The 112,570-nt window shown below is 73.4% G+C and carries 109 protein-coding genes, 1 tRNA gene, 1 pseudogene and 1 riboswitch (2 of these 112 cut by a window edge); of the genes and pseudogenes, 70 read left to right on the forward strand and 41 right to left on the reverse strand.

The genetic code is table 11. The features are described from left to right. On the reverse strand, positions 1-53 hold the beginning of the coding sequence (locus tag Sdagh_RS23595) for an FAD-dependent oxidoreductase (protein ID WP_190077083.1). The gene continues 952 nt to the left of window position 1, outside the view; only the first 53 of its 1,005 coding nucleotides appear in the window; its start codon is at positions 51-53; its stop codon lies beyond the left edge, outside the window. A 754-nt stretch (positions 54-807) separates the two neighbouring features. Here Sdagh_RS23595 and Sdagh_RS23600 point away from each other — a divergent pair. After that, a complete protein-coding gene (locus Sdagh_RS23600; RefSeq protein ID WP_190077082.1) occupies positions 808-2,448 on the forward strand; it encodes an ABC-F family ATP-binding cassette domain-containing protein in 1,641 nt (546 codons plus the stop codon). Positions 2,449-2,484: 36 nt separating this feature from the next. On the opposite strand, the gene Sdagh_RS23605 is transcribed toward Sdagh_RS23600, so the two are convergent. From Sdagh_RS23605 to Sdagh_RS23610, 3 genes are all read right to left on the reverse strand, one after another. Next, the gene (locus Sdagh_RS23605; protein WP_189415696.1) at positions 2,485-4,845 is read right to left on the reverse strand and encodes a Tex family protein; all 2,361 of its coding nucleotides are present in this window, start codon (positions 4,843-4,845) and stop codon (positions 2,485-2,487) included. Positions 4,846-4,946: 101 nt separating this feature from the next. Continuing rightward, positions 4,947-5,078 carry an LPFR motif small protein gene (locus tag Sdagh_RS36525; RefSeq protein WP_264201199.1) on the reverse strand — a complete coding sequence of 44 codons (132 nt, stop codon included), beginning with the start codon at positions 5,076-5,078 and terminating at the stop codon, positions 4,947-4,949. Between the two features lie 85 nt (positions 5,079-5,163). Beyond that, entirely contained in the window at positions 5,164-6,033 is an 870-nt protein-coding gene (locus Sdagh_RS23610) for an SCO6745 family protein (protein WP_190077081.1), read from the reverse strand. 114 nt (positions 6,034-6,147) lie between these two features. Between Sdagh_RS23610 and Sdagh_RS23615 the strand changes: the two genes are divergently transcribed. Further along, complete coding sequence (locus Sdagh_RS23615; protein WP_189415700.1) at positions 6,148-7,107, forward strand: GlxA family transcriptional regulator; 960 nt, start codon at positions 6,148-6,150, stop codon at positions 7,105-7,107. Positions 7,108-7,127: 20 nt separating this feature from the next. After that, the gene (locus Sdagh_RS23620) at positions 7,128-7,778 is read left to right on the forward strand and encodes a DJ-1/PfpI family protein (RefSeq protein WP_189415702.1); all 651 of its coding nucleotides are present in this window, start codon (positions 7,128-7,130) and stop codon (positions 7,776-7,778) included. Here the strand turns inward: Sdagh_RS23620 and Sdagh_RS23625 are convergent. Then, positions 7,750-8,505, reverse strand: coding sequence for an enoyl-CoA hydratase/isomerase family protein (locus Sdagh_RS23625; protein ID WP_190077080.1), 756 nt, complete (start codon positions 8,503-8,505; stop codon positions 7,750-7,752). The genes Sdagh_RS23620 and Sdagh_RS23625 overlap by 29 nt on opposite strands. A gap of 287 nt (positions 8,506-8,792) precedes the next feature. Here Sdagh_RS23625 and Sdagh_RS23630 point away from each other — a divergent pair, with 287 nt between their 5' ends. After that, a complete protein-coding gene (locus Sdagh_RS23630; RefSeq protein WP_189416234.1) occupies positions 8,793-9,341 on the forward strand; it encodes an ATP-binding protein in 549 nt (182 codons plus the stop codon). Between the two features lie 14 nt (positions 9,342-9,355). On the opposite strand, the gene idi is transcribed toward Sdagh_RS23630, so the two are convergent. Both idi and Sdagh_RS23640 read right to left on the reverse strand, forming a co-directional pair. Then, complete coding sequence (idi, locus tag Sdagh_RS23635; RefSeq protein WP_189415706.1) at positions 9,356-9,949, reverse strand: isopentenyl-diphosphate Delta-isomerase; 594 nt, start codon at positions 9,947-9,949, stop codon at positions 9,356-9,358. A gap of 268 nt (positions 9,950-10,217) precedes the next feature. Further along, positions 10,218-11,156 carry a cation diffusion facilitator family transporter gene (locus Sdagh_RS23640; RefSeq protein WP_189415708.1) on the reverse strand — a complete coding sequence of 313 codons (939 nt, stop codon included), beginning with the start codon at positions 11,154-11,156 and terminating at the stop codon, positions 10,218-10,220. A gap of 403 nt (positions 11,157-11,559) precedes the next feature. On the opposite strand from Sdagh_RS23640, the gene Sdagh_RS23645 reads away from it, so the two are divergent. From Sdagh_RS23645 to Sdagh_RS23735, 20 genes are all read left to right on the forward strand, one after another. Beyond that, complete coding sequence (locus Sdagh_RS23645) at positions 11,560-13,374, forward strand: DUF5941 domain-containing protein (protein WP_190077079.1); 1,815 nt, start codon at positions 11,560-11,562, stop codon at positions 13,372-13,374. Beyond that, complete coding sequence (locus Sdagh_RS23650) at positions 13,371-14,126, forward strand: phosphocholine cytidylyltransferase family protein (RefSeq protein WP_190077078.1); 756 nt, start codon at positions 13,371-13,373, stop codon at positions 14,124-14,126. Before Sdagh_RS23645 ends, Sdagh_RS23650 begins: the two co-directional genes overlap by 4 nt. Then, positions 14,114-15,175, forward strand: coding sequence for an iron-containing alcohol dehydrogenase family protein (locus Sdagh_RS23655; protein ID WP_189415714.1), 1,062 nt, complete (start codon positions 14,114-14,116; stop codon positions 15,173-15,175). The genes Sdagh_RS23650 and Sdagh_RS23655 overlap by 13 nt, the downstream gene beginning before the upstream one ends. Further along, complete coding sequence (locus Sdagh_RS23660) at positions 15,153-15,932, forward strand: CDP-alcohol phosphatidyltransferase family protein (protein ID WP_189415716.1); 780 nt, start codon at positions 15,153-15,155, stop codon at positions 15,930-15,932. Before Sdagh_RS23655 ends, Sdagh_RS23660 begins: the two co-directional genes overlap by 23 nt. A gap of 8 nt (positions 15,933-15,940) precedes the next feature. Further along, entirely contained in the window at positions 15,941-16,813 is an 873-nt protein-coding gene (locus Sdagh_RS23665; RefSeq protein ID WP_189416237.1) for a glycosyltransferase family 2 protein, read from the forward strand. A 101-nt stretch (positions 16,814-16,914) separates the two neighbouring features. Continuing rightward, positions 16,915-17,850 carry an ABC transporter permease gene (locus Sdagh_RS23670; protein ID WP_189415718.1) on the forward strand — a complete coding sequence of 312 codons (936 nt, stop codon included), beginning with the start codon at positions 16,915-16,917 and terminating at the stop codon, positions 17,848-17,850. Next, positions 17,843-18,622 (forward strand): ABC transporter ATP-binding protein, encoded by a 780-nt coding sequence (locus tag Sdagh_RS23675; protein WP_189415721.1) that lies wholly within the window; start codon positions 17,843-17,845, stop codon positions 18,620-18,622. The genes Sdagh_RS23670 and Sdagh_RS23675 overlap by 8 nt, the downstream gene beginning before the upstream one ends. A 362-nt stretch (positions 18,623-18,984) precedes the next feature. Next, positions 18,985-19,887 (forward strand): squalene synthase HpnC, encoded by a 903-nt coding sequence (gene hpnC, locus Sdagh_RS23680; protein ID WP_189415723.1) that lies wholly within the window; start codon positions 18,985-18,987, stop codon positions 19,885-19,887. Next, positions 19,884-20,831, forward strand: a complete 948-nt coding sequence (hpnD, locus tag Sdagh_RS23685) for a presqualene diphosphate synthase HpnD (protein WP_189415725.1) — start codon at positions 19,884-19,886, stop codon at positions 20,829-20,831. The genes hpnC and hpnD overlap by 4 nt, the downstream gene beginning before the upstream one ends. After that, positions 20,831-20,971, forward strand: coding sequence for a DUF6380 family protein (locus tag Sdagh_RS37020; protein ID WP_360018903.1), 141 nt, complete (start codon positions 20,831-20,833; stop codon positions 20,969-20,971). The genes hpnD and Sdagh_RS37020 overlap by 1 nt, the downstream gene beginning before the upstream one ends. Then, positions 20,968-22,374 (forward strand): hydroxysqualene dehydroxylase HpnE, encoded by a 1,407-nt coding sequence (hpnE, locus tag Sdagh_RS23690; RefSeq protein WP_189415727.1) that lies wholly within the window; start codon positions 20,968-20,970, stop codon positions 22,372-22,374. The genes Sdagh_RS37020 and hpnE overlap by 4 nt, the downstream gene beginning before the upstream one ends. A 56-nt stretch (positions 22,375-22,430) precedes the next feature. Continuing rightward, positions 22,431-23,504, forward strand: a complete 1,074-nt coding sequence (locus tag Sdagh_RS23695; RefSeq protein WP_189415729.1) for a polyprenyl synthetase family protein — start codon at positions 22,431-22,433, stop codon at positions 23,502-23,504. 107 nt (positions 23,505-23,611) lie between these two features. Continuing rightward, positions 23,612-25,642, forward strand: a complete 2,031-nt coding sequence (gene shc / locus Sdagh_RS23700; RefSeq protein WP_189415731.1) for a squalene--hopene cyclase — start codon at positions 23,612-23,614, stop codon at positions 25,640-25,642. After that, positions 25,642-26,286 carry a phosphorylase family protein gene (locus Sdagh_RS23705; protein ID WP_189415733.1) on the forward strand — a complete coding sequence of 215 codons (645 nt, stop codon included), beginning with the start codon at positions 25,642-25,644 and terminating at the stop codon, positions 26,284-26,286. The genes shc and Sdagh_RS23705 overlap by 1 nt, the downstream gene beginning before the upstream one ends. A 5-nt stretch (positions 26,287-26,291) precedes the next feature. Beyond that, the gene (gene hpnH / locus Sdagh_RS23710) at positions 26,292-27,314 is read left to right on the forward strand and encodes an adenosyl-hopene transferase HpnH (RefSeq protein WP_189415735.1); all 1,023 of its coding nucleotides are present in this window, start codon (positions 26,292-26,294) and stop codon (positions 27,312-27,314) included. 7 nt (positions 27,315-27,321) lie between these two features. Continuing rightward, on the forward strand, positions 27,322-28,476 hold the full coding sequence (gene ispG, locus Sdagh_RS23715) for a flavodoxin-dependent (E)-4-hydroxy-3-methylbut-2-enyl-diphosphate synthase (protein WP_189415737.1): 1,155 nt from the start codon (positions 27,322-27,324) through the stop codon (positions 28,474-28,476). 27 nt (positions 28,477-28,503) lie between these two features. Beyond that, positions 28,504-30,390, forward strand: a complete 1,887-nt coding sequence (gene dxs / locus Sdagh_RS23720) for a 1-deoxy-D-xylulose-5-phosphate synthase (protein WP_189415739.1) — start codon at positions 28,504-28,506, stop codon at positions 30,388-30,390. Continuing rightward, complete coding sequence (locus tag Sdagh_RS23725) at positions 30,391-31,776, forward strand: aspartate aminotransferase family protein (RefSeq protein ID WP_189415741.1); 1,386 nt, start codon at positions 30,391-30,393, stop codon at positions 31,774-31,776. Positions 31,777-31,841: 65 nt separating this feature from the next. Next, positions 31,842-32,459, forward strand: a complete 618-nt coding sequence (locus Sdagh_RS23730; protein WP_189415743.1) for a helix-turn-helix domain-containing protein — start codon at positions 31,842-31,844, stop codon at positions 32,457-32,459. Further along, positions 32,456-32,575: a DUF6126 family protein gene (locus Sdagh_RS23735; RefSeq protein ID WP_189415745.1), complete on the forward strand. Its 120-nt coding sequence runs from the start codon at positions 32,456-32,458 to the stop codon at positions 32,573-32,575. The genes Sdagh_RS23730 and Sdagh_RS23735 overlap by 4 nt, the downstream gene beginning before the upstream one ends. Before the next feature lie 6 nt (positions 32,576-32,581). Here Sdagh_RS23735 and Sdagh_RS23740 read toward each other — a convergent pair whose 3' ends face one another. Continuing rightward, a complete protein-coding gene (locus Sdagh_RS23740; RefSeq protein WP_189415747.1) occupies positions 32,582-33,379 on the reverse strand; it encodes a tyrosine-protein phosphatase in 798 nt (265 codons plus the stop codon). A gap of 421 nt (positions 33,380-33,800) precedes the next feature. Beyond that, a riboswitch (cyclic di-AMP (ydaO/yuaA leader) is annotated at positions 33,801-33,960 on the forward strand. A gap of 4 nt (positions 33,961-33,964) precedes the next feature. Here Sdagh_RS23740 and Sdagh_RS23745 point away from each other — a divergent pair. The 4 genes from Sdagh_RS23745 to Sdagh_RS36720 all read left to right on the forward strand — a co-directional run bounded on the left by Sdagh_RS23745 (position 33,965) and on the right by Sdagh_RS36720 (position 38,384). Further along, a complete protein-coding gene (locus Sdagh_RS23745) occupies positions 33,965-34,846 on the forward strand; it encodes a LysM peptidoglycan-binding domain-containing M23 family metallopeptidase (protein WP_190077077.1) in 882 nt (293 codons plus the stop codon). Between the two features lie 231 nt (positions 34,847-35,077). Further along, positions 35,078-35,863 (forward strand): SGNH/GDSL hydrolase family protein, encoded by a 786-nt coding sequence (locus tag Sdagh_RS23750; RefSeq protein WP_190077110.1) that lies wholly within the window; start codon positions 35,078-35,080, stop codon positions 35,861-35,863. Positions 35,864-36,049: 186 nt separating this feature from the next. Next, a complete protein-coding gene (locus tag Sdagh_RS23755; protein ID WP_189415752.1) occupies positions 36,050-37,243 on the forward strand; it encodes an MBL fold metallo-hydrolase in 1,194 nt (397 codons plus the stop codon). 664 nt (positions 37,244-37,907) lie between these two features. After that, positions 37,908-38,384: an NUDIX hydrolase gene (locus Sdagh_RS36720; RefSeq protein ID WP_308288762.1), complete on the forward strand. Its 477-nt coding sequence runs from the start codon at positions 37,908-37,910 to the stop codon at positions 38,382-38,384. Here Sdagh_RS36720 and Sdagh_RS23765 read toward each other — a convergent pair. Continuing rightward, positions 38,305-39,219: a helix-turn-helix domain-containing protein gene (locus Sdagh_RS23765; protein WP_190077076.1), complete on the reverse strand. Its 915-nt coding sequence runs from the start codon at positions 39,217-39,219 to the stop codon at positions 38,305-38,307. The two genes, Sdagh_RS36720 and Sdagh_RS23765, sit on opposite strands and share 80 nt — an antisense overlap. Positions 39,220-39,351: 132 nt before the next feature. On the opposite strand from Sdagh_RS23765, the gene Sdagh_RS23770 reads away from it, so the two are divergent. The 3 genes from Sdagh_RS23770 to Sdagh_RS23780 all read left to right on the forward strand — a co-directional run bounded on the left by Sdagh_RS23770 (position 39,352) and on the right by Sdagh_RS23780 (position 42,449). Further along, positions 39,352-40,266, forward strand: coding sequence for an MBL fold metallo-hydrolase (locus Sdagh_RS23770; RefSeq protein WP_189415757.1), 915 nt, complete (start codon positions 39,352-39,354; stop codon positions 40,264-40,266). Positions 40,267-40,287: 21 nt separating this feature from the next. Then, the gene (locus tag Sdagh_RS23775; protein ID WP_190077075.1) at positions 40,288-41,784 is read left to right on the forward strand and encodes a carboxylesterase/lipase family protein; all 1,497 of its coding nucleotides are present in this window, start codon (positions 40,288-40,290) and stop codon (positions 41,782-41,784) included. A gap of 146 nt (positions 41,785-41,930) precedes the next feature. Next, entirely contained in the window at positions 41,931-42,449 is a 519-nt protein-coding gene (locus Sdagh_RS23780; protein WP_190077074.1) for a GNAT family N-acetyltransferase, read from the forward strand. A 120-nt stretch (positions 42,450-42,569) separates the two neighbouring features. Here the strand turns inward: Sdagh_RS23780 and Sdagh_RS23785 are convergent, their stop codons facing one another. Continuing rightward, positions 42,570-42,806, reverse strand: coding sequence for a DUF6355 family natural product biosynthesis protein (locus Sdagh_RS23785; RefSeq protein WP_189416243.1), 237 nt, complete (start codon positions 42,804-42,806; stop codon positions 42,570-42,572). A gap of 359 nt (positions 42,807-43,165) precedes the next feature. On the opposite strand from Sdagh_RS23785, the gene Sdagh_RS36725 reads away from it, so the two are divergent. The 7 genes from Sdagh_RS36725 to ykgO all read left to right on the forward strand — a co-directional run bounded on the left by Sdagh_RS36725 (position 43,166) and on the right by ykgO (position 46,748). Continuing rightward, positions 43,166-43,642: a gas vesicle protein gene (locus Sdagh_RS36725; protein WP_308288760.1), complete on the forward strand. Its 477-nt coding sequence runs from the start codon at positions 43,166-43,168 to the stop codon at positions 43,640-43,642. A 34-nt stretch (positions 43,643-43,676) separates the two neighbouring features. After that, positions 43,677-44,552, forward strand: a complete 876-nt coding sequence (locus Sdagh_RS23795; protein WP_226535613.1) for a gas vesicle protein — start codon at positions 43,677-43,679, stop codon at positions 44,550-44,552. Positions 44,553-44,727: 175 nt separating this feature from the next. After that, complete coding sequence (locus Sdagh_RS23800) at positions 44,728-45,042, forward strand: gas vesicle protein K (protein ID WP_189415760.1); 315 nt, start codon at positions 44,728-44,730, stop codon at positions 45,040-45,042. Beyond that, on the forward strand, positions 45,039-45,839 hold the full coding sequence (locus Sdagh_RS23805; RefSeq protein WP_190009496.1) for a GvpL/GvpF family gas vesicle protein: 801 nt from the start codon (positions 45,039-45,041) through the stop codon (positions 45,837-45,839). The genes Sdagh_RS23800 and Sdagh_RS23805 overlap by 4 nt, the downstream gene beginning before the upstream one ends. Positions 45,840-46,067: 228 nt before the next feature. Beyond that, the gene (rpmG, locus tag Sdagh_RS23810; protein WP_189415762.1) at positions 46,068-46,232 is read left to right on the forward strand and encodes a 50S ribosomal protein L33; all 165 of its coding nucleotides are present in this window, start codon (positions 46,068-46,070) and stop codon (positions 46,230-46,232) included. Between the two features lie 92 nt (positions 46,233-46,324). Then, on the forward strand, positions 46,325-46,585 hold the full coding sequence (locus Sdagh_RS23815) for a type B 50S ribosomal protein L31 (RefSeq protein WP_189415764.1): 261 nt from the start codon (positions 46,325-46,327) through the stop codon (positions 46,583-46,585). Positions 46,586-46,625: 40 nt separating this feature from the next. Continuing rightward, positions 46,626-46,748: a type B 50S ribosomal protein L36 gene (gene ykgO, locus Sdagh_RS23820; RefSeq protein ID WP_189415765.1), complete on the forward strand. Its 123-nt coding sequence runs from the start codon at positions 46,626-46,628 to the stop codon at positions 46,746-46,748. A gap of 938 nt (positions 46,749-47,686) precedes the next feature. Here ykgO and Sdagh_RS23825 read toward each other — a convergent pair. Continuing rightward, on the reverse strand, positions 47,687-47,875 hold the full coding sequence (locus tag Sdagh_RS23825) for a hypothetical protein (protein ID WP_190077073.1): 189 nt from the start codon (positions 47,873-47,875) through the stop codon (positions 47,687-47,689). Positions 47,876-48,274: 399 nt separating this feature from the next. On the opposite strand from Sdagh_RS23825, the gene Sdagh_RS37025 reads away from it, so the two are divergent. From Sdagh_RS37025 to Sdagh_RS23880, 12 genes are all read left to right on the forward strand, one after another. Then, positions 48,275-48,352 carry a 50S ribosomal protein bL37 gene (locus Sdagh_RS37025; protein WP_370594982.1) on the forward strand — a complete coding sequence of 26 codons (78 nt, stop codon included), beginning with the start codon at positions 48,275-48,277 and terminating at the stop codon, positions 48,350-48,352. Positions 48,353-48,712: 360 nt separating this feature from the next. Then, positions 48,713-50,545 (forward strand): sensor histidine kinase, encoded by a 1,833-nt coding sequence (locus Sdagh_RS23830; protein WP_226535615.1) that lies wholly within the window; start codon positions 48,713-48,715, stop codon positions 50,543-50,545. 74 nt (positions 50,546-50,619) lie between these two features. Next, positions 50,620-51,063, forward strand: coding sequence for a roadblock/LC7 domain-containing protein (locus Sdagh_RS23835; protein WP_189415767.1), 444 nt, complete (start codon positions 50,620-50,622; stop codon positions 51,061-51,063). A gap of 2 nt (positions 51,064-51,065) precedes the next feature. After that, entirely contained in the window at positions 51,066-51,440 is a 375-nt protein-coding gene (locus Sdagh_RS23840) for a DUF742 domain-containing protein (protein ID WP_189416253.1), read from the forward strand. Continuing rightward, positions 51,418-52,044, forward strand: a complete 627-nt coding sequence (locus tag Sdagh_RS23845; protein ID WP_189415768.1) for a GTP-binding protein — start codon at positions 51,418-51,420, stop codon at positions 52,042-52,044. Before Sdagh_RS23840 ends, Sdagh_RS23845 begins: the two co-directional genes overlap by 23 nt. Further along, on the forward strand, positions 52,041-52,610 hold the full coding sequence (locus Sdagh_RS23850; protein WP_189415769.1) for a GAF domain-containing protein: 570 nt from the start codon (positions 52,041-52,043) through the stop codon (positions 52,608-52,610). The genes Sdagh_RS23845 and Sdagh_RS23850 overlap by 4 nt, the downstream gene beginning before the upstream one ends. A 170-nt stretch (positions 52,611-52,780) precedes the next feature. After that, on the forward strand, positions 52,781-53,809 hold the full coding sequence (tdh, locus tag Sdagh_RS23855) for an L-threonine 3-dehydrogenase (protein ID WP_189416256.1): 1,029 nt from the start codon (positions 52,781-52,783) through the stop codon (positions 53,807-53,809). Between the two features lie 13 nt (positions 53,810-53,822). Continuing rightward, positions 53,823-55,016, forward strand: a complete 1,194-nt coding sequence (locus tag Sdagh_RS23860; RefSeq protein WP_189415770.1) for a glycine C-acetyltransferase — start codon at positions 53,823-53,825, stop codon at positions 55,014-55,016. A gap of 22 nt (positions 55,017-55,038) precedes the next feature. Continuing rightward, positions 55,039-55,941, forward strand: a complete 903-nt coding sequence (locus tag Sdagh_RS23865) for a LysR family transcriptional regulator (protein ID WP_189415771.1) — start codon at positions 55,039-55,041, stop codon at positions 55,939-55,941. 46 nt (positions 55,942-55,987) lie between these two features. Continuing rightward, positions 55,988-56,572 carry a helix-turn-helix domain-containing protein gene (locus Sdagh_RS23870; protein WP_190077072.1) on the forward strand — a complete coding sequence of 195 codons (585 nt, stop codon included), beginning with the start codon at positions 55,988-55,990 and terminating at the stop codon, positions 56,570-56,572. 14 nt (positions 56,573-56,586) lie between these two features. Beyond that, a complete protein-coding gene (locus Sdagh_RS23875) occupies positions 56,587-57,099 on the forward strand; it encodes a GNAT family N-acetyltransferase (protein WP_370594983.1) in 513 nt (170 codons plus the stop codon). Between the two features lie 55 nt (positions 57,100-57,154). Continuing rightward, positions 57,155-57,514 (forward strand): MmcQ/YjbR family DNA-binding protein, encoded by a 360-nt coding sequence (locus Sdagh_RS23880; RefSeq protein ID WP_189415775.1) that lies wholly within the window; start codon positions 57,155-57,157, stop codon positions 57,512-57,514. Positions 57,515-57,524: 10 nt separating this feature from the next. Here Sdagh_RS23880 and Sdagh_RS23885 read toward each other — a convergent pair whose 3' ends face one another. Continuing rightward, positions 57,525-58,436, reverse strand: a complete 912-nt coding sequence (locus Sdagh_RS23885) for a transketolase family protein (protein ID WP_190009483.1) — start codon at positions 58,434-58,436, stop codon at positions 57,525-57,527. A 39-nt stretch (positions 58,437-58,475) separates the two neighbouring features. After that, positions 58,476-59,189: a thiamine pyrophosphate-binding protein gene (locus Sdagh_RS23890; RefSeq protein WP_189415779.1), complete on the reverse strand. Its 714-nt coding sequence runs from the start codon at positions 59,187-59,189 to the stop codon at positions 58,476-58,478. Positions 59,190-59,326: 137 nt separating this feature from the next. Here Sdagh_RS23890 and Sdagh_RS23895 point away from each other — a divergent pair. Next, positions 59,327-59,400, forward strand: a tRNA-Pro gene (locus Sdagh_RS23895). Positions 59,401-59,516: 116 nt separating this feature from the next. Here the strand turns inward: Sdagh_RS23895 and Sdagh_RS23900 are convergent. Beyond that, a complete protein-coding gene (locus tag Sdagh_RS23900; RefSeq protein WP_190077114.1) occupies positions 59,517-59,675 on the reverse strand; it encodes a hypothetical protein in 159 nt (52 codons plus the stop codon). Positions 59,676-59,679: 4 nt separating this feature from the next. On the opposite strand from Sdagh_RS23900, the gene Sdagh_RS23905 reads away from it, so the two are divergent. After that, on the forward strand, positions 59,680-60,063 hold the full coding sequence (locus Sdagh_RS23905) for an alpha/beta hydrolase (RefSeq protein ID WP_226535617.1): 384 nt from the start codon (positions 59,680-59,682) through the stop codon (positions 60,061-60,063). A gap of 201 nt (positions 60,064-60,264) precedes the next feature. Here Sdagh_RS23905 and Sdagh_RS23910 read toward each other — a convergent pair. Next, positions 60,265-60,846: pseudogene (locus tag Sdagh_RS23910) on the reverse strand (TetR/AcrR family transcriptional regulator); the annotation flags it as partial. Between the two features lie 124 nt (positions 60,847-60,970). On the opposite strand from Sdagh_RS23910, the gene Sdagh_RS23915 reads away from it, so the two are divergent. Then, positions 60,971-61,903 carry an alpha/beta fold hydrolase gene (locus Sdagh_RS23915; protein WP_190077070.1) on the forward strand — a complete coding sequence of 311 codons (933 nt, stop codon included), beginning with the start codon at positions 60,971-60,973 and terminating at the stop codon, positions 61,901-61,903. Positions 61,904-61,972: 69 nt separating this feature from the next. Here Sdagh_RS23915 and Sdagh_RS23920 read toward each other — a convergent pair whose 3' ends face one another. The 3 genes from Sdagh_RS23920 to Sdagh_RS23930 form a co-directional block, all read right to left on the reverse strand. Next, on the reverse strand, positions 61,973-63,193 hold the full coding sequence (locus tag Sdagh_RS23920) for a GNAT family N-acetyltransferase (RefSeq protein WP_190077108.1): 1,221 nt from the start codon (positions 63,191-63,193) through the stop codon (positions 61,973-61,975). Between the two features lie 120 nt (positions 63,194-63,313). After that, positions 63,314-64,351, reverse strand: coding sequence for an LLM class flavin-dependent oxidoreductase (locus Sdagh_RS23925; protein ID WP_190077069.1), 1,038 nt, complete (start codon positions 64,349-64,351; stop codon positions 63,314-63,316). Between the two features lie 84 nt (positions 64,352-64,435). After that, positions 64,436-64,627 carry a hypothetical protein gene (locus tag Sdagh_RS23930; protein ID WP_190077068.1) on the reverse strand — a complete coding sequence of 64 codons (192 nt, stop codon included), beginning with the start codon at positions 64,625-64,627 and terminating at the stop codon, positions 64,436-64,438. A gap of 850 nt (positions 64,628-65,477) precedes the next feature. On the opposite strand from Sdagh_RS23930, the gene Sdagh_RS23935 reads away from it, so the two are divergent. Further along, entirely contained in the window at positions 65,478-66,533 is a 1,056-nt protein-coding gene (locus Sdagh_RS23935) for a BTAD domain-containing putative transcriptional regulator (RefSeq protein ID WP_190077067.1), read from the forward strand. A 2-nt stretch (positions 66,534-66,535) separates the two neighbouring features. Here Sdagh_RS23935 and Sdagh_RS23940 read toward each other — a convergent pair whose 3' ends face one another. Continuing rightward, positions 66,536-67,210 (reverse strand): cutinase family protein, encoded by a 675-nt coding sequence (locus tag Sdagh_RS23940; protein ID WP_190009474.1) that lies wholly within the window; start codon positions 67,208-67,210, stop codon positions 66,536-66,538. A gap of 156 nt (positions 67,211-67,366) precedes the next feature. Here Sdagh_RS23940 and Sdagh_RS23945 point away from each other — a divergent pair, with 156 nt between their 5' ends. Then, positions 67,367-69,031 (forward strand): PLL family lectin, encoded by a 1,665-nt coding sequence (locus tag Sdagh_RS23945; protein ID WP_190077066.1) that lies wholly within the window; start codon positions 67,367-67,369, stop codon positions 69,029-69,031. A 61-nt stretch (positions 69,032-69,092) separates the two neighbouring features. Here the strand turns inward: Sdagh_RS23945 and Sdagh_RS23950 are convergent, their stop codons facing one another. Next, positions 69,093-70,139: an alpha/beta hydrolase gene (locus tag Sdagh_RS23950; protein ID WP_190077107.1), complete on the reverse strand. Its 1,047-nt coding sequence runs from the start codon at positions 70,137-70,139 to the stop codon at positions 69,093-69,095. An 86-nt stretch (positions 70,140-70,225) separates the two neighbouring features. Further along, a complete protein-coding gene (locus Sdagh_RS23955) occupies positions 70,226-72,682 on the reverse strand; it encodes a penicillin acylase family protein (RefSeq protein WP_190077065.1) in 2,457 nt (818 codons plus the stop codon). A 266-nt stretch (positions 72,683-72,948) separates the two neighbouring features. Here Sdagh_RS23955 and Sdagh_RS23960 point away from each other — a divergent pair, with 266 nt between their 5' ends. From Sdagh_RS23960 to Sdagh_RS23975, 4 genes are all read left to right on the forward strand, one after another. Further along, complete coding sequence (locus Sdagh_RS23960) at positions 72,949-74,475, forward strand: DUF8189 domain-containing protein (protein WP_189415796.1); 1,527 nt, start codon at positions 72,949-72,951, stop codon at positions 74,473-74,475. A gap of 367 nt (positions 74,476-74,842) precedes the next feature. Further along, the gene (locus Sdagh_RS23965; protein ID WP_189415798.1) at positions 74,843-75,652 is read left to right on the forward strand and encodes an FHA domain-containing protein; all 810 of its coding nucleotides are present in this window, start codon (positions 74,843-74,845) and stop codon (positions 75,650-75,652) included. After that, on the forward strand, positions 75,649-77,019 hold the full coding sequence (locus tag Sdagh_RS23970) for a serine/threonine-protein kinase (RefSeq protein ID WP_190077064.1): 1,371 nt from the start codon (positions 75,649-75,651) through the stop codon (positions 77,017-77,019). The genes Sdagh_RS23965 and Sdagh_RS23970 overlap by 4 nt, the downstream gene beginning before the upstream one ends. 173 nt (positions 77,020-77,192) lie before the next feature. Further along, the gene (locus Sdagh_RS23975) at positions 77,193-77,840 is read left to right on the forward strand and encodes an HD domain-containing protein (RefSeq protein ID WP_189415802.1); all 648 of its coding nucleotides are present in this window, start codon (positions 77,193-77,195) and stop codon (positions 77,838-77,840) included. A gap of 642 nt (positions 77,841-78,482) precedes the next feature. On the opposite strand, the gene Sdagh_RS23980 is transcribed toward Sdagh_RS23975, so the two are convergent. Further along, positions 78,483-79,388 carry an NADP-dependent oxidoreductase gene (locus Sdagh_RS23980; protein WP_189415804.1) on the reverse strand — a complete coding sequence of 302 codons (906 nt, stop codon included), beginning with the start codon at positions 79,386-79,388 and terminating at the stop codon, positions 78,483-78,485. Positions 79,389-79,676: 288 nt separating this feature from the next. Here Sdagh_RS23980 and Sdagh_RS23985 point away from each other — a divergent pair, with 288 nt between their 5' ends. After that, entirely contained in the window at positions 79,677-81,443 is a 1,767-nt protein-coding gene (locus tag Sdagh_RS23985; protein WP_226535619.1) for a subtype B tannase, read from the forward strand. 173 nt (positions 81,444-81,616) lie between these two features. Here the strand turns inward: Sdagh_RS23985 and fdxA are convergent, their stop codons facing one another. The 17 genes from fdxA to Sdagh_RS24070 form a co-directional block, all read right to left on the reverse strand. Next, positions 81,617-81,937, reverse strand: a complete 321-nt coding sequence (gene fdxA, locus Sdagh_RS23990) for a ferredoxin (RefSeq protein WP_189415806.1) — start codon at positions 81,935-81,937, stop codon at positions 81,617-81,619. Positions 81,938-82,000: 63 nt separating this feature from the next. Continuing rightward, complete coding sequence (locus tag Sdagh_RS23995; protein WP_189415808.1) at positions 82,001-82,240, reverse strand: hypothetical protein; 240 nt, start codon at positions 82,238-82,240, stop codon at positions 82,001-82,003. Further along, complete coding sequence (gene ispH / locus Sdagh_RS24000; RefSeq protein ID WP_189415810.1) at positions 82,240-83,235, reverse strand: 4-hydroxy-3-methylbut-2-enyl diphosphate reductase; 996 nt, start codon at positions 83,233-83,235, stop codon at positions 82,240-82,242. Before ispH ends, Sdagh_RS23995 begins: the two co-directional genes overlap by 1 nt. Beyond that, a complete protein-coding gene (gene ptlI / locus Sdagh_RS24005) occupies positions 83,232-84,626 on the reverse strand; it encodes a pentalenene oxygenase (protein ID WP_189415812.1) in 1,395 nt (464 codons plus the stop codon). The genes ispH and ptlI overlap by 4 nt, the downstream gene beginning before the upstream one ends. Before the next feature lie 63 nt (positions 84,627-84,689). Next, complete coding sequence (ptlA, locus tag Sdagh_RS24010) at positions 84,690-85,703, reverse strand: pentalenene synthase (protein WP_189415813.1); 1,014 nt, start codon at positions 85,701-85,703, stop codon at positions 84,690-84,692. A gap of 86 nt (positions 85,704-85,789) precedes the next feature. Beyond that, complete coding sequence (locus tag Sdagh_RS24015; RefSeq protein WP_189415814.1) at positions 85,790-86,803, reverse strand: polyprenyl synthetase family protein; 1,014 nt, start codon at positions 86,801-86,803, stop codon at positions 85,790-85,792. After that, positions 86,800-87,699, reverse strand: a complete 900-nt coding sequence (ptlD, locus tag Sdagh_RS24020; protein ID WP_190077063.1) for a neopentalenolactone/pentalenolactone F synthase — start codon at positions 87,697-87,699, stop codon at positions 86,800-86,802. The genes Sdagh_RS24015 and ptlD overlap by 4 nt, the downstream gene beginning before the upstream one ends. A 36-nt stretch (positions 87,700-87,735) precedes the next feature. Next, positions 87,736-89,490: a neopentalenolactone/pentalenolactone D synthase gene (ptlE, locus tag Sdagh_RS24025; protein ID WP_189416269.1), complete on the reverse strand. Its 1,755-nt coding sequence runs from the start codon at positions 89,488-89,490 to the stop codon at positions 87,736-87,738. Positions 89,491-89,507: 17 nt separating this feature from the next. Further along, the gene (gene ptlF, locus Sdagh_RS24030; RefSeq protein ID WP_306888197.1) at positions 89,508-90,308 is read right to left on the reverse strand and encodes a 1-deoxy-11-beta-hydroxypentalenate dehydrogenase; all 801 of its coding nucleotides are present in this window, start codon (positions 90,306-90,308) and stop codon (positions 89,508-89,510) included. A 124-nt stretch (positions 90,309-90,432) separates the two neighbouring features. Beyond that, a complete protein-coding gene (locus Sdagh_RS24035; RefSeq protein WP_189415817.1) occupies positions 90,433-91,887 on the reverse strand; it encodes an MFS transporter in 1,455 nt (484 codons plus the stop codon). A gap of 64 nt (positions 91,888-91,951) precedes the next feature. Then, positions 91,952-92,803 carry a 1-deoxypentalenic acid 11-beta-hydroxylase gene (gene ptlH / locus Sdagh_RS24040; protein WP_189415818.1) on the reverse strand — a complete coding sequence of 284 codons (852 nt, stop codon included), beginning with the start codon at positions 92,801-92,803 and terminating at the stop codon, positions 91,952-91,954. A 128-nt stretch (positions 92,804-92,931) separates the two neighbouring features. Beyond that, positions 92,932-94,137, reverse strand: a complete 1,206-nt coding sequence (gene penM / locus Sdagh_RS24045; protein WP_370594937.1) for a pentalenolactone synthase — start codon at positions 94,135-94,137, stop codon at positions 92,932-92,934. A 373-nt stretch (positions 94,138-94,510) separates the two neighbouring features. Beyond that, a complete protein-coding gene (gap, locus tag Sdagh_RS24050) occupies positions 94,511-95,521 on the reverse strand; it encodes a type I glyceraldehyde-3-phosphate dehydrogenase (RefSeq protein ID WP_189415821.1) in 1,011 nt (336 codons plus the stop codon). Between the two features lie 234 nt (positions 95,522-95,755). Further along, on the reverse strand, positions 95,756-97,036 hold the full coding sequence (locus tag Sdagh_RS24055) for a GDSL-type esterase/lipase family protein (RefSeq protein ID WP_226535622.1): 1,281 nt from the start codon (positions 97,034-97,036) through the stop codon (positions 95,756-95,758). 134 nt (positions 97,037-97,170) lie between these two features. Beyond that, the gene (gene iolD, locus Sdagh_RS24060; protein ID WP_190077062.1) at positions 97,171-99,051 is read right to left on the reverse strand and encodes a 3D-(3,5/4)-trihydroxycyclohexane-1,2-dione acylhydrolase (decyclizing); all 1,881 of its coding nucleotides are present in this window, start codon (positions 99,049-99,051) and stop codon (positions 97,171-97,173) included. After that, a complete protein-coding gene (iolB, locus tag Sdagh_RS24065) occupies positions 99,048-99,929 on the reverse strand; it encodes a 5-deoxy-glucuronate isomerase (protein WP_189415825.1) in 882 nt (293 codons plus the stop codon). Before iolB ends, iolD begins: the two co-directional genes overlap by 4 nt. After that, positions 99,926-100,822, reverse strand: coding sequence for a Cgl0159 family (beta/alpha)8-fold protein (locus tag Sdagh_RS24070; protein ID WP_189415827.1), 897 nt, complete (start codon positions 100,820-100,822; stop codon positions 99,926-99,928). The genes iolB and Sdagh_RS24070 overlap by 4 nt, the downstream gene beginning before the upstream one ends. Before the next feature lie 230 nt (positions 100,823-101,052). Between Sdagh_RS24070 and Sdagh_RS24075 the strand changes: the two genes are divergently transcribed. The 5 genes from Sdagh_RS24075 to Sdagh_RS24095 all read left to right on the forward strand — a co-directional run bounded on the left by Sdagh_RS24075 (position 101,053) and on the right by Sdagh_RS24095 (position 105,398). Next, complete coding sequence (locus Sdagh_RS24075; RefSeq protein WP_189415828.1) at positions 101,053-102,102, forward strand: substrate-binding domain-containing protein; 1,050 nt, start codon at positions 101,053-101,055, stop codon at positions 102,100-102,102. Then, positions 102,099-103,154, forward strand: a complete 1,056-nt coding sequence (locus Sdagh_RS24080) for an ABC transporter permease (protein WP_189415829.1) — start codon at positions 102,099-102,101, stop codon at positions 103,152-103,154. Before Sdagh_RS24075 ends, Sdagh_RS24080 begins: the two co-directional genes overlap by 4 nt. A 4-nt stretch (positions 103,155-103,158) precedes the next feature. After that, entirely contained in the window at positions 103,159-103,992 is an 834-nt protein-coding gene (locus Sdagh_RS24085) for an ATP-binding cassette domain-containing protein (RefSeq protein WP_189415830.1), read from the forward strand. Between the two features lies 1 nt (position 103,993). Continuing rightward, positions 103,994-104,896 carry a sugar phosphate isomerase/epimerase family protein gene (locus Sdagh_RS24090; RefSeq protein ID WP_190009445.1) on the forward strand — a complete coding sequence of 301 codons (903 nt, stop codon included), beginning with the start codon at positions 103,994-103,996 and terminating at the stop codon, positions 104,894-104,896. Positions 104,897-104,984: 88 nt separating this feature from the next. Further along, on the forward strand, positions 104,985-105,398 hold the full coding sequence (locus Sdagh_RS24095) for a VOC family protein (protein WP_190009443.1): 414 nt from the start codon (positions 104,985-104,987) through the stop codon (positions 105,396-105,398). Positions 105,399-105,407: 9 nt separating this feature from the next. Here the strand turns inward: Sdagh_RS24095 and Sdagh_RS24100 are convergent, their stop codons facing one another. Further along, positions 105,408-106,412 carry a Gfo/Idh/MocA family protein gene (locus Sdagh_RS24100; protein ID WP_190077061.1) on the reverse strand — a complete coding sequence of 335 codons (1,005 nt, stop codon included), beginning with the start codon at positions 106,410-106,412 and terminating at the stop codon, positions 105,408-105,410. A 31-nt stretch (positions 106,413-106,443) separates the two neighbouring features. After that, complete coding sequence (locus Sdagh_RS24105) at positions 106,444-107,619, reverse strand: Gfo/Idh/MocA family protein (protein WP_190077060.1); 1,176 nt, start codon at positions 107,617-107,619, stop codon at positions 106,444-106,446. 194 nt (positions 107,620-107,813) lie between these two features. Here Sdagh_RS24105 and Sdagh_RS24110 point away from each other — a divergent pair, with 194 nt between their 5' ends. The 5 genes from Sdagh_RS24110 to Sdagh_RS24130 all read left to right on the forward strand — a co-directional run. Beyond that, positions 107,814-108,464: a GntR family transcriptional regulator gene (locus tag Sdagh_RS24110; RefSeq protein ID WP_189415837.1), complete on the forward strand. Its 651-nt coding sequence runs from the start codon at positions 107,814-107,816 to the stop codon at positions 108,462-108,464. Between the two features lie 133 nt (positions 108,465-108,597). Next, the gene (locus Sdagh_RS24115; protein WP_190009440.1) at positions 108,598-109,308 is read left to right on the forward strand and encodes a 4-carboxy-4-hydroxy-2-oxoadipate aldolase/oxaloacetate decarboxylase; all 711 of its coding nucleotides are present in this window, start codon (positions 108,598-108,600) and stop codon (positions 109,306-109,308) included. Positions 109,309-109,331: 23 nt separating this feature from the next. After that, positions 109,332-110,432 (forward strand): 4-oxalomesaconate tautomerase, encoded by a 1,101-nt coding sequence (locus tag Sdagh_RS24120; protein WP_190009612.1) that lies wholly within the window; start codon positions 109,332-109,334, stop codon positions 110,430-110,432. Continuing rightward, a complete protein-coding gene (locus Sdagh_RS24125; RefSeq protein WP_189415841.1) occupies positions 110,413-111,363 on the forward strand; it encodes a catechol 2,3-dioxygenase in 951 nt (316 codons plus the stop codon). Before Sdagh_RS24120 ends, Sdagh_RS24125 begins: the two co-directional genes overlap by 20 nt. A gap of 149 nt (positions 111,364-111,512) precedes the next feature. Continuing rightward, on the forward strand, positions 111,513-112,570 hold the 5' portion of the coding sequence (locus Sdagh_RS24130; RefSeq protein ID WP_190077059.1) for an MFS transporter. The gene runs 271 nt beyond the window's last position; only the first 1,058 of its 1,329 coding nucleotides appear in the window; the start codon lies at positions 111,513-111,515; the stop codon falls past the right edge of the window.

Consider the following 112,570-nt stretch of genomic DNA (forward strand, 5'->3'; position numbering starts at 1 on the left):
CCTGTCACCCCGGCGCCGACCACCACGACGTCGCCATCCAGTTCGGAGTCCATCCGCGGACCGTAGCGGAAGCCGGCCCCGCCGCGGGGGCCTCGTGCCCGCACCGGGAACGCGCACCGCATGTCCGCCGTGTACGCGGCCTTCGGCCGGGCACCGGCCACACCCGCACCGGGGGAGTACCCGCCGGGGCGAATACCGGGCCCGTCCAGGCTGTCCCGAGCGCGTGGACCTGGCCTGCGGTGCCGTGACGGCAGTGATCCGGCGCGACGGCGACGGTCACGTCCGGCAGGACCTCGCCCGGCATACCGACGCGCGCGCCGCCCCGCGCCACAACGGCCGTCACGGCACCGGCCCGTTCCGCTGCCCAGCCCCGGTCTACCGCTCTACCGCGCCGCCCCCCCCCGGACGGCGGCACCGCCACCCCGCGCCGCCGCGTCCCGCTGATCGGCGCCCGGACCACCGTCCTGGCCCGGCTCGCCGCCGCCCCGCGCACCCTCCACACCGGCGCCGGCACCGCCCCCGACCTCACCGACGCCACCGCCGGCGAACCGCGCCAGTACGGCGCCGACACCCGCGGGGACACGGTCCCCGGTGTCGCACGCGCCGCCGTCCCCGCCGCGCTCACCACCGCCGGCGCCGACGCGACCCGCGCCGGCGTCCCCGCCGCCGTGCGGGGCCGCTCCCCCCTGGTGGCCCCCGCCCCGGAGAGTGTCCTGGTCACGGCGGTGCCCCGGCGGCCCCGCACGGCGGCGACCGGAAAACCCCGGCGGAGTCCCCCGCCCCCCCGACGCTAAGATCGACGCCCTGATGACTGCCACCCTCGTCGCCAAGAACCTCACCGCCGGCCACGGTGACCGCTCCCTGTTCACCGCGCTCGACCTCGTCGTCGCCCCCGGTGACGTGATCGGGCTGGTCGGCCCCAACGGCGCCGGCAAGTCCACCCTGCTGCGGATGCTGGCCGGCCTCACCCCGCCCGAAGAGGGCGAGCTGCGGCTCTCCCCGCCCACCGCCACCGTCGGCCACCTCCCGCAGGAGCCGGAGCGCAGGCCCGGGGAGTCGGTCCGGGGGTTCCTGTCCCGGCGCACCGGCGTCACCGACGCGCAGCGGGCCATGGACGAGGCCACCCAGGCCCTGGTCGACGGCGCGCCCGGCGCCGACGACGCCTACGCGACGAGCCTGGAACGCTGGCTGGCCCTCGGCGGCGCCGACCTCGACGACCGCGCCGAGGAGGTCGCCGGGACCCTCGGCCTCGCCGTGGACCTGGACCAGCCGATGACGTCCCTCTCCGGCGGCCAGGCCGCCCGCGCCGGCCTCGCCTCCCTCCTGCTGTCCCGCTACGACCTCTTCCTCCTCGACGAGCCGACCAACGACCTCGACCTGGACGGCCTGGAACGCCTCGAACGCTTCGTCACCGGCCTGCGCGCCGGCACCGTCGTCGTCAGCCACGACCGCGAGTTCCTCGCCCGCACCGTCACCAAGGTCCTCGAACTCGACCTGGCCCAGCAGCGGATCAACCTCTACGGCGGCGGCTACGACGCCTACCTGGAGGAACGAGAGGTGGCCCGCCGGCACGCCCGCGACGAGTACGAGGAGTACGCCGACAAGCGGGCCGCCCTCCAGGACCGGGCGCAGACTCAGCGCTCCTGGATGGACAAGGGCGTCAAGAACGCCCGGCGCAAGGCGGCGAACGACAACGACAAGATCGGCCGCAAGTTCCGCAGCGAGGCCAGCGAGAAGCAGGCCGCGAAGGCCCGCCAGACCCAGCGCATGATCGAGCGGCTGGAGGCCGTGGAGGAGCCCCGCAAGGAGTGGGAGCTGCGGATGGAGATCGCGTCGGCCCCGCGCTCCGGCGCGGTCGTCGCCGCTCTGCGCGACGCCGAGGTCCGGCGCGGCCCCTTCGCGCTGGGCCCGGTCACCCTCCAGATCGACTGGGCCGACCGGGTCGCGGTGACCGGCGCCAACGGCGCGGGCAAGTCCACCCTGCTCGCCGCCCTGCTGGGCCGCGTCCCGCTGGACGCCGGGCACGCGAGCCTCGGCTCGGGCGTCCAGCTCGGCGAGGTCGACCAGGCCAGGAAGCTGTTCCACGGCCCCGAGCCGCTGCTCGACGCCTTCCACGCGGCCGTCCCGGAGACCGAACCGGCCGAGCTGCGCACCCTGCTGGCCAAGTTCGGCCTGAAGGCGGACCACGTGCTGCGCCCGGCGGCCACCCTCTCCCCGGGCGAGCGCACCCGGGCCGCCCTCGCCCTGCTCCAGGGCAAGGGCGTCAACCTGCTGGTCCTGGACGAGCCCACCAACCACCTCGACCTGCCGGCCATCGAGCAACTGGAGTCGGCCCTGGACTCCTACGAGGGCACCCTGCTCCTGGTCACCCACGACCGCCGCATGCTTCACGCGCTGCGGGTCACCCGCCGCCTGGAGGTGGCCGACGGCAAGGTGACGGAACGCTAGCCGCGCCCCGTCACGTCACCGCCGCCGTCCGTCCGCCTACGCCAGTCCCGCCCGCTTCAGCGCGTCGGCCATCGCGCTGTTGGCGGGCGGCGGCGTCGGCCGTCCCTTGCCCTTGCCGCCACCGCCGGACTGCTGCCGGCGCTGCTGCGGAGGCCGGCCGCCGCCCCGCTGCTGACGCGGCTGCTGCTCACCCGCGGGCTTGGGCGCGGCCTCGTCGTCCAGCCGCAGCGTCAGCGAGATCCGCTTGCGCGGGATGTCGACGTCGAGCACCTTCACCTTGACGATGTCCCCGGGCTTGACCACGTCACGGGGGTCCTTGACGAACGTCCTCGACAACGCGGAGACGTGCGCGAGCCCGTCCTGGTGCACCCCGACGTCGATGAACGCCCCGAAGGCCGCCACGTTCGTCACGACCCCCTCCAGGACCATCCCGGGGGACAGGTCGGAGATCTTCTCCACGCCCTCCTTGAAGGTGGCCGTCCGGAAGGCCGGACGCGGGTCGCGGCCCGGCTTCTCCAGCTCCTTCAGGATGTCCGACACGGTCGGCAGGCCGAAGGTCTCGTCCACGAAGTCCGTCGCCCGCAGCGACCGCAGCACCGAGGTGTTGCCGATCAGCGACGCCACCTCCTGCCCGGTGGTCTTCACCATCCGGCGCACCACCGGGTACGCCTCCGGGTGCACGCTGGACGCGTCCAGCGGGTCGGTGCCGCCCCGGATGCGCAGGAAGCCCGCGCACTGCTCGTACGCCTTGGGCCCGAGCCGCGCGACCTTCTTCAGCTCGCCGCGCGCCTTGAACGGGCCGTTGGCGTCGCGGTGCGCGACGATGTTCTCCGCGAGGCCCGAGGTGATGCCGGAGACCCGGGCCAGCAGCGGCGCGGAGGCGGTGTTGACGTCCACCCCGACGCCGTTCACACAGTCCTCGACCACCGCGTCCAGGGAGCGGGAGAGCTTCACCTCGGACAGGTCGTGCTGGTACTGGCCGACACCGATCGACTTCGGGTCGATCTTCACCAGCTCGGCCAGCGGGTCCTGGAGCCGGCGGGCGATGGAGACCGCGCCGCGCAGCGACACGTCCATGTCGGGCAGCTCCTGCGAGGCGAAGGCGGAGGCGGAGTAGACCGACGCGCCGGCCTCGGACACCATCACCTTCGTCAGCTTCAGCTCGGGGTGCTTGGCGATCAGCTCCCCGGCGAGCTTGTCGGTCTCGCGGGACGCCGTGCCGTTGCCGATGGCGATCAGCTCGACCGCGTGCTCCTTCGCCAGCCGCGCCAGCCTGGCGATCGCCTCATCCCACTTGTTGGCGGGCACGTGCGGGTGGACGACGTCGGTCGCGACGACCTTTCCCGTCGCGTCGACCACGGCGACCTTCACACCGGTGCGGAAGCCGGGGTCGAGGCCGAGCGTCGCGCGGGTGCCCGCGGGGGCGGCGAGCAGCAGGTCGCGCAGGTTCGCCGCGAACACGTTCACCGCCTCGTCCTCGGCGGCCGTGCGCAGCCGCAGCCGCAGGTCGATGCCGAGGTGGACGAGGATGCGGGTGCGCCAGGCCCAGCGGACCGTGTCCTTGAGCCACTTGTCACCCGGCCGGCCCCGGTCGGCGATCCCGAACCGGGACGCGACGACGCCCTCGTACGACGACGGCCCGTCCGTCGGCTCCTCGGGCTCCAGCACCAGGTCGAGGACGCCCTCCTTCTCGCCGCGCAGCATCGCCAGCACACGGTGCGAGGGCAGTTCGGTGAACGGCTCTGCGAAGTCGAAGTAGTCGGCGAACTTGGCGCCCGCCTCCTCCTTGCCCTCCTTCACCTTGGCGACCAGCCGCCCGCGCGTCCACATCCGCTCGCGCAGCTCGCCGATGAGGTCGGCGTCCTCGGAGAACTTCTCGGTGAGGACCGCCCGCGCCCCGTCCAGGGCGGCCTGCGGATCGGCCACCCCCTTCCCGGCGTCCACGAACGCGGCGGCCGCGGCGAGCGGGTCCACGGAAGGATCGGCGAGCAGCCCCTCGGCCAGCGGCTCCAGGCCTGCCTCACGGGCGATCTGCGCCTTGGTGCGCCGCTTGGGCTTGTACGGCAGGTAGATGTCCTCCAGGCGCGCCTTGGTCTCGGCGCCCCGGATGCGCGCTTCCAGCTCCTCGGTGAGCTTGCCCTGCTCCCGTACGGAGTCGAGGATCGCCGCCCGCCGCTCCTCCAGCTCGCGCAGGTACCGCAGCCGCTCCTCGACCGCGCGCAGCTGCGCGTCGTCGAGCATCTCGGTCGCTTCCTTGCGGTAGCGGGCGATGAAGGGCACGGTCGAACCGCCGTCGAGCAGTTCCACCGCGGCCTTCACCTGCCGCTCCCGCACGCCGAGTTCCTCGGCGATCCTGCCTTCGATGGACCCAACGTCGATCGACTCGGGTGTCGTCACGATCCCGTACCGCCTTCTCACTGAGGTTGCGCGGCAATTGTGGCAGGTCGCACCGGCACCCGGGGATCAGGGCGGCACCCGGGCAGGTCGGGTGGGGCTCCTCAGGCCCGGTGGCCGCGGGCCGAGCCGGACGCTCCGCCGAACAGGCGGGCGACGGCCCGGAAGGGCAGCGTCACGACGGTGGCGAGGGCGCCGCCGATCTGGCGCAGCACGTCTGCGATGGCACGGAACACAAGAGCCTCCCTCTGTCCACCCGGCCGGTCCGGCCGGGTGATGTACGGGTACCTCGCCGGCGGCCCGGTATGCCCGCGGCGTCGCTCAGCGCTTGCCGAGGAGGTCCGCCGGGAAGGCGCCGGCGCCCAGCGCGGCCCGCGCGAACGCCGTTCCCAGCTCGGTGAGGCGCGCGACGCCCGCCGCGCCGAGGTACTCGTACGGCCCGGCGTCCAGCCGGTCGGTCTCCCGCTCGATCTCCTCGCGCAGCGCCACGCCCTCCCCGGTCAGCTCACCGGCGCCGTCGAGCAGACCGCGCTCGCGCAGCCGCGCCGCCGCCGCGTCCCACTCCTCCTGCGACCAGCCGCGCGTGCCGAACACCCACTTCGGCGCGAGCCCCTTGCCGGTCGCCGTGTGCGTCACCAGAGCCTCCAGGCCGTCGAGACCGGCCGCCGCGAGCACCGCCAGATGCCCGTCGCCGCGGTGCTCGCGCAGCAGCGTCGCGGCGTGCCAGTACGCCAGGTGCGGCTCCTCCGGCACGGGCAGGTCGGCGTGGGCGGAGTACAGCGGCCGGGCCCCGCGCGTACAGCCCTCGGCGGCGCGCAGCGCCAGCCCGGCCGCCTCCGTCATCTCCGCCGACGCCACGGCCGCCTCGCCCAGCAGCCGGCGCAGAGTGGCGTCCACGGCACGCGCGCGTGCCGCGAGGGCCTGCTCCGGAGTGACCGTCGCCCAGACCTCGGGGACGTACCGGGCGACGAGTTCGTGCTTGTAGTTGTAGAACGCGGCGGTGACCGCGCCGGCCCCGACCGGCCCCAGCGCGGCGGCCCGGACCGCGAAGTTGACGGCCCGGGGGTCGGTCACCCCGAGAGCGCCCAGCTCGCGGCCGAGGTCGGGCGAGAAGTAGTGCGTCGAATGCAGGGAGTTGAGCACGTTGTGACAGCGGCGGCCCGGACGGCGGTCGATGGCTGGAGTCGTCATGCGAGGCACGTTACCAACCGGTAGGTATGTGCGGAACGCCTGTGCGCCCGATGGCCGGAAAGGTGGGAAGCACGTCATTGCGGACGTCCGCCGGGCGCCCGGAGAATCGGCGCCATGACGCAGCGAACCGTCCTCGTCGTCCTCTTCGACGGCGTGCAGAGTCTCGACGTCACCGGCCCCCTGGAGGTGTTCGCCGGTGCGGAGAAGACCGTCCCGGGCTCGTACCGCGTCCTGACGGCGGCCCTCGGCGGCGGTCCCGTGCGCAGCTCCAGCGGCCTGACCCTCGTCCCCGACCTGCCCCTCGCAGAGGCGCCCGCCCCGGACGTCCTCCTGGTGCCCGGCGGAGCCGGCACCCGCCGCCCCGACCCCCCGCTGACCGACTGGCTGCGGGTCCACGGCCCGCGCGCCGGGCGGCTGGTCTCCGTCTGCACCGGGGCCGTCCGGCTCGCCGAGGCCGGCCTCCTGGACGGCCGCCGCGCCACCACCCACTGGGCGTTCTGCGACCGCCTCGCCCGCGACCACCCGGCCGTCCGGGTCGACCCCGACCCGATCTACGTCCGCGACGGCCACGTCGCCACCTCCGCCGGCGTCACCGCCGGCATCGACCTGGCCCTCGCCCTGGTCGAGGAGGACCTCGGCCGGGACACCGCCCTCACCGTCGCCCGGCACCTGGTGGTGTTCCTGCGCCGCCCCGGCAACCAGGCCCAGTTCAGCGCCCAGCTCGCCGCCCAGACCGCGCGCCGCGAACCCCTGCGGGACGTCCAGCAGTGGATCACCGAGCATCCCGACGCCGACCTCGGCGTGGAGTCCCTCGCCGCCCGCGTCAGCCTCTCGCCCCGCCACTTCGCCCGCGCCTTCCGCGCCGAGACCGGCACGACCCCCGGCCGCTACGTCGACCGGGTCCGCCTCGAACACGCCCGCCGCCTGCTGGAGGACACCGGCGACGGCGTCGAGCAGGTCTCCCGCGCCAGCGGCTACGGCACCCCCGAGGCGATGCGCCGCGCCTTCGTCAAGGCGCTGGGCACCTCCCCGGCCGAGTACCGCCGCCGCTTCCGCCCCACCACCGCCCGCTGACCCCCACCGGAGGGAACCCCGTGCAGATCGCGATCGTCCTCTACGACCGCTTCACCGCCCTCGACGCCGTCGGCCCCTACGAGACCCTCGGCCGGCTCCCGGACGCAGAGACCGTCTTCGTCGCCGAGGAGACCGGCCCCGTCCGCGCCGACACCGGCGACCTGGCCCTCGTCGCCGACCGGACCCTGGCCGAGGTGCCGGCCCCCGGCATCGTCGTCGTCCCCGGCGGCCCCGGCCAGACCCCGCAGATGGCGAACACCGCGCTCCTCGACTGGCTGCGCGCCGCCGACGCCACCAGCACGTGGACGACGTCGGTGTGCACCGGCTCCCTGCTGCTCGCCGCCGCCGGACTCCTGACGGGCCGGCGCGCGACCTCGCACTGGCTGGCCCTGGACCACCTGGCGCACTACGGAGCCCGTCCGACGGGGGAACGGGTCGTCACCGACGGCAAGTACGTCACCGCCGCCGGCGTCTCCGCCGGCATCGACATGGGCCTGACCCTGCTCGGCCGGATCGCCGGCGACGACCACGCGCGCGCGGTGCAGCTCCTGACCGAGTACGACCCGCAACCGCCCTACGACGCCGGTTCCCCCGACAAGGCGCCCGCCCACCTGGTGGCCGAGTTCCGGGGGCAGGGCCGCTTCACCCTGACGCAGGCGCGCTCCAGGTGAAGCGCGGGGGCCGGCGCTCCAGGAACGCCGCGACGCCCTCCGCCGTCTCACCGCTGCCGCCCGCCTGCGCGGCCCAGTACGCCTCCCGGCCCTCCCGACCGTCCACGAACTCCTTCGCCGCCGTCTGCGTCAGCCCCGAGCGGGACACCAGCACGCGGGTGAACTCCGCGACCCGCGCGTCCAGGCCCCCCGTCGGCAGCACCTCGTCGACCAGGCCGGTGCGCAGCGCTCGCCCGGCGTCGATCAACTCGCCCGAGAACAGGAGGTACTTCGCGGTGGCCGGGCCGACCAGCGAGGTCAGCCGCCGGGTGGCGGAGGCCGGGTAGACCACCCCCAGCCGGGCGGGGGTCACCCCGAACAGCGCCCCCTCCTCGGCGAACCGCAGATCACAGGCGGCGGCCAGCTGCACCCCGCCGCCCACGCAGTGCCCCCGCACCGCCGCGAGCGCCGGCTTCGGGAAGGCGGCCAGCGCCTCCTCCGCCGCCACGGCCAGCCCCTGCGCCTTCCCGGGACCGCCGGCCAGCGTGGCGATGTCCGCCCCGGCGCAGAAGGTACCGCCCTCGCCGGTGAGGACCAGCGCCCGGACCGCCGGATCGGCGGCGAGGGCGTCCAGCAGCGGGGGCAGCGCCCGCCACATCGCCGCCGTCATGGCGTTGCGCTTGTCCGGACGGTGGATGACGACGGTGGCCACCGCGTCCGTGACGCGATGCAGCAGCTGGGGCTCCATGCGCCGGATGTTACCGGCCGGTTCCGGACCGGCCGCCGCCGGTGCCGCGGCGGCGGAAGGCGTCCGAAATCGTCCGCATTCTGGGACGCCAAACCCGTACAAACGGAATAGTTCGCCAAGACGGGCGCAACCGGGACGGGATCAGTCCCACAACTGACCGTGTCATACGCCAACGGTCAGAACCGTTCGATAGCTGCTGACTTCCGTTCAGAACCTCAGAGCGGAGCGACGCGTTACCAACACTCGGTGGTGTGGTGACAATCGAGCGCAAGGGTGGCGACCCGACGATGGACGACCACGGGCGGCAGGACGGCACCGTCCCCCGCCCCGAGGGACCCGGGACCCGTCCGGACGAGGACAGAGACGAAGGGAAGGGAGAGGGCACCGACGAGGGCAAACCCCTGGACCCGTTGCCGTACGAAGGTGTCTGGCGGTTCACCGCCCCGTCCGTCGAGGCGTCCGTCCCGCAGGCCCGGCACGCCGTGCGCGACCTCCTCGTACGGCAGGGCATCCCCGTCCCGGCGGACGTCGCCGAGGGCCTGCTGCTGATCGTCTCCGAGCTGGTCACCAACGCGGTGCGGCACGCGGCGGTGCTGTCCCCGACGCTCGGCGTGGAGGTGGCGGTCGGCTCGGGCTGGCTGCGGCTGTCCGTCGAGGACAACCACCCCTACCGCCCGACCGCCCTGGAGACCGACCACGCCCGCACCGGAGGCCGGGGCCTGCTCCTGGTGCGCGAGATCACCCGGGAGGCGGGCGGGGCGTGCGACGTCGCCCACACGGCGACCGGCGGCAAGGTCGTCTGGGTGGCCCTGCCGCTCGGCCCCGCCGCCCGCTGAGCGCCGGCGCCTGGCTACCAGCCGGCGGACGGACCCGTCAGCTCGCGGACCGCCGGACGCGCCGCGTCCAGCACCGTCATGAACCACGCCGAGAAGGTGTCCCGCGCGTGCCGCTCCGCCAGCTCGGCCGGGGTGACGAAGACCGTCTCGGCGACCTCCTCCGGGTCGGGCCGCGGCGCCGCCTGCACCAGGCCCACGAAGAGGTGGTTGTACTCCTGCTCGACCAGGCCCGAGGCGGGGTCCGGGTGGTTGTAGCGCACCGTCCCCGCCTCGGCGAGCAGCGACGGGGAGACCCCCAGCTCCTCGAAGGTGCGCCGGGCCGCCGCGGCGAACGGCGCCTCGCCGGGGTAGGGGTGGCCGCAGCAGGTGTTGGACCACACGCCGGGGGAGTGGTACTTGCCGAGCGCCCGCTGCTGGAGCAGCAGCCGGCCGCGCTCGTCGAAGAGGAACACCGAGAAGGCGCGGTGCAACCGTCCGGGCGGCTGGTGCGCGGAGAGCTTCTCCGCGGTGCCGATCGTGACGCCGTCCTCGTCGACGAGTTCCAGCAGAATCGCGTCCGCGGTGCCGTTCGGCGAGCTGTGCGCCGCGGTGGCAGGAGTGATCGGCATACCCATCCTTCGCATCGGTCCTCGCGCCCCAAGTGTGCCGTACCCGATCGGCGCTCCCGGCACTTCCCCGCCCGCCCGCATGTCCCGCGCGGGCGCGCGGGCGGCGGCCGGGACGGTCGTCCACCGGAAGGGGGCCCGACAGACGATCGTGCCCGGTGCCCCCGGCGGGAAATCCTCCGGGGGCGGACCGCCGCGTTGCCCGGCGCGCGCTGTCCCCGACGCGCCCCCCGCTGTCCCGTACGCCCGGGGGGACAGCCGTCCCGCCCCCTCAGTGGCACAGCCGCGCCTCGTGCTCGGCGTGACCCCCCGGTTCCAGCTGGAAGGTGCAGTGCTCCACGTCGAAGTGGACGCCCAGGCACCCCTGGAGTTCGTGCAGCATCTTCTCGTGGCCGATCGCGTTGAGCACCTCGGAGCTGACCACCACGTGCGCGGAGAGCACCGGCATCCCGGACGTGATCGTCCACGCGTGCAGATCGTGCACGTCCTCCACCCCGTCCAGCGCCAGTATGTGCGCCCGCACCTCGGCGATGTCGACGCCCTTCGGCGCGGCCTCCAGCAGCACGTCCAGCGTCTCGCGCAGCAGCTTGACCGTCCGCGGCACGATCATCACGCCGATCACCAGCGAGGCGATCGGGTCGGCGGCCTGCCAGCCGGTGGTGACGATCACCAGCGCGGACACGATCACCGCGACCGACCCCAGCGCGTCCGCCACCACCTCAAGGAACGCGCCCCGCACGTTCAGGCTCTCCGCCTGTCCGCGCATCAGCAGCGACAGCGAGACCGTGTTCGCCACCAGGCCGATCGCGCCGAAGACGACGGTCAGACCGCCCTCGGTGCCCGCCGGCGTGACGAACCGCTGGACCGCCTCGTACAGGACGTACCCGCCCACCCCCAGCAGCAGCAGACAGTTGGCCAGCGCGGCCAGGATCTCGGCCCGGGCCAGGCCGAAGGTGCGCCGGTCACTGGGCGGCCGGCCGGCGAAGTGGACCGCCAGCAGGGCCATGCCCAGCCCCACCGCGTCCGTCGCCATGTGCGCCGCGTCGGCGACCAGGGCCAGCGAGTCGGCCAGCACCCCGCCGACGACCTCCACGACCATCACGGTGAGCGTGATCGCCAGCGCCACCCGCAACCGGCCCCGGTACGCCGCGGTCGCCGTACCGCCCGGCGGAGCGCCGTGCGCGTGCCCGTGATCGTGCCCAGCCCCCATGAAAGCCGCCTCCCTCAGGTCCGCCGGGAGCACAGTGAACTACGGGCCGGGGGTATCCGGCAACGCGGCACTGAACACCGTTGTCATTGCCCCTGACCTGCGCAAACTCCCCGCAGGTCAGGCCGGCCGGCCCGGCCCCCGCGTACCCCCGGGCCGTCCCCTTCATCCCGCTTCCCGGGCCGGCGGTCCGGGGCGCGGTTTGTTCGCCGGCCCCTGCATCCCTGATGATGATCGCGGCAAAGGCGTGGGCACGCCGTGTCGACCGTCCGTGAAACGGCCGGTGAACACGGCGTTCTGGTCATCGGATAACCTCTGCCGACATGCCGCCCGGGGGCTGTGGACACGGGCGCCTCCACCAGCACAGGCCCGGCGCACGGCGTCGGCACCCAGGGAGTGAGTTCGGTTGTCGACCGCCATCCTCACCGGCCAGCCGGTCCCCGGATCGTCGATCGAGGGCGATCTGCGGGAACTGGGCTTCCGGGTACGTCCCGCCGCCGACGCGGCCGACGCCGAGACCCAGCTCGCCCAGGTGCCGGGCGGGGAACGGGTCGCCGTGATCGACGCCCGCTTCGTCGGCCACCTGCACGCCCTGCGCCTCGGCCTCACCGACCCCCGCTTCCCCCTCGCCGCGGTTCCCGGGGCCGTCACGGCCCAGCCGGCCGGCCGCCAGGCGCTGACCCGCGCGATGGCCCGCCAGACCTCCGCCGCCGGCACCGCGGGCGGCGCGACCACCCTGGCCGACAGCCTCGCCGACCGCATCGTCACCGCCCTCGACGAGGCCGGCGCCGAGGTGCACCGGCCCGAGCTGGGCAGCCTGGTCGCCGAGGTCCCCGCCGACCCGCAGGCCCGCAACGAGGCCCGGCAGGCGGTCGCCGCCGTCGACGACGAGGCGATCCGGCTGAAGTCGGCGGTGAAGGCCCGCGACGGCTTCTTCACCACCTTCTGCATCAGCCCGTACTCCCGCTACCTCGCCCGCTGGTGCGCCCGCCGCGGCCTGACCCCCAACCAGGTCACCACCGCCTCCCTGCTGACCGCCCTCATAGCGGCGGCCTGCGCGGCCACCGGCACCCGCGGCGGCTTCGTCGCCGCCGGTGTGCTGCTGCTCTTCTCCTTCGTACTGGACTGCACCGACGGCCAGCTCGCCCGCTACTCCCTCCAGTACTCCACCCTCGGCGCCTGGCTCGACGCCACCTTCGACCGGGCCAAGGAGTACGCCTACTACGCCGGCCTCGCCCTCGGCGCGGCCCGCGGCGGCGACGACGTCTGGGCCCTCGCGCTGGGCGCGATGGTCCTCCAGACCTGCCGGCACGTCGTGGACTTCTCCTTCAACGAGGCCAACCACGACGCGACCGCGAACACCAGCCCGACCGCCGCCCTCTCCGGCAAGCTCGACAGCGTCGGCTGGACGGTCTGGGTCCGCCGCATGATCGTGCTGCCGATCGGCGAGCGCTGGGCGATGATCGCCGTCCTCACCGCCGTCACGACCCCCCGCGTCACCCTGATCGTCCTGCTGATCGGCTGCGCCTTCGCCGCCACGTACACCACGGCCGGCCGCGTCCTGCGCTCCCTGACCCGCAAGGCCCGCCGCACCGACCGGGCCGCGACCGCGCTCGCCGACCTCGCCGACAGCGGGCCCGTCGCGGAGGCCCTGACCCGGGTGACCCGCGGCCTGCCCGGCGGCACCGCCCCGGTGGCGGCCCTGATCGGCGGCGCCGCCGTCACCGCCACGGCCGCGCTGACCGGCTTCGGCGGCCCCTGGACCCTCGTCGCCGCCGCCGTCCACGCCCTGACCTCGGCCGCCGCCGTCGCCCGCCCCCTCAAGGGCGCCCTCGACTGGCTGGTCCCGCCGTTCTTCCGCGCCGCCGAGTACGGCACCGTCCTGCTGCTCGCGGCGGAAGCGGACGTGAACGGCGCCCTTCCGGCGGCTTTCGGGCTGGTGGCGGCGGTCGCCTACCATCACTACGACACGGTCTACCGCATCCGCGGCGGCGCGGGCGCGCCCCCGAACTGGCTGCGGCGGGCCGCCGGGGGACACGAGGGACGCACGCTGCTGGTCGCCCTGCTGGCCGCGCTGCTCACCGCCGCGCAGTTCACCGTCGCGCTCACGGTCCTCGCCGTGGCCGTGGCCCTGCTGGTGCTCGTCGAGAGCGTCCGCTACTGGGTGTCCGCCCACCGGGCCGGCTCACCCGCCGTACACGACGAAGGAGAAACCGCATGATCGGCCTCGTGCTCGCGGCCGGCGCCGGACGGCGTCTGCGCCCCTACACCGACAGCCTGCCCAAGGCGCTGGTGCCGGTGGGGCCCGCGGGCATAGAGGGCGAACCCACGGTTCTCGACCTGACCCTCGGCAACTTCGCCGAGATCGGCCTGACCGAGGTCGCGGTCATCGTCGGCTACCGCAAGGAGGCCGTCTACGCACGCAAGGCGGCCCTGGAGGCGAAGTACGGCCTCAAGCTCACCCTCATCGACAACGACAAGGCCGAGGAGTGGAACAACGCCTACTCCCTGTGGTGCGGCCGTGACGCCCTCAAGGACGGCGTGATCCTCGCCAACGGCGACACCGTCCACCCGGTCTCCGTCGAGAAGACGCTGCTCGCCGCCCGCGGCGAGGGCAAGAGGATCATCCTCGCCCTGGACACGGTGAAGCCGCTGGCCGACGAGGAGATGAAGGTCGTCGTCGACCCCGCCAAGGGCAGCATGACGAAGATCACCAAGCTGATGGACCCGGCCGAGGCGACCGGCGAGTACATCGGCGTCACCCTCATCGAGGGCGACGCCGCGCCCGAGCTGGCCGACGCGCTGAAGACGGTCTGGGAGACCGACCCCCAGCAGTTCTACGAGCACGGCTACCAGGAGCTGGTCAACCGCGGCTTCCGGATCGACGTGGCGCCGATCGGCGACATCGCGTGGGTGGAGATCGACAACCACGACGATCTCGCCCGCGGACGGGAGATCGCGTGCCAGTACTGACCCGGCTGATCCCCTCGCCGCTGGTCGTGGACATCCGCCCGGGTGCCCTCGACGACCTCGGCTGCGTCCTCGCCGACGAGCGCATCTCGCACTCCGGCCGCCTCGCCGTCGCCGTCAGCGGCGGCTCCGGCGCCCGGCTGCGCGAGCGCGTCGCGCCCTCGCTGCCCGGCGCCACCTGGTACGAGGTCGGCGGCGGCACCCTGGACGACGCGGTCCGGCTGGCCGGCGCCATAAAGGCCGGCCACTACGACGCCGTCGTCGGACTCGGCGGCGGCAAGATCATCGACTGCGCCAAGTTCGCCGCGGCGCGGGTCGGCCTGCCGCTGGTCGCCGTCCCCACCAACCTCGCGCACGACGGCCTGTGCTCACCCGTCGCCACCCTCGACAACGACGCGGGCCGCGGCTCCTACGGCGTACCCAACCCGATCGCCGTCGTCATCGACCTCGACGTCATCCGCGAGGCCCCCGTCCGCTACGTACGGGCCGGCATCGGTGACGCCGTCTCCAACATCTCGGCCATCGCCGACTGGGAGCTGGCGAACCGGGTCAAGGGCGAGCGGATCGACGGCCTGGCCGCCGCGATGGCCCGCCAGGCCGGCGAGGCCGTGCTGCGCCACCCCGGCGGCATCGGCGACAACGACTTCCTCCAGGTGCTCGCCGAGGCGCTGGTGCTCAGCGGCATCGCCATGTCCGTCTCCGGCGACTCACGGCCGTCCTCCGGGGCGTGCCACGAGATCAACCACGCCTTCGACCTGCTCTTCCCCCAGCGCGCCGCCGCCCACGGCGAGCAGTGCGGCCTGGGCGCGGCCTTCGCGATGTGGCTGCGCGAGGCCCACGAGGAGTCGGCGTACATGGCCGAGGTGCTGCGCCGGCACGGGCTGCCGGTGCTGCCGGAGGAGATCGGCTTCACCCCCGAGGAGTTCGTCCGCGTCGTGGAGTTCGCTCCCGAGACCCGGCCCGGGCGGTACACCATCCTCGAACACCTCGACCTGAAAACCGACCAGATCAAGGACGTCTACACCGACTATGTCAAGGCCATCGGTAGCTGAACTACGTCCGGTCGTCCACCCCGCGGGGGTCAAGGACCGGCGCAGCGGTGAGCACTGGATGGGACGCCTCTACATGCGCGAGGTGTCCCTGCGGGTCGACCGCTACCTGGTGAACACCAGGGTCACACCCAACCAGCTCACGTACCTGATGACCGTCTGCGGCGTCCTCGCCGCCCCGGCGCTGCTGGTGCCGGGCATCTGGGGCGCCGTGCTCGGCGTCGTCGCGGTCCAGCTCTACCTGCTGCTGGACTGCGTCGACGGCGAGGTCGCACGCTGGAAGAAGCAGTACTCCCTCGGCGGCGTCTACCTGGACCGGGTCGGCGCCTACCTCACCGACGCCGCCGTCCTGGTCGGCCTCGGCCTGCGCGCCGCCGACCTCTGGGGCACCGGCCGGATCGACTGGCTGTGGGCCTTCCTCGGCACCCTGGCCGCGCTCGGCGCCATCCTGATCAAGGCCGAGACCGACCTGGTCGGCGTCGCCCGTCACCAGAACGGCATGCCGCCGGTCAAGGAGGCCGCCGCCGAGATGCGCTCCTCCGGCATGGCCCTGGCCCGCCGGGCCGCCGCCATGCTCAAGTTCCACCGCCTCATCCTGGGCATCGAGGCGTCCCTGCTGATCCTGGTCCTCGCCCTCGTCGACCACGTCCGCGGCGACCTGTTCTTCACCCGCCTCGGCACCGCGGTGCTGGCCGGCATCGCCCTGCTCCAGACCCTGCTGCACCTGGTGTCCGTCCTGGCCTCCAGCAGGCTGAAGTGAGCCGCCCCGTGAAGGTCGGCGCCGTCATCATCACCATGGGCAACCGGCCCGAGGAGCTGCGCGCCCTGATCGACTCCGTCGCCAAGCAGGACGGCGACCCGGTCCAGGTCGTGGTCGTCGGCAACGGCTCGCCCGTCCCGGACGTCCCCGACGGCGTGCGCACCGTCGAACTGCCGGAGAACCTCGGCATCCCCGGCGGCCGCAACGTCGGCATCGAGGCGTTCGGCCCCGGCGGCCGGGACGTCGACGTCCTGCTGTTCCTCGACGACGACGGCCTCCTCGCCCGCACCGACACCGCCGAGCTGTGCCGGAAGGCGTTCACCGAGGACCCCCGGCTCGGCATCGTCAGCTTCCGCATCGCCGACCCGGACACCGGCGAGACCCAGCGCCGGCACGTGCCCCGGCTGCGCGCCGCCGACCCGATGCGCTCCTCCCGGGTCACCACCTTCCTCGGCGGCGCCAACGCCGTACGCACAGCGGTTCTCCAGGAGGTCGGCGGCCTGCCGGACGAGTTCTTCTACGCGCACGAGGAGACCGACCTGGCGTGGCGGGCCCTCGACGCGGGCTGGATGATCGACTACCGGTCCGACATGGTGCTGTACCACCCCACGACCGCCCCCTCCCGGCACGCGGTCTACCACCGCATGGTCGCCCGGAACCGGGTCTGGCTGGCCCGCCGCAACCTGCCCGCCCCCCTGGTCCCGGTCTACCTCGGCGTCTGGCTGCTGCTCACGCTCGCCCGGCGCCCCTCGCGCCCCGCGCTGAAGGCGTGGTTCGGCGGGTTCCGGGAGGGCTGGGCCACCCCCTGCGGTCCCCGCCGGCCCATGAAGTGGCGTACGGTGTGGCGGCTGACCCGGCTGGGCCGGCCTCCCGTCATCTGAGAAGCTCGAACCCCGGCACACCGGGCGGTCCGGCACCCGGGCCGCCCGGTCGCGCGAGGCCGGTACCGGCCGCGCATCTTCGAAGACGAAAGTTTCCACTAGTGAGTGAGACAACGCACGACGGCACGGTCGCCACGACCAGGCCCGTGTCACCCGACGACGGCCTCACGGCGGCCCAGCTCGCCGACAAGTACGGCCTGTCCGTGAGCGGCGCCCGGCCCTCACTCGTCGAGTACGTCCGCCAGCTCTGGGACCGGCGGCACTTCATCCTCGCCTTCTCACGAGCCAAGCTGACCGCGCAGTACAGCCAGGCCAAACTGGGCCAGCTCTGGCAGGTGGCCACCCCGCTGCTGAACGCGGCGGTCTACTTCTTCATCTTCGGCCTGCTGCTCGGCGCCCGCCGGGGCATCCCGCACGACATCTACGTCCCGTTCCTGGTGACCGGCGTCTTCGTCTTCACCTTCACCCAGTCCTCGGTGCTCGCGGGCGTCCGCGCCATCTCCGGCAACCTGGGCCTGGTCCGCGCGCTGCACTTCCCCCGGGCCTCACTGCCCGTCTCCTTCGCGCTCCAGCAGCTCCAGCAGCTGCTGTTCTCGATGATCGTGCTGGTCGTCATCATGATCGGTTTCGGCAGCTACCCCCGGCTCGCCTGGCTGCTCGTGGTGCCGGCGCTGCTGCTCCAGTTCGTCTTCAACACCGGCCTCGCGCTGATCTTCGCGAGGATGGGCAGCAAGACCCCCGACCTGGCCCAGCTGATGCCGTTCGTCATGCGTACCTGGATGTACGCGTCCGGCGTGATGTTCTCCATCCCGGCGATGCTCGCCGACAAGGACGTCCCCGGCTGGCTCACCGACATCCTCCAGTGGAACCCGGCCGCGATCTACATGGACCTGATCCGCTTCGCGCTGATCGACGGCTACGGCTCCTCCTACCTGCCCCCGCACGTCTGGGCCTTCGCCCTGGGCTGGGCGGTCCTGGCCGGGGTGGTCGGCTTCGTCTACTTCTGGAAGGCCGAGGAGAGGTACGGCCGTGGCTGAGGCGACCCGGGGCGAGCGGGTCCCCACCGTCATCGCCGACGACCTGCACATCGTCTACCGCGTCAACGGCGCCCGCAGCGGGAAGGGCAGTGCCACCGCCGCCCTGAGCCGCATACTCAAGCGCGGCGAGGACCGGGGGGTGCGCAAGGTGCACGCCGTACGGGGTGTCTCCTTCGTCGCCTACCGGGGCGAGGCCATCGGCCTGATCGGCTCCAACGGCTCCGGGAAGTCCACCCTGCTGCGCGCCATCGCCGGTCTGCTCCCCGCCGAGAGCGGCCGGGTCTACACCGACGGCCAGCCCTCCCTGCTCGGCGTGAACGCGGCGCTGATGAACGACCTGACCGGCGAGCGCAACGTGATCCTCGGCGGTCTCGCCATGGGCATGTCCCGCGAGCAGATCAAGGAGCGCTACCAGGAGATCGTCGACTTCTCGGGCATCAACGAGAAGGGCGACTTCATCACCCTGCCCATGCGCACCTACTCCTCCGGCATGGCGGCCCGGCTGCGGTTCTCCATCGCCGCCGCCAAGGACCACGACGTCCTGATGATCGACGAGGCCCTGGCCACCGGCGACCGCAAGTTCCAGAAGCGCTCCGAGGCCCGCATCCGCGAGCTGCGCAAGGAGGCCGGCACGGTGTTCCTGGTCAGCCACAACAACAAGTCCATCCGTGACACCTGCGACCGCGTCCTGTGGCTGGAACGCGGCGAGCTGCGCATGGACGGCCCGACGGACGAGGTGCTCAAGGAGTACGAGAAGTTCGTCGGCAAGTAACCGTACGGACCCGTCAGACCCCGTCGGCATCCCTCCGGCGGGGTCTCGCGTCTGCAAAGGAACCGTCAACTCCGGGCGCGTGGAGGAATCTTGGAATCAATTGGTGTGTTGTTGTGATGTACATACGCCCCCCGCGTAGTTCGATGAGTTGTACAACGTAAGCTGTACCGGTCCCGAATCGCGGCACATGGGGCGATAATGCCCGGCACCCTCGGTCGGGGCTGTCCGGCGGGCGGCCGGGCGGCGTGTCCGAAATAGTGCGTATTGGGTCGGCAGTGTAGAACGGGAGATGTGACGGCAATGGCTATGGAGACTCCCCACCGCCGCGAGGCGTGCGCCGTCCGCGCCCCGGGCGGCCGGCGATGACGGGCACCGGCACGGCACCGGCCGTCGACCCGGAGCGCGGCACGCTCGACAAGGCCGCCGCGGAGAACTTCCCCGTGGCCCCCTTCTTCCTGCCCCGCGACTGGCGCGCCGACCTCATGGCCGTCTACGGCTTCGCCCGTCTGGTCGACGACATCGGCGACGGCGACCTGGCCCCCGGCGGCGCCGACGCCCGCCTCCTCGGCGTCCCCCCGGAGCGCGCCGACGACCGCCTGGCACTGCTCGACGCCTACGAGACCGACCTGCGCCGCGTCTTCGACGGCACCCCGCGCCACCCGATCCTGCGCCGCCTCCAGCCGACCGTGCGCCGCCGCGCGCTGACGCCCGGCCCCTTCCTGGGACTGATCGCCGCCAACCGCCAGGACCAACTGGTCTCCCGCTACGAGACCTACGACGACCTCCTCGCCTACTGCGAGCTGTCGGCCAACCCGGTCGGCCGGCTGGTCCTCGCCGTCACCGGCACCTCGACGCCCGAACGGATCCGCCGCTCGGACGCGATCTGCACGGCCCTGCAGATCGTCGAGCACCTCCAGGACGTCGCCGAGGACCTGGGCCGGGACCGCGTCTACCTGCCCGCCGAGGACATGAAACGCTTCCGCGTGCGCGAAGCGGACCTCGCCGCGAAATCCGCTGGCGCATCGGTGCGCGCGCTGATTGCCTACGAAGCACAACGCGCCCGCGACCTCCTGGATGAGGGCGCCCCCCTGGTGGGTAGCGTCCACGGCAGGCTCAGACTGCTGCTCGCGGGGTTCGTGGCGGGAGGAAGGGCGGCCCTCCGGGCGATCGCCGCCGCCGAATTCGACGTACTTCCCGGCCCGCCCAAGCCCGGCACGATCCAGTTGTTGCGCGAGGCGGGCGCGACTCTGCGAGGAGAGGGGTGATCCGGACGGTGGAGTCAGCATCCGCGTCCGCACCGGTACTCGCCGCCTACAGCTACTGCGAGGCCGTCACCGGACAGCAGGCGCGCAACTTCGCGTACGGCATCAGGCTGCTGCCCACGCCCAAGCGCCGGGCGATGTCGGCGCTCTACGCGTTCTCCCGGCGCGTCGACGACATCGGCGACGGCGTGCTCCCGGCCGACGTCAAGGTGGCCCGGCTCGACGACACCCGGGCGCTGCTCGCCCGGATCCGCGCCGGCGAGATCGACGAGGACGACACCGACCCGGTCGCCGTCGCCCTCGCGCACGCCGCGCGCCGGTTCCCGATCCCGCTCGGCGGACTGGACGAACTCATCGACGGCGTCCAGATGGACCTGCGCGGCGCGACCTACGAGACCTGGGACGACCTGAAGGTCTACTGCCGGTGCGTGGCCGGCGCCATCGGCCGTCTCTCGCTCGGCGTCTTCGGCACCGAACCGGGCGCCCGCGGCGCCGAACGCGCCGCCGAGTACGCCGACACCCTCGGACTCGCCCTCCAGCTCACCAACATCCTGCGGGACGTCCGCGAGGACGCCGAGGACGGGCGGACCTATCTGCCCGCCGACGACCTCGCCAAGTTCGGCTGCTCGGCCGGTTTCCACGGGCCGACCCCGCCGGAGGGCTCCGACTTCACCGGCCTCGTGCACTTCGAGGTCCGCCGGGCCCGCGCCCTGTTCGCCGAGGGTTACCGGCTGCTGCCCATGCTCGACCGGCGCAGCGGCGCCTGCGTCGCCGCCATGGCCGGCATCTACCGCCGCCTCCTCGACCGCATCGAGCGCGATCCCGAGGCCGTGCTCCGCGGCCGGGTCTCGCTGCCCGGACGCGAGAAGGCCTACGTCGCCGTGCGCGGCCTGTCCGGCCTGGACGCCCGGCACGTCACGCGCCGGACCGTCAGGAGGCGCGCTTGATGGACGCCACGTCCCGGGGCGACGGGTCCGGAGGGGAACGGCGGGCAACCCTCCGTCGTCCGGCCGCGTCCCTGACTCCGACGGCGGGCCCGGTGCCGCCCGCCCGTCACGGCCGCCGCGCACGGAAGGGTGCACGATGACCCAGGGCAACGACGTACCGCACGGCGGCACGCGCCACACCGTCGTGATCGGGGGCGGGCTCGCCGGCGTGACCGCCGCGCTCTCGCTCGCCGACGCCGGCGTGCGCGTCACCCTCCTGGAGGGCAGACCCCGCCTGGGCGGGCTCGCCTTCTCCTTCCGGCGCGGCGGACTCACCGTCGACAACGGCCAGCACGTCTACCTGCGCTGCTGCACCGCCTACCGCTGGTTCCTCGACCGCGTGGAGGGAGCGGCGCTGGCACCGCTGCAGGAACGTCTCGACGTGCCCGTCGTCGACGTCGCCAGACCCGAGGGACGGCGGCTCGGCCGGATCCGGCGCGACCCGCTGCCGGTGCCGCTGCACCTGGCGCGCAGCCTCGCCACGTATCCGCACCTCTCGCCGGCCGACCGGGCCGGGGCGGTCCGCGCCGCGCTCGCGCTGGGCCGGCTCGACCTGGCCGATCCGGCTCTGGACGCCCGGGACTTCGGCGGCTGGCTGGCCGCGCACGGCCAGTCCCCGCGGGCCGTCGAGGCCCTGTGGGACCTGGTCGGGGTGGCCACCCTCAACGCGGTCGCGGGCGACTGCTCCCTGGCGCTCGCCGCGATGGTGTTCAAGACCGGTCTGCTGTCCGACCCGGGCGCGGCCGACATCGGGTGGGCCCGCGTCCCGCTGGGAGAACTGCACGACCGGCTCGCCCGCAAGGCGCTCGACTCCGCGGGCGTCCGTACCGAGGTCCGTACACGCGTCACCTCCGTCTCCCCGGACGAGAACGGGCGGTGGAGCGTGCGGGTTCCCGGCGCGACCGTCGACGCCGACGCGGTCGTCCTCGCCGTACCGCAGCGCGAGGCGCACGGACTGCTGCCCGCCGGGGCGCTCGACGATCCCGGCCGGCTCCTGGAGATCGGCACCGCGCCGATCCTGAACATCCACGTCGTCTACGACCGCAAGGTGCTGAACGCACCGTTCCTCACGGCCCTCGGCACCCCGCTGCAATGGGTCTTCGACCGCACCGACGCCTCCGGCCTGACGGAAGGCCAGTACCTGGCGGTGTCGCAGTCGGCCGCGCACGACGACATCGAGGAGCCCGTGGCCGCGCTGCGGGAACGCTATCTGCCCGAACTGGAGCGGCTGCTGCCCCGCGCCCGGGGCGCCGGGGTGAGGGACTTCTTCGTGACCCGGGAGCGCACCGCGACGTTCGCCCCGGCCCCCGGCGTCGGACGGCTCAGGCCCGGCGCCCGCACCAAGGCACCCGGCCTGTACCTGGCCGGAGCGTGGACCGCCACCGGGTGGCCCGCGACCATGGAGAGTGCGGTCCGCAGCGGTGTCGGCGCGGCGGGCGCCGTGCTCGGCGCCCTGGGCCGGTCCCGCGCGGTCCTCCCCGACTTCTTCGAGGAGGCGGCGTGAGGACCGAGTCGCGTGGCACCGACCGCACCCCCGGTACCGCAACTGGAGGAGAGACTGTGCCCACTGCGTCCCCGGCCCCGGCGGCCGACCCACGGACCACGGTGGACGTGACCGCGCTCCTGGAGCGCGGCCGGACCCTGGCCACGCCGGAGCTGCGGGCGGCCGTGGACCGGCTGGCGCCTCCCATGGACACCGTCGCCGCCTACCACTTCGGCTGGATCGATGCCCAGGGCAACCCGGCCGACGGCGACGGCGGCAAGGCCGTCCGCCCCGCGCTGGCGGTGCTCTCCGCGGAGGTCACCGGGGCTCCCGCGCACACCGGTGTCCCCGGCGCGGTCGCCGTCGAACTCGTCCACAACTTCTCACTCCTCCACGACGACCTGATGGACGGTGACGAACAGCGCCGCCACCGCGACACGGTCTGGAAGGTGCACGGCCCCGCCCAGGCCATCCTGGTCGGCGACGCCCTGTTCGCCCTGGCCAACGAGGTGCTGCTGGAACTCGGCACCGTCGAGGCGGGCCGTGCCACGCGCCGCCTGACCGCCGCCAGCCGCGCCCTGATCGACGGCCAGGCGCAGGACATCTCCTACGAGCACCGCGACCGGGTCAGCGTCGAGGAGTGCCTGGAGATGGAAGGCAACAAGACCGGCGCCCTGCTCGCCTGCGCCTCCTCCATCGGAGCGGTCCTCGGCGGCGCGGACGAGCGGACCGCCGACACCCTGGAGAAGTACGGCTACCACCTGGGCCTCGCCTTCCAGGCCGTCGACGACCTGCTCGGCATCTGGGGCGACCCGGAGGCCACCGGCAAGCAGACCTGGAGCGACCTGCGCCAGCGCAAGAAGTCCCTCCCCGTCGTCGCCGCGCTCGCGGCCGGCGGCCCCGCCTCCCGGCGGCTCGGCGAGATCCTCGCCGACGACGCCAAGAGCACCGACTTCGCGAACTTCTCCGAGGAGGAGTTCGCGGCCCGCGCCGCCCTCATCGAGGAGGCGGGCGGACGCGAGTGGACCGCCGAAGAGGCGCGCCGCCAGCACACCATCGCCATCGAAGCCCTGGACGCCGTCGACATGCCCGTGGAGGTACGGGACCGGTTCGCGGCGCTCGCCGACTTCGTCGTCGTACGAAAGAGATGATCAGTATCGGTCGAATAGTCCTCGCCTAGTCGCCGGCCGGTGCCCGCGCACCGGCCGACGGCGGACCCGCAGCAGACAGCAGACGCACACTGCACGAAGGGGAAGCCATGACAGCGACGACCGACGGAAGCACCGGGGCGACTCTGCCGCCCCGGGCAGCCGCGGCCAGCACCACCGACAACCGGATCCCCGAGGCGGCCGGGGTACAAGAAGCCGCCGTACGCGCCACCCGGCGCGCCACCGACTTCCTCCTCGCGAAGCAGGACGCGGAGGGCTGGTGGAAGGGCGACCTGGAGACCAACGTCACCATGGACGCCGAGGACCTCCTCCTCCGTCAGTTCCTGGGCATCCTCGACGAGGAGACCACCAAGGCCGCCGCCCTGTTCATCCGGGGCGAGCAGCGCGAGGACGGCACCTGGGCCTCCTTCTACGGCGGCCCCGGCGAACTGTCCACCACCATCGAGGCGTACGTCGCCCTCCGCCTGGCCGGGGACGCGCCGGACGCCCCGCACATGGTGAAGGCGGCCGAGTGGGTCCGTGCCCGGGGCGGCATCGCCGCCGCCCGTGTGTTCACCCGCATCTGGCTGGCCCTGTTCGGCTGGTGGAAATGGGAGGACCTGCCGGAACTCCCGCCGGAACTCATCTGGTTCCCCACCTGGATGCCGCTGAACATCTACGACTTCGGCTGCTGGGCCCGGCAGACGATCGTGCCGCTGACCATCGTGTCGGCCAAGCGCCCCGTCCGCCCCGCGCCCTTCCCGCTGGACGAGCTGCACACCGACCCCGCCGACCCCCACCCGTACCGGCCGCTGGCCCCCGCGGCGACCTGGGACGGCGCCTTCCAGCGCCTCGACAAGGCCCTGCACGCCTTCCGCAAGGTGGCCCCGCGCCGGATGCGCCGCGCGGCGATGAACGCCGCCGCCCGCTGGATCATCGAGCGCCAGGAGAACGACGGCTGCTGGGGCGGCATCCAGCCCCCGGCCGTGTACTCGGTCATCGCCCTCTACCTGCTCGGCTACGACCTCGAACACCCCGTCATGCGGGCCGGCCTTGAGTCCCTGGACCGGTTCGCGGTGTGGCGCGAGGACGGCGCCCGGATGATCGAGGCGTGCCAGTCCCCGGTCTGGGACACCTGCCTCGCGACCATCGCGCTCGCCGACGCCGGGGTGCCCGCCGACCACCCGCAGCTCGTGAAGGCGGCGGACTGGATGCTGGGCGAACAGATCGTGCGCCCCGGCGACTGGTCGGTGAAGCGGCCCGGACTGCCGCCCGGCGGCTGGGCGTTCGAGTTCCACAACGACAACTACCCCGACATCGACGACACCGCCGAGGTCGTCCTCGCGCTGCGCCGCGTCAGGCACCACGACCCGGAGCGGGTGGAGAAGGCCATCGGGCGCGGGGTGCGCTGGAACCTCGGCATGCAGTCGAAGAACGGCGCGTGGGGCGCCTTCGACGTCGACAACACCAGCCCCTTCCCCAACCGGCTGCCGTTCTGCGACTTCGGCGAGGTCATCGACCCGCCGTCGGCCGATGTCACCGCGCACGTCGTCGAGATGCTCGCCGCCGAGGGCCTCACCCACGACCCGCGCACCCGGCGCGGCATCGAGTGGCTGCTGGCCGAACAGGAGGCCGACGGTTCCTGGTTCGGCCGCTGGGGCGTCAACTACGTCTACGGCACCGGTTCCGTCGTCCCCGCGCTCGTCGCGGCCGGACTGCCCGCCTCGCACCCGGCGATCCGCCGCGCGGTGTCCTGGCTGGAGTCCGTCCAGAACGACGACGGCGGCTGGGGCGAGGACCTGCGCTCCTACCGGTACGTGCGGGAGTGGAGCGGCAAGGGCGCCTCGACCGCCTCGCAGACCGGCTGGGCGCTGATGGCCCTGCTGGCGGCGGGCGAGAAGGAGTCCAAGGCCGTCGAGCGGGGCGTGCGGTGGCTCGCCGACACCCAGCGGGAGGACGGTTCCTGGGACGAGCCGTACTTCACCGGCACCGGATTCCCCTGGGACTTCTCCATCAACTACCACCTGTACCGCCAGGTGTTCCCGCTGACCGCGCTCGGCCGGTACGTGTACGGCGAGCCCGCCGTCACCCGGCCGAAGACCGGCGGCGGTGCGCGCCTCGCCGAGGCGAAGGCGAGCTGATGAGCCACCCGTCCGCCGCTCCGGCGCCGCTGCTGATCGCCTGTGCGCTCGGCATCGAGCACCTCGCCCTGCGCACGGGCGGACGGGGCGGCGCGGACGGACCGGTCACCGTCCTGCGGACGGGCATGGGTCCCAAGGCGGCCGGGCGTTCGGTCACCCGGGTGCTGGCCGACCCCGCGCTGGCCGGCGCCGCCGTGCTGGCCACCGGGTTCTGCGCGGGGCTCGCCCCGGGAATGCACCCCGGTGACCTGGTCGTCGCCGAGGAGACCCGGGACCCGCGCGGCACGGTCGGCTGCGTGGGCACCGACCGGCTCGTCAAGGAACTCGCGCGGGCCGTGCCCGGCCGCACCGTCCACACCGGGCCGCTGACCGGGTCCGACCACGTGGTCCGCGGCCCCGAACGCGCCGCGCTGCGGGCGACCGGCGCGATCGCGGTCGACATGGAGTCCGCCGCCACGCTCCTGAGCGCCGTCCGCGCGGCCCCGCGCCCCGTCGCGGCCGTACGGGTGGTCGTGGACGCTCCGGAACACGAACTCGTCCGGATCGGCACGCTGCGCGGTGGAATATCGGCCTTCCGCGTTCTTCGTTCCGTACTACCCGCTTTCTATGAATGGCACCGTTCTTTGCTGCTCCCCCGGAGGTGAGCCAGATGGCAATGCCGCTTCGTCAGTCCATCAAGGTCGCTACATATCTCGCCGAACAGAAGCTCCGCAAGCGGGACAAGTTTCCGCTCATCGTCGAGTTGGAACCGCTTTTCGCCTGCAATCTGAAATGTGAGGGATGCGGGAAGATCCAGCATCCTGCGGGCGTGCTCAAGCAGCGCATGCCGGTCGCCCAGGCCGTGGGCGCGGTGCTGGAGTCCGGGGCACCGATGGTCTCCATCGCCGGCGGCGAGCCGCTGATGCACCCGCACATCGACGAGATCGTGCGCCAGCTGGTGGCCAAGCGGAAGTACGTCTTCCTGTGCACCAACGCCATGCTGCTGCGCAAGAAGATGGACAAGTTCACGCCCTCGCCGTACTTCGCCTTCGCCGTGCACATCGACGGACTGAAGGAACGTCACGACGAGTCGGTGGCCAAGGAGGGCGTCTTCGACGAGGCCGTGGCGGCGATCAAGGAGGCCAAGCGGCGCGGCTTCCGGGTCACCACCAACTCGACCTTCTTCAACACCGACACCCCGCAGACCATCATCGAGGTCCTCGACTTCCTCAACGACGAGCTGAAGGTCGACGAGATGATGATCTCCCCGGCCTACGCCTACGAGAAGGCCCCCGACCAGGACCACTTCCTCGGTGTCACGCAGACCCGGGAGCTGTTCAAGAAGGCGTTCGCGGGCGGCAACCGGCTGCGCTGGCGGCTCAACCACTCCCCGCTCTTCCTGGACTTCCTGGAGGGCAAGGTCGACTTCCCGTGCACCGCGTGGGCGATCCCGAACTACTCGCTGTTCGGCTGGCAGCGGCCCTGCTACCTGATGAGCGACGGGTACGTGCCGACGTACCGGGAGCTGATCGAGAAGACCGACTGGGACAAGTACGGCCGCGGCAAGGACCCGCGCTGCGACAACTGCATGGCGCACTGCGGCTACGAGCCCACCGCCGTGCTGGCCACCATGGGGTCGCTCAAGGAGTCGCTGCGGGCCATGCGCGAGACGGTCTCCGGGAACCGGGAGTGATGGGGGCATGACCGCCGTTTCCCTGGGGGTCCCGCAGGTACCGGCCCGGCCGCTCGCCGCGCGGCGCCCGTCGCGGCAGATCCAGGTGGGATCGGTGGCGGTGGGCGGTGGGGCTCCGGTGTCGGTGCAGTCCATGACGACGACGCGTACGTCGGACGTGGGCGCCACGTTGCAGCAGATCGCGGAGCTGACCGCGTCCGGGTGCGAGATCGTGCGCGTCGCCTGTCCCACGCAGGACGACGCGGACGCCCTGCCGGTCATCGCGAAGAAGTCGCAGATCCCGGTGATCGCGGACATCCACTTCCAGCCGAAGTACGTGTTCGCGGCGATCGAGGCGGGATGTGCGGCGGTCCGGGTGAACCCGGGCAACATCAAGAAGTTCGACGACCAGGTGAAGGAGATCGCGGCGGCGGCCCGGGACCACGGGACGCCGGTGCGGATCGGGGTGAACGCCGGGTCGCTCGACCGGCGTCTGCTGCGGAAATACGGGAAGGCGACGCCCGAGGCGCTGGTGGAGTCGGCGCTGTGGGAGGCGTCGCTGTTCGAGGAGCACGGGTTCCGGGACCTCAAGATCTCGGTCAAGCACAACGACCCGGTGGTGATGATCGAGGCATACCGGCAGCTGGCCGAGCGATGCGACTATCCCCTGCACCTGGGAGTGACGGAAGCCGGTCCCGCGTTCCAGGGGACGGTGAAGTCGGCCGTGGCCTTCGGGGCGCTGCTCTCCCAGGGCATCGGTGACACCATCCGGGTGTCGCTGTCGGCACCGCCGGTGGAGGAGGTCAAGGTCGGTATCCAGATCCTGCGGTCGCTGGGGCTCAAGGAGCGCCGGCTGGAGATCGTGTCGTGTCCGTCCTGCGGCCGGGCCCAGGTCGACGTGTACCGGCTGGCGGAGGAGGTCACGGCCGGGCTCGACGGCATGGAGGTGCCGCTGCGGGTGGCCGTGATGGGCTGTGTGGTCAACGGTCCGGGTGAGGCTCGTGAGGCCGATCTCGGGGTGGCCTCCGGCAACGGCAAGGGGCAGATCTTCGTCAAGGGCGAGGTCGTCAGGACCGTCCCCGAGTCGAAGATCGTGGAGACCCTGATCGAGGAGGCGATGAAGATCGCCGAACAGATGGAGAAGGACGGCGCGTCGGGGGAGTCCGCCGTCACCGTGAGCTGAACAGCACGGACCGAAGGGGGCCCGAACGTGACGATTCTGGAGAACATCCGGGGACCACGCGACCTCAAGGCGCTGTCCGAGGCCGAACTCGGCGAACTGTCCGAGGAGATACGCGCGTTCCTGGTGCACGCGGTCGCCAGGACCGGCGGTCACCTCGGGCCCAATCTGGGGGTGGTCGAACTCACCGTCGCCCTGCACCGGGTCTTCGAGTCACCGGTCGACCGCATCCTGTGGGACACCGGCCACCAGAGCTACGTACACAAGCTCCTCACGGGGCGTCAGGACTTCTCCAAACTGCGCGGGAAGGGCGGCCTGTCCGGCTACCCCTCACGGGAGGAGTCCGAGCACGACGTCATCGAGAACAGCCACGCCTCCACCGCGCTCGGCTGGGCCGACGGCCTCGCCAAGGCCCGCGACGTGCAAGGGGAGGAGAGCCATGTCGTCGCCGTCATCGGCGACGGCGCGCTCACCGGCGGCATGGCCTGGGAGGCGCTCAACAACATCGCCGCCGCCAAGGACCGGCCGCTGATCATCGTCGTCAACGACAACGAGCGGTCCTACGCGCCCACCATCGGCGGCCTCGCCCATCACCTCGCCGCCCTGCGCACCACCGACGGCTACGAGAAGATGCTCGCCTGGGGCAAGGACGTGCTCCAGCGCACCCCCGTCGTCGGCAACACCGTCTACGAGGCACTGCACGGCGCCAAGAAGGGTTTCAAGGACGCCTTCGCCCCCCAGGGCCTCTTCGAGGATCTCGGACTGAAGTACGTGGGCCCGGTCGACGGGCACGACATCGGGGCCGTCGAGTCGGCGCTGCGGCGCGCGAAACGCTTCCACGGGCCCGTCCTCGTCCACGTCCTCACCGAGAAGGGCCGCGGCTACGAACCCGCCCTCGCCCACGAGGAGGACCACTTCCACGCCGTGGGCGCGATGGACCCCCTCACCTGCGCGCCGCTCGGCCCGGCCGGCGGGCCGTCGTGGACCTCGGTGTTCGGCGACGAGATCGTGCGGATCGCCGAAGAACGCGCGGACATCGTGGCGATCACGGCGGCCATGCTGCACCCGGTGGGCCTCGGGACGTTCGCCGAGCGGTTCCCCGACCGCGTCTGGGACGTCGGCATCGCCGAACAGCACGCCGCCGTCTCCGCGGCCGGCCTCGCCACCGGCGGGGTGCACCCGGTCGTCGCCGTCTACGCCACCTTCCTCAACCGCGCCTTCGACCAGGTGCTCATGGACGTCGCCCTGCACAAGTGCGGCGTCACCTTCGTCCTGGACCGGGCCGGTGTCACCGGCACCGACGGCGCCTCCCACAACGGCATGTGGGACCTGTCGGTCCTCCAGGTCGTCCCCGGTCTGCGCATCGCCGCCCCGCGCGACGCCGAGCAGCTCCGCGCCCAGCTCCGTGAGGCCGTCGCCGTGGACGACGCGCCGACCCTGCTGCGCTTCCCCAAGGAGTCGGTGGGTCCCGTCGTACCCGCGGTGGACCGCATCGGAGGACTGGACGTCCTGCACGCCACGGACGCGCCCGAGGTGCTGCTCGTCGCCGTCGGCGTGATGGCGCCGGTCTGCCTGAAGGCGGCCGAACTGCTGGAGGCCCGCGGCATCGCCTGCACCGTCGTCGACCCCCGCTGGGTCAAACCCGTCGACCCCGCCCTGCCGCCGCTGGCCGCCCGGCACCGGCTGGTGGCCGTCGTCGAGGACAACAGCCGCGCGGCCGGCGTCGGATCGGCGGTCGCGCTCGCCCTGTCGGACGCCGAAGTCGACGTACCCGTACGGCGGTTCGGCATCCCGGAGCAGTTCCTCGCGCACGCCAAGCGGGCCGAGGTGCTCGCCGACATCGGCCTCACCCCGGTCGAGATCGCCGGCCGGATCGGCGCGAGCCTGGCCGTCACGTCAGTCCAAGGAGAGAACTGAATGACCAAGGGGTTCGACCTCGGCGCGCTGCTGGCCGAGCGCGGGGCCGAGCGGTACGAGCTGCACACCCGGCACCTCAACCACCAGCTCCCGCGCATGCTGCGCACCATCGGCTTCGACCGGGTCTACGAGCGCGCCGAGGGCGCGTACTTCTTCGACGCGGACGGCAACGACTACCTCGACATGCTCGCCGGGTTCGGGGTGATGGGCCTGGGCCGCCACCACCCCGTCGTCCGGCAGGCGCTGCACGACGTCCTCGACGCCGGCCTCGCCGACCTGACCCGCTTCGACTGCCAGCCGCTGCCCGGCCTGCTCGCCGAGAAGCTGCTGTCGTACAGCCCGCACCTGGACCGGGTCTTCTTCAGCAACAGCGGGACGGAGGCGGTGGAGACCGCGCTGAAGTTCGCCCGGTTCGCCACCGGCAGGCCGCGCGTCCTCTACTGCGATCACGCCTTCCACGGGCTGACCACCGGTTCCCTGTCGGTCAACGGCGAGGGCGGCTTCCGGGACGGTTTCGCGCCGCTGCTGCCGGACACGCCGGTGCCGCTCGGCGACCTCGACGCACTCGCCCGCGAACTGAGGAAGGGCGACGTCGCCGCCCTGATCGTCGAGCCGATCCAGGGCAAGGGCGTGAACGAGGCGCCGCCCGGCTATCTGCGGGCCGCGCAGGAACTGCTCCACCGGCACAAGGCGCTGCTCATCGCCGACGAGGTGCAGACCGGCCTCGGCCGCACCGGCGACTTCTACGCCTACCAGCACGAGGCCGGGGTCGAACCGGACCTGGTGTGCGTGGCCAAGGCCCTCTCCGGCGGGTACGTGCCCGTCGGCGCCACCCTCGGCAAGGACTGGATCTTCAAGAAGGTCTACTCCTCGATGGACCGGGTGCTGGTGCACTCGGCCAGCTTCGGGGCGAACGCGCAGGCCATGGCGGCCGGCCTCGCCGTCCTGCACGTCATGGACGACGAGCGGATCGTCGAGAACGCCCGGACCACCGGTGACCTGCTGCGCTCCCGGCTCGCGGCGCTGATCGACAAGTACGAACTGCTCGCCGACGTACGCGGCCGGGGGCTGATGGTCGGCATCGAGTTCGGCCGGCCCGAGGCGCTGAGGCTGCGCAGCCGCTGGGCCATGCTCCAGGCCGCCCGCAAGGGCCTGTTCGCACAGATGGTCGTGGTTCCGCTGCTCCAGCGGCACCGCATCCTCACCCAGGTCTCGGGCGATCACCTGGAGGTCATCAAGCTCATCCCGCCGCTGATCGTGGGGGAGCGGGAGGTGGACCGGTTCGTGGACGCGTTCACCGAGGTCATGGACGACGCCCACAACGGCGGCGGACTGATGTGGGACTTCGGCAAGACCCTGGTGAAACAGGCGGTGGCCCACCGCTGAGGCCGTTTTTTGCCTGTGGGGCAAGAAATTTGCCCCACAGGCAAGGGTGCGGCTGAATGGAGGGCATGAGCCCCTCGGAAGCCCCGGAACCCGGGGTGGCGGAGCTGCCCGCCGTGGCGCCCCAGCTCCGCGCCCTGCGCCGCCGCGCCTCCCTCACCCTGGAGACCGCGGCCCGCGCCGCCGGGCTGTCCCCGGCCCACCTCTCCCGGCTGGAGACCGGGCAGCGCCAGCCCTCGCTGCCGATGCTGCTGGCCCTCGCCCGTATCTACGGTACGACGGTCTCCGAGCTGCTCGGCGAGACCGCCGTCGAACGGGACGCCGTGATCCGCGCCGCCGACATGGAGCCGACCGCCGCGGGCGGCTGGACCTACTGGCAGGCCGGCGCGTCCGGCCGCGGCATGCAGGCCCTCAGGGTCCAGGTACCGCACGGCTCCCAGGGCGACATCGTGCGCGTGCACCCCGGCGAGGAGTGGCTCCACGTCCTCGCCGGGCGGCTGCGGCTGCGCCTCGGGGACGGCACCCACCTGCTCACCCGCGGCGACAGCGCGCACTTCGACTCGCTGACCCCGCACCGCATCGCCGCGGCGGACCCCGACGGGGTCGAGCTGCTGTTCGTCCACACCCTGCTGCAGAGCCCCACGGCCACGCTGTGCCTGGGGCCCCTCACCGGAGGCACGCCATGAGTGACATCGAGGAGAAGTTCCCCCGCGCCCTGTGGGTGCGGCTCATCGTCTACATCGCCGTCGGCCATGTCTTCGCGGCCTTCGTCTACCTGCTCTTCGAGGTCGGCGCGAAGTAGCCGGACTCAGTCGAGCAGACGGTCGCGCAGCCGCTCCCGGGTGGCCGGGGTGATCCGCAGACCCCGCTCCAGGTAGGTGTCGACGTCGCCCCAGGTCCGCTCGATCGTCTCGAAGGCCGCCGTCAGGTACTCGGCGCGCGCGTCGAACAGGGGACTGAGCAGCTCCATGACCTCGGGGGAGTAGGCCGAGGCGGCGGAGCCGCTGCGCTTCACCTTGTAGCGGCGGTGTTTCTCGTTGGACTTCAGGTAGTCCTCGACGATGGCCTCCCGCTCCACGCCCAGGGCGAGCAGGGTCACCGCGATCGACAGGCCCGCGCGGTCCTTGCCGGCCGCGCAGTGCATCAGGGCGGGGACACTGTCCTCGGCGAGCGCGTGCAGCACCCGCGAGTGCTCGTCGGTGCGGTCCGTGACGATCGAGCGGTACGACGCGATCATCCGGCCCGCGCCCTTGCCGTCGGCGAGGATCTCCCGCAGCTGGTCGAGGTCGCCGTCGCGGACCATCTTCCAGAACTCGGCGCCGTCGGCGGGGTCGGACAGCGGCAGGTTCACATTGCGCACGCCCGGCAGGGACACGTCGGGGCCTTCGAGCTTCTGGTCGGCTGCGTTGCGGAAGTCGAAGACGGTGTGCAGGCCGAGGCCCGTCAGGAACGCGGCGTCCTCGGCGGTCGCGTGGGCGAGGTGGCCGCTGCGGAACAGCACCCCGAACCGCACCCGCCGCCCGTCCACGGTGGGCAGGCCGCCCACGTCACGGAAATTGCGTACTCCGGCCAGCTCGGGCTCCGTCGACGGGACCTGCTGCGTCACGAGGACTCCTCCCACTCGGTGCCGCTGCCGCTGCTCGGCGGCGGGCACAGCCGACGATACGGCATTTCCCCGCTCCGAGGGGTCGCTATTGCCCCTTCGTGTAACGTCTGTTGCATCTGTCCGAATTGACGGTTTCTTTCCAACTCGGCCTGTAATAAAAGTCGCTGGTGAATGACCGCGTGAGCAGCGTCATATCCGTGACGGTGCGTCGCGCCGCATGTCCATGTAATCGAGGTGCTTTTCAAGGGCGTTTGCCCTCGCCGGCCTTTTCACCGTCGACGCAGGGTGACGGATCTTTCCCTCAATGGATCAAGGGAAACGCCTTTACCGGAAACCCCGCGCTTGTCGCTGTGCGACCTGGTCCCTTACGTTCACCTCCGATCCGGACGGACGCCTAATCCTGCCGCCGACCGGAGACCGCACCCACTCACCACCCGTATTCGGCAGGAGCGGGGGACCCACAGGTACACCGCCTGTTCCGGTTCCCGGAACAGGCTAGGGGTAAAGCCGCGCCATTCGGCGCGGCCGGGCATCTCCAGTCCGCACCCGACAGCTCACCTCGCAGGCGCCGGAGAGGAATTCGACATGCCCGCGAAGAGTAAGCACCGCCGTACCAAGACCCAGCGTCTGACCCGCACCCTGGCCGTCGCCGGCACCGGTGGCGCCGCGCTCGCGCTGCCGCTCATGGGCGCCGCCGGGGCCCACGCGGCTCCCGCCCAGTCCGCCACCGTGTCGGCCCCCGCTTCCGCGCAGGCCGCCCAGAAGGCCACGTACACCGTGGTGGCCGGCGACTCCCTCGCGAAGATCGCCGACGACCAGCACGTCAGCGGCGGCTGGAAGAAGCTCTACGCCGACAACCGGAACGCCGTCGGCGACGACCCGTCGCTGATCCGTCCCGGCCTCAAGCTCACCCTCACCCTCGGCGGCAAGGCGGCGGGCACGGACTCCGCCGAGTCCTCGGGCGCCTCGGCCCGGACGGAGAAGACCGAGAAGACCGAGAAGGTCGAGAAGGCGGAGAAGGCCGAGAAGACGGCCGACACGGCCGCGGTCACCTCGGCCGCCTCCTTCGTGGCTCCCGTGGCGGGCGGCGCCGTCGGCACCCCGTACCACCAGTCGGGCAGCATGTGGTCCAGCGGCTACCACACCGGCACCGACTTCGTCGTCCCCACCGGCACGCCCGTGCAGGCCGTGGGCGCCGGCACGGTCGTCTCCGCCGGCTGGGGCGGCGCGTACGGCAACCAGGTCGTCATCAAGCTCGCCGACGGCCACTACGCCCAGTACGCCCACCTGTCCCAGATCTCCGTCTCCAGCGGCGCCGCCGTCACCGCCGGACAGCAGCTCGGCCTCTCCGGTGCCACCGGCAACGTCACCGGCCCGCACCTGCACTTCGAGATCCGCACCACGCCGGACTACGGCTCGGACATCGACCCGCTGGCCTACCTGCGGTCGCAGGGCGTCACCGTCTGACACCACCAGGACGCCACCCCGCTGCCCGTCGAAGGCCGGACCCCGATCCCCGGGTCCGGCCTTCGACGCCGGCGCCGCAGGGAACGGGCTGCGCTTATTCCTGAGTTGGCCAACACTTTAGGAGTGGCCTTTCTCACCGCCCGTCAACCCCTGCCTACGGTCGCGTAGGTCACATTCGAAGGTGAATCATGGGCCGATGTGGCAGACGATTCGAAGAGTGACGAGAGAGCAGTGATCGGGTCGTACGTGGCCGTGGGTGACAGCTTCACCGAAGGTGTCGGTGACCCCGGCCCCGACGGGGCGTTCGTCGGCTGGGCCGACCGCCTCGCCGTCCTGCTCGCGGACCGGCGGCCCGAGGGCGACTTCACGTACACCAACCTCGCCGTACGCGGAAAGCTGCTCGACCAGATCGTGGCAGACCAGGTGCCCCAGGCCGTCGGCCTCAAACCGGACCTGGTCTCCTTCTGTGCGGGCGGCAACGACATCATCCGGCCCGGCACCGATCCGGACGAGGTGGCGGAGCGGTTCGAGCGGGCGGTGGCGGCGCTCGCCGCGGCGGCTGGCACGGTCCTGGTGACGACCGGCTTCGACACCCGGCGGGTGCCCGTGCTGAAACACCTGCGCGGCAAGATCGCCACGTACAACGGGCATGTGCGGGCCGTCGCCGACCGCTACGGCTGCCCGGTGCTCGACCTGTGGTCGCTGCGCAGCGTGCAGGACCGCCGGGCCTGGGACACCGACCGGCTGCACCTCTCGCCCGAGGGGCACACGCGCGTGGCGCTGCGCGCCGGACAGGCCCTCGGCCTGCCGGTGCCGGCCGACCCCGAGCAGCCCTGGCCGCCGCTGCCGCCGCGCGGCACCTTCGACATCCGCCGGGACGACGTGCAGTGGGCGCGGGAGCACCTGGTGCCGTGGATCGGGCGCCGGCTGCGCGGTGAGTCCTCCGGCGACCATGTGATGGCCAAGGGGACGCTGTCGGCGGACGACATCAGGATGCGGATCGCGCCGGTCGCCTGAGGCGTTCCCGTGGGCCTCAGGGGGACTCCTGGGGCCTTGTGCGCGGGTGAGTTCCCCGGGGCGGCCCGCGCCGGCCGCTGCCCGGGAGGCCCTCCGGGGCGGTGTCGGCCGGACGACCGGCGGCGGAGACCGCTGTCACACCGGACGACCATAATGAAGGTCTGTCCTACTCCACCTGGAGGTACCGTGGCCGGTTTCCGTTCCCGCAGCTCAGGGCTGTACGCGCTGCGGCCCGAAGCGTTCGGCGCGGACCCGAGCGGCGAGCGCATGGCGCGCATCCGCAGATCCCCGCACTTCGCGGACGGCGTCTTCCAGAACCCGGGAGGCCCCGCCCGCACCCGGCCCTCCGGCTCGACGGCGCAGTTCGCCAAGAACTACCTCGACCGTGCGGCACGGACCCTCCGGGCTCCCGCCGCGCCGATCCCCGTCCACCCCACCACCGTCGCCGACCTGGCCCGCCCGCCGGCCACCGGCCTCCGTCTGACCTGGGCCGGACACTCCAGTGTGCTGGCCGAGATAGACGGACAGCGGGTGCTGTTCGACCCGGTGTGGGGCGAGCGCTGCTCCCCGTTCCCCTTCGCCGGCCCCAGGCGACTGCACCCGGTGCCGCTGCCGCTGGCCGCCCTCGGCCCGGTCGACGTCGTCGTCATCTCCCACGACCACTACGACCACCTGGACCTGCCCACCATCAAGGCCCTGGCAGGCACGGACACCCTCTTCGCCGTGCCCCTCGGCGTCGGCGCCCACTTGGAGCGCTGGGGAGTGCCCGCGGACCGGATGCGCGAGCTGGACTGGCACGAGGAGACGAAGGTCGGCGGCCTCACCCTGACCGCCACACCCGCCCGCCACTTCTGCGGCCGGGCCCTGCGCAACACCCAGCACACCCTCTGGGCCTCCTGGGTGGCCGCCGGCCCGGACCACCGCGTCTACCACAGCGGCGACACCGGCTACTTCACCGGCTTCCAGGAGATCGGCGCCGCGCACGGCCCGTTCGACGCCACGATGATCCAGGTGGGCGCGTACTCGGAGTTCTGGCCCGACATCCACATGACCCCAGAGGAGGGCGTCCGCGCCCACCTCGACCTCCAGGGCGGCCGGCCGGGCGGTGCCCTGCTGCCCATCCACTGGGGCACGTTCAACCTGGCGCCGCACGCGTGGGCGGAGCCGGGGGAGTGGATGAAGGACGCGGCCGAGGAGGAGGGCCAGGCGGTGGCCTTCCCACGGCCGGGCGAGCCGTTCGAGCCGACGGGGGAGCTGCCGGTGGAGCCGTGGTGGCGGGCGGTGTCCGGCCCGCTCGCGCGTCCGTGGCGGCGGCCCGGCATCGCGGAGAGCATGGCCGGCACGAGCAAGGGGGATCTCGACCTCGCGGGCGAGCGGTGACGGACGGACTGCCGGCAGGAGGACCTGGGACCGGCGCCCCCTGACCAGGACGCGCCGCCCGCGGCGCGTCCTGGCGGCAACCCGCCGTCCACCGTGGCGAGTCCGACGTACCCGTGATGGTCGGAGATCCCGGGGCCGGCCGCCGAGCCGGGGACGCCCCGTCCCCGACCGTCTGGAGTGGACGCCCTGGAAGGGGGCCGGCCCTGGCCCGGAGATCCTCGGTGACATCACCGGCAGGCGCGTCCTGGACATCGGCTCCGGAACCGGCCATCACGCGGCCCACCTCTCCCGCGTCCACCTCTCCCGCGTCCACGGCGCCCGCGTCACGGCCGTCGAGCTGTCACCCACCCAGCACGAACGCGCCACCAGCGCCCACGCCGGTAGGAAGACCCGCCCCTGACGACCCGGATGTGGGTGCTGGCCCCCGAGGTGTGGACGGAACTGCGCACCACGTACGGCTTCGACGCCGAGGTCGTCGAACTCCTGCACCACCCCGAGGAGCCCGAGGAGAACGCGCCGGTCGGGCAGCAGTTCCTCCGAGCCCGCCGCCCGGCCGCCCCGCGCACGCCTTGCCGGCCGGCCCCGCACCACCCGGCCCCCGACACCGCACGCGGCCGTCGGCGTCGGTGTGATCGTCCTCGACACCCGGGACGCCGGTCACCGCGTGCTCCTCGGCCGTCACCGCCGCGGCATCCTCGAACTTCCCGGCGGGACCGTGGAGGCCGGGGAATCCCCGCGAGAGACCGGGGTCCGCGGACTGGCCGAGGAGACCGGCCTGTCCGCGCGTCCCGACGAGGTCCGGCTCCTGGGCACGCTCGCCGGCCACGTCGAGGACGTCGTACGGGTCACCGTCGGCGCCGTGGTCAGCATCTGGCGGGGCCGGCCCGCCACGCGGCCGGGTGAGAGCGTCGGGGACTGGGCTTGGTACCCCCTCCACCGGCTGCCGGGCGGCCTCTACGAGTGCAGCGCCCAGGTCCCCACCGCCTGGCGCCCCGGCCTCCCCGTCGACCCCCCGGCCCACTTCACGCCCTACGCCACGACCACGGCCCCCGGAAGCGGGGTCAGTCTCCCTCGGCGTGGGCCCGGGCCCGCCGGCCCGCGACGTAGGGCCGGTCGCCGCGCGCGGCGCTCCCGCCCGTGACCTGGGCGAGCAGGGCGAGCGCGGTTGCGGACGGTGAGTCCGGCTCTGTGGTGGCGACCACGACCGAGGGGCCTCGTGCGCTGCTCAGGGTCTGCTGGGTGACGGTCAGCGGCCCGACCAGCGGATGGCGCATCTCGTAGGTGCCGTCGGCGCAGGCCCTGACCCGGTGGTCGGCCCACATCGAGGCGAATTCGGCGCTTTTGGCGGAGAGTTCGCCCAGGAGCGCGTGGAGTGCCGCGTCCTCCGGGTGCTGGGCCGCGACCACGCGCAGATGGCCGACCATGGCCCTGGCCTTGCCCGGCCAGTCCGCGTACAGGTCACGGACGTGGCCGTCGAGGAACACCAGCCGGGCCATGGCGGGCCGCTGCGCCGGCCGGCCTGGGGCGGCGAAGTCCAGGTGCCCGGCGAACAGCGCGTGGCCCGGCCGGTTCCACGCCAGTACGTCGGTGCGCCGGCCGAGCACGATCGCGGGCACGTGGCCCAGTACGTCCAGGAGCTGGCGGGTGGCGTCCGGCACCCGTTCCGGCGCCGGACGCCTGCCCGGGGTGCGCCGCCTGCCCGCACGGGCCAGGTCGTGCAGGTACCGCCGCTCGGACTCGTCCAGCCGCAGCGCCCCGGCGATCGCGTCCAGCACCTCGGGCGACGCGCTGGGCGACTGCCCCTGTTCCAGCCGCGTGTAGTAGGACGTGCTCACTCCCGCGAGCAGGGCCAGTTCCTCGCGCCGCAGCCCCGGGACGCGCCGGCGCTCCCCGTAGGTGGGTACGCCGACGTCCTCCGGGCGCAGTCGCGAGCGCCGCGTGTGCAGGAAGTCTCCGAGCTGCGTCTTTCCGTCCATGGCTCCGAGTATGGGCCGCCCCGCGGCGCCCAGCCTGCCCCAGTCGTGGACAGGCAAGGGCGGGTCTGGTTCCGCGCCCGCGTCCCCGGTGGGGTGGGAGGCCCCGAGTAATCCGAGGAAGGACAGACACTCATGGAACAGATCATCCTCGGTGACGTCTCCGTCACCCGGGTACGGGAGTACTTCGGTCCCGTCGGCATGACACCCGGGACCTTCTTCCCGGACAGCTCGAAGGACGTATGGGAAGCCGGCCGCGACTGGCTGGCCCCGCACTTCCTGGACGCCGGGACCGGCATCGTCCATTCCGCGATCCAGACCTGGCTGCTGCGCAGCGAGGGCAGGACGATCCTCGTCGACACCGGCGTGGGCAACCACAAGGAGCGCCCCTACGCCCCGGTCTGGAGCCACCTGGAGACGGACTTCCTGGCCGGCCTCGCCCGCGCCGGTGTCCGGCCCGAGGACGTGGACATCGTGATCAACACGCACCTCCACGTCGACCACGTCGGCTGGAACACGTACCTGGACGGTCGGCAGTGGGTCCCCACCTTCCCCAACGCCACCTACCTGATGCCCAAGGACGACTTCGACTTCTGGAATCCCGGGAACGGCCACCGGCCACTCCTCGGCCGCGGCAACCAGAACGTCTTCGAGGACAGCGTGGCCCCCGTCCACCGGGCCGGCCTGACCCGGCTGTGGGAGGGCAGCCACCGGATCGACGCGAACCTGCGCCTGGACGCGGCCCCCGGGCACACCCCCGGCTCCTCCGTGCTCACCCTCACCTCCGGCACGGACCGCGCGGTGTTCGTCGGCGACCTGCTGCACAGCCCCGTACAGATCCTGGAGCCGGACGTCAACAGCTGCTTCTGCGAGGACCCCGCCGAAGCCCGTGCCACCCGCCGCGAGGTGCTGGGCCGGGCCGCCGACACCCACGCCCTCGTCTTCCCGGCCCACCTGGGCGGCCACGGCGCCGCCGAGGTCGTACGCGACGGAAACGCCTTCGCCGTCAAGGACTGGGCGCCCTTCACCCCGTACACCGAGCAGCACTGACACCGCGGAAAGGCCCGACCGATGAACCACCACCACCCCGCACCCGTCGTGACCACCGCGCAGGGAGCCGTCCGCGGCCTGCGCCAGGACGACGGCACCGCCGTCTTCCTCGGCATCCCCTACGCCGCCCCGCCCCGCGGGGCCGGCCGGTTCGCCCCGCCCCGGCCGCACGACCCTTGGGACGGCGTACGGGACGCCACGGTCCCCGGGCCCAACGCGCCGCAGTCCGAACGCAGGCTGGGCGTCCTCGACATGACCCCCTACTTCGGCACCGGCTGGAGCCGTGGCGAGGACTATCTCACCGTCGATGTCCGGACGCCTTCCACGGGGCGCGGCGGCCTGCCGGTCATGGTGTTCGTGCACGGCGGCGGCTTCGTCGCCGGTTCGACACGCTCCGCGCTGTACGACGGGTCCGCCTTCGCCCGCGACGGCGTGGTCCTCGTCACGCTCAACTACCGGCTCGGCATCGCCGGTTTCCTCGACCTGCCCGGGGCGCCCGCCAACCGGGGACTGCTCGACGTCCTCGGGGCGCTGCGCTGGGTCCGGGAGAACATCGCCGGCTTCGGCGGCGACCCGGACAACGTCACGCTGTTCGGCCAGTCGGCCGGAGCCACCCTCGTCGGGGGCGCCCTCGCCCGGCCCGAGGCCGCCGGACTGTTCCGCAGGGCGATCGTGCAGAGCGGGAACGGCAGGGGCGCGTTCACCACCGAGCAGGCCGCCCGCGTCACCACCGCCGCCGCCGAGCTGCTGGGCGTCGCGCCGCACGCCGGCGCTTTCGCGGACATCCCCGACGAGCGTCTGGTGTGGGCTGCCGCCCGGCTCGCCGGCATCGACCTGCGGACCGCCACCCACCACGACCCGCTGCTCGGCCTCAGCCCTTTCGGCCTGGTCCTGGACACCCAGCCCGCCGAAGCCGTCGCCGCCGGACACGGCTCCGACGTCGACCTGCTCATCGGGACCACCACCGAGGAGGGCCGTCTCTACCTGGTCCCCGTGGACCGGTACGCCTCCTCGACCGCCGAGGACGTGGACGACACGGCGGCGCGCGCGCACCCGGACCCCGCGCGGCTCGTCCGGACGTACCGGACGACCCGTCCCGGGGCGTCCGACGGCGAGCTGCGCTCCGCCATCCTGGGCGACGCCCTGTTCGGCGCGGGCACCCGCGCCCTGGCCGCCGCCCACGCCGCCCACCCCGGGTCCGGGACCTACGCGTACGAGTTCGCCTGGCGCTCACGGGCACTGGACGGCGAACTCGGCGCCGCCCACGGGGTCGAGCTGCCCTTCGTCTTCGATCTCGCGCACCTGCCGCGGCTGTTCGGCCCCGCCGCCCTGCTCGGCCCCGGCCGGCCCCCGGCCGATCTCGCGGGCCGCGTGCACGGCGCCTGGGTCCGGTTCGCCGCCACCGGCGACCCCGGCTGGGACCCGTACGACACCGACCGCAGGACCACGATGCGCATCGGCGCCGAGTGGACCCCGATCGACGATCCGCGCAGCCGGGAACGACGGGCCTGGAACTGATGACCGCCCCGCCGCCACCGAGGGGAGTACGGTGTCGCCGTCCGGTCTTGCCACTCACCCACTCGGCCGGTCAGGGCGGTTCCGGACGGAAGGAGGCACACCGTGCCGACGATGCCGGTGCGCCGAACCCCCGAGGCGGTGGCGGCATGAACACGGTCGTGGCCCAGGGCATCAGCACCGGGCGGCTGGATCTGCTGCCGCTGCGCGTCGGACACGCGGCGGAGATGGCCGCGGTGCTCTCCGACCCGGCCCTGCACCGCTTCACCGGCGGCACTCCGGACACCCCGCAGGCCCTGCGCTCGCGCTACCGGCGCATGACCGCGGGCTCTCCCGACCCGGCCGTCACCTGGCTGAACTGGGTCGTACGGCTCCGCGCGGAGTCCTGCCTGACGGGCACCGTCCAGGCGACGGTCACCCCCTCCGACGACGGGCCCGTCGCCGAGGTCGCCTGGGTGGTGGGGACCCCGTGGCAAGGGCGGGGCATCGCCACCGAAGCGGCCCGCGGACTCGTCGACTGGCTCGGCCGGCAGCCGGTGCGCAGCGTCATCGCCCACATCCGTCCAGGCCATCGGGCCTCCGCCGCCGTCGCCACCGCCGCCGGGCTCACGCCCACCGACGCCTGGCACGACGGCGAGATCCGATGGCACCGGGACAGCCGACCATGACGTCGACGACGAGCGGGTCTTCGCCGGTACCGGCGCGGGTGCGGCAGGGGCCCGTCCAGGACACCTCGGCGCGGAGGGAGGCCCCGTCCGCGCCCGGTGTCGTCGGTGTCGCGGTGCGCGTCAGCAGGTGCGGCCGACGTAGTGGGCGCCCTGGATCTTGGAGGCCGAGCCGAGCCAGGTCCGGCCGGGGCCGACACAGCGCTCGTAGTCGGATGCGCCGGCGACCCGGACCTTGATGACGACGCGGGAGCCGTCCGAGGTGCAGTGGTTGTAGTAGGCGTCGGCGCTCGTCTCGTAGAAGCCGCACGGGTCGGCGGCCGAGGGGGTCGCGGTGACGGCCACGACGCCGAGGGACATGGCCGCGAGGGCGGCGGCGGAGGCGACGGTGCTGGTCACACGGTGGCGGATGCGCACAAGGACTCCTTGAACGGGTCAGGAACGGGACGGCGACACCGGGACGTGAACGTGGAGCGGTCCCGTACCGGACGTCGGTTCCGACCTTCGCAGCCCGGCCCCGGTCCGCAGGGGCAAACGGGATACGTTCACCCGGATAGGTAGAAATGCCCTCAGGGGTGCGGCGCCCTGGGGCACCGGGGACGGCCCGGCGCTTCGTGCCGTGCGGGTGTGAACCGCGCGAGACCGGTTAAGCGGCTGGAATGAGCAGTTTTGGAAGAGCCACGCCCAGTGAGGGCGGGTTCCCCGCCACGGTGCCGGCGGTGAGCGCGTCCCCCATGCAGCCACGGCGGGACGGCGAGGGAAGCCTCGCGCACGTGGTGGAAACGCTGCTGGACAAGGGCCTGGTGCTGAACGCCGACATCATGGTCTCGGTCGCCGGGGTCGAACTGCTGGGCATCCGGTTGCGCGCGGCCCTCGCCTCGTTCGAGACGGCGGCCCGCTACGGACTGGAGTTCCCCTCGGGCACGGACACGGAGACCGCCGCGTGGCGTGAGACCCGGGAGGAGAAGGAGACCTGCCCGTCCTGCGGAAAGCGGGCGCCCGTCGAGCAGTTGCTCGACCAGTGGTGCCCCTGGTGCGGCTGGCGCAGCGCCCAGGCGCGGTTGCGGGAGAGCGGTTCCGAGCCTCCCGCCCTGACGGGCCGTCAGGGCGAGGGGGAGGCCGGGCCGGACAGTTCCGGGGAGCCCGTACGCGAGGAAGCCCCAGCCGGACGGGAGGCCGAGCCGCGTGGTGAGTGACCGGTCCCCGATGCGGCCCACCCGGGAGCCGCGGGTGACCCTGGACGACCTGGTGGAGGTCCTGCTCAACAAGGGCGCGGTCCTGCACCTCGACCTCATCGTCGCCGTCGCCGACATCCCCCTGATCGGCGTCTCCGTCCGCGCGGCCGTCGCGGGGATGGAGACGATGCTGGAGTACGGCATGATGCGGCACTGGGACGAGGCCACCCGCGCCTGGGCGGAGCGTTCCGTCGCCCGCCGCGCCCTCGACCTGCGTGAGGGCGAGCGGGTCCTGAGCAGGATGGCCGGCGGCCACCTGCTGACCGGCGGCGTCTACCACGGCTGGCGGCCCGGCACGGTCTACCTCACCGACCAGCGCCTCGTCGTGCTGCGCGACGAGCCCCGGGAGATCCTGTGGCAGGCCGAGCTGGACGCCGTACGGCAGGTGCGGCTGAAACCGGAGCGGACGGTCGGCGGCGAGGAGCGGCTGCGGCTGGAGGTGGCGCTGGCGGACGGGCGGCGCGAACTGCTCTCGGCCAGGGAGCCCGAGACCCTGCACGACCTGCTCTCCCGGTCCGGCGCCGGACGCCTCGCGCCCGGCGCCGCCGCAGGCGAGGAGCCTGCGGTCGCCGAAGGGCACCTGTGGTACGAGGAACCGCGCAGGTCGGGGCCGTTGTGGCGGGGCGGCCGGGCACGGCTCACCGCGAGCCGGCTGACGTGGAAGTCGCCCGTGGACGCCCGGCCCGCGCTGGTGCTGCCCCTCACGGACCTGGCCGAGGTGGGCCGGGCGCCCGGGTACGGCCCCGCCGGGGAGGGGAGCGTGCTGGTGCTGCGCACCGGCGCCGGCGACGAACTCCGGGTCGCCGCCGACGACCCGGCCCGGTGGGTCCGGTGGCTGGAGTCCGCCCGTCCCGTGGCGGCGGCCGGATGAGCGCCACGGGGAGGGACCGGATGAGCGCCGCGGGGAGGGACCGGATGAGCGCCGCTGGGGGAGACCGGCCGGGTGCCGGTGGGAGAGAAGCGTCGAGCGGCGCGGACAGGGTCCCGTCGCGCGCCGCCACGGAAGAACGGGTCGTACGGCAACAGGAGGAGAAGGCGAGGACGACATGCCGCTGACCGTCGACGAGAAGAGCCTCAAGCACGGGGTGCTGTCCCTCGTGGTCACCTTGGTCGAGGTCATCCAGGAGGCCCTGGACCGTCAGGCGATGCGCCGCATCGAGGGCGGCGACCTGACCCCGGAGGAGGCCGAACGCCTCGCCGAGGCCCTGCTCGACCTGGACGAGGCGATGGAGCAGATCAAGGAGGACCACGGCATCGTCGGCTCCGTCGCCGACCTGCACCGCGGGCTGGACGACGTGGTCGACGACGTCGTGGACAAGCTGGTCAACCCGAGCCGCTGGGCGGAGGAGGCCGGCCGATGACGCAGCACACCGCGCTCTACGTGTACGCCCTGCTCCCCGGTCGGCCGGACGCCGCCGACGGCGTCACCGGACTCGACGGGCGCCCGCTGCGCCTGGTGGCCGTCCCCGGCACCGGCGTCACCGCGCTGGTGCACGACGCGGCGCCGGAGCCCTTCCAGGGCGACGACGACCGGGTCCGCCGCTGGGTGGCCCAGCAGAGCGAGGCGGTCACCACGGTGTGGGAGCGCACCGGCAGCCTGCTGCCGATGACCTTCAACGTCCTGGTCGCCGACGACCCCGCGACCGGCCGGAGCGCCGAGCAGCGCCTGGGGGAGTGGATCAGGGAACAGGCGGACGACGTCGAGAACCAGCTGCGGGCCCTCGCCGGGCGGTGTGAGCTGCGGGTGGAGATCGCCCTGGACCGCGCGGCCGTCGCCGGTCAGGCGGGCCCGGCGGAGGCCGGGGACGAGACCCGGTTGTCACCCGGCATGCGGCGGCTGCTGGCCAAGCAGCGCGAGCAGCGCGAGAAGAACGCGGCCGGCCGGCTCGCCGACACCCTGCACGCGGACCTCCGCCGCCGGCTGCTCTCCGTCGCCGAGGACCTCCGCGACCGGGGGACGACCGGGGGCGCCGACGAGACCGCCGTGCTGTCCGCGTCCCTGCTGGTCAGGCAGGAGGACGTCGACGCCGTCGGCCTGGTCCTCAGCGAAGCGCAGGCCCGTCGGCCCGCCCTGCGCATCCGCTTCCTCGGGCCCTGGCCGCCGTACTCATTCGCCGAGATCCGGCCGCGGGAGCAGACGGAGAACGCGGTGTCCTGACGCCTGGGGAGGCGGGAATGCGGGGGCGGGCCACCGCGTTGGTGCAGTCGTGATCGGCGGGAAGGGCTCCGCGGGACCGGGAGCCGCCCACCGCCCGCGCGGCCACCGCGTGGACGCCGGACCCGCTGTGATCCCCCCGCCGGGAATGCGGGACCCGGCGCCGGCGTTGCACCGCATGTATGACATGTCCGAGTCAATCGACTCGGGCGGAGGCGTAAGGAGCACCCCATGGCACGCGGCACCACGCGTCCGGTCGTCAGGCTGACGTCCACGGCCGGCACCGGTGTCACCTATGTGACCCGCAAGAACCGTCTGAACGACCCCGACCGGCTGGTCCTGCGCAAGTACGACCCGGTCGTCGGCGGGCACGTCCTCTTCCGCGAGGCGCGCTGAGGCACCCCGCGCGCGCCCGTTTCCACCGCCCGCCCCCCTCGCGCAGCACTCCGCCGTCCGCACGGCGGAGGTCTCAGGAAGGAGCTCGTCCCATGAGGTCCGGTATCCACCCCGTCTCCCGCCCGGTCGTCTTCCGCGACCGCACCGCGGGGTTCCAGCTGCTCACCCGTTCCACGCTCGACGCGCACGAGACCGTCGAATGGGCGGACGGAGCCACCTATCCGGTGGTCGACGTCGAGATCTCCTCGGCGAGCCACCCGTTCTACACCGGCCGCTCGCGCGTCGTGGACACGGCGGGGCGGGTGGAGCGCTTCGAGCGGCGCTACGGCGCCGCCGCCCCGGCCCGCTCCTGACGCGGCCGGCCCCTGTTCCACCTCCGGGAAGGAGACCGCGATGAAGGTGCGCAACTCCCTGCGCTCGATGAAGGCCAGGCCGGGCGCCCAGGTGGTGCGCCGGCGCGGCGTCACCTACGTGATCAACAAGAAGGAGCCGCGCAACAAGGCCCGCCAGGGCTGACGCGGCGCGGGCGGACGGGCCGGCACCACTCGGTGCCGGCCCGTCCGTGGTCACCGGGCCGGCCGGCCCAGGCCCGGCGTCTGCGGCGTGAACCGGACGACAGGCCGCGTTCCCCGACCGGCTGGACTGGTACGACCACCACCGGTCCCACACCGGCATCGACGGCCGCGCACCCGCCGGCCGCGTCACCGACCTGCCGGGACAACACACCTGGAGCCACAGGTCGTGGGGGACCGGGCCGGTCCGCGCGGTGGTGTGCGGCACGCGCGGGAACTCCGCGTGCGGCGCGTGTCCGGCCGCCGCCACGACCAGCGTGTGGTGGCCGGGCCGCAGCCCCGTCGACGCGGTAGCGTCCCGAACGGAACGGACCCGCCGCCACCCGCTTGCCCCGGGCGTCGATCACCGTGACCCGTCCGGCACACCCGGCGGGGTGCGCGGACACCGGACGGTTCCGGTGACGACGATCCCACCGTGCGGCATCCCGGCGTCCGCCGGACGACCCCGGGGCTCCTCGGCGCACGGCCCACGGCCGACCCGCCCACGGCCCCGTCCCGTACGGCCTCCCTCCCAGGTGCGGCCTCCCTCCCAGGTACGGCCTCCCCCTCCCGCACGCCCGCACCCACTGCGGCTCCGTCCCGTACGGCGTCCCTGTACGCCCGCCGCGGTGCCGGCCCGCGCGCGCCGGGCCGGCACCGGCACCGTACCGCCCACTGATCCACCAGGGCCCGTGCCCGGCGCTCCATCGGGGACCGCGCCGCCTCGCCGGGGGCGGCGCTGTGCACGGCGAGCCCGCACCGCTCCGCTCATCCGGCCAGGGTCTCGTCCAGCGCGGCCAGTTCCCGCAGGGCCCGGCGCGGCCGGGCGGCCCGGCGTAGACGTGGCCGGTGCCGAGGGCGTCGCCTTCGGTGCCGTGTCCGTCGGCGCGGTGCCTGGGCTGCTCAACTGGCCTCCGTGTCCCTTGCGTTCATCGCGTTCGTCAAAGCGGTGGGTGCCGCACGGGCGGCGCCGACGGCCGGCTCGGAGTCGTCGACGCCGGCGTCCGGGCCCCGCGGCGGGGCGGCGGCCATCAGCCGGCGCCCCCGTTCGAGCAGGTCCCGGCCGGCCGGGGTCAGGGACGCCTCGGCCACGCGCCGGTCGGCCGCCGAGCGCTCCAGGGTGGCCGGCCGCCGCCCGTGTGCGCGGTGAGCGCGGTCACCCGCCGGGGGCCGTCCTCCAGCGCGTCCGGTACGGCCACCTGGCTGCGGTTCGGCCCGAAGTCACCGGTGCGGAAGAGTGCCTGCGCCGGCCGTCCGACGCCTCTGAGGCAGACCCCGGGCGGCGCATTCGATGCGCTGCTCGTCCGTGAGTGCCGCCGGTCCGGTGGGGAACGGCGATTGATGCAGGTAGCAAACATATAGAGGTCAAGAGCCCGGCAGAGCCATGTGCGTGCAAAATGCCCGCCCTGGGTAGAGGTCCCTCCGGTCGCGTGAAGCGACAAATCCGTAATCAGTGAGTAAAAGCACACGAACTGGAATCAGGAGGGTCAGATGTCCTCGAAGCGACGCCGCAAGAAGAAGTCCCGCCGCAAGAACGGCGCCAACCACGGCAAGCGTCCGCAGAGCTGACGGCGCGCACTCCGCGTACAGGGGCGGGCGGCCCCGGTCGCCCGCCCCTGCGCACTCCTCACGAGGTAACCGACAGTGACTGTTCTCGATCGCTTCCGACCGTTCTCCCGCTTCTCTCGAACGGTCGCCTCACCGGCTTATCGGTCTGTCGTACGAAGGCTCATACCAGAGCGGGACGAAGTCCGGGGGACTTCCCCAACTGCCTCTCACGCGTGAGGCGCAGGCGACTACCGTGAGTGTCCGTCGGGCGACACGGGCCGGGTCCGCGGTCCGCTCGGCCGGCACCGCGATGGCGCCTGCCCGCGTGGCGCACCACCCGCGAGCACCCCGCCCAAGACGGACCCGTACCCGAGGACACCGATGTCTCACCTCCGCGCCCCGGCCGCGCGCGCCGACCGCCGTGAAGGCGGGCGGCACGGCCGGCCGGCCGCCCGCACCGATCCCGCGCTGCCCGAGACCCCGATACGGTCGCAGCTGCTGCGGCTCGCCGTGCTGCCGCCCGTCGCGGTCGCCCTCGGCGCGTCCGCGGCCGTCCTGTTCACCGTCCGGTCCGCCGGCGCCCGCCCGGCCCCCGCGCTCTGGGCGGTCCTGGCCGGGGCGGCCTCGGTGACCGTGGCCGCCGTCGTCATCGCCGGCGTCGCCGCCGACCGCGCGGCCCGCACCGTGGGCGAACGGCTCGGCGCGCTGCGCCGCGCCACCGCCCGCGGCGAGGCCGAACTGCGCGACCTGGTCGACACGTTGCGGCGCGGCGAGACCCCGCCCGCGCGCAAGCCGCGCGGCGGACCGCCGGACGACGCCGACGACTTCGAGCTGCTCGCCGCCGACCTCTCCTGCGCCCACGAGGGCGCCGTCACCGCCGTGGTCCGGGCCGCCCGGCTCTCCAGCCAGGCGGGCAGCGAACAGAAACTGGAGGTCTTCGTCAACCTGGCCCGGCGCCTGCAGTCCCTGGTGCACCGGGAGATCTCCCTCCTCGACGAGCTGGAGAACGAGCAGGAGGACCCGGACCTGCTCAAGGGCCTCTTCCACGTCGACCACCTCGCCACCCGCATCCGCCGCCACGCCGAGAACCTCGCCGTGCTCGGCGGCGCCGTCTCCCGCCGCCAGTGGAGCAACCCCGTCCCCATGACCGAGGTGCTGCGCTCGGCCATCGCCGAGGTCGAGCAGTACTCACGGGTCCGGCTGGTCCCGCCCGTCGACGGCACGCTGCGCGGCCACGCCGTCGCCGACGTCATCCACCTGCTGGCCGAACTCGTGGAGAACGCCACGGTCTTCTCCGCCCCCGACACCCAGGTGCTGCTGCGCGCCGACCTGGTCACCGCCGGGCTCGCCGTCGAGGTCGAGGACCGCGGGCTCGGCATGCCGGTGACCGAACAGCAGCGGATGAACGCCCTGCTCGCCGACCCCGACCAGGTCAACGTCGCCCGGCTGCTCGCGGACGGCCGCATCGGACTCTTCGTCGTCTCCCAGCTCGCCAAGCGGCACGGCATCGGCGTCCGCCTCCAGACCAACATCTACGGCGGTGTCCAGGCCGTCCTGATCGTGCCGCAGGCCCTGCTGGGCACGGCACCGGACACCGCGGCGGCCCCGGCGCCGGCCCCGCCCGCCGGTTCCACCGGCCCCACCGCTCCCGCCGGCGGTGACCTCTCCGCCGTACCGGCGCGGCCCGCCACCGGCCCGGCGCCCCCGCCGTCCCCGGCGGCGGCCCCTCCCGTGCCCCGGGCCGATCCGGCCGCCCGCCCCGGCGCCCCCGACCCGCTGCCCGTGCGCGGTGCCCACCGGGCGTCCCGGCCCCTCATCGCCGAGGCGGTGCCCGGCATCCGCCCCGACGACCGGCACCTGGTCGCCGAGCACACCGCCGAGCCGCCCGTCCCGCGCCACGGCGCCGTGCGCGGCACCATGGAGAAGCCGGGACTGCCCCGCCGCCGCTCCCAGGAGCACCTGGTGCCGCAACTGCGCGAGCAGCCCGCGCCCCGCCAGGACACCGACCGGCCCGTCGGCCACGACCCCGGCCTGATGGCCGCCTTCCAGCGCGGCGTCGGCCTCGCCGAGGCCCAGCAGCTTCTCGAACAGGACGCCGGCCCGCCGCCCCGCCCGCCCGAGGGCACCGGGAACGTGATCCGTATGACCGAGGCCCGGTCCGCGCACCCGCCCACGCTCCCGCGGCGGCCCGACGGGCGCGCGCCGGCCGGATGACCAGCCCTTTCCCCGCCCCAGCCCCCACCTTCCGCGCTTTTGCCGACCTTCGTACCCCAAGGAGTCGATCCACCATGGCGAGCGACGCGCCCACCGGTCAGGTATCCGATCTCGACTGGCTGATGAGCGGCCTCGTGCAGCGGGTGCCGCACACCTCCAGCGCGGTGCTGCTGTCCTGCGACGGACTGGTCAAGTCCGTGCACGGCCTCGACGCCGACAGCGCCGACCACATGGCCGCGCTGGCCTCCGGCCTCTACTCCCTCGGCCGCAGCGCCGGGGTCCGCTTCGGCGACAGCGGCGACGTCCGGCAGGTCGTGGTCGAACTCGACTCGACGCTGCTGTTCGTCACCACCGCGGGCTCCGGCACCTGCCTCGCCGTGCTGGCCGGCCGCGAGGCCGACGCGGCGGTCCTCGGCTACGAGATGGCGATGCTCGTCAAGAGTGTCCGCCCCTACCTGGTCACCGCGCCCCGGCAGCACACCGCCGGGTCCCCGGCCGCCCCGGCGATGAGGCCTTGAGCGTGGCGGCGGCCGGCGACGGGCCGTGGCTGGACGACGCGGCCGGACGCCTCGTGCGCCCCTTCACGGTCAGCAACGGCCGCACCCGGCCCACCGTCGCCCTCGACCTCATGTCGCAGGTGATGACCACCGGGGTCACCCCCCTCGGCCATCTCGGTCCGGAGCACACCCAGGTCCTCGACCTGTGCCGGGCCCCCGTCCCGGTCGCCGAGGTGGCCGGCCAGCTGAGGCTGCCGGTGGCGGTGGCCAAGGTGCTGCTGTCGGACCTCGTCGACTGCGGCGCGCTGACCACCAAGCCACCCGCCGCGTTCCACCACCACCCCACGGACCGGGCCCTTCTGGAGGCAGTGCTCGATGGACTACGACGACAGCTCTGAGTACGACGCGTCCGCCGCCGACCCGTTCCCCACCGCACTGAAGATCCTGGTGGCGGGCGGATTCGGGGTGGGCAAGACCACCTTCGTCGGCGCGGTCAGCGAGATCGCGCCGCTCAGCACCGAGGAGTTGCTCACCACGGTCAGCGCCGCGACCGACAGCCTCGACGGGATCGAGAACAAACTCGAGACCACCGTGGCCATGGACTTCGGCCGCATCACCCTCGACGCGCGGCACGTGCTGTACCTGTTCGGCACCCCCGGCCAGGAGCGGTTCTGGTTCATGTGGGACGAACTGTGCGAGGGCGCGCTCGGCGCGGTCGTCCTCGCCGACACCCGCCGCCTGGAGGAGTCCTTCGCCGCCATCGACTTCTTCGAACAGCGCGGACTGGCCTTCATCGTCGCCGTCAACGAGTTCGACGGCGCCCACCGCTACGACACCGAGGAGGTACGCATCGCCATCGACCTGCCCGAGGAGGTCCCCATCGTGCGCTGCGACGCCCGCATCTCCAGCTCCGGCGTGCAGACCCTGCTCACCCTCGTACGCCACCTCCTCGCCCACACGCCGGCGCCCGCCACGGGACACGGCGCCGGAGCCCGCCCGTGAGCTACGACCCGCCACGCCCGGCCGGACGCCTGCTGCTCACCCCCGAGGACCGGGAGGCGCCCGAGCGGGTCAGGCGGCTGCGGCAGCTCGGCGTCGGCCGGCACCCCGACCCCGCCCTGGACGCCTTCGCGGACCGGATCGCCGACATGGCCCGTACGCCGTACGCCATGGTCAACTTCCTGGTGGAGAACGGGCAGGTGTTCGCCGGGCTGCACGCCCCGCGGACGCCGCCGGCCGGTGCCGGCACCACGCCCGGCTTCGCCCGGTTCCAGCCCCGCGACCACGGCTTCTGCCCCCATGTCGCGGCCCGCCGGCGGGCACTGGCCCTGGAGGACGTCCGCGACTACCCCCGGTTCGCGGGCAACCCGGTCGTCGACACGTACGGCATCCGCTCCTATCTCGGCGCGCCGCTCATCGACAGCACGGGCACCGTGCTGGGCGCGGTGAGCGCCGCCGACGTCACACCCAGACCGTGGGGCAGGGCCGGGCTGGAGACCATCAAGGCGACGGCGGCGGAGCTGATGCGCCGTATCGAGCGGAGCGCGGACGACGGCCTGCCGCTCTGACGCGCCGGCCGCAGCGGGCGGCGTGCAGGAAAGCTGCGGAGCCGGTTAAGAAAACCTCGATGGACGCCCGCGGCGCGGTGGGGCAGATTGCTGTGCGATCCCCTCATCTCCCCGGACGCGGGCCGCCTCGGCGTGCCCGGTGCCGGGCCGCACCGTCAGGAGCAGTGGCGTTGAAGGCGCTGGTCAAGGAGAAGGCGGAGCCCGGTCTGTGGCTCACGGACGTGCCGGAGCCCGTCGTCGGACCCGGTGACGTCCTCATCAAGGTGCTGCGCACCGGCATCTGCGGCACCGACCTGCACATCCGGAACTGGGACGGCTGGGCCCAGGGCGCGGTGCGCGCCCCGCTGGTCCTCGGGCACGAGTTCGCGGGCGAGGTCGTGGAGACCGGCCGGGACGTCACCGACATCGCGGCCGGCGACCTGGTGAGCGGCGAGGGCCACCTGGTGTGCGGGAAGTGCCGCAACTGCCTGGCCGGGCGGCGCCACCTGTGCCGGTCCACGGTGGGGCTCGGGGTGGGCCGGGACGGGGCGTTCGCGGAGTACGTGGCGCTGCCCGCGGCCAATGTGTGGGTGCACCGCGTCCCCGTCGACCTCGACGTGGCGGCGATCTTCGACCCGTTCGGCAACGCCGTGCACACCGCCCTGTCCTTCCCGCTGGTCGGCGAGGACGTCCTGGTCACCGGTGCCGGACCGATCGGCCTGATGGCCACCGCCGTCGCCCGGCACGCCGGCGCCCGCCATGTGATGGTCACCGACGTCAGCGCGGAGCGGCTCGACCTGGCCCGGAAACTCGGCGCGAGCCTCGCCCTCGACGTCTCCGGCGCGACCGTCGCGGACGGACAGCGGGAACTGGGCCTGCGCGAGGGCTTCGACATCGGCCTGGAGATGTCCGGCCGTCCCGAGGCGCTGCGCGACATGCTCGCCAACATGACCCACGGCGGCCGGATCGCCATGCTCGGCCTGCCTGCCGAGGAATTCGCCGTCGACTGGGCCCGGATCGTCACCTCGATGATCACCATCAAGGGCATCTACGGCCGCGAGATGTTCGAGACCTGGTACGCCATGTCGGTGCTGCTGGAGGGCGGCCTCGACCTCACGCCGGTGATCACCGGCCGCTACAGCCATGACGACTACGAGGCGGCGTTCGCCGACGCGGCGAGCGGCCGCGGCGGCAAGGTCGTCCTCGACTGGACCCGCTGAGGAGCCCCTGACCATGTTCGACTCCGTGCGCGACGACCTGCGCGCCACCCTCGACGAGATCCGTGCCGCCGGACTGCACAAGCCCGAGCGGGTGCTCGGCACCCCCCAGTCGGCCACCGTGGAGGTCACCGCCGGCGGACGCCCCGGCGAGGTCCTCAACTTCTGCGCCAACAACTACCTCGGCCTCGCCGACCACCCCGAGGTGACCGCCGCCGCCCACCGCGCCCTGGACCGCTGGGGCTACGGCATGGCCTCCGTCCGCTTCATCTGCGGCACCCAGGAGGTCCACAAGGAACTGGAGGCCCGCCTCTCGGCGTTCCTCGGCCAGGAGGACACGATCCTCTACTCCTCCTGCTTCGACGCCAACGGAGGCGTCTTCGAGACGCTCCTCGGCCCCGAGGACGCGGTGATCTCCGACGCCCTCAACCACGCCTCCATCATCGACGGCATCCGCCTGTCCAAGGCCCGCCGCCTGCGCTACGCCAACCGCGACCTCACCGAGCTGGAGGCCCGGCTGAAGGAGGCGTCCGGCGCCCGCCGGCGCCTGATCGTCACCGACGGCGTCTTCTCCATGGACGGCTACGTCGCCCCGCTCGCGGAGATCTGCGACCTCGCCGACCGCTACGACGCGATGGTCATGGTCGACGACTCGCACGCCGTCGGCTTCGTCGGCCCCGGCGGACGCGGCACCCCCGAGCTGCACGGCGTCATGGACCGCGTGGACATCCTCACCGGCACCCTCGGCAAGGCCCTCGGCGGCGCCTCCGGCGGCTATGTCGCCGCCCGCGCCGAGATCGTCGCCCTGCTGCGCCAGCGCTCCCGCCCCTACCTGTTCTCCAACACCCTCGCCCCGGTCATCGCCGCCGCCTCGCTCACCGTCCTCGACCTCCTGGAGTCCGCCGACGACCTGCGCGTCCGCCTCACCGAGAACACCGCCCGCTTCCGCCGCCGGATGACCGAGGAGGGCTTCGACATCCTCCCCGGCGACCACCCCATCGCACCGGTGATGATCGGCGACGCGGCACGGGCCGGACGGCTGGCCGAACTGCTGCTGGACCGCGGCGTGTACGTGATCGGCTTCTCCTACCCCGTCGTCCCGGAAGGACAGGCCCGCATCCGCGTCCAGCTCTCCGCCGCGCACTCCGCCGAGGACGTCGACCGCGCGGTGGACGCCTTCGTGGCGGCACGGGCGGAACTGGACGCCTGACCCGATTGCGATAATCGCCCACATGATCGAAGCGCGACGGCTGCACATCCTGAGGGCCGTGGCCGACCACGGGACCGTGACGGCGGCGGCCGCCGCGCTCTACCTCACCCCCTCGGCGGTCTCCCAGCAGCTCGCGGCCCTGGAGCAGGAGACCGGCCACCGTCTGGTCGAGCGCGGTGCCAAGGGCGTACGGCTCACCCCGGCCGGCGAGATCCTGCTCGGCCACACCAACGCCGTCCTCGCCCAGCTGGAGCGCGCCGAGGCCGAGCTGGCCGCGTACGCCTCGGGCGAGGCCGGCACGGTCACCGTCGCCGCCTTCGCCACCGGCATCGCCCTGGTCGTCGCGCCCGCCGTGGCACGCCTCGCCGGTACCGCGCCCGGCATCCGGGTGAGGGTGCGGGACGCCGAGGGCGACGCCAGCCTGCCGATGCTCCTGGACCGGCAGGTCGAGGTGGCCGTCGCCGTGGAGTACCGGGGAGCGCCGCCCGCCGACGACCCCCGGCTGACCCACGTACCGCTCTACGCCGAGCCGTTCGACGCGGTGGTGCCGGCCGGGCACCGGCTGTGCGACGCCACCGAGGTGCCGCTCGCGGAGCTGGCCAAGGACGCGTGGATCGGGCCGTACCCCGGCAATCCCTGTCATGACGTGGTGATGCTGGCCTGCGAGAACGCCGGGTTCCAGCCGCGCCCCGAGCACTCCTCGGACGACTTCCGCGCGGTGGTCGCCCTCGCCTCGGCCGGGGCGGGCGTGGCCCTCGTGCCGCGCACCGCCCTGCGCGGCACGGACCTGACCGGCGTGGTCGTCCGCCCGGTCGACGGGCCCGCTCCCACCCGCCGGGTCTTCGCCGCGGTACGCCGGGGCGGGGAGGGGCATCCGCTGATCCGCCCGGTGCTGGACGCGCTGACGGCGGCGGCCCCGCGGTGAGCGTCCCGTAACACGCGTGTCTCATATCAGGGATACCGTCCCGGATATGAGACACGCTCCCGATGCGGAAGACCCGGACCCGGTGGATGTCCGGCTCGGTGCCCGGCTCGCCGAACTGCGGGCCGAACGCGGCTGGACCCTGGACGACCTCGCCGAGCGCGCCGGGGTGAGCCGCTCCACCCTGTCCCGTGCCGAACGGGCCGAGACCAGTCCCACCGCCGCTCTCCTCAACCGCCTCTGCGCGGTCCACGGCCGCACCATGTCCCAGCTCCTCGGCGAGGTCGAGGCCCGCCCCGCGCCCGTGGTGCGCGCCGCCGACCAGCTGGTCTGGGAGGACCGCGCCGCCGGTTTCGTCCGCCGGTCCGTCTCGCCGCCGCACGCCGGGCTGCGCGGGGAACTGGTCGAGGGCCGGCTCCCCGCCGGCGCGGACCTGGCCTACGACCGGCCGCCGGTGCCCGGCCTGGAACAGCACCTCTGGGTCCTGGAGGGCGCGCTGGAGGTGACGGCCGACGGCACCGCCCACGCCCTGGGCACCGGGGACTGCCTGCGGACGCGGGTGTGGGGGCCGACCCGGTTCCGGTGCCCCGGCCCCGGCGACGCGCGGTACGTCCTCGCGGTGGTGCTGCCGTGACCGCGGCCCCGGGCGTGGTCCGCCTGGACGCGGCCCGGGTGACCGGGCACGCGGCGGAGCTGGCCGCCCTGCTGGCCGACACCGTGCACGGCGGCGCCTCGATCGGTTTCCTCGCCCCCCTCGACCGGGCCGAGGCGCTCGCCTGGTGGCGGCGGCGGGCCACCGCGGTGGCCGACGGCGGCCTCGCCGTCTGGGTGGCGTACGCGGACGGGCGGGTGGCCGGCACGGTGAGCCTCGCCCTGCCCGACCGGCCCAACAGCCGGCACCGCGCCGAACTGGTCAAGCTGATGGTGCTCCGCGAGGCCCGCGGCCGGGGTCTCGGCCGCGCCCTGCTGGCCACCGCCGAGGAGGCCGCCGCCGCGGCCGGCCTCACCCTGCTCCACCTGGACACCGAGACCGGCAGCCCCGCCGAGCGCCTCTACCGCTCCGCCGGCTGGACCCGGGCGGGCGAGATCCCCGACTACGCCGCCGACCCGGCCGGGGTACTGCGGCCGACGACGCTGTACTTCAAGCGGATCGGCGCCTGACCGGCGAGGCGGGCCCGCCCGGCCGTTGTCAGTGGGCCGGGCTACGGTGCCTGCCATGCCGGACGCCGAAGACGTACGCCGTATCGCCCTGTCCCTGCCGGACACCACGGAGAAGATCGCCTGGAGCATGCCCACCTTCCGGGTCGCGGGGAGGATGTTCGCCACCCTGCCGGAGGACGAGACGTCCCTCGCCGTGCGCTGTCCCAAGGAGGAGCGGGCGGAACTGGTCCTCGCCGAACCGGAGAAGTTCTGGATCGCCGGGCACGAGGCGCAGTTCGCCTGGGTGCGGGCGCGGCTCGCCGCGCTGGAGGACGAGGACGAGTTGCGGGACATCCTCGCCGACTCCTGGCGCCAGGCCGCCCCCGTCCGGCTGCTGGAGGACCACCCCCGGCTGGGCCTGCCGCCCACCGGCTGACCCCACCCGCTCAGTGGCGCGCCGCCGCCCCGAGGAAGCCGCCGATCCGCTCCCGCAGCGAACGGGGGTCGAGCCCGTGGGCGGCGGTGTGCTCCGCCGCGGTCCCGTAGCGCCGCAGCTCGCGCCGGCCGACGCCGAGGCCCAGCACCCGGTGCGGTACGCCGGCCAGCGCGTCGTTCACCGCCGCCGTGGACGTGCCCGCGAGATACGGTTCGACCAGGACGACGTCGGCCCGCCCGGCCCCGGCGGCCCGGCGCACCGCCGCCGCGTCGAACGGCCGGACCGTCGTCGCGTACAGCACGGTGACGTCGAGTCCCTGCGTGGCGGTGAGCACGTCGTCCAGCGTCGGCCCGACGGCCACCACCACGCCGGCGCGGCCCTCGCGCACGGTACGGAACCGGGCCCCGTCCACCGGCAGCGCGTCGCCGTTCGACAGCAGCGACAGGCGTACGTACACCTTGTCGTCCCCGGCGGCGACCGCGTGCCGCAGCAGGGTCTCGGCCTCGTCCGGGTGACCGGGCACGTGCACGGTCCAGCCGTCCAGGGTGCCGAGCAGCGCCACGTCCCCCGGCGCCATGTGGGTGTAGCCGCCGGCCGGCCAGTCGTAGGAGGCGGCGGCGCTGACCAGGACCGCGCCCACACCCTGGTGGCCGAGGTCCAGTTTGACCTGCTCGAAGGGCCGCTCCACCAGGAAGCTGGCGAAGGTGTGCACCACGGGCCGCAGCCCGGTCAGCGCCAGCCCGGCCGCGGCCCCGACGAGGAGCTGCTCCCGGATGCCGACGTTGATCACCCGGTCGGGATGGCGCCGCCCCGCCTCGGTGAAGCCGTCCGCGCCGATCTCGGCGAGCAGCACGGCGACGCGCGGGTCCCCGTCGAGCAGGCGGGTGAGCACGGGGGCGAGACGGTCCCGCATGGTGTCCATGAGGGTTCCTTTCGAAGGTGGGGTAAGGGGGCGGGGGCGTCAGGCGGTCTTCGGGGCGACCCGGGCCACGACCACGTGCGGGCGGCCCGGGTGCGGCGCGGTGAACGCCGTGTACAGCGCCTCGTGGTCCCTGCCGTCGACGGTCGCCGTCGACCAGCCCGCCGCCTCGAAGCGGGCGGCGATGCCGCCGGGCCGGGCGTGCCGGGCGGAGGCGTTGTCGACGACGACGGTGTGCAGCCGCTCCAGACCGGTGGCCCCCGCGAAGGCGATCGCCTCGTGGTTGCTGCCCTCGTCCAGTTCCGCGTCCCCGGTCAGCACCCACACCCGGGGCTCGTCCAGGCCCTGGGCGCGCAGGCCCAGCGCGGTGCCCACGGCGATCGGCAGCCCGTGCCCCAGCGATCCGCTGCCGATCTCCACCCCGGGCACCAGCGTCCGGTCGGGGTGGTGGCCCAGCGGGGAGTCGTAGGAGCCGAAGCCGGGCAGCCAGGCGGCGGGTACGAAACCCTTCGCGGCCAGCACGGCGTAGTACGCCATCGGGCCGTGCCCCTTGGACAGCAGGAACCGGTCCCGCCCGGGATCGTCCGCCTGCTCCGGGCCGACCCGCAGCACCCGGTCGTAGAGCACCCACAGCACGTCCAGCGTGGAGGTCGCCGCGGGGCCGTGCTTCTCGTCCCCGCTCATCAGTGCCATCAGCCCGGCCAGGTCGGCGTACCCGTGGGCACGCCCGCGTTCTCCGGTGATCGTTCTCGTCATACGACCGATCGTGTGACCTCGACCAAACTTGAGGTCAAGCGCCGGTGACCGAGGGGAAGAGGTGCGCGACCACGCCCCCGAGTGCGGTATGGTTTTCCTGCACGCCCAACCGGGGAAACCCCAGGTCAGGCGGGCATCGGGACGTGGCGCAGCTTGGTAGCGCACTTGACTGGGGGTCAAGGGGTCGCAGGTTCAAATCCTGTCGTCCCGACTGGAGACAGTCGCGGGTGAGGGCCGGTTTCGGAGTGATCCGAAACCGGCCTTTGATCATTCTCGGGGACCAGTCGGGGGCCAGTGGGGGCTGGTGTCCTTGACCGGGTCAGCGGGTCAGCGGGTCATGCCGAACTCGGTGACCACGTCGTCCCGGTGGGGCGCGTCGCTCGAGGCGTCCGCGACGAGGTCGTTCAGCCAAGCCCACACCGCGGTGCGCTGCGCCGAGTGGCAGACCCCGGCCGGTATCGCCGCGCACAGAACCGCGGCCGTCAACGCCGTGGGCGAGGCCGAGCGGATCGGGACCCGGGCCGCCTATTCCGCCCTGAACTGTGCTCGGCGGCCCGCGCCGAACCAGGACCGCGTCACCGAGCCGCTCACGGGCGCCGGGACGCCGGTACTGGTGGTCGCGGACCGGCTAGGACCCCGTCACCCCCACCACTGGGCCGAGGACATGACCCGAACCCTGGACTCGGCGGTCCTGCTCACGCGTGAGGGAGTCGGACACGGCTCCTACGGCACCAATTCATGTATCAGCGGCGCGGTTGACGCAGCCCTTGTCCACGGCACCCATCCCGCCGACGGCGCCGTGTGCAAGACGGACACAGCCGTCTCACTCAGGTCTCGGGAACTGCACGGACTGACGTGGAATCTGTGGCGTTGACCTGGACGTTTCCGCTCTCGGTGGCTCTCACGGACCCCCTTTTCGTCCACCGGGGGTCAAGGGGCCGCAGGTTCAGATCCTGTTGTCCCGACTGGCGACAGTCGCAGGGGGAGAGCCGGTTCGGGAGGCATCCGAAACCGGCCCTTCGTCGTGCTCGGGGACCGGCCGGGGACCGACGAGGGATGTGGCGTCCTCGTCGCTCGCGCCGAGGGCCCGCGCGAGGGCGTCGAGGGTCACGTCGACGACGGCGCGCAGCTGGTCCGCGCTCGTGCCGGCTCTGCTCATGACGGCGAGGGACTGGTTCACGGCCGCGAGGTGGGTCGCGAAGGACTCGGCCGTCTCGTCGCGCAGCCGGCCGGCCTCCAGTGCGGTGCGCAGCCGGGTGTGCTGCAGGCCGATCGCCTCCCGTGCGCGCGCGGCGACGCCCGGGCTCAGCACGGGGGTCGCCATGACGGTCTGGGCCACCAGGCATCCGTCGGGCAGCCCGGGGTCCGCGATGCGGTCCAGGGTGACGTCGAAGAACGCCCGCACTGCTGCCAGGGGCCGGTCGGCGGCGCGGGAGAGCGCGGCGTCGTACTTGTCCCCGTACCGCGTGGCGTAGCGCTCCAGGCAGCGTGTGAAGAGCGTGTCCTTGTCGCCGAGGGAGGAGTAGATGGAGCTGCGATTGAGGCCGGTCGCCCGGGACAGGTCGTCCACCGACGTGTCCGCGTACCCGGACCGCCAGAACTGGATCATCGCGGCATCGAGCGCCGTGGCGATGTCGAACTGCTTCCTGCCCGCCATGCCGCACCTCGTCTTCCTCTTGCTCGGTCCCGTCCGTCCGCCTCGGGGACCACCCTAACTCATCTTGAACCGAACAGTTCAAGATGAGTTAGGGTGACGGAACGATCCTGGCTGGAGGGAAATCATGAGTGACCCCGCACGTACCCCGCGCCCTCCCGGCGATCCGGTCCCCGACCTGCCGCTGCCCGACCTGGCCGGCTTCACCCACCGCTGGGCCGACGCGGACGGCGTCCGGCTCCACGCGGTCGAGGGCGGCCGGCCGGACGGACCGGCCGTCGTGCTGCTCGCCGGATTCCCGCAGACCTGGTGGGCATGGCGCAAGGTGATGCCGGACCTGGCCGGCCGCTTCCGTGTCATCGCGATCGACCTGCCGGGCCAGGGCCACTCCGCACGCCCGGACATCAGCTACGACACGCACACGGTCGCCGCGCACGTCCACGCCGCGGTCGAGGCGCTCGGGGTCTCGGCGTACCGGCTGGCCGCCCACGACATCGGCGCGTGGGTCGCCTTCTCCCTCGCCCTGAAGTACCCGGGCGAGTTGCGCGGCCTGGCACTGCTCGACGCCGGCATCCCGGGCATCACCCTCCCCGACGCGATCCCGACCGACCCCGAACGGGCCTGGAAGACCTGGCACTTCGCCTTCCACCTCGTGCCCGACCTGCCCGAGACCCTGCTCGCCGGCCGCGAACGGGAGTACGTCGGCTGGTTCCTGAAGGCCAAGGCGCGCTCCGTCGGCACCTTCGACGACACCGAGATCGAGCAGTACGCCGCGTCCCTGGCCGCCGACGGCGGCCTCCGCGCGTCCCTGGCCTACTACCGGGACGCCGCCGAGTCGGCGCGGAGGAACCACGAGGCGCTGGCACGGCAGCGCCTGAGCGTCCCGGTGCTGGGGATCTCCGGCAGCCACGGCTCCGTCCCCGACATGGCCGCCTCCGTCCGGCCGTGGGCCGACCACGCCACCGGGGTCGTCGTGCCGGACGCCGGACACTTCATCCCCGACGAACAGCCCGCCGCCGTCGCTGCCGCGCTCAACGGCTTCCTCACCGAGGACGACTGAGGCGGGCCAGTGCCCCGGTCCGGCTTCGGCCGCCGGGGTCCCGCCCGCGCGGAGCCGACGGGGAGGCGGTCAGAACCAGTGCAGGCAGTGCGGCGGCCGGCCGGTGCGGAAGAGGGCGTCGGCGAGGGCGGTCGCGCCGGGGCGGTGGGCGCGGATGTGCCCGGCCCGCACGAGCGTGCTGGGGGCGGTGCCGCCGAGGTAGACCGAACTTAGGTCCCGCACGTCCAGGGACAGATCGGGCTCCCGGTCCGTCGGCACGCAGTCGGCCTTGCCGCCCCTGACGGTCAGCAGATGGCGGCCGTGCTCGCCGAGGAACGGGTCCTCGACGTCGAGGACCAGCTCGCCGTCGGCGCACCAGCCGCGCGCGGTCAGTGCGCGCGGCACGTCCAGGAGCCGCACCCAGAGCCAGTCGGTGTCGCCGCTCACCTCACCGGCCCGGAAGTCCGCGAGCCGCCAGCGCAGCGGGTGCCCCGGCGGGACGTGCTTGAGGACGACCTCGGAGACCAGGTCGTGTTCGAGCACGAACCGGGCCAGGGCCGTGAAGACGGCGTCGTCGGTGGCGATGGTCTCGTCGACCGTCAGGGTCCCGGCTGCCCCGATCGAGTAGCTGGCGTACCCGTCCGGGACCCCGTCGGCGTCCCGGTGGACGGCGACGTGGCGCGGTGCCGGCGAGACCGGGGGCTGCCCCGCGCGCAGGGCCCACCAGCGGTGCGGCCGGGACAGCGCGCCGTGCTGGGCGCGGCGGTACCGGTCGTAGACCTCTTCCAGCAGGTCGCCGCAGTCGGCCCGGCGCAGCACCTCGACCGAGCCGGCCGCTTCCTTGTCGGCCCTTCCGCGCGCCCGGGGAGGGGCGAGGGCGGCTCGGTGGCACGGCACGGTCAGCCGCGCCGTGCAGGTCGCCGGTCCGTAACCGAACCGGCCGTAGATCGTCGCCTCCGAGGCAAGCAGCACGGAGAGGAACTCCCCGCGGGCCCGGAACGTGTCGATCTGATGCCGCGTCATCGCGCGGAGCACGCCCCGGCGCCGGTGCGAGGGGAGGACGCCGATGGCGGTCACGCCGGAGACCGGGAGGAGGGCCCCGCCGGGCAGGGTGAGTTCGAAGGAGTGCGCGGCGGCGGTGCCGACGGGGCGCCCGTCCGCCGTCAGGGCCAGCAGACAGCGGTCCGTTTCGAGCGCCGACCACCAGAGCCCGCCGCCCTTGACCGGGGTCTCGGGAAAGCGCCCGAACGCGGCGTGGACCGTGTCGACGAAGACGTCGAGGTCCTGGTCGGTCGTGGGACGTATCCGTATCACTGCCGCTGCCTCCTCGGTGGGGCGGCACCACGACCGGCGCCGCCTGGCCAGAGTGCAGCCCCGTTCCGCGACGGGGGCAAGCGAATTACGGCCGGGTGCCGGGGCGGGCGGACCCCGTCACCCGGAGCGGACGGCCGCTTCCCAGCCCAGCGCGGGGCCGAGCCGTTCGGCGATGTCGGTGAGGATCTGCTCGTAGTCCTCCTCGTCGAAGGTGAAGGGCAGCGCGAAGGCGACCTCCTCGACCTCCCGGAACGCGGCGTGCTCCCGCAGGCGTTCCGCGATCCACTCCGAGGGACCGACGAGGTCGGGCGCGTAGAGCAGCCGGGCCGGGCCGTGCGGCTGCCCGGTGCGGGGCAGCCGCCGCGCGGCGTACTCCTCGTACTTAGCGCGCCGCGCCGCGCCGGCGGAGTCGGTGGGGATGACCACCAGCCCCTGGGAGACCCGGGCCGCGTCCCCGGCGGGGTGGGCCGCGCGGAAGGCGCGGATGTGGGAGAGCTGGACGGCGGCGAAGTCCACCGGTCCCGGAGTCGCGGCGTCCTCGGCCTTGACCACGCTGCTGGTGAGGAGGTTCATGGCGTTCTCCCCGGCCCAGCGGGCCGAGCGCAGGCTGCCACCGCCGTACCACACGCGCCCGCGCAGACCGGGGGAGTGCGGCTGGACCCGGTCGGAGTAGGTCTCGATGCCCTCCGTGCCGCGGAAGTCCGTGGCCGGCTCACCGGCGAGGTGCGCGAGGAGGCGCCGCACGCGTTCGTAGCCGAACTCCTCCGCGTCGGCGGTGCCGGGGTACAGGGCGTCCCTGACCCGCTCGTAGTGCATCGGCGGGCCGGTGCTCACGCCAGGGTTGAACCGGCCGCCGGACAGGAGGTCGACCGTCGCCCAGTCCTCCGCGAGCCGCAGCGGATTCTCCCAGCCCAGCGGGGTCACCGCGGTCCCCAGCTCGATGTGCTCGGTGCGCTGGGTGGCGGCGGCGAGGACCGCCACCGGCGACGCGATGCCGTACTGGAGGTGCCGGTGGCGCACCCACGCGCTGTCGTAGCCGAGGCGTTCGCCCAGCTCGATCAGGCGCAGGGTGGACTCGTGCCCGCGGGCCGGGTCCTTCTCGTCGAACAGTCCGATCGTGAGGAATCCCAGCTTCCGCAGGGGCCTGCCGTTCATCTCCGCCCACTCCCGCCCACTCCGGCCCGTGCGGGCCTCCACCACGCTCACCGATGATGATCAGATCATGTGCCGCCGACCCGCTCAAGACGCGGTCGGCTCACCGAGCAGCGCCCAGGCACCTCCCCGGCCGACGGTCGCGGCGAGCGCGGGCGAGTCGTAGGAGAAGGTCTGCCCGGACCAGGCCGGGCGCGGCCCGGCCGCCTCCGCCTCCCGGGCGAGTCCCACCAGCGTGCCGATCGGCTGATGCGCGGGGAGCGCCACTCCTGTCGTCATGACTGCGGAAACGGGCACGGGCGGCGCCGTCATCCCCACCGCGTATGACAGTCGTGTGAACAGGGGGAAGGTGCTCCCCGGGGAACGAGGGCCGACGTGCGGGCGCGCGCTCCGCGGTGTCCGCCGGGCGCAGCGTCTCGCGGAGCCGGGCGGCCCTCGCCTTCGACACGGTCCCGCCCGGCTCCCGGCGCCCGGCGGCCACCTCGTCCGCCTCGTCACCGAGCGCGGCGAACACCTGGACCTCGGCTTCCTCCCCGTGCCGTACGGCACGGTCCGCGCTGTCTCCTTCGACCCCTACGCCCTCAACCCCTACGCCCTCAACCCCTACGCCCTCAACCCCGACGCCTTCGACCCCTATGCCTTCGGCTGCGTCGACGACTTCCTCCACCACCCCCGGATACCGGTCCGTCACCCCCGCGGCCGGCCGTGCCATCGTCCTCGCCCCCGGCGCCCACGACCTGCGCGTCCCCCTGCCGGTGCGGCAGCCCGGCGGGCGACCGCACAGGCGTCCCTCACGGTCGTGACTCGGACCAGGCGTTCCCGAGGACCGCTCAAGCCCGTCCCGTGGCTCCGGCCGGCAGCCCCCCCGGCGGCCGGCCCGGCTCCGCGCCACGGATGCGTCCCGGTCCTCGACCTCGTCCTCGACCTCGTCTTCGTCCTCGCCGTCGGCGGTAGCGGCGCGCGCCGCCGCGCGACCGTGCGCGCACCGGAGAGGGACGACCGCACCCCTGGAGGCGGCGAGCGCGCCGCGGCCGTCCCTGTCACTCCGGATCGTTCCGGATGCCCCGCCCGACGCTCCCCCCGCTACGGTGCCCGCACAACCGACGCGTACGGAGCCCGGGGAGCAGCGATGCCGACGTCCGTCACCACCTCCCGGCCCACCGCCACCCCGCTCGGGCACCAGGAACGGCGGGTGCTCACCGCGGTCGGCTGCGGATTGCGGGACGACGAGATCGCCACTGCCCTGGGCCTGTCCGAGGACGCCGTGGCCGAACATCTCGCACGGGTCCTGGCCAAGCGCGGTCTGCGGGACCGGGCCGCCGCCATCGTGCACGCCTTCGACTGCGGCCTGGCCGTGCCCGGCCGCGGCCCCCGCACCCGGCCGGTCCGCGCGGCGCCCCGGGCCGGCGCCGCGCGCACGCCGGGCGCGACCCTGCGGCTCTCCCTGCTCGGACCACTCCGGGCCTGGCGGGACGGACGGCCCCTGGATCTGGGGCACCTGCGCCAGCAAGCCGTCCTGGCGGCCCTGGCCCTGGCCGCGGGTCGCTCCCTCAGCCGGCGGGAACTCCTCGCCGACGTGTGGGGCATGGAGTCACCGGCCGCCAACGTGGTGCCGGTGTACGTGTACCGGCTGCGCAAGGCGCTGCGGGCCGGGGACGCCGCGGACCCGGTCATCGAGCACGGGCTGCGCGGCTACCGGCTGGCCCCCGGCGCGGTCGACGTGGACGTGGCCCGCCTGGAGTCCCGGATCACCGGCATCGCGGAGGCGGAGCGGGCGGGCGACCTGCCGGAGGCGGTCCGCCGCTGCGCGCTGGCGCTGGAGCTGTTCCGCGAGGAGCCCCTGGCCGGGCTGCCGGGGCCGCTCGCCGAACTGGAACGGCTGCGGCTCGCCGAGCGCGGGATCGCCCTCGCGCAGCGGAAGGCGACGTGGCAGCTGCGCCTCGGGCAGGACGCGGAGGCCATCGCCGAGCTGTTCGCCCTGTCGGCCGCGCATCCCCACCATGAGCCGTCGGCCGCGCTGCTGATGCGGGCCCTGCACCGCAACGGCCGCCAGGCCGACGCCCTCACGGTGTTCGAACGCGCCCGCCGGCTGCTCGCCGACGACCTCGGGGTACCGCCGAGCCCCCTGCTGTGGCGGGCCCACCGGACGATCCTGCGCGGGGACGGGGCCGGTCCCGTCCCCTGAGTTCACCAGGCGGCGGGGTACCAGGCGCCGTTGTACCACTGCTCGTTGGCGCTGTCGTTGTGGAAGTCCATGTTGAAGTCGTTGGGGTAGTTCACGATGTGGTTGTTCGGGTAGGTCCAGATGCCGGCGGACTCGTCGCAGACGTAGTCCCAGTGGCAGATCGTCTTGACCGGTACGTCGCCGAAGTACCGGTCGGCGCCGGCGAGCGGGGCGCCGACGATCCCGCCGAACGGCACGGAGCCCCCATTGGCACCGGGGCCGCCCTGGCGCTTGGGGTCCGCGATGAGGACGGCGTTGACGTTGTCGAAGGTCTGCCAGTTCTCGGTGACCCAGATGTGCACCACCGCCGCGCCCAGCGAGTAGCCGCCCATCTTGACGTGCTGGCCCGGGCAGGCGGCGCGCTGGTCGCGCACCAGCCGGTTCAGCTCGTTGACACCCGCCCGGGCGCTCGCGCCGTTGGGAATGGTGGTGGGGTATCCGACGTGCTGCTGGATGTTGCCGGTGAACCCGTCGTTGTTCCACGAGCTGCCGGTGCCGCCGACGACGATCGTGTACGTGCCCTCGCACGGAGCCGCCGCCCTGGCCGTCGCCGCCTGCGCCGTGGACGCCTGCACCAGCGAGAGCCCCGCCGTCAGCACGAGTCCGGCCGCCGCGGCCGTGGTCCTCATCGCTCGCATCTCGTTCCTCCCCATGGGGTCCAGGTACGCCCACGAGGCTGGCAGCCGCCGATGACCTCGCGATGAAACGCCCGGTCCGCCGGTTCCATCGCTATTTCATCGGCGTTCCCTACCGTCGTCCGCCACGACCCGGATGTGACGACGGAAAGGCACACCGTGCGAAGAAGCGGCTTCTACCGCGCGTTCCTCCGGCTGGTCCTGGTGGCCGGCCTGGGGGCGCTGTTCATCGGGCTGACCGCCCCGGTCGGCGTGGCCCGGCCCGGCCCCGCGCCGGACCCGGACGACGACCGGTCCGGCGTCTCCCGGTACTTCACCGGCCCGGAAGGCTTCGCCGCCATCCCGACCGCGCCCTGCGACCCGGCCGGCCCGTCGGCCGCCGACGCCACCCTGGCGGACCAGCTCAACCCGCAGCTCGGCGCGAAGATGGCCGGCCACCTGGACGCGTACCGGATGTCCTGCGCGCGGATGGTCACGCAGGCCGTGAAGGACCGGGGGCTCACCCCGCGAGCCGCGGCGATCGCCGTCGCCACGATCATCGTCGAGTCCAGCATGAACAACTACGCCCAGGCCGTCGACCACACCAGCATCGGACTGTTCCAGCAGCAGGACTGGTGGGGCAGCCGCGAACAGCGCCTGGACCCGGTCTACGCCACCAACGCCTTCCTCGACGCGATGGAACGCCTGTACCCGGGCGGCTCCTGGAACGACGTGCCGATCGGCGAGGTGTGCTGGCGCGTGCAGCAGCCCCGGGAGGACCTGCGCCACCTCTACGGCGTCGAGGCGGGCGACGCCACCCTGATCGCCAACGCGCTGTGGTCCGGTACGAGTGCCGGCCCCACGCATCCGTACCACTCCGGCCGGGTCGTGTCGGGGCGGTCCGCGGACGGGCGCCTGGAGGCGTTCGCCGCCGGGGCCGACGGCGTGTACCACGCGTGGCAGACCGCGGTGAACGGGGCCTGGTCGCCGTGGCGGTCCGTGGGCGGCCCGCGCGACGCCCAGCTCGCGGTGGCGTCCAACGCGGACGGACGGCTGGAACTGTTCGCGCTGTCGGACACCACCTTCGACCACATGTGGCAGACCGGGCCGAGCGCCGGGTGGTCCGCCTGGGAGAACTTCGGCACCGGCGGGTCACGGGTGGCGGCGGGCAACAACGCCGACGGCCGGATCGAGGTCTTCGCGTCCAACGCGGACGGGGTGTTCCACCGCTGGCAGACCGCGCCCAGCGGCGGCTGGTCCGCCTGGGAGGGCACCCACGGCGGGCCGGCCGACGCGCGCCTCGCCATGGAGACCGCCCCCGACGGACGGCTGGAGGTCTTCGCGCTCTCCGACGCGACGTTCGGCCATCTCTACCAGACGGGCGTCAACGGCGGCTGGTCGGCCTGGGAGGACTTCGGCACCGGAGGGCACGCGGTCACCGCCGGCCACAACCAGGACGGCCGACTGGAGGTGTTCGCCTCCAACGCCGACGGCATCTTCCACCGCTGGCAGACCAGCCCCACCACCTGGTCGGCGTGGACCGGCACCGGGGGGCTCCCGGACGCCGAGCTGGCCTCGTCGCGGACGGCCGACGGAAGGGTCGAGGTGTTCGCGATCAACTCCACGGCGGCGAGCCACAGTTGGCAGACCGGGCCGAACGCGGCGTTCTCCCCGTGGCAGACCTTCGGCGGCGGCGGCACCGCGATCGGGACCGGTACCAACGCCGACGGGCGGATCGAGGTGTTCGGCACCAGCCACGCCGGTGTCCACCACCGGTGGCAGACCGGCTTCGCCACCTGGTCGGAGTGGGCCTGGCTGAACGACTCCGGACCGGCGGTGCCGTAGCGACGGAACGGGGCCGTCCCTCCCGGCCGGGAAGGACGGCCCCGCGGCACCCGCGCGCGGGTCAGGCCGCGAACTCCCGCTCCAGCCTGGGGATCAGGTGCCGGAGGTCCTCCTCCCAGCAGCCGCCGTTGTGGCCGCCGTCGCACCGGCTGCCCCAGCCGGCCCCGTCGCCGTAGTTGACGTAGGAGTAGGTCATGCCCAGCGCGTCCATGGCGGCCTTGACGTTCTTGGCCGCGCCCGCGATCCAGAACTCCGGTTCCAGGGGCGAGCCGCCCCCGTCGCCGGTGTACACGGAGACCCGGACCCCGGCGGCGGCCAGCCGGTCCATGTGCTGGGACGGGTCGACCTCGTTCCACCGCCGGTCGGCGTTGAACACCGGGTAGGGCGAGCCGAACGCCGCGTCACTGTCCACCCCGGGCTTGTAGGGGGACTCGTCCGGGTCGCAGGCGCCGGACGCCGCGGCGCAGATGACGCCCGAGGCGTCGATGAGGGAGGCGACGACGGCCAGCCGGAGGTCCATCGACCTGGCCGACAGGTCGATGTCCCCCGACAGCGACGCGGTGTGACCGAACAGGTCGGGGCGGGCCTGCGCGTAGTGGAAGGCACCGAAGCCGCCCATGGAGACCCCGGCGACGGCCCTGGCCTTCTTGGCCGCGACGGTCCGCAGGTTGGCGTCGATGAACGGGATCACCTGCTGGAGGTGGAAGGTCTCCCAGTTCTGCGCGCCGGCGGCGGTGTTCTGGTCGAGCCAGTTGGCGTACCAGCCCCGGGCGCCGCCGTCCGGGACGACGGTGATCATGTCGTCCGACGTCGTCAGCGCCGGATACGTCTGCTGGACCGGGTCGTCGGGCGAGCCGTGCAGGAAGTACAGGACCGGGTAGCGCCGGTCCGGGTCGTCGTAGTAGTCGCTCGGCAGAATGATCTTGATGTGCTGTTCACCCGCGACCTGGGGTGTGGTCACGGTGAGGTAGAAGTTCGTGGCCGTTCCGGTCGCCGTGCCGACCTGGGTCAGGCCGAAGCCGTCCGCCATCGGCGGCGGGGCCTCCGGGCCGGCGGCCCGTGCCGGACCCGCCGGCGTGATCACAGTGACGGCCACGGCGGCGAGCAGCCACGCCACCACCCTCCGGGACCAGGCCCTGTTCCGTCGCGTTCTCCCTGTCACTGCGCTCCCCCTTGTGAGGCTGTTCGGCACGGTCAGTCCAGGACCGTGGTCGTCAACTGCGGTGCGGCGGCGATCTGTTCCTCGGTGAAGCGGCCGGTCACCCACCGGCCGGCCGAGAAGAGCCGGGTCTGGTCGGCGTGGTGCGGTGACGTCGGGTCGGCCGACTGGGAGTAGGCCAGGACGGAGTACGCCTCCGGCGGACCGTCGGCGGTGAACCGGACCTGCTGCACGAAGCTCGACCCGAAGACGACGTCCGCCTTCCCGCCGACCTGCCCCGGCGTGATCACATTCAGGACCCCCAGTTCGCCGATCGTGCCGTGGACCGGTATCCGCTCACCGCCCCGGGTGACGGTCTGGACGCTCGACAGCGGGGCGTCCAGCGCGATGCCCGCCTTGCGCAGCGCCAGCACGGCGCGGGCGAGGGCGTCGCGGACGGCTGAGCTGCCGGAGTCGAGCGAGTTGGGCGTGTGCACCGGGTCCTTGGGATCGAAGGGGACCCGCCACGGCAGCTGCTCGACCCCCTGGCCGTCGAGCAGGCGGGTCCAGTAGTGGGCGAAGAGCCAGGAGCCCCGGCTGTCCGTCGTGTAGGCGTGGCTCTTCCACCCGGCCAGGATCGGGCAGGCCTCGCGCACGTCGACCAGGCTGCCGTCGACCAGGACGAGCCCCAGGGGCACGTTCCGGCAGGCCGTCACCGTGGCGTCGAGCGCCAGGTCGGCCGCCCGGCTGTGGTCGGCGAAGAGCAGCTGCCCCATCGTCCCGGGCGTGAAGCCCCTGCCGGGCAGGCCGTCCGTGCCGTCGATGCGGTTCCGCGCGGTCAGCACGAGTTCCTGGGTGCGCAGCGACCGGGGCGCCGAGGTGTCGCCCATCACCCGGGGGTAGGCCAGCGGCTGGTCCGGGTTGGCCAGCCAGGGGCTGTCGTTGGCGTTCCCCGCGAAGTCGGGGCGGATCAGGCGCGGTTGCGCACGCGGGTCGAGAAGCCCCGGGGCCGCCGCGTCGGGGTCGTCGGGCCAGTCGCAGGCGCCGCGCTTGCCGTCCAGGATGGAGATCGGCGGCACGTTCGGCAGCCGTGGCGCCTGGTGGAACAGCAGCTTGCCGGTCTCGGTCAGACAGGAGGCCGCGTGCGCGTCGGTGATGTTCGGGACGGCCTGGATGTCCGCGTACAGCGCGTTGCCCGCGCGGTCGGCGGCGACGGTGTTGAAGAAGGGGACGCCCTGTGTCGTCTCCAGGGTGGCCACCACGTCGTGGACGTCCGTGGCCCGGTTCAGGCCGAACCAGGTGTTCAGCGCCCGCAGGTTGTCCCTGTTCACGTCGCGGACCGCGTGCGCGCTGACCACCCAGGGCAGGGGGACGCCCTGGAGCGAGGTGGTGACCGGGCCGTAGCGGGTGGACCACAGCGTCCTGCCGGCCTTGGCGAGGGTGCCGTCCGCCTGCCGTACGTCGACCTCGACGCGCTGCGAGGTCATCTGCTCCCACGCGCCGTCCACCAGGTACCTGGTCGGATTCAGCGGATCGACCTGTACGTCGAACAGCCCGAACGGCGCGACGGTGGCGACCGTGTGGCTCCAGGCCACGTTCTCGTTGTGGCCGATGTTCACCGCGGGCAGCCCCAGCAGACTGGCCCCGGAGACGTTGACCTCGCCCGGGATCGTCAGCTGGCTCTGCCACATCCGGTTCTTGCCCTGCCACGGGAAGTGCGGGTTGGCCAGCAGCATGCCGGTGCCGCCCGACACGCCCTGGGAGCCGACCGCCAGGGCGTTGCTGCCCATGCTCTGCTGGCGGCTCACCGCCATCGCGTCCCGGATCTTCGCCGCGGTCCTCGCGGGGGAGGGCGCCGGGCCCGCGGTGGCCCGGGCGCCCGGGGGCGCGGCGTCGACCTGGCCGTCGAGCAGCGCGTCGGTGCTGCCCATGATGATCTCGGCGTGCGCGTGCCGGTAGACGTCGAGTTCCGTGATCGGCCGTACCCAGGCCGCGCCGCGGCAGGCGGGGTCGGAGAGGCCGGCCGCGCCGGTCTCGGCCAGGTACCGGTTGTATCCCTCGACGTAGCCGCGGATGGCCTCCCTGACCTCCGGCTCCGGCCCGTCGGGCGCCGGCTGCGCGACGAGCCGCTCCACCACCCGGTCGTCCTTGAGCCGCTGGAAGTACAGGTCGCTGTTGAGGTTGGTGGTGGTGTTCTGGAACTGGCCGGGGCTCGCCCTGCCGTCGGGCCCCAGATACCGGGAGCGCCGGGCGTCGACGGTCAGGTAGGTGTCGGCCAGGGTGCAGATGTTGTCCTTGGCCGCCGCGTACCCGTAGCCCGTGCCCAGCCCCGCCCAGTCCGAGGCGATGATGTGCGGGATGCCGTACTCGGTGTACCGGATCGTCGGCGCCTCCGGTCCCCTCCCCGCGGCGGCCGTTCCCGCCGCCGCCCCGCCGGCCGCGGGCGCGCCGATCACCGCCAGCGCGGCCAGCACCGCCACCGGCAGTCTCGTTCCGTGTCTCCTCCGTGCCATCGCCGTCCTTCCCCGTCGGGCCGTCATCCGGACGTCATCCGGACGCGGCAACGGTAGGAAGGACCGATGAAACCCCGGTGACCCGCGACGACGCGGGCGTACGGCCGCCGCGGCGACGCGCGCGTAGCCGACGCCCCGGCGTCCGTCACCCCGTAACCTTCCGGGGTCCGGCGGGCCCGCGGGGGCGCTAGCTTCCGTACCGCCCGCCCGCACGGCCCCGGCCGTCCGTCGCCGGCACCACCGAAACGGCCGAGGCAGGAGGAGCCGTGCTCCCAGGGCTTTCCCGACACACGCAGACATGGGTCCTCGCGGTAGCGGCCGCCCTGCTCCTGGCGGTGCTGCCGCCTGCGGCCCGCGCCGGGGCGACGGTCCCCCGGACCGCCGCCGGAGCCACCGCCGCCTGCCCGGCGGCCGGTTTCGTCTCCCAGCACTTCCACAGCGGCCACAACGGCGTCGACATCGCCAACGACGTCGGCACCCCCATCTACGCCGTGGGCGACGGCGAGGTCACCATCTCCGGGTACGAACCCGGCTACGGCCAGTGGATCAGGGTCCAGCAGACCGACGGGCGGATCGCCGAGTACGGGCACATGATCCGGCGGGACGTCTTCGCCGGCGACCGTGTCACGGCCGGCCGGCAGATCGCCCTGATGGGCTCCGAGGGGCAGTCCTCCGGTCCCCACCTCCACCTGCGGATCTGGGGCGATCCGTCCGCCTCCTACGGCATCGACCCCGAGCCCTATCTCGCGGAACGCGGCGTGGTGCTGCCCTGCGTCCCGGGCGGCGGACCGCGGCCCCGGCCGCCGGTCCACCCGGCGGAATCGGGCCGGGTGGTGTCGGCGCGGTCGGCGGACGGCCGCCTGGAGGTGTTCGCCGCCGGAGCCGACGGCATCCACCACGCCTGGCAGCGGGAGGCCAACGGCGACTGGTCACCGTGGGAGCCGCTGGGCGGTCCCGCCCACGCCGAACTGGCCCTCGCGCCGAACGCCGACGGCCGCCTGGAACTGTTCGCGCTGGCCGGGAACACCTTCGAGCACCGCTGGCAACTGAGCCCGTCCGGCGGCTGGTCGGGCTGGGAGACCTTCGGCGGCGGCGGCCGGGACGTCGCGGCCGGGGTCAACGCGGACGGCCGTATCGAGGTCTACGCGTCCGGTCCGGCCGGGCTCTTCCACCGGTACCAGGCCGAGCCGAACGGCGGCTGGTCGGGCTGGGAGTCCACGGGCGGCGGTCCCGCCGACAGCCAGGTGGAGATGGAGACGGCACCCGACGGCCGCCTGGAGGTCTTCGCCCTCAACGGCAGCACCTTCCAGCACCGGTACCAGACCGCCCCCAGCGGCGGCTGGTCGGCGTGGGCCGGCTTCGGCGAGGGCGGCCACGACCTGACGGTCGACCACAACGCCGACGGCCGCCTGGAGGTCTTCGCCTCCGGACCCGTGGGCGTCTTCCACAAGTACCAGACGGGTGAGGCCGGTTGGTCCGGCTGGGAGCCGACGGGCGGTCCGGCCGACGCGCGGCTCACCAGCGAACGCACCGCCGACGGCCGGGTGGAGGTCTTCGCCATGAACGGCGACACCGCCCTGCATCTGTGGCAGACCGCCGTGAACGCCCCCTACGGTGACTGGGCGCCCTTCGGCACCGGCGGCACGGAGGTCACCGCCGCCACCAACGCCGACGGCCGCATCGAGGTCTTCGGCACCAGCCGCGCCGGTGTCCACCACCGCTGGCAGACCGGTTTCGCCACCTGGTCCGAATGGCTCTGGCTCAACGACTCGGCGGGGCCCGCCGTGCCCTGACCGACCGTCAGGACCTCGCCGTCGTCCCTTGCCCCCTGACGCCTGACGCCTGACGCCTGTCGCCTGACGCCTGACCGCGGACCGAGGCACGGCCGCGGCCCCGGCGGAACACAGCCGCCCGCACGAGACACCCAGATTTCGCCATGTACACGTCGTCAGGAGGTCCGCCCCGGCCCCGGCTGCCCTCCCCGAACGGGCCCCGGCCCGTCCCGCGCGGTGACTTCGCCCACTGCGCCCGGCCGGAAGGGGACGTCCACGGCCCGTGGGCGCCGGGCACGGCGATGTGGCCGAAGTACGCCGGTGGCCGGCCCCGTGCCGGAAGTATCGTGGCGCTCGTCCGGCAGTGACGCGTGGAACGGGGGGCGCGGTGAGCGGCGTAGTCATCCATGTGCCGCGGGGAAGCGGGGGCGCCGGCGGCGCCGGACCGCACGGGGACCCGGTGACGCTGCGGCTGGGACCGGGCGAGTCCGCCCGCTTCGGGCGGGGCTCCGCGCGCAGCCCCGTCGAGCTGCGCCTCGACGACCCGGCCGTCTCCCGGCTCGCCGGGGAGATCCGGGTCACCGACGACCACTGGCAGCTCACGAACCACAGCACCACCCACAGCTACCTCGTGGAGAACCCGGAGGGGGCGGGGGAGTACCTCCGGGTCCCGCCGCGGCGGGCCGGGGCGCCGATCCCGTTCGAGTTCTCCCGCGTCGTGCTGCCCACCCGCGGCGACGCCACGGTCTCCTTCCAGGTGTTCGCCCCCGACCACGTCTATCTGGACCCGGAGGCCATGGGGGTGCCGTGGGGGAACGCCACGGTCACCGCGTACTCCCTGAACGAGACGGCCACCTACTTCCTCGTCCTCGTCGCGCTCTGCGAGCCCCGGCTGCGCGACCAGTCGCGGGTGGCGGTCCCCACCACCCCGCAGATCGTCGACCGGCTCGGCGGACACCCGGCCTGCGCCGGACTGACCGCCCGGGCGGTCAGCTCGCACATCGACTACCTCGCCGACGAGAAACTGCGCCTGGGCGCCCCGGACAGCCACGAGCCGGGCAGGGCCGACCGGCGCAACGGCAAACGGGAGGAGATCGTCGGCCTGGCACTCCGGTTCGGACTCGTCCGGGAGGAGCACCTCGCGCTGCTGCCGCCGCAGACGCAGGCCGGCGGACGGGAGCGGCAGGCCGCGCGATGAGCGCGCCGCACGGCCCCCGGGAGACCACGGAACGCGACCGGACGGACCCGCTCCCGCCCGGCAGCCGGGTGGGGAACTGGGAGGTCACCCGGCTGATCGGCAGCGGCGGCTGGTCCACGGTGTACGCGGCGCGGCCGGCCCGCGGACACCCCGGCCGCCCCGACGTCGCCCTCAAGGTCATGCCGACCGCCGGGCTCGCGCCGCGCCAGGCACGCCGGATCGTGGAATCCGCCCGCCGCGAGGTCGAACTCGGACGCCGGGCCGGGCACCCCAGGCTCATCAGCCTCCTGGAGTCGTTCGTGCTCGCCGAGCCCGGCCACCCCGCCCTGCGGGGCGCGATCGTGCTGGTCATGGAGCGCGCCGCCGGCAGTCTGCGGGAACTGATCGACGCGGGACTGCCCGAGACCGACCGCGGCCGGCTGATTGCGGGCATCTGCGAGGGACTGGCCCACCTCCACCGGTCGGGCTGGGTCCACGCGGACCTCAAACCGGAGAACGTCCTGCTCGGCGCGGACGGGACGGTACGACTCTCCGACTTCGGCCTCGCCACCGAGCTGACGGGGACCCACGGGTACGCGCCTCCCCTGGGCACCCTGGACTACTTCCCGCCCGAGCGCTGGCGGGCGCCCCTCGGTGAACTCGGGGTGCGGGTCCGGCCGACCGCCGACATCTGGGCCCTGGGCGTCGTCATCCACGAGGTGTTCACGTCGGGCTGCTCGCCGTTCCCGGGGGCCACCCCCATGGCGCGGGGCGCGGCGGTCCAGGAGTACGGCGCGGGGCGGGCGCCGCTGCGCATGGATCACGCGGTACCGCCGTTCTGGCGGGAGCTGGCCGCCGACTGCCTCGCCCCGACCCACGAGGCCCGCGCCCCGCACACCGCCGAGAGCCTCCTCGCCCGCATCACCGCCCACCGGCGGGGCCCCGGGGCGGGAACGGGACGGCCGGGCGGCCGGGCCCGCGCCGCCGTCCTGGCCACCGCGCTGTGCGGGATCGCCGGGGCGGCCCTGTACGCGGACGTGCCCGCGCCGCCCGGCCGCGCCGGCCCGGCACCGGACACGGTCCGGGTGTACAACGCGGAGCGGGCCTGCCGGGAGGACGGCGGCCGGGACCCCGGGTGCAGCCTGGGTCTCGCGGTCGATCCCGCCCTGCCCTATACCGCGGACAACGTCGTGGTGACCCGGGTCTGGCACGGCGACCTGCTCACCGCCGACTGCCGGACACCCGACGGACAGCCCGTCGTCGACGAGGAGGACCGCCGCTCCACCCACTGGTTCCGCGTCCGCCTCCCACCCGGCTCCCGGCCCTCCACGGCCTGGCTCCCCGCCGTCCGCACCCGAGACCGCCCGACGCTGCCGGAATGCCCTTGAGGTGGGGCCGGGAGCAGGGTGCCCCCGGGCGGGGATGTCCGTAAGTGAGGGACACGTGGCTCGACGGACATGGCGGGCGGGGCACCGGCGCAGAAGACTGGGGGCACGGGGCCGGCCCCGGGACGGTGGAGCCGGCGGCCCCACCGCACCCCATGACGAGAAGGTGACCAGCCATGACCACGGACACGAGCCTCGCGGCAGGAATCAGGGTTCCCGGCACGAAACCGGCGCGGGAGGCGACCGAACTGGTCCGGGACACCACCAGTGAGCTGATCTACCACCACTCCCGGCGCGTGTACTTCTTCGGCAGTCTGCGCGGCCGCGTCCGGGGGCTCAGCCATGACCCGGAACTGCTGTACATCGCGGCCATGTTCCACGACCTCGGCCTGAACGAGGAATTCCGCTCCAGCGGGCGCCGCTTCGAGGTGGACAGCGCCGACGAGGCCCGCCGCTTCCTCCGGTCGCACGGTGTGCCCGAGGACAGTGTGCGCCGGGTGTGGACCGCCATCGCCCTGCACACCACCCCCGGCGTCCCCGAGTTCATGGAACCGGAGGTCGCCCTGGTCACCGCCGGTGTCGAGTACGACGTCCTCGGCCTCGGGTACGCGGACGTCTCCGACGAGGACCGGCGCGAGGTCGTCGCCCTGCACCCCCGGCCCGACTTCAAGCGGCGCATCCTCACCGCCTTCACCGACGGCGTCCGGCCCAGGCCGGAGACCACCTTCGGCAACGTCAAGGCCGATGTGCTGGAGCACTACGTGCCCGGATTCCGGCGCGGGGACTTCGTCCGCACCGTCCTCGACTCCCCGTGGCCGGAGTGAGGCGGGCGTACGCCGGTGCCGCCGGCGCCCTCGTGGCCGCCGGGCCCGCCCGCCCGCGGTCGGTCCCCGGTGACGCGGATGAGCGTAGGCACTGACGCCGGCGCCCGCGCCGACCGCCGGCAGCACGGCGCACAGGCCGGGCACGGTGACGGCGGCGGGAGCGGTGGGCTGTCTGCCGAAGACCGTCGCCCCGCGCGAGGTGCCCTGGCCACCTGCGCCGAGGACCTGCCCCCCTGCGGCGCGACCGGCAGCACGTGTACGCACAGCGGCTCCGACGGCCCGGCCAGGCGCACGGGCGTGGCCCGCCCCGCCGGGGCACCACCCCTCCCCAGGGCGGCGAGCGCGCCGGCGGTGCCCGTGACCCGGGAGGCGAGTTCACGGGCGAGCCGGTGGCCTCCACGCCCCGGGGCAGCCGGGTGAACAGCCCGCGGCCGGTCTGCTGCTCCAGGGTCAGGAACGTGCGCGGCGGGCTCGGGCCGGCGTGTGCCGGGAGCTGCCCGGCGCGGGCGCGGCGGGGTCGGGTGTCCGGGGCTTCGTGACCGCCGCCGCAGCCATCCGGCCCACCGGGGGCCGATGGCGGGGGCCGGTGCCTCCGTCGGCGGGGCGAGGAGGACGGAGCGCGGGGCCCGGGGGAACGCGCCCTCAGACGAGGACGACGACCTTCCCCCGCGTGTGGCCGCGTTCGGCGTACGCGTGTGCCGCCGCCGTCTCTTCGAGGGGGTACGTCCGCTCGACGCGCGGCGTGTAGCGGCCCTGCCTGCCGAGTTCGCCGGCTGCGGCGAGGAGCGCGGGGTCGTTCCGCGCGTCGGCCACGTGCGCACCCAGCCGGCGGGCGTTGGCGTGGTCGGCGACCGTGGACACCCGAGCGGGGTCGCCGACGAGCGCGACGAGGTCGGGCAGGGACCCGGAGGCCGCGGTGTCGAGCACCAGGTCGACCCCGTCCGGGGCCAGGGCGGCGAGGCGCTCGGCGAGGCCCGTGCCGTAGGTGGTCGGGACGGCGCCGAGCGAGGTGAGGAACTCGTGGTTGCGCGCACTGGCCGTCCCGATCACCGTGGCGCCCCGGGCCACCGCGATCTCCACCGCCGCACTGCCCACGCCCCCGGCGGCGCCCTCCACGAGAAGCGTGCGCCCCCGCAGGGGACCGAGCGCGTCCAGCCCGCCCATCGCGGTCACGGACGCCAGACCGGCACCGCCGGCCTCCTCGTCCGACCACGCGGCGGGCGCCGGGGCCCAGGCCGACAGCACGGCCAGCTCCGCCGTCGCGCCCGTGACGCCGCCCAGCCCGAAGACCCGGTCGCCGACGCTCACCCCCGGTACGCCCGCGCCGATCGCGTCGACCGTGCCGACGGCCTCCCGCCCGGGAATGGCGGGCAGGTCCACGGGGAGCACCTCGCGCACCGCCCCGGAACGCACCTTCCAGTCGACGGGATTGACACCGGCCGCCGCCACACGGACCCGGATCTCACCGGGCCCGGGACGCGGGTCCGGCGCCTGCTCGACCACGAGGGTCTCCACACCGCCGTACTCGTGGAACCGGACTGCGCGCATGGCGTCCTGCCTCTCTACGGCCGCACGGCCGCAAGGGATCAAGGGGTGAAAGGGCCGGCGAGTGCCGACGCGCACCACGCTAGAACCTGACACCGGTGTCAGGGGCAAGCCGGCCGAGGGGCCCGGACGGGGCCGGTGCGCGTGCCGCGTGCCCGGCCCGCGCCCCACGAGTCGCCGAAAAAATGGCCGCAAGATTGCTGTGCATATTGTTAACAATCTTGTAGCGTGCGTCACGCCTCGACCCCGAGGCGTCAGCGAAGCACTTGATGCTCAGTGAGGGGAGACCCCGTGCAGCGGTTCTCCGCGTCCTTCGGACGCGACGCGCTCACCCGCCCGGCGCACCGCCCGGTGACCCGTACCCGTCTGCTGAGAGGCGCGGCGCTCGCGAGTGCCCTCGTCCTCACCGCGGTCGCGGCGCCCGCCTCGGCCGCGGCCGCCTCGTCCGGCCACGGGCCCGCCGCCGACCCGCAGGACGGCGCGCTGGCCTTCGACTCCGCCGCCTACACGACGATCGGCGTCACGGTCGACGGCCGGCCGGTGAACGTGCGCTGGTACAAGGGGATCTGCTACGTCGCGCACCCGGTCGCCGCCGCCGCCCGGCAGCCCGGCGGTCCCGGCGGCGGCACCACCACCATCACCGACCCCGCCTGCGGTTACCAGAGCATGAACGTGTTCGTTCCCGAGAGCGCCTTCGGGGACCAGCGGACGCCGGTCTACTTCGCGGTGAACAACAGCGGCTGGAAAGCGAGTCACCTCCGCGCGAGCGTCACCGCCGGCGCCTCCTACACCAGCACGACCAGCAACGTCGGCGCCGCGCTCAAGGCCGGGTACGTCTTCGTCGACGTGGCCAACCGCAGCCGGGGCCTCGTGGGCGCCGACGGCTCGGCCCCCGGCAAGGCCCCCGCGGCCGTGGTCGACGCCAAGGCCGCCGTCCGCTACCTGCGCCTCAACGACGCCGCCATGCCCGGCAGCGCCGAACGCGTCGTCGTCAACGGCACCAGCGGCGGCGGCGCGCTCGCCGCCATCCTGGGCGCCTCCGGCAACAGCGCCGAGTACACCCCGTACCTCGCCGCGATCGGCGCGGCCGGTGTCGACGCCCAGGGCCGCAGCACCCTGCGCGACGACGTCTTCGCCGTCAACGCCTACTGCCCGATCACCGACCTCGGCAACGCGGACGTGGCCTACGAGTGGCTGTACACCGTCCTCGGCACCCGTGCCGCCACCGGCTCCGACCCCTCGCCCGAGGCGTCCGCCGAACTGGCCGCGCGGTTCGCGGCGTACGAGAAGGGCCTCGGGCTGCGCGGCCCGGACGGCTCCCGGCTCACCGCCGCGACCATGCCGGCCACGCTCGAGCAGGAGGTCGTCCGCTCCGCCGAGACCTATCTGGCGGCGGACCCCGCCCACACCGTCCCGCCGCTGGGCGGCACCTTCCTGATCACCTCCCAGGGCACCACCAAGTCGTACGTCAACGACTGGATCGACGTGGACCCCGCCACCCGCACGGTCCGCTCCGTCGACATGGCGAAGTACCTCGCCTTCGTCGCCACCCAGGCCACCCTGAAGACGACCCCCGCCTTCGACGCGGTGGGCGTCGACGGGAACGTCACCAGCGGCACCGAGACCGACCTCTTCGGCCCGCCGAGCCAGAAGTACCTGAACTACACCGGGTACGGCTGGGACCACAACGATGTCGCCGGCGACGGCAGCGGCCTCGACGACACCGGACTGACCTGGAAGCAGTACACGAGCCGGAAGAGCACCACGGTCGACGACCAGGTCCACCTGGTCGACCCGATGGACTTCATCGGTACGAGCGCGGACACCGCGCCCAACTGGTACGTCCGCCACGGCACCCGGGACCGGGACACCGCGCTCACCGTGTCGGTCAACCTCGACCGGGCGCTCGCCGCCGACCGGCAGGTGGAGAACCTGGACTACCGGCTCGCCTGGAACCAGCCGCACGCCGGCAACTACGACGTGCCCGAGGCCATGGCCTGGATCGACGGAGCCGTCCGCAAGGCCGGCGACCCGCTCACCTCCGGACACCGGGGCTAGGGTCTGTCGTTCGGATCACGCCGGTGAGCGGGGAAGGCGCAGCCGATTCCCGCGACCTGATCCGAACGACAGGCCCTGGCCTCCGGCGGGAGCGGGTCGACGTCTCGCCCGGCGGGATGCCGGGGGGACCGACCGCTCCCGCCGCCGGCCCCGACCCCGGCCGGACAGGTCCGCTAGGCCGTGCGGACCGGCTGTCCGTCGATCAGCGGGTGGTCGCGCTCGATCAGGCCGAGGCCGCTGGCACCGCCGGGCGAGCCGAGGTCGTCGAAGAACTCGACGTTCGCCCGGTGGTAGTCCCGCCACTCACCGGGCACGTCGTCCTCGTAGAAGATCGCCTCGACCGGGCAGACCGGTTCGCAGGCGCCGCAGTCGACGCACTCCTCCGGGTGGATGTACAGGGAGCGCCGGCCCTCGTAGATGCAGTCGACCGGGCACTCCTCGATGCACGCCTTGTCCTTGACGTCCACACAGGGCTGGGCGATGACGTAGGTCACGGTGCTTCCTTCTCCTCGTGTCACGCTCGGTGTCGGTTCTCTGTGCGCCGGTGGCCCGTGGGCTCACCGCCGGCCGGTGTCCCGCGGGGTCGTGCCGCGCGGGGAGTCGAAGACGCGGTGCGGGGCGGTGGACAGTCCGACGGCACCGGGGCCGGGGCGCCCGCCGTCGGCGGTGCAGGTGTCCACCGGCAACCGCCGTCTGGCCGGCGCCCGTTCACGGGCCGCGCGCGGGGACCGGGCCCGTGAGTCCGCCGGCCCGCGGACGCCGTCCAGGTGACTGCCCTTCGCCGGTCGCGTACTCATCACACCCCGCCCGGTGCGGGCGCCGGCTCGCCGGCCAGCGGGGTGCGCGGGACGCGGCCGGTGACCGGGTCGGCCAGCCGGCCGGGCAGGGAGAACACGACGTCCTCGGCGGCACCCCGCTCCACCGCGACCTCGCCGAAGCCGAGTTCGGCGAGCCGGGCCACCAGCCCGTCGACGAGGACCTCCGGGGCACTGGCCCCGGCGCTCACCCCCACCGACGACACACCCTCCAGCCAGGCCGCGTCCAGATGCCCGGCGTCGGGCACCAGCCGGGCGGCGGCGCCGTGGTCGCGGGCCACCTCGACCATGCGCAGCGAGTTGCTGGAGTTGCGCGAGCCGACGATCAGCACCAGGTCGTTGGCGCGGGCCAGGTCCTTGACGGCGCTCTGCCGGTTCTGGCTGGCGTAGCAGATGTCGTCGCCCGGCGTGACGAGGTCGGTGAAGCGGGCCCGCAGGGCGGCGACCACGCGTTCGGTCTCGTCGAACGACAGGGTGGTCTGGGTGAGGACGGCGACCGGGGCGTCGTCGGGCAGGCCGAGGCGCCGTACGTCGTCCTCCGTCTCGATGACCACGATCCGGTCGGGGGCCTCGCCGAGGACGCCCTCGACCTCCTCGTGGCCCTCGTGCCCGACGAGGAGGACGGTGCGCCCGTCCCGGGTGAAGCGCACCGCCTCCTGGTGGACCTTGGAGACCAGCGGGCAGGTGGCGTCGATGACGTCGAGACCTCGGCCGGCGGCGGACGAACGCACCCCGGGGGAGACGCCGTGCGCGGAGAAGACGCAGACCGCGCCGTGCGGGACTTCCTCCTCGCTGTCCACGAAGACCGCGCCGCGCTTCTCCAGCTCCGAGACGATGTGCTGGTTGTGCACGATCTCCTTGCGCACGTACACCGGCGCCCCGTGCAGGTCCAGCGCCCGCTCGACGATGCCGATGGCGCGCCGCACGCCCGCGCAGAAGCCGCGCGGCTCGGCCAGGACGACGCTCCCCCCGCTCATGTCGCGTCACCCCCGGCCGGCGCGGGGACCGCGGAGACGGTCCGGCGCGGGGTGCGCGCGTCCAGCCGCAGCCGCAGCCGGCGCGGGTGGTAGACGGTGGCCAGCGGCACCGGGCGGACGTCCATGCCGGGCTCGCAGGTGACCCGCCAGCGGCCCAGGACGGTCGCGAGCCCCAGGGTGGCCTCGGTCCGGGCGTACAGGTCACCGATGCACTTGCGGGCGCCGGTGCCGAACGGCACGTAGGCGTGGCGGGCGGCCGGCGCGATCCGGTCCGGGAGCCAGCGGTCGGGGTCGAACCGCGCGGCGTCCTCGAACGCCTCCTCGTACCGGGCGACCGCGGCGGGGCTGAAGACGACCGTCGAACCGGCCGGCAGATGACGGCCCGCGAGGTCGGTCGGCGAGGCGGTGAGACGGGTGAACAGCCAGGCCGGCGGGTGCAGGCGCAGCGTCTCGGAGATGATCCGGTCGGTCAGGGAGAGGTTCGGCAGGTCGTCCCACTGCGGGGGGCGGCCGCCGAGGACGGTGTCGATCTCGTCGTAGAGCGCGGCCTCGATCTCCGGATGCTGGGAGAGGAGGTAGAAGACCCAGGTGAGGGTGCCGGCGACGGTCTCGGTGCCGGCCGCCATGACGGTGATGACCTGGTCGTGGATCTCCTTGTCGCCGAGCCGGCCGCCGTCGTCGTCGCGGGAGGCGATCAGGGCGGCGAGCAGGTCGTCGTGCTCGGTGTCGGAGGAACGGTAGTCGTCGATCAGTCCCTGGGTCGTCCGGTGCAGGAACTCCAGGTTGCTCCGGTAGCGGCGCTGCGACGGCAGCGGCAGCTTGCGGACCGAGGCCGGCAGGAACATCTGCCGGAACAGGCCGTTGAGCACCACATCGAAGGAACGTTCCACCTTCGCCGCCAGCTCGGGACTGACCGGCGTGGAGTACAGGGTGCGGCCGACCGTGCGCAGCGCCATGCCGTACATCTCCGGGAAGGCGTCGACCACCATGCCGTCCCGCCAGCGCGACACCGTGTCCTCGATCTCGGCGCGCATCGCCTCGGCGTACCGCTTGAGCTGGCCGCGGGTGAACGCCGACTGCATCAGCCGGCGCTGCCTGCGGTGGTCGGCGAACGGGCAGGTGACCAGGCCGTTGCCGGCGATGTCCCGGGCGCGGTCGTAGAAGACGCCGCCCTTGTCGAAGACGCGGTCGTTGGTGAGGACGTGCCGGAGCAGGTCGGGGTGGGTGGGGACGTACGCCGTGGTCGGGCCGATCTTTATCTCCACCAGGTCGCCGTGGGCGGACAGCGAGGTCATGAAGTTCACGGGGTGACGCATCATCTGGAGGGCGTGTCCCACGACGGGGAGCGCTCCGGGCGCCACTCCCGCCGAGAAGGTGCTCTGCTCGGTCATGCGAATCTCGACTTCCCGTCGGTACTGGTCGGTTGGTGACTGATCCGGTCCGCTGGCGGTGTGTCAGCGGCTGCTGCTGCCCAGCTCCTCCAGATAGCCCTGCGCACCGGCGGCGAGCGCGAACTCGGCGTCGTAGCGGCCCGAGGACCGGTGCCAGTCGTAGGACCCGCGGATCACGGTGCGCACGGCGTCGTCGCGGTAGCGGTCCAGCGCCGCGCGCTCGGCCTCGTCGAGCCGGTAGATGTCACCGACCTGCGGCAGGCAGGACTCCAGCAGGAGGTACTGCTCCAGACGGGCCCGGACCTCGCCCTGGATGTGGGCGACACTGCGGTCCTTGTTCCAGCCGTGCTCCCTGCGCAGGATCATGACCATGTTGTTCTGCTCGCCGCGGGCCTCCTCCTTCTCCAGCGAGGCGATGTCGTTGAGCAGCAGGTTGACGTCGACGGCGATCTGCAGCATCGCGGAGAGCACGGCACTGTCGAAGACCCGGTGCGGCACCTCGAAACGGCCCACCCGTTCGGCGAGGTCGACCGTCGGCTGCACCCCGATGGTCTGCCGCCGCACCGCCAGGTACTGGGCCGCCGAGTCGTACGGCGTGTCGAAGAAGCGGCTCTCCGCCTCGTCGACGTACCCGTCGAAGTAGCTGCGCCAGTGCCGGGCGCTGCGCGCGCACCAGGCGGGGGTCATGCCCTCGGTGGTGCGCCGCCAGATGTCGGCGAAGCCGTGGGCGATGGGCGGCGCGCTGTCCGGGAGGGGACCGTCGAGCGCCGCCGCGACCGCGTCGGTGAGCTGCTTGGTCTCCTCGGGGCTCTCGCCGCGCGGCCCGTCGAAGAGGTCGTCGAAGAGGAAGAACCACGACATCAGGTCGACACCGAGGTCCAGGTCGGCGCCGGTGGCGTGCGGGTAGAAGCGGGAGGCCAGGTCGGCGTAGCCGCCGCGCAGATGGCGCTCGGCCGCCGCCTCGGACCTGATCAGCCCGAGCGACCGCGGCCAGTCGAGCTGCTCGGCGTCGGCCCGCGCGTGGTCCGGGCTCTGCCGGCCCGGCAGGGGTATGTGGAAGTCGACGTCCTGGGGCATGGGGGAATCCTCGGGAGGGGGTGGGTGGGGGGTGTCGGGTGCTCGCGGGTCGGAAAGGGGGTACGGGCGCGGGGGCCGGGCCGGTCTCAGACCTCCCGGTCGACGACGAACCGCCCGAGCGCGAGGAGTTCCCCGCGCGCGCCGGCGTCCAGCTCGGCCCCGCGCAGCGCGTCCTCGGCCAGCGCCAGCCGCCGGGCGGCCTCGGCCAGCGCCCAGTCCCGGCCGCCGGCGTCCTCGACCAGGCCGGCCACCCGCCGCAGCTCCGCCTCGCCGGGGGTGCCGCGGGAGGTCAGCCAGGCGGCCAGCTCCGCGCCGGCCGGACCGTCCTGGTGCAGCGCGTACGTCACCGGCAGGGACTTCTTGCGGGAGCGCAGGTCGGAGTGGACCGGCTTGCCGGTGACGGCCGGGTCGCCCCAGATGCCGAGCACGTCGTCGACGAGCTGGAAGGCGAGGCCCAGCTGGTCGCCGTAGAGCGCCAGCGCGTCCACCGCCGCCTCCGGTGCCCCGGCGAGGACGGCACCGATCGAGGCGCTCGCCGACAGCAGCGCGCCGGTCTTGCCGGCGGCCATGTCCACGCACTCCTCGAGCGTGACGTGGGCGCGCTGCTCGAAGGCCAGGTCCTGGACCTGACCGCGGATCAGGTGCCGGGTGGTGCGGGCCAGCAGCCGGGCGGCGGGCGCCGCCGTCGACAGCCCGGTGTCCAGCAGCACCTCCTGGGCGAGCGCCAGCAGCGCGTCACCGGTCAGGATCGCGCTGGGCGCGCCCCACAGCCTCCACACCGTGCGCCGGTGCCGGCGCTCCTCGTCGCCGTCCATCAGGTCGTCGTGCACCAGGGAGAAGTTGTGCACCAGCTCCACCGCGACGGCGCCCGGCAGGGCGACCTCCGGCGGTGCGCCGACCGCCTCGGCGGACAGCAGCGCCAGCGCCGGCCGTACGGCCTTGCCGGCGTCGGCGCTGGTGGGCGCGCCGCCGGCGGTGATCCAGCCGAAGTGGTAGGACGCCTGGTGCCGGGAGCGGTGGTCGAGCCGGTCGACGGCCGCGCGCAGCGCCGGGGTGATGGTGATACGGCTGTGGCTCAGGCAGGCGGGGGCGGTGCTCATACGGCGGCCTCCGCGTGCCAGGGGGCCGTCGGGTCGTCGAAGATGCTGACGACCTGGCGCATGATCCGCCGGTCGGCCGGGTCGAAGGGCTGCTTGGCGTGGACGGTGCCGAGCTGGTCCCACATCACGATGTCGCCGGGCCGCCAGGTGTGGGCGTAGGTGTACTCGGGCCGGCCCGCGTGCGCGAGCAGGTCGTCGAGGAGCTTGCGGCTCTCGTCGGGGGGCAGGTCCAGGACGCGCTTGGTGTTCAGGGAGCTGATGTACACCGACCGGCGGCCGGTGCGCGGGTTGCGGGCGATCATCGGGTGGACGGTCGAGGTGCCGTCCTCGGGCTGGATCGGCTCGCCGCGCTCACCGAGGGACACCTCGCCCTGGAGTTCCTCCTCGATGGTCTCCTCGTACCCGGTGCGCAGGGCGTGCCGGACCCGGTAGGAGTGCAGGCGCCGGCGCTCCTCGGGCGGCAGCGACTCGTACAGGGCGTACATGTCGGTGAAGAGGGTCTCCCCGCCGCCGGTGGCCGGCACTTCCAGGGCCTCCAGGAAACCGACCTGGGAGACGCGGGGGCGGAAGGAGTAGTCGGTGTGCCAGCTCATCCACCCGGCGTCGCCGACGCCGATCTTGCGGCCGTCCTCCACCAGGTTGGAGACGATCAGGATCTCGTTGTGCTCGGGATGCGCGCCGCTGGTCAGCCCGGTCTTCGGGATGTACCCGAAGCGGCGCCCGAAGGCCAGGAACTCCTCGTACGACGGTGTCTCGTGGCCGCGGAAGACGAGCACGAGGTGCGCGTCGAGTGCCGCCCAGATCTCCTGTGCCTGGCTCTCGTCCAGGTCGCCGGTGACCCGGGCGCCGTGCACGACGGCGCCGAGAGCGGCGCCGGGTATCGGCGTGACGTCCATGGGCGTTGCCGCCTTTCGCAGAGAGGGTGGGGGTGGTCAGCGCAGGTCCAGGCCGGCGAGGTCGCCCGCCTCCCGCCAGCGCCTGAGGATGTTCACGAACTCCACCGAGCCGCCGCCGTAACTGGAGTTGAGCAGCGGCAGCCCGCTCGGATCGCCCTCGTTGTTGTAGAGGCCCGGCGTGCAGTTCTCCAGGAAGTCCAGGTCGCCCGAGGCGAGCCGGAGGATCTCCGCGACCCACTCCTTCTCGCCTGCCTCGGAGGCCTCCACGACCCGGTGGCCGCGCTCCTCGACGGACTTGACGATGTACGCGAGGTGCCGGGTCTGCTCGCCCAGCATGTACGCGATGTTGACGTGCCGGCCGGCCTGGACCTTGGAGAGGATGAAGCAGTTGGGGAAGCCGTGCACCTGGAGGCCGTGCAGGGTGCGCGCCCCGTCCGCCCACTTCTCCGACAGCCGCAGGCCGTCCCGGCCGATGATGTCGTAACCGGCCCGGTCGGTGTACGGGACGGCGAACTCGTGCTCGTACCCGGTGGCGAAGATCAGGCAGTCCACCGGGTACTCCCGGCCGTTCGCGACCACCCCGGCCGGGGTGAGCCGCTCCACGCCCCGCCCCTGGGTGTCCACCAGGGTCACGTTGGGCCGGTTGAACGTGTCCAGGTACTCGTCGTGGAAGCAGGGCCGCTTGCAGTACACCCGGTAGTACGGCTTGAGCGCGGCGGCCGTCTCCGGGTCGGTGACAACGCTGTCGATGCGGGCGCGCAGCTCCTCCATCTTGAGGAAGTCCGCCCGCTCCGCCGCCAGCGCCCGCTCCCTCGGGTCACCCCCGGTGTCGCCGGTGGGCAGGATCGCCGCGGCCAGCTTGGCCGTGGTCTGTGTCCAGCGGTCCTGGACCAGGTCCTCGTCCTGCGGGACCCCCGAGGTCAGCGCGTGGAAGTTCTCCATCCGGCGCTGCTGCCAGCCCGGTTCGAGGCTCTCCGCCCAGCCGGGCGGGGTGGGCCGGTTGCCGCGCACGTCGACCGCGGCCGGGGTGCGCTGGAAGAGGACGAGCCGCTCGGCCCACTCGGCGAGGTGCGGTGCGAGCTGGACGGTCGTCGAGCCGGTGCCGATGACCCCGACCTTCTTGTCCCGCAGCCTGGTCAGGTTGCCGGTGCTGTCGCCGCCGGTGTAGTCGAAGTCCCAGCGGCTGGTGTGGAAGGAGTGCCCGGCGAAGCTGTCCAGGCCCGGCAGCCCCGGGAGCTTGGGCCGGTGCATCAGGCCGATCGACATGGCCACGTACCGGGCCCGGAACAGGTCCCCCCGGTCGGTGCTGACCAGCCACCGCTCGTCGGCCTCGTCCCAGCGCAGCTCGGTGACGGTGGTCTGGAAGAGGGCGTCGCGGTAGAGGTCGTACCGGTGCGCGATCCGCTGGAGGTGGGCGAAGATCTCGGGCCCGGTGGAGTACTTCTCGGTGGGGACCGTGCCGATCTCCTCCAGCAGCGGCATGTAGATGTAGCTCTCCACGTCGCAGCGGACGCCGGGGAAGCGGTTCCAGTACCAGGTGCCGCCGACGTCACCGGCCTCGTCGATCAGCCGGATGCGCGCGAGGCCGGTCTGCTCGCGCAGGTGGGCGCCGGTCAGCAGACCGCCGATGCCGGCGCCGACGACGGCGACGTCCACCTCGTCGGTGAGCGGCTCGCGCTCCCGCCGCTCGGTGTAGGGATCGCGCGCGTAGCGGCCGAAGTCGCCGCGCGCGAACTGGTAGGTGCGGCCGGCGGTGCGTTTGTCGCGCTCCTGCCGGTACTTCTCCCGCACCGCTTCCAGGTCGATGGTCACTGCTTCCTCGCTACGGTCGTCGCTGTCGGCGCGGGCCACAGCTCCTCCTCGGCGGAAGGGGACGGAAAGGGGACATGACGCCACACGTCGTCGAACTGTTCGCGCAGCCGCAGCGGGGCGTCGGAATTGCTGAAGAGGTAGAAGCGGTCGGAGCCGAGGGCGTCCCACACGGTCTCGGCGACGTCCTCGGCGCTCACCGTGGTGTCGCCGCCCGCCCCGCGCGGTGCCGTCAGGCCCCGCACCATGGGCGTGTCCACCCGGCCGGGGCAGAGCACCGACACCCGCACCCCGGTGCCCCGCAGATCGGCGCGCAGACTGCGGGCGACCGCGAGGTCGGCGTGCTTGGAGGCGGCGTAGGCGGCGCTGCCGGCCCCGACCACGAAGGCGGACATCGAGGCGGTGTGGATCAGGTGGGCGGGCCGGCCGCGCTCCAGCAGCCGGGGCACGAAGGCGCGGGCCACCAGGACGTGCGCCCAGTGGTTCACCTCGAAGACCTGCCGCATCCGCTCCAGCGGCACCTCCCACAGCGGCTGCCCCACCGGCCCGAGGACCCCGGCGTTGTTGCACACCACGTCGACGTCGCCGAGCACCTCGAACGCCGTGTCCGCGAGCCGCGCGACGGCCCCCGGGTCCGTCAGGTCGGCGGTCACCGCGGTGACCCGGGCGCCCGCCGCGGTGAGTTCGGCGGCCCGGCGGCGCAGTTCCCCGCCGTCGACGTCCGCCATGACCACACCGGCGCCGGCCCGGGCGAACCGGCTGCTGAGGGCGAGGCCGATGCCGCCGGCCGCGCCGGTCACCACGGCTGTCCTTGTCTGTGACTGCACTGGGCTGTCTCCGCTTCTGCGCGCGGGCACGCCGAAGGGCGGCGCGCCGGTGCCGACGAGAAGGTACGGATCGGACCGCGCCGTCCGGGCGCGGGTGTCAGCGGGGGTCGGGGAGCTTCAGGCTGATCACGAGCACGGTCACCGCGAAACACCCCAGCAGGGCGATGACCAGCACGGTCGCCGACGCCGTCGTCAGCCAGCCGTCCAGGGAGAGGTAGAGACTGCCGCCGACGGTCGCGCCCAGCGCGGTCGCCATCTGCTGGCTGGTCACCAGCACACCGCTGCCCATGCCGGCCTGCGCGGGGGGTACGTCGGCGAGGATCATCCGGAACAGCGTCGGGCCGGTCAGCGCCGCGCCGACGCCGAAGAGGCCGATCCCGACGAGCACGAGCACCAGCGAGGGACGCGGCCAGCCGAGACCCATCACCAGGGCCAGCAGCAGCAGACCCGCGCCCTGGACGAGGGCGCCCAGGGTGACGATCCGCCCGCCGAGGGCCGCCGCGATCCTCGGGGTGAACAGCGTCACCGCGAAGAACGCCACGGCGAACGGCGTCAGCACCGCGCCGGAGGCGAGCCCGTCGAACCCGAAGTGCCCCTGCGCGACCAGCGCGTAGACGAACAGGAAGGCACCGAAGCCCGCCGAGAACGGCACCATCGCCGCCAGGCCCCTGCGCATCCCCGGGTGGGACAGCACCGACGGCGACAGCAGCGGCGAACCGCCCCGCGCCTCCAGGCGCCGCTCGGTCCGCAGCAGCGCCACCGCCCCCACCGCGGCGACCACGAGCAGCGACCACAGCCACAGCGGCCAGCCCAGGTCCGGGCCCGCCACGACCAGCGCCAGGACGCAGACCATGGTGACACCGAACAGCACGGTGCCCGCCGGGTCGAATCCCGGCCTCACATCGGCCCTGGTCGGCGGGACACGCCGGACGGCCAGCAGCGCGGCCACCCCGATCGGCACATTGATCGCGAAGACCGACCGCCAGCCCATCCCGGCGACGTCCAGGGAGACCAGCAGCCCGCCCAGGATCTGCCCGACGACCATGCCGAGCGCCGCGGTCGCCCCGTACAGGCCGATCGCCCGGGCGCGTGCCTGCCCCTGGGTGGCCGCCTGGATCGTCGCCAGTACCTGCGGTACGAGCATGGCGGCGGCGGCGCCCTGGAGCAGCCGGGCCGCGACGAGGAACCCGACGGTCGGGGCGAGCCCGCACAGCGCCGAGGTCAGGGTGAACGCCGCGAGCCCGTAGGCGTACAGGCGCCGTCTGCCGAAGGCGTCACCGAGCCGGCCGCCCAGCACCAGGCCGAGGGCGTAGGTGAGGCCGTAACCGGACACCACCAGCTCCAGCGCGGCGGGGCCGCCGTGGAGGTCGTCGTCGATCGAGTTCAGCGCCACGTTGACGATCGAGGCGTCGACGATGGACAGGGCGTATCCGGTGAGCACCACCATGAGGGCGAGGCCGGTGAGCCCCGCGGCGGCCGGTTCCGGGCCGGCCGGGTGGTGCGGTGCCGCGTCGGGCCCCTTCAGAGGGGGGAGTCCCTCGCGTTTCGTCATGCGTTGCCTGCCTGGGCGTTCGTGAGCGTGTGGGGGGTGTACGGGTCAGGGCGTTGCGACCGTGTCACTCGGCGGTGGCGGGGGTGCCCGTGATCTTCGACATGACGCCCTTGGAGGGGTCCTTCGCCGACTCCGGCCAGGGGGTCAGGGCGTTGAACCCGCGGTGCGAGGTGGCGGGCTGGACGCGGGTGTCCATCGACATCCGCATGCCGGCCGGGTCCACCGAGACGTTCGGGACGGACTTGTGGCACATCCAGGCGTGGAAGAGGAGCACGTCGCCCGGCTCCATCGGGGAGAACAGCAGCGGGCCGTCCGCCTCGAACTCCTCGGCCGGGATGCCGCGCACGGGGTGGCCGAAGCGGCGGAAGTTCTCGGTGAGGACGTGCTCGCGCGGGCCCTTCTTGTGGCTGCCGTCGGCGAGGGCCACGCCGCCTATGCCGTTGCTCGTGGGGAGCAGCGGTATCCAGGCGGTGCGGAAGTCCTTGTTCGGGCCTATGTAGAAGCCGTCCTGGTGCAGGGGGGTCAGGAAGCTCGGCTCCTCGCGCCCCGCGGCGGAGGGGTAGTAGCGGATCGTCGTCGACCTGAAGACGAAGACCGGCTCGCCGAAGGCCTGTTCCCAGACCTTGAGGGTGGAGGGGTGGTTCCACAGGTCGTCGTACTTGACGTAGTCGTGCATCGCCACCTCGTCGACCGCCTCGAAGGAGTCGATGGTGAGGGTGTCGAGGGTGGTGCCGGGGGCGGCGTGGCCGAGGGCCACCAGACCTTCGAGCATCTGCTCGGCGGCGGTCCGTACGAGGCCGCGGTCGAGGGCGCCGCGCAGATAGAGGTAACCGTGCTCGTCGTAGAACCGGTCGAGGGCCTCGCGGTCGTCGAGGAGGGGCGTGCAGTCGACGTAGTCGCGGTACGTGTCCGTCATGGTTCCTTGTCCTCGTGACGTCGGTGCGTGGGGGAGGGCGCGTCGGACCTCCGGGCGGGCCGGCGGCTTCGGCGGCGTCGGGGCCCGGAGGCGATGAGGGAAGGCGGCGCTGTCGCGCGCGGGGTGGTTCAGAAGGTGACGGGTATCTCGTCGAACCCGCCGGTGATGCGGTGCTCCTGCCAGCGCAGCGACTCCTCCGGCACCGCGAGCTGCAGGTCGGGCAGCTTGCGGAACAACCGCTCGAAGACGGCGGTCAGTTCGATGCGGGCCAGCGTGCGGCCGACGCAGTGCCGGATGCCGTGGCCGAAGGCGAGGTGCGACTTGGGCCGGGTGCGGGTCAGGTCGAGCCGGTGGGCGTCGGGGTACGCCCGGTCGTCGTAGTTGCCCGCGCCGATGGCCAGCATCACCGCGTCCCCGGCCCGGATCACGGTGTCGCCGACAGCGATGTCATCGTGCGCGTAGCGGGGGATGATCGCGTTGGACCCCTTGCCGCCGACGCCCAGGCGCAGGACCTCCTCGGTCGCGGCCGGGGCGAGTTCGGGCCGCTCGGCCAGCAGGGCGCGCTGGGCCGGGTTGCGCAGCATCAGCAGGGTGCCGAGGTCGATGCGGACGATGGTGGTCTCGTAGCCGAACAGCAGCACGGCGTTGCCCAGATGGGCGATCTCCGCGTCGGACAGGGCGCCGTCGGCCTCGGTGATCAGCTCGGACAGCAGGTCGTCGCCCGGCTCCGTCCGCTTGCGCGCCACCAGCTCCGTGATGTAGTCGACGACCTGCTGGAAGGTGTCGGCCGCGTGCTGGTCGTCGCTCTGGTCGAAGGTGCCCCGCGCGTACTGCCCGAACCGCTCCCGGTCGGCCAGCGGCACACCGAGCAGATCGCAGATCACCATGGTCGGCAGGGGGAACGACAGCGCGTGGTGCAGGTCGGCCGGCGGGGTGCTCGCGGCCATCGCGTCGAGCAGTTCGTCCACGTGCTCCTCGATGCGGGACTGCATGAGCCGCATCCGGCGGGTGGAGAACCGGGGCACCAGCAGGGCGCGCATCTGCGCGTGCCGGGTGGACTCGGTCTCGGGGTCGTCCCCGGCCATCAGCGCGACCATGAAGTTCCGGGCCGCGCTCTTGGCCGCTGTGCCCGGATTGGGATTGCTGAGGGCGAGCCGGCGGTCGGCCAGCAGCGTCCGTACCTCGTCGTAGCGGGTGACCAGCCAGGCGTCCTCTTCGGCGGTCCGTACCCGGGCGATCGGCCCTTCCTTCTGCAGTGCCAGCATCTGGGGTGCGATGCCCATCACGGAGGGATTGTCGAACGGTAACCGTGGAAGTTCTTGCATGCCGATCATGTTCACATGTTGAGGTGAACGCGTCAATCGGTGATTTTGAGTCAGGGATTCCGCCGGAGCCGATTGTCGCGGCCGGTGTACGCCCACCCGAACGCCGGGTTAATTCGCCGCTCTCATCAGCCAGGATGCCGCCCGGCATTTCCACCGTAATAGCGGGACCGGTGTCCGGTCGAGAATCAGTAAAATCACTGTCCCTTTCGGGACGGAGAGAGGTGCCGATCGTACACGCGTGCCGTCGGCGCGGTCCTCGCGCATATGACTGGAAGAGGGCGGTGAATGCGCCGGCGGCGTATTCCCGGCAGGAGCGGCCCACGGCCGGAAGGGCCCGGTCCGCCACCCCCGCCGCGGGGACGGCACGACCGGGCCCCCGCGGTCACGCGGTCGCGCCGCCGACCAGCAGGGTGGTGTCGACGAGTCGGTTGGAGAAGCCCCACTCGTTGTCGTACCAGCCGAAGACGTGGACGTGCCGGCCGTCCATGACCTGGGTGAGCAGCGAGTCGAAGATGCAGGACGCCGGGTCCCGGACGATGTCCGAGGAGACCACCGGGTCGGCGGTGTAGCGCAGGACGCGCGCGAGGTCGCCGTCCGCCGCCTTGCGGAACAGGGAGTTGACCTCGTCCACCGTGGTGTCCCGGCCGACCCGGACCGTGAGGTCGGTCAGCGAGCCGACGGGGACGGGGACCCGCACCGAGTACCCGTCGAGCTTGCCCTGCAGGCTCGGCAGCACCAGGCCGATCGCGCTGGCGGCGTTGGTGGTGGTCGGGATGGTGCTGAGGTTGGCCGCGCGGGCGCGCCGCGGGTCGGGGTGCGGGCCGTCCTGCAGGTTCTGGTCCTGCGTGTAGGCGTGGATCGTCGTCATGGTGCCGGTCTCGATGCCGAGCGCGTCGTCGAGCACCTGGGCCATGGGCGCCAGACAGTTCGTCGTGCAGGAGGCGTTGGAGACGATCGTGTGCCGCTCGGCGTCGTACAGGTGGTCGTTGACCCCCATGACGAGGGTGAGGTCCGCGTTCTTCGCCGCGGCGGAGACGACCACCTTCTTGGCACCCGCGTCGATGTGCGCGCGCGCCTTCGCGGCGTCGTTGAACACGCCCGTCGACTCGATGACGACATCGACCCCGAGGCGGCCCCAGGGCAGCTGGGCCGGGTCGCGCTCGCCGAGGACCTCGACCACGGTGTCGCCGACCTTGAGCGACGAGCCCTCCACGGTGACCTGCTGCGGCAGCGGCCCGTACACGCTGTCGTACTTCAGCAGGTTCGCCAGGCTCTCCGCGCTGGCCAGGTCGTTGACCGCGGCCACACGGATGTCGGCGCCGGAGTGGAGCAGGGCACGGAAGTAGCTGCGGCCGATGCGGCCGAATCCGTTGATTCCCACAGTGAGTGTCATGAATCCCGTCCTGATGGAGAGCCTCGCAGCACTGGCTGCGCGGGCGGTGTCATGTCATGTTTTCGTAAGCGGTGTTGCACTCCTCACGCGGAAGGATAACGTCGATCAGCCGACGCGGTGGAACAGGCACCGCCTCGGCGGGGCACCGAGTTCCCAGGGACGGGACCGTCAGTCCGGCGGCAGAACAGAATGCGCCAGGCCCGCAGATAATCAGCCACCTCGTATACGGCGCGGCTATTGCCGCCGGGAGAAGCCGGGCAGGGGCAGCGGGACCGCCTCTCCTTCGGCGCGGTGGCCCGCGATGTTCACATGGATGCCGTCACCCACGTCGTACGCCGGATTGATGCTGTTGGGCGCGACCGGGTCCTTGATGGTGTGGTCGAAGTCGACGAGGCCGTCGCACGCGCCGCCGCAGGTGCCCCGGTCGCGCACGAACGTGCCGATGTCCCAGCGGTGCCGGTTCATCCGGTCGGTGTAGATCGGGCGGGGCGTGACCGGTACGACGTGGACCGCGACGCCCGCCGCGCGCAGCCGGGCGAAGACCTCCCGGTAGGCGGCGACCACCTGGCCGGCCGTGCAGCCGTTCTGGAGGTCGTTGGTGCCGTAGAAGAAGATCACGTCCGTCACGCCGTGCAGGGCGAGGACGTCCCGGCCGAGCCGGGACGCGGCGTCGAGGCCGGCGATCCCGGCCGGTGAGCCGGGGCAGTCCGGGGCGGCGGTGGTGCCGTTGACTCCCGCGTTGGCGACGGCCAGTTGCCGGTCGGCGGGCAGCTCCCGGGTGATGCGGCGGGCGAGGACGTCGGTCCACCGGTTGTCGGTGGCCGGCGGGGTGCAGCCCGGACCGCAGTCCAGGCTCCCGGCGCCGTCCACGACGGAACTGCCGTAGGCGACGACCGTCCCCTTCACCCGGGGATTGCGGACGTCGACCGCGCTCACCAGGTAGGTGGCACCGGTCTCCGCGGTGAAGGCCGCGGCAGCGGCGTCCGTGGCGTGGTCGCCGCTGCCGGGCGGGGTGAGGTAGTTGCGCCGCCAGGCGGCGCCGTGCTCCCCGGGCCGTACGGCGCCGGGCACGTGGAGGCTGACGGCGAGGTCGGTCCCCGGCCCGGTGCCGAGGGCGACCGGGTCGCTCCACACCTCGCCGTGGGCCGGGACGGTCACCGAGCGCTGGCCGCCGAAGGTGAGGACGCGGGTGGTGCCCGGCCGGGTGGCGGCCCCGCCGTCCGCGCTGACGGCCACCGCGCCGCGGCCGAGGGCGAGCGGCGCGCCGGAGAACGTGTTCTGGACCCGCACCCGCACCGCGTCGCCGCCCTGGCTCAGCCGGGCGATGGAGCGGAGCGTCTGGTCGTCGAGGGACGCCGCCGACAGCCCCTGCTGGGACTGCGCCCACGAGGTGTGCCAGGCGCGGCCCGCCGGGGCGGCGGCGGAGCCCGAGCCGAAGGCCGGGGCGGAGACGGTGAGGGAGGCGAGGAGCAGGGCGGCCGCCGTCAGGGCGCCGGTCTTCCTGGTCAGGTGCACGATGTACCCGTCTGTCGGTCGGAAGCGGTGACTCGGCCACTCGGTGCTTGACGGGGACATGGTCGAGGAGGCATCCGCCGCGTCGCAAGGGGGCTGGTCCCGGCGGCCGTTCAGGACGCGGGTGGCGGCGGCGGTCAGGGCCGCAGGTGCCGGCGGCGGTCGGCGGCGGCCCGCTCGTAGGCCGCGCGGGCACCGGCGACGGCCGGCCGCGCGGCGACCTCGGCCACCGGCACGTCCCACCACGCCTCGGCCGCGGGAGCGGTCGGCGCCGGGTCGGTCTCGACGTACACGCAGGTCGGACGGGTCGCGGCGCGGGCGGTGGCCAGGGCCGCGCGCAGCTCGCCCACGGTCCTGGCGCGCAGCACGTCCATACCGAGGCTGGCGGCGTTGGCCGCGAGGTCCACCGGCAGCGGGCCGCCGGTGAACGAACCGTCGGCGGCCCGGTACCGGTAGGCCGTGCCGAACCGCTCGGCGCCCACCGCCTCGGAGAGCCCGCCGATGGAGGCGTACCCGTGGTTCTGGAGGACGACCAGCTTGACGGGGAGGTCCTCCTGCACCGCCGTGACGATCTCCGTCGGGTTCATCAGATAGGTGCCGTCCCCGGCCAGCGCCCACACCGGGGTGTCCGGTGCCGCCTGCCGGACCCCGAGGGCGGCCGGGATCTCGTAGCCCATGCAGGAGTAGCCGTATTCCAGGTGGTACTGGCGCGGGGAGCGGGCCCGCCACAGTTTGTGCAGGTCGCCGGGGAGCGACCCGGCCGCGTTGATCACCACGTCCGTGTCCCCGACCACCGCGTCCAGCGCCCCGATCACCTGCGTCTGCGTCGGCACCGCGCTGTCGTCGGGAGCGCGCAGGGCCGCCTCCGCGATCCGCTCCCAGCGCTCCTTCCCGGCGCGGTACTCGGCCGCGTACCCGGGGTGCACCCGGTGCCCGGCGAGCCCCGCGCCGAGCGCCTCCAGACCGGCCCGCGCGTCGCAGACCAGGGTGCGGGCGGCGAGCTTGTGGGCGTCGAAGGCGGTGATGTTGAGGTTGAGGAACCGGACCTCGGGGTGCTGGAAGAGGGTGCCGGAGGCGGTGGTGAAGTCGGTGTACCGGGTGCCGACGCCGATCACCAGGTCGGCGGTGCGGGCCAGCGCGTCGGCGACGGCGGTGCCGGTGTGGCCGATGCCGCCGACCTCGGCCGGGTGGTCGTGGCGCAGGGCGCCCTTGCCCGCCTGGGTGGTGGCGACGGGGATGCCGGTGGCGTCGGCCAGCTCCCGCAGCGCGGCCTCGGCCTCGCTGTGGTGTACGCCGCCGCCCGCGACGATCAGGGGACGCGCGGCGGACCGTACCGCCCGTACCGCGTCGGCGAGTTCGAGCGGGTCGGGCGCGGGGCGCCGTACCCGCCAGACGCGGTCCGCGAAGAAGTCCTCGGGCCAGTCGTACGCCTCGGTCTGCACGTCCTGGGGGAGGGCGAGGGTGACCGCGCCGGTCTCGGCCGGGTCGGCGAGGACCCGCGCGGCCTGGAGCGCGGCGGGGATCAGCGCCTCGGCGCGGGTGACGCGGTCGAAGTACCGGGAGACCGGGCGCAGGGTGTCGTTGACCGAGACGTCACCGGCCGCGGGGTGTTCGAGCTGCTGGAGGAGCGGGTCGGCGGGGTGGGCGGCGAAATAGTCGCCGGGGAGCAGCAGCACCGGCAGGCGGTTGACGGTGGCGAGGGCGGCGCCCGTGACCAGGTTGGTGGCGCCGGGGCCGATCGACGTCGTCACGGCCTGGGCGGAGAGGCGGTTGAGGTGGCGGGCGTGGGCGACCGCCGCGTGCACCATGGCCTGTTCGCTGCGGCCCTGGTGGTACGGCATCAGGTCCGCGTACTCGACCAGTGCCTGGCCGATCCCCGCCACGTTGCCGTGTCCGAAGATCCCCCAGGTGCCGGTGATCAGCCGGTGCCGTACGCCGTCCCGTTCGGTGTACTGGGCGGCCAGGAACCGCACCAGGGCCTGGGCGGTGGTCAGCCGGCGGACGCGGGCGGCGCTCATGCGGTGGCCTCCGGGGCGGCGCAGAGGGGGAGCCGGGGGTCGACGGGCTGTCCGGGCCAGGTGGCGCGGACCCAGGCGTGGTCCGGGTGGTCGCTGATCAGCCAGGCGCGGTCGGCGGCCGGGCCGGCCATGACGTTGAGGTAGTACATGTGGTGGCCCGGCACGGCCATCGACGGGCCGTGCCAGCCGTCGGGGACGAGCACCACGTCGCCGTCGCGCACCTCGGCCAGCACGTCGGTGCCGCGGCCGTGGCCGGAGGGGGAGACCCGCTGGTAGCCGAGGCCGGGGACGCCCTCGTGGCCGGTGAACTCGAAGTAGTAGATCTCCTCCAGCTCCGCCTCCTCGCCGGGGCGGTGTTCGTCGTGCTTGTGGGGCGGGAAGGACGACCAGTTGCCGCCGGGGGTGATGACCTCGACGGCGATCAGCCGGTCGCAGTCGTAGGTGTCGGCGGCGGCGAAGTTGTTGACCTGGCGGGAGCAGGCGCCCGCGCCGCGCAGTTCCACGGGGACGTGCCGGGCCGGCCCGTAGCGGGCGGGGAGGCGGCGGGCGCAGCGGGCGCCGGCGAGGGCGAACCGGCCGCCGGCGGCGGAGGTGACGGTGACCCGGGCGTCGCGCGGGACGTAGGCGAAGTCGCTGACCGCGCTGAACACGTCGGCGCGGCCGTGCAGTGCGAAGACGGCGTCGTCCGCGGTGACCGCGCAGGAGCCCGACAGCGGCAGCACGATCCACTCGCTGTCCCCGCTGTCGAAGGTGTGCGAGCCGTCCGGGGGGAGGGGGAGGATCCGCAGACCGCTGTACCCCCATCCGGCGCTCTCGGGTGTCACGTCCACCGCGTAGGGACCGTTGCCCGCCGTGCCCGCGGACAGGTGGTACGTCATCTGGAGTCTCCTTCTCGCAACAGCCCGACGGCCGTGTCCACCGCCCGCTCCACGCTGCCCTCGGCCGGGTAGAGCAGCGAACGGCCCACGACCAGACCCCGCACGGTCGGCAGCCGCAGCGCCGCGCGCCAGCGCGCGTACGCCGCCTCCTGATCGTGCCCCGCATCGCCGCCGAGCAGCACCACCGGCAGGGTGGAGGCGCGCAGGACTCCGGCCATGTCGGCGGGGTCGCGGGTGACGGGCAGTTTCAGCCAGGTGTAGGCGGAGGTGCCGCCGAGCCCGGAGGCGACGGCTATGGACCGGGTGACCGCGTCGGCGGACAGGTCGGTGCGCAGCCGGCCCCCGACGCGCCGGCACCAGAACGGTTCCACGAAGACCGGCAGCCGGTGCGCGGCCATGGCGTCCACGGCACGGGCGGCGGACTCCAGGGTGGCCAGCGATCCCGGGTCGGCCGGGTCGACGCGCAGCAGCAGCTTGCCCGCGTCGAAGCGGAGCCGGGCGAGATCCTCCGCCCGGTGTCCGGTGAACCGGTCGTCCAGCTCGAAGGCGGCGCCCGCGAGCCCGCCCCGGTTCATCGACCCCATGGCGACCTTGCCCTCCAGGGCGCCGAGCAGCAGCAGGTCCTCCAGGACGTCGGCGGTGGCCAGCACCCCGTCCACGCCCGGCCGGGCCAGCGCGGCGCACAGCCGCCCCAGCAGATCCGCCCGGTCGGCCATCGCCAGCGGGCGGTCCCCGACGCCGAGGGCGCCGCGCGCCGGATGGTCGGCGGCCACGATCATCAGCCGCCCGCCGGGCCCGAGCAGCGGGCGGCGCACCCGGCGGGCCGCCGCCTCGGCGACCGCCTCCGGGTGCCGGGCTCTGACCTCGGTGAGGTCGGCGGGGGTCAGGGGCACGACGGGACTCCGTTCGGGAGGGCAGGGGTAGCTCCGGCCGCCGGGGGTAGAGATCGGTCGCTCTTCCAGGTGTAGGACGCCCGGTACGACCCTGTCAACGCTTTGTACGGACATTCGAACCTACAGGTTGAATGTCTTGACAAGGTATGCGGGACGCATTTGTATCCGGTCCCAGCGCAAGGCCTTCTCCACGGCACAGGCTCACCCGTCGACAGTGAGGTGCACGAAAGATGGACCGTTCCGCTCCCGCCCGGCCACCCCGTCCCGCCCGGCACCGCTCCCCCCGCCGGCTCGTCCCCGTCCTGGCGCTGGCCGCGGCGGCGGCCCTGACGCTGGCGGGCTGCTCCAGCGGCTCCGGGGGCAAGGCGGCCGACGGGAAGGACGCGTCCGAGGCTGCCGCGGGCCGGGCGGACACCCCCCGGATGACGGTCGCCCTGATCACCCACCAGGCGGCCGGCGACACCTTCTGGGACATCGTCCGCAAGGGCGCCGAGGCCGCCGCCGCCAAGGACAACGTCAAGCTCGTCTACGCCCACGACCCCAACGCCGGCAACCAGGCGAGTCTGGTGCGCAACGCCATCGACCAGAAGGTCGACGGCATCGCCGTCACCCTCGCCAAGCCGGACGCGCTGAAGGGCGTGGTGGCCGAGGCGCGGCGGGCGGGGATACCCGTCGTCGGCCTCAACTCCGGTCTCGGCGACTGGAAGCGGATGGGGCTGACGGAGTTCTTCGGCCAGGACGAGAGCGTGGCCGGCGAGGCGTTCGGCAGGAAGCTCGACGAGGTCGGCGCGAAGAGGGCCGTCTGTGTCCTGCACGAACAGGGCAACGTCGGCCTCACCCAGCGCTGCGACGGGGTGCGGAAGACCTTCACGGGCACGGTGGAGAACCTTTACGTCAACGGCACCGACATGCCGTCCGTCCAGTCCACGATCACCGCCAGACTCCGGCAGGACGGCGCCGTCGACCACGTCGTCACCCTCGGTGCGCCGTTCGCCATGGCCGCGGTGAAGTCGGCGGCCGAGGCCGGCGGCACGGCGAAGGTCGCCACCTTCGACCTCAACAAGGAGCTGACCGGCGCCATCCGGCAGGGCGACATCGAGTTCGCCGTCGACCAGCAGCCCTACCTCCAGGGCTACCTGGCCGTCGACGGGCTGTGGCTCTACGAGAACAACGGCAACTACAGCGGAGGCGGCGAGCAGCCCGTGCTGACCGGGCCGGCCTTCGTGGACAAGTCCAACGTCGAGCGGATCGCGCGGTACGCGGCGAAGGGCACCCGGTGACGAGCGGCGTCCCCCGGGCGGTGACCGCCGCACCGGCCGCCGGGCCGGGCCGGGCTCGACGCCCGCTCGCGCAGCGGCTGCTGGCCCGCCCCGAGACCGGTGTCCTGCTCGGCGCCGTCGCCGTACTCGTCTTCTTCCTGATCGCGGCGCCCTCGGTCCGCCAGGGCGGCTCGATGGCGACCGTCCTCTACCAGTCCTCCACCCTCGGCATCATGGCGCTGCCGGTGGCCCTGCTGATGATCGGCGGCGAGTTCGACCTGTCCGCCGGCGTCGCCGTGGTCACCTCGGCGCTCACCGCTAGCATGCTCAGCTACCAGCTCACCGTGAACGTCTGGACGGGCGTCCTGGTCGCCCTGGCGGTCTCCCTCGCCGTCGGCGCGTTCAACGGCTGGCTGCTGGTGAGGACCCGGCTGCCCAGCTTCCTCGTCACCCTCGGCACCTTCCTGATCCTGCAGGGCGTCAACCTCGCCGTCACCAAGCTCGTCACCGGCAACGTCGCCACCGATGACATCAGCGACATGGACGGCTTCGGCCAGGCCGAGGCCCTCTTCGCCTCCTCCTTCGGCGTCGGCGGCGTCCAGGTGAGGATCACGGTGGTGTGGTGGCTGGTCTTCGCCGCCCTCGCCACCTGGGTGCTGCTGCGCACCCGGTACGGCAACTGGGTCTTCGCCGTCGGCGGGGACCAGGAGAGCGCCCGCGCGGTCGGCGTGCCCGTCACCTTCACCAAGATCTCCCTGTTCACGCTGGTCGGCTTCGGCGCCTGGTTCACCGGCATGCACCAGCTCTTCTCCTTCAACACCGTGCAGTCCGGCGAGGGCGTCGGCCAGGAGCTGATCTACATCGCCGCCGCCGTCATCGGCGGCTGCCTGCTGACCGGCGGCCAGGGCTCCGCGATCGGCCCGGTCTTCGGCGCCTTCATGTTCGGCATGGTCAACCAGGGCATCGTCTACGCCGGATGGAACCCCGACTGGTTCAAGGCGTTCCTCGGCGTCATGCTGCTCGGGGCCGTCCTCGTCGATCTGTGGGTCCGCCGCACGGCGGCCCGGAGGTGAGCGCATGACCGGCACACCCCTCGCGGAGCTGCGCGGAGCCGGGAAGTCCTACGGCACGGTCCGCGCGCTGCACGGCGTCGACCTCGCCGTCCACCCCGGCCGGGTGACCTGCGTGCTCGGCGACAACGGCGCCGGCAAGTCCACCCTCATCAAGATCATCTCGGGGCTGCACCAGCACACCGAGGGCACGTACCTGGTCGACGGCGCACCCGTACGGTTCACCACCCCGCGCGAGGCCCTGGACCGGGGCATCGCCGCCGTCTACCAGGACCTGGCCACCGTGCCGCTGATGCCGGTGTGGCGGAACTTCTTCCTCGGCTCCGAACTCACCAAGGGCCCCTGGCCCGTCCGCCGCCTCGACATCGCCCGCATGAAACGGACCGCCGACGCGGAACTGCGGGCCATGGGCATCGCCCTGGACGACCTGGAACAGCCCGTCGGCACCCTCTCCGGCGGCCAGCGCCAGTGCGTCGCCATCGCCCGAGCCGTCCACTTCGGCGCCCGCGTCCTCATCCTCGACGAACCCACCGCCGCGCTCGGCGTCAAGCAGTCCGGCGTGGTGCTCAAGTACGTCGCCGCCGCCCGCGAGCGCGGCCTCGGCGTCGTCCTCATCACCCACAACCCCCACCACGCCCACCTGGTCGGCGACCACTTCACCGTGCTCCGCCTGGGCACCGTGGAACTCTCCGCGGCCCGCGCCGACATCACCCTCGCCGAACTCACCGACCACATGGCGGGCGGCACCGAACTGGACGCCCTGAAACACGAGCTGGCGCAGTCCGGCGGGATCGGCCCGGCCGCGCCCCCCGACGCCTCCCCGCGGGAAGGACACACCTGACATGACCCCCGTGCTCGACCGTATCCGGGTGGGCTCGGCCCCCGACTCCTGGGGCGTCTGGTTCCCCGACGACCCCCGGCAGGTGCCCTGGGAACGCTTCCTGGACGAGGTCGCCGAGGCCGGCTACGAGTGGATCGAGCTGGGCCCCTACGGCTACCTGCCCACCGACCCGGCCCGGCTCACCGACGAGGTGGCCCGGCGCGGGCTCAAGGTCTCCGCGGGCACCGTCTTCTGCGGACTGCACCGGGGTCCCGCCGCCTGGGACGCCGCCTGGGAGCAGGTCGGCCGGGTCGCCGCCCTCACCCGGGCGGTGGGCGCCCGGCACCTCGTCGTCATCCCCTCCTTCTGGCGCGACGACAAGACCGCCGAGATCCTCGAACCCCCCGAGCTGACCCGCGAGCAGTGGGCCCACCTCGCCGGCGGCATGGAACGCCTCGGCCGCGAGGTGAAGGAGACGTACGGCCTCGACATCGTCGTCCACCCGCACGCCGACACCCACCTGGACACCGAGGAACACGTCGCACGCTTCCTCGACGCCACCGACCCGGGCCTGGTGAACCTCTGCCTGGACACCGGCCACTACGCCTACTGCGGCGGCGACAGCGTCCGGCTCATCGAGACCTACGGCGAGCGCGTCGGCTACCTGCACCTCAAGCAGGTCGACCCCGGGGTCCTCGCCGAGGTCCGGGCGGGCGGGCTGCCGTTCGGGCCGGCCGTGCGGCGCGGGGTGATGTGCGAGCCGCCGGGCGGCGTGCCCGCGCTGGAACCGGTCCTGGCGGCGGCCCAGCGGCTCGGCGTGGACCTCTTCGCCATCGTCGAGCAGGACATGTACCCCTGCGAGCCGGACCGGCCCCTGCCCATCGCGCGGCGCACCCGGCGGTTCCTGCGCTCCTGCGGGGCCTGACCGGACCGGACCCGCTCGGCGGGCCGTCACCGCGAGCGCGCGCTAGCGTCGACGGTACTGGCCCTTCGTCCCGCTCCGGGAGACCGTCATGACCACACGTCTCAACCCGTACCTCAGCTTCGACGGCGACGCCCGCCAGGCGATGGAGTTCTACGAGGAGGTGTTCGGCGGCACGCTGACGCTGAACACCTACGCGTCGTTCGGCGGCTCGCCCGGCCCCGACGCCGACAAGATCATGCACGGCATGCTGGAGACCCCCGACGGCTTCACCCTGATGGCCTCCGACCTGCCGCCCGGCATGGACCACACCCCGGGCAGCGCCTTCTCCATCAGCCTCAGCGGCGACGACGCCGAGCGACTGCGCCACTGGTGGACGAAGCTCTCCGCGGGCGGCACCGTCGCCGTGCCGCTGGAGAAGCAGATGTGGGGCGACGTCTTCGGCATGTGCACCGACCGCTTCGGCGTGCCCTGGATGGTGGACATCGGCGGGACGGAGGACTGAGCGCGCCCCTCACGCCCGGCGGACCTCCGCCGGCGCCACCGGCCGGTGCTCGCGCAGCGACAGCGCGCACGCCTCCGCGATCCACCCCGCCTCCAGCGCGTCCTCGACCGTGCACGGCGAGGGCCGCGACCCGGCGGCCACCTCGGTGAACGCGGCCAGTTCGGCGCGGTAGGCGGCGGCGAACCGGTCCAGGAAGAAGTCGTGCGGCACACCGGACGGAAAGGTCACGCCGGGCTCCACGGAGCGCAGCGGCAGCCGGTCGTCCAGGCCGACCGCGACCGAGTCCGCGAACCCGTGCAGTTCCAGGCGGACGTCGTGGCCGCGCCCGTTGTGCCGGCTGTTGGACACCACGGCGAGGGTGCCGTCGTCCAGGGTGAGCACCGCCCCCGTGGTGTCGGCGTCCCCGGCGTCCCGGATGTACGCGGCGCCCCGGTTGCCACCGGCCGCGTACACCTCGCCCACCTCGCGGCCCGTCACCCACCGGATGATGTCGAAGTCGTGCACCGCGCAGTCCCGGAAGATGCCCCCGGAGGCGGCGACGTAGGCGGCCGGCGGCGGCGCCGGGTCCAGGGTGGTCGACCGTACGGTGTGCAGCGGGCCCAGCGCGCCGGAGCGCACCGCCTCCCGGGCGGCGGCGTACCCCGTGTCGAAGCGCCGGTTGAAACCGATCTGCACCGGCACGTCACATCCCGCGAGCGCCTTGTGCACGTCCACGGCCTCCGCCATGGTGCGGGCGACCGGCTTCTCGCAGAAGACCGGCACCCCGGCGGCCACCCCGGCCCGGATCAGCGCCGGGTGGGCGTCGGTGGCCGCCGCCACGACGAGCCCGTCCACCCCGGCGGCCAGCACCTCCTCGGGAGAGTCCGCGACCAGCGCGCCGTACCGCTCGGCGACGGCCCGCGCGAGCCCGGCGGCCGGATCGGAGACGACCAGGGACTCGACGGCGCCGAGCCCGGCGAGGGTCTCGGCGTGGAACGCGCCGATGCGGCCGAGACCGAGGATGCCGATACGCATACGGGTGCTCCTGAAGTGGGGGAGAGGGAGATCAGGGCTGTACGTCCGTCCAGGTGCCGCCGCGCGCCGAGCGGGCCATCGCGTCCAGCACGGCCGCGCTGCGCACCGCGTCCGTCAGCGTCGCGCCGTGCGGGACGCCCTCGGCGATCGAGCGCAGGAACCGGTACGCCTCCACCACCTTCAGGTCGTCGTACCCCATGGCGTTGGCGGCGCCCGGCTGGAACGCGGCGAACTCGCCGTCGCCCGGACCGACGTACACCGTGCTCACCGGCTGGTCCTGGTAGGCGGTGCCGCGGCTGACACCCAGCTCGTTCATCCGGCGGAAGTCCCAGAACACCGCGCCCTTCGTGCCGTGCACCTCGAAACCGTAGGCGTTCTGCTCGCCGACCGAGACCCGGCACGCCTCCAGCACCCCGCGGGCGCCGGAGGCGAAGCGGAGCAGGCAGCCGACGTAGTCCTCGTTCTCCACCCGCCCGGGGACGCCGCCCGCGGCGCGGGTGTGACCGGCGGTCGCGTCGGCCGGGCGGGGCCGCTCGGGCAGGAAGACCGCGGTGTCGGCGGTCACCGCGGCGATGTCCCCGCACAGGAACCGGGCCAGGTCCGCGCCGTGCGAGGCGAGGTCGCCCAGTACCCCGCTGCCGCCGCGCTCCCGCTCGTAGCGCCAGGTCAGCGCGGAGTCGGGATGCGCCGCGTAGTCGCTGAACAGCCGGACGCGGACATGGGTGACGGTGCCGATGTCCCCGGCGGCGATCAGGTCGCGGGCCGCCTCGACGGCGGGCGCCGAGCGGTAGTTGAAACCGACCGCGCCCTGGACGCCGGCCCCGGCGACGGCACCGGCCACCGCGCGGGCGTCCTCGGCGGTCAGCCCCACCGGCTTCTCGATCCACAGGTGCTTGCCCGCCCCGGCCATCGCCACGCCGATCTCGCGGTGCAGGAAGTTGGGCGCGGTGACGCTCACCGCCGCCACCCGTGGATCGGCGGCCACCTCGCGCCAGTCCCGCACCGCCGAGCCGAACCCGAACCGGGCGGCGGCTTCCTCGCCCCGGCCGGGCACCTCCTCGGCGACCACGACCAGTTCGGGGCGGACGGCGAGGTGCGGATAGTGGTGGCGGACCCGGGCGTACGCCTGGGTGTGCACCCGGCCCATCCAGCCGAAACCGACGACGGCGACACCGAGCGTTTCCTGCGGACGAGCGGGGTGAGCCATGTGGACCCTTCTGCCCTTGTTCCGACCGTTCCCTCACCTGTCCCCGTCACCCTGGGGACCGCGTGGCCCCGGTGTCAAGGCCGCGACGGGTGAGCCGGCCGGCCCCTGAACGGCCCCTCATCCGGCGAACAAAATTGTTGACAATCTTGTTTGGATAGATTTACGTTCGACAGGCACTCACTCAGGGAGGGCACATGCCGAAACAAGCCGGTCCGAGCACCGGGGAGCAGGCGAAACAGCTTGCGCTCGGACAGCTGCGGGAGGCGATTCTGCGCGGCGACATGGCACCGGCCCAGCGGCTGGTGGAGAACGAACTGGCCGAGCAGTTCGGTGTGACACGGGCCAGCATCCGGGCCGCACTGATCGACCTGGAGTCGCAGGGGCTGGTCGAGCGCATCCGCAACCGGGGGTCGCGGGTGCGGGTGGTGACCGTGGAGGAAGCGGTCGCCATCACCGAGTGCCGGCTGGTCCTCGAGGGGCTCTGCGCGGCCAAGACGGCCGCCGCCGTCACCGACGAGCAGCTCGTCGAGCTGACCGGGCTGGGCACGGCGATGCGCAAGGCCGTGGCCGACGGTGAGCCGCTGACCTACTCGGAACTCAACCACCGGCTGCACACCCGCATCCGGGAGTTCTCCGGCCAGCTGACCGCGCTGGAGCTGCTGGAACGGCTCAATGCCCAACTGGTGCGCCACCGCTTCCAGTTGGCGCTGCGTCCGGGACGGCCCCAGCAATCCCTGAAGGAGCACCTGGCCATGATCGAGGCGATCGAGGCCAGAGACCCGCAGGCGGCCGAGGCGGCCGTCCGCGCCCACCTCACCAGCGTGATCGAGGCGTTGCGCGACTGACGCGCGGCGGGCGGACGCGCACCCGCTCACCCGGTCCGCCCGGGTGAGCGGGGGAGCGAGGGCGTGCCGGCGGCCCGGCCCGAGAAGGAAGAGATCCCGTGTACCCGTACCCGCAGACCGTGGAGGAGCAGGCATGAGCGGCGTCATCGTCACCGACCCGCCGAAGGCGGAGGCCAAGGATGTCGAGGCCCTGTCCGGGTACGGCGTGGCCACCGTGTCCGAGGCGATGGGCCGCACCGGCCTCCTCGGCCCGCACCTGCGCCCGATCCAGCAGGACACCCGGATCGCCGGCACCGCGGTCACCGTGCTGTCCTGGCCCGGCGACAACCTGATGATCCACGCCGCCGTGGAGCAGTGCGGCGAGGGCGACATCCTGGTCGTCGCCACCACCTCGCCCTCCACCGACGGCCTGTTCGGCGAGCTGTTCGCCACCGCGCTCCAGCGGCGCGGGGTGCGCGGCGTGGTCCTCGACACGGGCATCCGGGACACCTCGGAGCTGCGCCAGATGGGCTTCCCGGCCTGGTCGGCCGCCGTGTCCGCGCAGGGCACGGTCAAGGCGACCGGCGGCAGCGTCAACGTGCCGATCGTCATCGGCGGCCAAGTGGTCCGCCCCGGCGACGTGATCGTCGCCGACGACGACGGTGTCGTGGTCGTCCCGCGCGAGCGGGCCCGGCGGACCGCCGAGGCGTCCGAAGCCCGGGAGAAGAAGGAGGCCGCGACCCGCGCCGCCTTCCTGGAGGGCCAGCTCGGCCTGGACCGCTACGGGCTGCGCGAGGAGCTGGTCCGGCTCGGGGTGACGTACCGGTCGTACGAGGAGTACACGCGCGGCGGGGACGACTCGTGAGCGCAGCCGACGAGGTCCGCTGCATGCTGATGCGCGGCGGCACGTCCAAGGGTGCCTATTTCCTGGCCGAGGACCTCCCGTCCGACGCCGCCGCCCGGGACGGCCTGCTGCTGCGGGTGATGGGCAGCCCCGACCCGCGCCAGATCGACGGCCTGGGCGGCGCACACCCGCTGACCAGCAAGGTCGCCGTCGTCTCCGCCTCCGAGGACCCCGAGGCCGACGTCGACTACCTGTTCCTCCAGGTCGCCGTGGACACTCCCGAGGTCACCGACCGGCAGAACTGCGGCAACATCCTCGCCGGGGTCGGCCCGTTCGCCGTGGAACGCGGGCTGGTCCCCGCGGGCGGCACCGAGACCACCGTCCGCATCCGGATGCGCAACACCGGGGAACTGGCCGTCGCCACCTTCCCCACCCCGGGCGGACGCGTCGACTACACCGGTGACGCCGGGATATCCGGTGTCCCGGGCACCGCCGCCGCCGTCGTCATCGAGTTCCCGCAGGGCGGCGCCCCGCTGCTGCCCACCGGAAACGTCCGCGACACCGTCGCCGGCACCGAGGTGACCTGCGTCGACAACGGCATGCCGGTCGTGCTGATCCCGGCCGCCGCCCTGGACGTCACCGGCTACGAGGAGCCGCGGGACCTGGAGGAGGACGTCGCCCTCGCGGACCGCCTGCGGGAGATCCGGCTGGCGGCCGGCCGGCTGATGGGCCTCGGTGACGTCGAGGGCACCACCGTGCCCAAGCTCAGCCTGCTCGCGCCGCCCCGCGCCGGCGGCGCGGTCACCACCCGCACCTTCATCCCCGTCCGCTGTCACACCTCCATCGGTGTCCTGGGCGCCGCGAGCGTGGCCGCCGGACTGCGCCTGCCCGGCGGGGTGGGAGAGGGCATCGCGGAACTGCCCGGCAGCGGCGACCGCGTCCGCGTCGAACACCCCACCGGCTTCCTCGACGTCGAGACCGCCGTCGACCCCGGAGCCGGGGGCACGCCCCCGGCGGTCCGCCGTACCGCCGTCGTGCGCACCGCACGGAAGATCTTCGACGGCACCGTGTTCCCCCGGCCGGCCGGGACGGCCCCGGTCCCCGCACCATCCTCTGGAGGCAACGATGACTCCGCCGCTCGGTGACATCGCCCATATCGGTCATACTCAGCTGTTCACCCCCGACCTCGACGCCAGTGTCGGCTTCTTCACCGACTTCCTGGGCCTGACGGTCAACGGCCGTGACGGTGACACCGTCTACCTGCGCACCTACGACGACTACGAGCACCACAGCCTGGTGCTCACCGCCCGCGAGACACCCGGCCTCGGCCGGCTCGCGCTGCGCACCTCCGGTGAGGAGGCCCTCCAGCGCCGGGTGCGGGCGCTGGAGGAGGCCGGCCGCGGCGGCACGTGGGTCGAGGACGAGCCGGGCATCGGCCGGCTCTACGTCACCACCGACCCCGACGGGCACGAGCACGCCCTGTACTGGGAGAGCGAGCACTACCGGGCACCTGACGAGCTGAGGCCCGCGCTGAAGAACCAGCCGCAGGCCAAGCCCGACCGGGGTGTCGGGGTGCGGCGCCTGGACCACATCAACTTCCTCGCCTCCGACGTGCTCGCCAACGCCGAGTTCCAGGAACACCTCCTGGGCGCCCGGCCCACCGAGCAGATCCGGCTCGACACGGGGAGGATCGCCGCCCGCTGGCTGACCTTCACCGACAAGTCCTACGACGTCGTCTACACCGAGGACTGGACCGGTTCCGAGGGACGGCTGCACCACATCGCCTTCGCGACCGACACCCGCGAGGAGATCCTGCGCGCCGCCGACCTCGCCATCGACAGCGGTGTGTTCATCGAGACCGGCCCGCACAAGCACGCCATCCAGCAGACGTTCTTCCTGTACGTCTACGAGCCGGGCGGCAACCGGATCGAGCTCTGCAACCCCCTCACCCGCCTGGTGCTGGCGCCCGACTGGCCGCTGATCACCTGGACCGAGGAGGAGCGGAAGAAGGGCCAGGCCTGGGGCCTGAAGACCATCGAGTCCTTCCACACGCACGGCACGCCGCCGGTCGCCTGACCGGACGGCCGGCAGAGGGGGGCGGTCCGCGCACGAGGTGCGCGGACCGCCCTGTCGTTTCGCTGAGATTGTTGACAAAAGTGTTGACGACTACCTGAACGGTTGCTTAGGTTCAGCGCACTCCTTATTCGGTCCGAGAGGAAACAACGATGTCCTCCTCCCTCGCCCCCTCCTCCCGGGGCAGCAGACTGGCGCTGCTGGTCGTCCTCCTGTGCTGGGTCGCCGTCCTCTTCGACGGCCTGGACATGTTCATCTACGGCTCCGTGCTCCCGCACATGCTCCAGGAGAAGGCGCTGGGGATCACCTCCGGCCAGGCGGGCGACCTGGGCAGCTACGCCACCTTCGGCATGCTGGTCGGCGCGCTGGCCGCGGGGACGATCGCGGACCGGATCGGCCGCAAGAAGCTGATGCTCTCCTGCGTCACGCTGTTCTCCCTGGCCTCCGGCCTCTGCGCGGTCGCCGGCAGCGTGGCGGTCTTCGGACTGGGCCGCACCCTGGCCGGTGTCGGCCTCGGCGGCCTGCTGCCCACCGCGATCAGCATGGTCTCCGACTACGCCCCCCGGGGCCGGGCCGCCCTCACCATCGGCCTGCTGATGACCGCCCACCACGCCGGCGGCATCCTCTCCGCCTACGTCGCCCTGTGGATCGTCGAGCCGCTCGGCTGGCGTGCCGCCTTCTGGGTCTGCGTGGTCCCGCTGCTCTTCGTCCCGGTGCTGCTCAAGTGGCTGCCCGAGTCCCTGAGCTTCCTGGTCGCCCAGGGTCGCCGCGCGGAGACGTCCGAACTGGCCGCCCGCTACGACGCCGAGCTGCCCGCGGCCCCCGCCGCCAGGACGGCCGGCGCCCGCTGGGGCAACCTCGCCGCCCTCTTCCAGGGCCGCGAGTGGATCCAGACCCTGCTGTACTGGCTCGCCTCCTTCGGCGGCCTGCTCCTCGTCTACGGCGTCGCCACCTGGCTGCCCACCCTGATGCGCAGCGAGGGCTACGAGCTGGGCTCCGCGCTGACCTTCGTGGTCCTGTTCAACCTCGGTGGCGTCGTCGGCATGCTGGTGGCCGGCCGCGCCTCCGACCGGTTCGGCGCCCCGCGCATCTCGGCCCTCTGGTTCGCGCTGACCGCCGCCGGTGTCTTCCTGCTCAGCGTCCACATGCCGCTGGCGCTGACCTTCGTGGTCGTCTTCCTCACCGGTGTCTTCCTCAACAGCGCCCAGGT

Origin of the sequence: Streptomyces daghestanicus, assembly GCF_020521275.1 — a bacterium.
GTDB classification, from domain to species: Bacteria; Actinomycetota; Actinomycetes; order Streptomycetales; family Streptomycetaceae; genus Streptomyces; species Streptomyces griseoviridis.

Excerpts from the sequence above, each read along its gene's own strand:
- Sdagh_RS23940 (WP_190009474.1), bottom strand. The coding sequence starts at position 67,210 with ATGCGAGCGATGAGGACCACGGCCGCGGCGGCCGGACTCGTGCTGACG.
- Sdagh_RS23660 (WP_189415716.1), top strand. The coding sequence starts at position 15,153 with ATGTCAAGGCCATCGGTAGCTGAACTACGTCCGGTCGTCCACCCCGCG.
- Sdagh_RS23970 (WP_190077064.1), top strand. The coding sequence starts at position 75,649 with ATGAGCGCGCCGCACGGCCCCCGGGAGACCACGGAACGCGACCGGACG.
- Sdagh_RS24125 (WP_189415841.1), top strand. The coding sequence starts at position 110,413 with ATGACTCCGCCGCTCGGTGACATCGCCCATATCGGTCATACTCAGCTG.
- Sdagh_RS23955 (WP_190077065.1), bottom strand. The coding sequence starts at position 72,682 with ATGGCACGGAGGAGACACGGAACGAGACTGCCGGTGGCGGTGCTGGCC.
- hpnH (WP_189415735.1), top strand. The coding sequence starts at position 26,292 with ATGGCAATGCCGCTTCGTCAGTCCATCAAGGTCGCTACATATCTCGCC.
- Sdagh_RS24105 (WP_190077060.1), bottom strand. The coding sequence starts at position 107,619 with ATGGCTCACCCCGCTCGTCCGCAGGAAACGCTCGGTGTCGCCGTCGTC.
- Sdagh_RS23865 (WP_189415771.1), top strand. The coding sequence starts at position 55,039 with ATGATCGAAGCGCGACGGCTGCACATCCTGAGGGCCGTGGCCGACCAC.
- Sdagh_RS23640 (WP_189415708.1), bottom strand. The coding sequence starts at position 11,156 with ATGGGGGCTGGGCACGATCACGGGCACGCGCACGGCGCTCCGCCGGGC.
- Sdagh_RS23885 (WP_190009483.1), bottom strand. The coding sequence starts at position 58,436 with ATGGACACCATGCGGGACCGTCTCGCCCCCGTGCTCACCCGCCTGCTC.
- Sdagh_RS23610 (WP_190077081.1), bottom strand. The coding sequence starts at position 6,033 with ATGACGACTCCAGCCATCGACCGCCGTCCGGGCCGCCGCTGTCACAAC.
- Sdagh_RS23745 (WP_190077077.1), top strand. The coding sequence starts at position 33,965 with ATGCCCGCGAAGAGTAAGCACCGCCGTACCAAGACCCAGCGTCTGACC.
- Sdagh_RS23615 (WP_189415700.1), top strand. The coding sequence starts at position 6,148 with ATGACGCAGCGAACCGTCCTCGTCGTCCTCTTCGACGGCGTGCAGAGT.
- hpnE (WP_189415727.1), top strand. The coding sequence starts at position 20,968 with ATGACCCAGGGCAACGACGTACCGCACGGCGGCACGCGCCACACCGTC.
- rpmG (WP_189415762.1), top strand. The coding sequence starts at position 46,068 with ATGGCACGCGGCACCACGCGTCCGGTCGTCAGGCTGACGTCCACGGCC.
- Sdagh_RS23975 (WP_189415802.1), top strand. The coding sequence starts at position 77,193 with ATGACCACGGACACGAGCCTCGCGGCAGGAATCAGGGTTCCCGGCACG.
- Sdagh_RS23930 (WP_190077068.1), bottom strand. The coding sequence starts at position 64,627 with ATGACGACAGGAGTGGCGCTCCCCGCGCATCAGCCGATCGGCACGCTG.
- iolB (WP_189415825.1), bottom strand. The coding sequence starts at position 99,929 with ATGACGTACCACCTGTCCGCGGGCACGGCGGGCAACGGTCCCTACGCG.
- hpnC (WP_189415723.1), top strand. The coding sequence starts at position 18,985 with ATGACGGGCACCGGCACGGCACCGGCCGTCGACCCGGAGCGCGGCACG.
- Sdagh_RS24120 (WP_190009612.1), top strand. The coding sequence starts at position 109,332 with ATGCTGATGCGCGGCGGCACGTCCAAGGGTGCCTATTTCCTGGCCGAG.
- penM (WP_370594937.1), bottom strand. The coding sequence starts at position 94,137 with ATGATCGGCATGCAAGAACTTCCACGGTTACCGTTCGACAATCCCTCC.
- Sdagh_RS23800 (WP_189415760.1), top strand. The coding sequence starts at position 44,728 with ATGCCGCTGACCGTCGACGAGAAGAGCCTCAAGCACGGGGTGCTGTCC.
- Sdagh_RS23995 (WP_189415808.1), bottom strand. The coding sequence starts at position 82,240 with ATGAGTACGCGACCGGCGAAGGGCAGTCACCTGGACGGCGTCCGCGGG.
- ispH (WP_189415810.1), bottom strand. The coding sequence starts at position 83,235 with ATGAGCGGGGGGAGCGTCGTCCTGGCCGAGCCGCGCGGCTTCTGCGCG.
- Sdagh_RS23870 (WP_190077072.1), top strand. The coding sequence starts at position 55,988 with ATGAGACACGCTCCCGATGCGGAAGACCCGGACCCGGTGGATGTCCGG.
- Sdagh_RS23925 (WP_190077069.1), bottom strand. The coding sequence starts at position 64,351 with ATGAACGGCAGGCCCCTGCGGAAGCTGGGATTCCTCACGATCGGACTG.
- Sdagh_RS24075 (WP_189415828.1), top strand. The coding sequence starts at position 101,053 with ATGGACCGTTCCGCTCCCGCCCGGCCACCCCGTCCCGCCCGGCACCGC.
- Sdagh_RS23935 (WP_190077067.1), top strand. The coding sequence starts at position 65,478 with ATGCCGACGTCCGTCACCACCTCCCGGCCCACCGCCACCCCGCTCGGG.
- Sdagh_RS24095 (WP_190009443.1), top strand. The coding sequence starts at position 104,985 with ATGACCACACGTCTCAACCCGTACCTCAGCTTCGACGGCGACGCCCGC.
- Sdagh_RS23890 (WP_189415779.1), bottom strand. The coding sequence starts at position 59,189 with ATGACGAGAACGATCACCGGAGAACGCGGGCGTGCCCACGGGTACGCC.
- Sdagh_RS23785 (WP_189416243.1), bottom strand. The coding sequence starts at position 42,806 with ATGTCCCTCGGCGTCGTGGCCGTCACCGCGACCCCCTCGGCCGCCGAC.
- Sdagh_RS23765 (WP_190077076.1), bottom strand. The coding sequence starts at position 39,219 with ATGGACGGAAAGACGCAGCTCGGAGACTTCCTGCACACGCGGCGCTCG.
- shc (WP_189415731.1), top strand. The coding sequence starts at position 23,612 with ATGACAGCGACGACCGACGGAAGCACCGGGGCGACTCTGCCGCCCCGG.
- Sdagh_RS23730 (WP_189415743.1), top strand. The coding sequence starts at position 31,842 with ATGAGCCCCTCGGAAGCCCCGGAACCCGGGGTGGCGGAGCTGCCCGCC.
- ispG (WP_189415737.1), top strand. The coding sequence starts at position 27,322 with ATGACCGCCGTTTCCCTGGGGGTCCCGCAGGTACCGGCCCGGCCGCTC.
- Sdagh_RS24090 (WP_190009445.1), top strand. The coding sequence starts at position 103,994 with ATGACCCCCGTGCTCGACCGTATCCGGGTGGGCTCGGCCCCCGACTCC.
- ptlI (WP_189415812.1), bottom strand. The coding sequence starts at position 84,626 with ATGACCGAGCAGAGCACCTTCTCGGCGGGAGTGGCGCCCGGAGCGCTC.
- Sdagh_RS23805 (WP_190009496.1), top strand. The coding sequence starts at position 45,039 with ATGACGCAGCACACCGCGCTCTACGTGTACGCCCTGCTCCCCGGTCGG.
- Sdagh_RS24100 (WP_190077061.1), bottom strand. The coding sequence starts at position 106,412 with ATGCGTATCGGCATCCTCGGTCTCGGCCGCATCGGCGCGTTCCACGCC.
- Sdagh_RS23735 (WP_189415745.1), top strand. The coding sequence starts at position 32,456 with ATGAGTGACATCGAGGAGAAGTTCCCCCGCGCCCTGTGGGTGCGGCTC.
- Sdagh_RS23915 (WP_190077070.1), top strand. The coding sequence starts at position 60,971 with ATGAGTGACCCCGCACGTACCCCGCGCCCTCCCGGCGATCCGGTCCCC.
- Sdagh_RS23630 (WP_189416234.1), top strand. The coding sequence starts at position 8,793 with ATGGACGACCACGGGCGGCAGGACGGCACCGTCCCCCGCCCCGAGGGA.
- Sdagh_RS23600 (WP_190077082.1), top strand. The coding sequence starts at position 808 with ATGACTGCCACCCTCGTCGCCAAGAACCTCACCGCCGGCCACGGTGAC.
- Sdagh_RS24110 (WP_189415837.1), top strand. The coding sequence starts at position 107,814 with ATGCCGAAACAAGCCGGTCCGAGCACCGGGGAGCAGGCGAAACAGCTT.
- Sdagh_RS23780 (WP_190077074.1), top strand. The coding sequence starts at position 41,931 with ATGAACACGGTCGTGGCCCAGGGCATCAGCACCGGGCGGCTGGATCTG.
- idi (WP_189415706.1), bottom strand. The coding sequence starts at position 9,949 with ATGCCGATCACTCCTGCCACCGCGGCGCACAGCTCGCCGAACGGCACC.
- Sdagh_RS37020 (WP_360018903.1), top strand. The coding sequence starts at position 20,831 with ATGGACGCCACGTCCCGGGGCGACGGGTCCGGAGGGGAACGGCGGGCA.
- Sdagh_RS23860 (WP_189415770.1), top strand. The coding sequence starts at position 53,823 with ATGTTCGACTCCGTGCGCGACGACCTGCGCGCCACCCTCGACGAGATC.
- Sdagh_RS23835 (WP_189415767.1), top strand. The coding sequence starts at position 50,620 with ATGGCGAGCGACGCGCCCACCGGTCAGGTATCCGATCTCGACTGGCTG.
- Sdagh_RS23625 (WP_190077080.1), bottom strand. The coding sequence starts at position 8,505 with ATGGAGCCCCAGCTGCTGCATCGCGTCACGGACGCGGTGGCCACCGTC.
- ptlA (WP_189415813.1), bottom strand. The coding sequence starts at position 85,703 with ATGCCCCAGGACGTCGACTTCCACATACCCCTGCCGGGCCGGCAGAGC.
- Sdagh_RS24085 (WP_189415830.1), top strand. The coding sequence starts at position 103,159 with ATGACCGGCACACCCCTCGCGGAGCTGCGCGGAGCCGGGAAGTCCTAC.
- ykgO (WP_189415765.1), top strand. The coding sequence starts at position 46,626 with ATGAAGGTGCGCAACTCCCTGCGCTCGATGAAGGCCAGGCCGGGCGCC.
- Sdagh_RS23980 (WP_189415804.1), bottom strand. The coding sequence starts at position 79,388 with ATGCGCGCAGTCCGGTTCCACGAGTACGGCGGTGTGGAGACCCTCGTG.
- gap (WP_189415821.1), bottom strand. The coding sequence starts at position 95,521 with ATGACACTCACTGTGGGAATCAACGGATTCGGCCGCATCGGCCGCAGC.
- Sdagh_RS23775 (WP_190077075.1), top strand. The coding sequence starts at position 40,288 with ATGAACCACCACCACCCCGCACCCGTCGTGACCACCGCGCAGGGAGCC.
- Sdagh_RS23815 (WP_189415764.1), top strand. The coding sequence starts at position 46,325 with ATGAGGTCCGGTATCCACCCCGTCTCCCGCCCGGTCGTCTTCCGCGAC.
- Sdagh_RS23880 (WP_189415775.1), top strand. The coding sequence starts at position 57,155 with ATGCCGGACGCCGAAGACGTACGCCGTATCGCCCTGTCCCTGCCGGAC.
- ptlD (WP_190077063.1), bottom strand. The coding sequence starts at position 87,699 with ATGGACGTCACGCCGATACCCGGCGCCGCTCTCGGCGCCGTCGTGCAC.
- Sdagh_RS24115 (WP_190009440.1), top strand. The coding sequence starts at position 108,598 with ATGAGCGGCGTCATCGTCACCGACCCGCCGAAGGCGGAGGCCAAGGAT.
- Sdagh_RS23725 (WP_189415741.1), top strand. The coding sequence starts at position 30,391 with ATGACCAAGGGGTTCGACCTCGGCGCGCTGCTGGCCGAGCGCGGGGCC.
- Sdagh_RS23705 (WP_189415733.1), top strand. The coding sequence starts at position 25,642 with ATGAGCCACCCGTCCGCCGCTCCGGCGCCGCTGCTGATCGCCTGTGCG.
- Sdagh_RS37025 (WP_370594982.1), top strand. The coding sequence starts at position 48,275 with ATGTCCTCGAAGCGACGCCGCAAGAAGAAGTCCCGCCGCAAGAACGGC.
- Sdagh_RS23770 (WP_189415757.1), top strand. The coding sequence starts at position 39,352 with ATGGAACAGATCATCCTCGGTGACGTCTCCGTCACCCGGGTACGGGAG.
- Sdagh_RS23650 (WP_190077078.1), top strand. The coding sequence starts at position 13,371 with ATGATCGGCCTCGTGCTCGCGGCCGGCGCCGGACGGCGTCTGCGCCCC.
- Sdagh_RS23830 (WP_226535615.1), top strand. The coding sequence starts at position 48,713 with ATGTCTCACCTCCGCGCCCCGGCCGCGCGCGCCGACCGCCGTGAAGGC.
- iolD (WP_190077062.1), bottom strand. The coding sequence starts at position 99,051 with ATGAGCGCCGCCCGCGTCCGCCGGCTGACCACCGCCCAGGCCCTGGTG.
- ptlH (WP_189415818.1), bottom strand. The coding sequence starts at position 92,803 with ATGACGGACACGTACCGCGACTACGTCGACTGCACGCCCCTCCTCGAC.
- Sdagh_RS24015 (WP_189415814.1), bottom strand. The coding sequence starts at position 86,803 with ATGAGCACCGCCCCCGCCTGCCTGAGCCACAGCCGTATCACCATCACC.
- Sdagh_RS23845 (WP_189415768.1), top strand. The coding sequence starts at position 51,418 with ATGGACTACGACGACAGCTCTGAGTACGACGCGTCCGCCGCCGACCCG.
- Sdagh_RS24035 (WP_189415817.1), bottom strand. The coding sequence starts at position 91,887 with ATGACGAAACGCGAGGGACTCCCCCCTCTGAAGGGGCCCGACGCGGCA.